Consider the following 113,091-nt stretch of genomic DNA (forward strand, 5'->3'; position numbering starts at 1 on the left):
CGGCGTGTTTGCCATCTGGCGCATCATCAACTCGCCCTTCGGCATGATCCTGAAATCGGTGCGCGAGAATGAAAACCGCGCCATATCGCTCGGTTACTCCGTCAATCGCTACAAGCTGGCCGCTTTCGTGATGTCGGCTGCTCTTGCGGGCCTTGCAGGCGGTCTGAAGGCGCTCGTCTTCCAGTTTGCAACGCTCACCGATGTCGGCTGGCAAATGTCGGGTGAAGTGATCCTGATGACGCTGCTTGGCGGGATCGGCACGCTGATCGGGCCCATCGTTGGCGCTGCCTTCGTCGTCGCCTTGCAGAACTATCTCGCAACGTCCGACTTCCCCGTCACAATCGTCACCGGCATCATCTTCATGGCATGCGTCATCCTCTTCCGTAAAGGTATCGTCGGAGAGTTCTATGCCTCGCGTTTGGGAAAGAAACTGTTCGGGTAAACACTACTCAATGAGTCGCTGTATCCGCTGATCGCGGCTCCACATTTTACTGGATATACAATCATGACCGACACCTACGATTACATCGTGGTTGGCGCGGGCACGGCAGGCTGTGCGCTGGCGAACCGACTATCCGAGAACCCGGACCGTTCCGTCCTGCTGCTCGAAGCGGGCGGCAAGGACAATTATGCGTGGATTCATATCCCGGTCGGCTATCTCTATTGTATCGGCAATCCGCGCACCGACTGGTGCTTCACCACGGAAGCCGAACCCGGCCTGAACGGTCGCGCGCTCGGCTATCCGCGCGGCAAGGTGCTGGGCGGCTGCTCGTCGATCAACGGCATGATCTATATGCGCGGTCAGGCCCGCGATTACGATCTGTGGCGACAAGCCGGTTGCGAAGGCTGGGGCTGGGACGACGTGCTGCCTCTCTTCAAGAAATCCGAAGACTATTACGCCGGTGCCAGCGCGTTGCACGGCGCGGGCGGCGAATGGCGCGTCGAAAATGCCCGCCTGCATTGGGATATTCTCGACGCTTTTCGCGATGCCGCCGTTGCGGCGGGCATTCCCGCCACCGACGACTTCAATCGCGGTGACAATGAAGGCGTGTCCTATTTCAAGGTCAACCAGAAGCGTGGCATTCGCTGGAATTCCGCCAAGGCCTTTCTGCGCCCGGCACTGAACCGCAAAAACCTGCGCGTCGAAACCGGCGCGCAGGTGCGCCGCATCGAGATTGCGGAAATGCGCGCCAATGGCGTGACCTTCGACCAGAACGGCGCGACCCGTACCGTCAAGGCAAGGCGCGAAGTGATACTGGCCGCGGGTGCCGTCGGCTCTCCGCATGTGCTGGAACTGTCGGGCGTCGGACGCGGTGACGTGCTGCAACAGGCAGGCATTCCGGTTGCGCTGGAGCGCAAACAGGTCGGCGAAAACCTGCAGGATCACCTGCAATTGCGCTGCGCCTATAAGGTCACGGGCATTCCGACCCTCAATGAAAAGGCCAACAAGCTTTCTGGCAAGGCGATGATCGGGCTGGAATATCTGCTGCGCCAGTCCGGCCCCATGTCGATGGCACCGAGCCAGCTTGGCGTGTTCACCCGGTCGGACCCGTCTTATGAAACCGCCAATCTGCAATATCATGTGCAGCCACTCAGCCTCGAAAAATTCGGCGAAAACGTTCACCCCTTCCCCGCCTTCACGGCCAGCGTGTGCAATCTGCGCCCCGACAGTCGCGGCTCGATCCACGTCAAGTCACCGGATCACCGTGCGCAACCCGCCATCCGGCCGAACTATCTGGCGGCGGAAAGCGACCGTCGCGTCGCCGCCGATGCAATCCGCCTCACCCGCAATATCGTGGCGCAGGCACCCTTGCAGCAATATCGCCCGGAGGAGTTCAAGCCCGGCCCTGCTTACGAAACGCAGGAACAGCTGGAAAAGGCCGCAGGTGATATCGGCACGACGATATTCCACCCGGTCGGCACCTGCCGCATGGGGCAGGACAGCGAAGCGATTGTCGATCCGCGCCTGCGGGTCAATGGCATTGCGGGTCTCCGCATTGCCGATGCGTCCATCATGCCCACCATCACGTCCGGCAACACCAATTCGCCGACGCTGATGATCGCCGAGAAGGCTGCACAGATGATTATCGCGGATAATCGATAGAACGAGAATCCTGAGAGAACAGTGAGCGGAAATGGCAATCCGCTCACGCGTCTGTGAACGCAATTTCAGATTTGCAGCCGCACGGTTTTCAGAAAAAATTTTCCTTGTTTATTCCCATGCAAACGGGAATTATCGGCATCAGGGAGGGCTGGGGAGAATGATCATCTAATGATCGCAATCCGGGACCGGCTTTCCAAAATGTTCAGCTAAGGAAAACAAAGATGTCGTCAGCCCTTTCCCGTTACGCTTTGACCCGCCGCGCCGGTCTGAAAGCCCTTCTTTTCACCGCAGCCGCGCTGACCGTTGGCTTCGCCTCGGCTCCGAGCCATGCAGAAGACAAGACCATCAAGGTCGGCATCATGGGCGGCGAAGACGAAGACGTCTGGAAAGTCGTTGCCGAAGAAGGCAAGAAGCACGGCCTCAATATTGAGCGCGTGACCTTCAACGACTATAACCAGCCGAATGAAGCTCTGGAGCGCAAGGAAATCGACGCCAACGCCTTCCAGCACAAGCCTTATCTCGATGAGCAGATCAAGCAGCACGGCTACAAGATCAGCGTTGCTGGCTACACTGCCGTCTGGCCAATCGGCATCTATTCGCGCAAGCACAAGAGCCTCGACGAACTGAAGGAAGGCGCCGTCGTCGGCGTGCCGAACGATCCGTCGAACGAAGGCCGTGCGCTTCGCGTTCTCGAAGAAAAGGGCCTGATCAAGCTGAAGCCGGATGCAGGCATTCTGGCCACCCCGATCGACATTGTCGAAAACCCGAAGAAGCTTGAGATCAAGGAACTCGACGCCGGTGTGGTCGGTCGTTCCATCGACGATCTCGACGCTGCCATCGTCAACAATGACTGGGCTGCCAAGGCGGATCTGAAGAAGGAAGAAGCCATCGGCTGGGAGTCGAAGGAAAACAATCCTTACAACAACTTCATCGCTGTTCGCACTGAAGACGAAAACGCCGAATGGGTGAAGAACCTGGTCGCTTCGTTCCAGAACGACGCCGTGAAGGCCGAACTCGACCGCGCCTATAAGGGCACCGGCATCCCGGCCTGGAACTAAGCTTTTCATTTTCAATACACCGCGCCGGAACGTGTTTCCGGCGCGGCTTTTATTGACGTATGGAAAAAAATTGCCCAAAAGCATCGGCAAGAGGCCAAGCTTGGCCAGAACAGGCCTTAGCCTGAACAGGCATCATCCGTCATTGACGCCTTATCCGATTGCAGTTTGCCGCTGTTCGCAGCAGCGCATCAAACTATAGAAGAAACGAATGTGACCCCCTTGACCCCCGCCGTGACCATTGAACCGCCCTCCACCGCATCAGCGCCCATCGTCGATATGAAAGACGTGCGCCGAATGTTCGGTAACACGGCAGCCATCAATGGCGTGTCGCTCTCCGTCGCGCGCGGCGAAATCCTTGGCATTATCGGTCGCAGCGGCGCGGGCAAGTCCACGCTGATCCGCTGCGTCAACGGCCTCGAAAAGCCCGACTCCGGTTCGATCCGCATCGAGGGCCGCGAAATCACCGGCCTCGGCGAAACCGAACTGCGCCCGCTGCGCCGTCGCATCGGCATGGTGTTCCAGCATTTCAACTTGCTCTCGGCCAAGACTGTTGCCCAAAACATTGCATTGCCGCTGAAGATCGCAGGTAAGCCCAAAGCCGAGCGCGCCCGCCGCGTCGCCGAACTGCTCGAACTCGTCGGCCTCTCCGACAAGGCGAACCATTATCCGGCGCAGCTTTCCGGCGGCCAGAAGCAGCGCGTCGGCATTGCGCGCGCGCTTGCCGCAGAGCCTGCCGTTCTGCTCTCCGATGAAGCGACCTCGGCGCTCGACCCCGAAACCACCCAGTCCATTCTGGCGCTGCTGAAGGACATCAATACCAAACTTGGCCTGACCATCCTGCTCATCACCCACGAGATGGAGGTCATCCGCCGCATCGCCGACCGCGTCATCGTGCTCGATCACGGCGCGATTGCCGAAGAGGGTCCGGTCTGGAAAGTTTTCGCCAATCCGCAGTCGCCCGTCACGCAGAGCATGTTGCAGGTGCTGACGCCGGAACTGCCTGCCTCGTGGCGCGCACGCCTAACCGACAAGGCGGGAGATCGGGCCATCCTTCGCGTCAAGCTTTCAGGCGAAGCTGCGCGCGGCGCTTTCTTCAACGATGTGGCAGCGGCCACCGGCCTTGTGCCGCAGCTGATCCATGGCGGCATGGATACGATCCAGGGTGAGCCGGTCGGCACGCTCTTCATCAGCCTGCCCGCTCAGGACAAAGCGAAATTCGAAGCCGCTATCGGCTATCTCAACACCCATGCAGACGCCACGGAGGTACTCGGCTATGTCTCAGGCAATGCTTGATCTTCTCTGGCGCTCCTTCTGGGAGACCATCATCATGACCGGCTTTTCGAGCCTGATTTCGCTCGTCGTCGGTCTGCCGCTTGCCCTCATCATGATCCTGACCGAGCGCGGCGGCCTTGCCCAGAACCTGACAGTCAACACCGTGTTGGGCGCGATCATCAACGGCTTCCGCTCGGTTCCGTTCATCATTCTTCTGGTGGCGCTTATCCCGGTGACCCGCTTCATCGTCGGCACGTCTATCGGCACATGGGCCTCCATCGTGCCGCTCTCAATTGCGGCCATCCCCTATTATGCGCGCATCGCGGAAGTATCGCTGCGCGAGGTGGACAATGGTCTGGTCGAAGCTGCGCGCTCCATGGGTGCAAGTCGCTGGACAATCGTGCGCGAAGTGCTGGTGCCGGAAGCCCTGCCCGGCATCATTGCGGGTTTCACCGTGACGATCATCACGCTGGTGGGCGCTTCGGCCATGGCTGGCGCCATCGGCGCGGGCGGTCTGGGCGATCTTGCCATCCGGTACGGATATCAGCGGTTTGAAACGCAGATCATGATCGCCGTGGTGATCATCCTGATCATCATGGTCTGCGGCATCCAGTGGATCGGCGACCGTCTGGTCAGCCGCCTCGACAAGCGCAACCTGCGCGCCTGATCAAATCAATCTTGCTTATCGCCTCCTCTCACGGAAACCCGCTTCCAGCGTGTTTCCGTCGGGGTCGAAGACCAAAGCGGCAAAATAGCCCATCTCTTCCGGCCCCTGATAAGCGGGGCCGCCGCTGTCGCTGCCACCAGCGTTCAACGCCACGCGATGAAACGCCTCCACCGCATCGCGACTTCCAGCCGTGAACATGAGATGCAGACGATCGCCCGGCTTCGTGTCGGCAGCGTCCGTAGCCGCACCGGCTTCCGCGCCATGTATCCAGAGGAAGGGCACGGGCGCCCTCTCCCCGCCGCTAACGAAGAAGCCACTGCCCGAACGCGCAATAACTTCCAGCCCAAGTTCGGGCATGCAGCTTTCATAGAATGAAAGGCTACGGCGAATATCTTTGGCTTTGAAGCCTATGTGATCGAAGAGCGACATAGTCAGTAATATATCGCGGGCTTGTATAAAGAAAAGCGGCGCACCCCATTTTGGGACGCGCCGCCTTTCATTTGGAAATGTTTTTGCGAATTATCCGCGTGTGCGTGACAAACCGTCCTTCGCCGGCTGGTATTTCGGATCGAGCTGCACCGCCTTTGCATAGGAGCTGGCAGCCTTCGCCTTCTCGCCGCGATGCTCATAAACCAGCGCCTGATTGGCCCAGCTTTCCGCAACGCCCTGATCCAGCGTAATCGCGGTGTTGAAATCATCGAAAGCATTGTCGAAGTCGTTCAACGCCACATAGGAAAGGCCGCGGCCATTATATGGCTCCGGGGCCGTGGAGTTGAGCGAAATCGCCTTGGAGAAATCCTCGATGGCCTGCTTGTGCTGGCCCTTGGCCTGATAGATCAGGCCGCGATTGTGATAGGCGCGACCGTCAGTCGTCTGCAAGGCGATGGCCTGATTGAAATCGCTCAGCGCCTGATCGAGACGGCCCGCCTGACGGTAAACATTGCCGCGACCGATATAGGCGGCGTCATATTGTCCATTGAGCTGGATCGCCTTGCTGTAATCCTGCGCAGCCTTGTTGGTATCGCCCATATAGCGATAGACCAGCGCGCGGTTGGAATAGGCCTGATAGAAATTCGGATTGAGCGCAATCGCCTGATCGAAATCGCGGATCGCTTCCTTGTAGCGCCCGGCCTTGCCATAGGCGGAGCCGCGAACATTGTAGCCTTCGGGATCACGCGGATTGGACTGGATCACACTCGTAAGCGAGCTGATATTCTCGCTCGAACCCTGTGCCCGATCAACTGTGCTCAGCGCCGTTGTGGTCGAGCTTTGGCAACCGGCCACAGCCAGAGCCAACAGCGTGGCGGCAATCAAAAAACCGTGACGACCGATTCCAGCCGCGGGGTTTCCACCCAATGTCTCGAAACCCGAAACCTTTGTCCCGGACGATTGCATCACCTTGAAGCGTGTTGGCAACGACAGTGTTCCTTTTAGTTCCATCGAACCGGGCATTGACGACCCGTTTCTCTCCATCCCGCCCCGGCTCCGGTTTCGGCGCATGAGCGCTTCAACTGTCAGATAAAGACAGCGAAAAGGCGGCAGCAAAAAGTCTGTATCGCCTTTCGATACCCGGCCCGAAAGCTGAATATCCTAATTATATGTTTTTACACATAACTGGCCCGGCAAAGTCTAGAAACTTTTTTGGGGCCGACGCTAAACTTTAATAAAAGGATGAAACCGAGTTGTTTCAGCAACAAAAACTTTGAAATCAAAACGCGCAAAATCCGGCGCAGCCTTAAGCCACACCGGAAAACAAAAAGGCGCCACAAAAGCGGCGCCTGTTTTGAGGTCGATCAGCGAGCGCCGCGGGCGCCGCCAACGAGGCCTTCACGCTGCGCACGCTTGCGAGCGAGCTTGCGAGCGCGACGAACGGCTTCTGCCTTTTCGCGAGCGCGCTTTTCAGATGGCTTTTCGTAGTGGCCGCGCATCTTCATTTCGCGGAAGATACCTTCGCGCTGCATCTTTTTCTTGAGAGCGCGGAGAGCCTGATCAACATTATTATCGCGGACGAGTACCTGCACGTGTATTCCCGTATCGGTTAGAATTTCGGTTAAGCCTGAGGCCGTTCGGGGGTCTTTTAACGATTTCAGCCGGTCTGACCGGCCGAGCAACGCCCTAAGGCTCCCAAGCTTCGCAACGGAAACGCTGCAAATTGGTGCTGGCTAATACCAGAAAGAGCCCCGGCTGTCCACCTCAACATGCAACTTTGCCCACCGCTGTTAGGAAATACCGTCCTTACACCAATTCACTATGGTTCGCGCGGGCCGAATGCGCTAATGGACCCGCTGTTTCCCGCGTAATTCGGCCTCATTAGTCGTCCAGAAGGAGACATTGTACGGCGCTGCCGATCTTTCGGCGGCGTTTCCCTTTTCTGATTCCATTTGTTTGTTTCATGTCCCTCCGCAAGCGACTCGTTATCCAGTTCACAGGCTATGAAGGCCTGCACCCCAAAGCCGTCCGTGTGCGCCACGCGCAAGTGTTGAAAGATTTCGACCGGCTGTGGAACGCCAAGACCAAGCTGCCGCCCATGACGGACGAACCAAACGATAGCGGCACGACAATGGCCGTGACACAAGGCAATGGCTGGCGTACGAAGACCGAGTTCTGCCAGTTCGGCACCGCAGATATTTTCGATGATTATGCCGCGCGCTCGACACCGAAGAGAATGCTGACCGGCTTCTTCGCCTTCATGAACATCCTGTTTACGGGCACGCTCTGGCGCTACCTGACAACGAGCTGGCGCTTCGTGCTGTTCTTCCTGTGGCCCTTCCTGCTGTCGCTTGCCATTTTGGCTGTTGCAGCCCTTATCGCCACTGCGCCGGTGGTGGCTGGCTTTTCGGTACTGCATCTTCTCTGGTCCGCGCCGCTTGCCGCCTTCCTTGCAACGCTTCTGGTGCGAAAACCCGGCGACAAGTTCTTCATGTCCTATCTGCTCGACGACTGGTCGGCAGCCTATGATCGCATTTACGACCGCAATGCGAAGCTGAACCAGCGTCGGACGGCCTTCGCTGACGCGCTGATGCGCAAGATCGAAGAAAGTCAGGCCGACGAGGTCATCATCGTCGCGCATAGTCTCGGCACCGTGCCAGCTGTCGAGGCGCTTGCCGCCGTTCAACGCCACCGCCCCGAGCTTCTGACACGGCAACCCGTGTCGCTTCTGGCCGTCGGCTCCTGCCTGATGATGATCGCGCTGCATCCACGAGCGAAGGCGCTGCGTGAAGATGTGCGCGTCGTGCTTCAAGATAGCCCGGTCCTGTGGTCGGAATTTCAGGTGCTGACGGATATCATCCATTTCTACGGTTCAGACCCGGCCAGCGCCCTGAAGATCAAGACGGCAAACCCGCCGCTCATTCATCGCATCCGCTTCAAGAATGTGCACAGCGAAAACCGCTACAAGCGCTCCAAGGGCAACTTCTTCCTTATGCACCTTCTCTATGTGCGCGGCGCCGAGAAGAAGAATTTTTACGACCTGGGCATGTTCCTGCATGGCCCGTTTTTCTTTCGCGAGCTGATGACCGCCTATAAAGATAAAGCCGCCCCTCTCGATGAAGAAGGACGGCTGCCGGTGCAATATCGCGAAGCGGCCTGATGCTCAGTCTTGCGGCGGCTCCACGACGGCTATCGTCAGCCAGGTGGCCGTCAACGCAGGCTTGAGCGAGTTTTCGATTTCAAGCGTCACGTCGTAATAATTCACGACGCGGCCCGATGGGCGAATATCCGCATCGGCCAGCTTGAAGCGCGCGCGCACCCGTGCGCCGGTCTTGACCGGCGACTGGAAGCGCAGCTTGTCGAAGCCGTAATTGATGCCCATGGTCGCGCCTTCCAGCATCGGCAGCGCTTCATAAGCCAGCGTCGACAAAAGCGACAGCGTCAGAAAGCCATGCGCAATGGTGCCGCCAAAAGGCGTTTCCTTGGCCGCGCGTTCCGGATCGACATGGATGAACTGATGATCGTCGGTTGCATCCGCAAACTGGTTGATCATTTCCTGCGTGACTTCGCGCCACTCGGAACATCCGATTTCCGTGCCGATTGCTTCGCGCAACTGGTCGAGCGTGATTGCGTCTTTCATTGGCTGGCTATTCCTGCTGAACTGATTTGCCCTTTGTTTACCTTATAAACTTCAGGCAGCAACCAGAATTTCCCGGGCGATATCATCCCAATGCGTGAAAACCTGATGCGCACCCTTGGACGACAGACGCTCGGCATGACCGTCATAGGTATGCGCGCCGCCGGTGTAACCAAAGGCGGTCATGCCCGCTGCAATCGCGCCTTCGACACCGAAGGGCGAATCCTCGATCACCACGCAGCGCGCCGGATCGACGCCCATCTTGTCGGCGGCAAACAGGAACAGGTCGGGCGCAGGCTTGCCGCGCTTCACCATGCTGGACGAATAAACCGCATCGCCGAAATAATGGCTGATGCCGGTCTTCTCCAGACTGAACGCAATACGCTCCGGGTGCGAGGACGATGCCACGCAACGCTTCTGCGGCAGTTCGCGCAAGAAATTGGCGATACCCACGGTCGGCTCCAGCGATTCCGCAAAAAGTGTGCGCGTTGCTGGCCAGAACTCGCCATCGACGCCATCTGGCAGGCGATGGCCGGTCATATCCTCGATCATCTTCATGATATCGGCCTGTTTCATGCCGATGCCCTTGGCCACCGTGCCCTGCGGCAGCTCCATGCCGTGGCTGGCATAGACCCGCTCGAAAGCGAGGCAGGACAGAACTTCGCTATCGACGAGAACGCCGTCGCAATCGAAGATCACAAGATCAAAGGGGGATACACTGCTCATTTTGGCTCCAGTGGCCCTATAAAGGGATGCATATTTTGTCGCGCTGATTGGGGGTGCGCGCCTGTCGGTGTTGATATAGAGACTGTTCGTCTATTACGCACCTATATCAACACAAGCGTGACAAATTTATCTCGCCTGTGTGGCTTTGACATTTTGCGGAGAGTTTCATGACGACAAATGTGGCACTGGTTGGACTGGCACGCGATCTTGCGGCGCGGGCTGAAACCGGCAAGCCGATCCGCATCGGTCTGATTGGCGCTGGCGAAATGGGCACCGATATCGTCACGCAGGTGGCGCGGATGCAGGGCATCGAAGTCGGCGCACTTTCCGCCCGCAGGCTGCCCAACACATTCAAGGCCGTGCGCACCGCCTATGGCGATGAAGACAATGCGCAGGAAGCCAACAGCGAAGCCGCGATGACCCGCGCCATTGAGAGCGGCAAGATTGCCGTCACCGGCGACAATGACCTGATCCTCTCCAACCCGCTGATTGATGTCGTCATCGACGCCACCGGCATTCCGGAAGTGGGCGCTGAAACCGGCATAAAGGCCATTCGCAACGGCAAGCATCTCGTGATGATGAATGTCGAGGCCGATGTCACCATCGGCCCCTATCTCAAGGCCGAGGCCGACAAGCAGGGCGTGATTTATTCGCTGGGCGCCGGCGACGAACCCTCTTCCTGCATGGAACTGATCGAATTCGTTTCCGCCATGGGTCACAAGGTTGTCGCGGCTGGCAAGGGCAAGAACAATCCGCTTAATTTCGATGCGATCCCCGACGATTATCAGGAAGAGGCCGACCGCCGGAACATGAATGTCCGCCTGCTGGTCGAATTCGTCGACGGTTCCAAGACCATGGTTGAAATGGCGGCCATCGCCAACGCCACCGGGCTTGTGCCGGACATTGCGGGCATGCACGGCCCCAAGGCCGCAATCGACGAGTTGAATCGCACCCTGATCCCGAAGGAAGACGGCGGCGTTCTCAACAAATCCGGCGTGGTCGATTATTCCATCGGGCGCGGCGTATCGCCCGGCGTCTTCGTCATTGCCAAGATGGAGCATCCCCGTCTCGTCGAGCGTCTGGAAGATTTGAAAATGGGAAAAGGCCCGTATTTCACCTTCCACCGCCCTTTCCACCTCACCTCGCTGGAAGTGCCGCTAACCGTGGCGCGCGTGGTGTTGCACGGCAAAACCGACATGGTGCCGCTGCCGAAGCCGGTGGCGGAAGTCTGCGCGGTTGCCAAGAAGGAATTGCGGCCCGGCGACCGTCTCGATGCCATTGGCCAATATTGCTATCGCTCGTGGATCATGACGACGCCGGAAGCACGTGCGGCAAAGGCCATTCCCTGCGGCCTGCTCCAGAACGGCTCGGTCATCGCGCCCATTAAGAAGGGCGAACTCATCACCTATGCCAACGCCGCGCCGCAGCCCGGATCGAAGATCGCCGAACTGCGCGCTTTGCAGGATGCGATGTTAAGGGAGTAAGGGAGTAAGGGAGTAAGGGAGTAAGGGAGTAAGGGAGTAAGGGAGTAAGGCAATACGGTCCGTATATTTGCAAGTCAAACATACTCCCCTATTCCCCTACTCCCCTATTCCCTTCTTAATGATCCAACGCCTTCACAATACTCTCCACCATCTTCTTCGCATCGGCGAAGAGCATCATGGTGTTGTCGCGGAAGAACAGTTCGTTTTCCACGCCTGCATAGCCGGAGCCCATGCCGCGCTTGATGAACAGAACCGTGCCAGCCTTGTCGACATCGAGGATCGGCATGCCGAAGATCGGTGACTTCGGATCGGTCTTCGCCGCCGGATTGGTGACGTCATTGGCGCCGATCACGAAAGCCACATCGGCCTGCGCGAATTCCGAATTGATGTCTTCCAGCTCGAACACTTCATCGTAAGGCACGTTGGCCTCGGCCAGAAGCACGTTCATATGGCCCGGCATACGACCAGCCACGGGATGGATGGCGTATTTGACTTCCACGCCTTCCGCCTTGAGCTTGTCAGCCATTTCACGCAGCGCGTGCTGGGCCTGCGCCACCGCCATGCCATAGCCCGGCACGATGATGACCTTGGAAGCGTTCTTCATGATGAAGGCCGCATCGTCGGCAGAACCCTGCTTGACCGGACGCTGTTCAACCTCGCCAGCCGGGCCGCCAGACGTATCGCCGCCAAAGCCGCCGAGAATGACCGAGATGAACGAACGGTTCATGCCCTTGCACATGATGTAGGACAGGATCGCGCCCGAAGAGCCGACCAGCGCGCCGGTGATGATCAGCGCCAGGTTGCCAAGCGTGAAACCAATGCCTGCCGCTGCCCAGCCCGAATAGGAATTGAGCATGGAGACCACGACCGGCATATCCGCGCCACCGATTGGCACGATGATCAGCACGCCGAACACCAGCGACAGAAGCACGATCAGCCAGAACACGAAATGGCTTTCGGTATTCACCAGCACAACAACCAGCAGCACGATGGCTGCGGCAAGAGCCGCGTTGATGACATGGCGTCCCGGCAGCATGATCGGCTTGCCCGACATGCGACCGTCAAGCTTGAGGAAGGCGATGATCGAGCCGGTGAAGGTGATCGCGCCAATGGCGACGCCCAGCGACATTTCGATCAGCGCCTGACCGTGGATCTGGCCCACTTCGCCGATACCGAAGGAATGCGGCGAGTAAAGTGCGGCAGCGGCCACCAGAACGGCGGCAAGACCGATCAGCGAGTGGAACGCGGCCACAAGCTGCGGCATGGCCGTCATGGCGATCCGGCGCGCGATGACCGCACCGATACCGCCGCCAATGGCGATGCCGACGACGATGAGTGCCAGACCGCCGAAGCTTGGACGCGCTAGCAGAAGCGTGGTGACGATGGAAATCGCCATACCGATCATGCCGTACATATTGCCCTGACGGCTGGTCGTCGGATGCGACAGGCCGCGCAGCGCCAGAATGAACAGCACGCCGGACACGAGATAAAGGAAGGCTGCGAGATTAACGCTCATAATGGTTCAGCCTCACTTTTCTTTTTTCTTGTACATGGCGAGCATGCGCTGGGTGACCAGAAAGCCGCCAAAAATGTTGACGCTCGCCAGAATGAGCGCAATGAAACCGAAGCCGGTTGCCCAGCCCGAAAGAGAAAGGCCAACCGCCAGAAGCGCACCCACCACGATCACCGAGGAAATGGCATTGGTCACGGCCATCAGCGGCGTATGCAGTGCAGGCGTAACCGACCAGACCACGTAATAGCCGACGAAAATCGACAGGATGAAAATCGCAAAGCGGAACACGAACGGATCGATCGCGCCGCCCGATGCGGCATGCGCGGCAGCCGCCGCAGCGTCACCCAGACCACCGGCATTTTCCGCAGCCTGACGGACGGCATCCGCGGCCTGGTTCAAGCTCTCAAGAGCTTTATCGAGACTAGTTTCGGCCATTATGCCTCTCCTCCATCAACTGGAGACTTGGGGGAAGACGAAGACTTTGCAGCGGCCTTCGGTGCTTTTGCAGGCGCTTTTTTCGCCGCTTTCGGCGCAGCAGGTTTCGCTGCATCGCCAACGACTTCTGCCTTGGCGACCTTCGGCTTTGGTGCGGCTTTCGGCTTTGCAGCCGGTTTTTCAGCGACAACAGCAGGCGCGGCATCGGCCTTGGCGAAAGCCGGGTGCAGGATCTTGCCCTGATGGGTCAGAAGCGTCGCCTTGACCAGTTCTTCTTCCGGATCGATCTTGAGAAGCTTGGTTTCCTTGTCGACCAGCGTTTCCACGAAAGCGATCAGGTTGCGTGCATAAAGCTGCGAGGCACTCGCGGCAATGCGGCCCGAAACGTTGAGATGACCAACAATCCGGACGCCATTGACCTCGGCGATCTGACCGGCGACAGCGCCTTCGACATTGCCGCCGCGCTCGACCGCGAGATCGACCAGCACGGAACCCGGACGCATGGAAGCAACCATTTCCTTGGACACCAGACGCGGGGCCGGACGGCCCGGAATGAGCGCCGTGGTGATGACGATATCCTGCTTGGCGATATGGTCGGCGACGAGTGCGGCCTGCTTCGCCTGATATTCCTTCGACATTTCCTTGGCATAACCGCCAGAGGTTTCGGCAGCCTTGAACTCATCATCCTCGACCGCGATGAATTTCGCGCCGAGCGAGGCGACCTGTTCCTTGGCGGCCGGGCGAACGTCGGTTGCCGTCACGACCGCACCGAGACGTCGTGCCGTTGCGATGGCCTGAAGACCCGCAACGCCTGCCCCCATCACGAACACCTTGGCGGCTGGAACCGTACCGGCTGCCGTCATCATCATCGGCATGGCGCGGTCATAGACTTTCGCCGCGTCGATCACCGCCTGGTAACCGGCAAGGTTCGCTTGGCTCGATAGCACGTCCATCACCTGCGCACGGGTGATGCGCGGCATGAATTCCATCGTGAAAGCCGAAATGCCAGCCTTGGCAAGTGCTGCCACCGCGTCTTCATGACCATAAGGGTCCAGCATGGCAAAAAGCGCCGCGCCCGATTTATACCCTTTGAGTTCCGTATCCGTAGGACGGCGCACTTTGAGGACAACGTCTGCCGTTTTGGCATCCGCCGCCGTGCCGATGCGGGCGCCCGCTGCCGTAAACTCGGCATCGGGGATGCGCGATTTCTCACCGGCGCCTTTTTCCACAACGACATCGAAGCCGAGCGCGATGAATTTCTTCACCGTCTCCGCCGATGCCGCAACGCGTGTCTCGTTGGGGTCACTCTCTAGCGGGATAAATAACGTCTGGGCCAAGCTGGTTTCCCTTTCATGGTCTTGATCCGGGCTTGATCCGGCCTTGCGGTCGGGCAGAATTGCGAGCCTCTCAAATGAGGCTCTTTCATAAGAACTGATATTGACGCGACAGTTGCAAATTCGTCAGGCCGTGGCGAAACGAGTGATTTTCGAGCACCGGAGCGGAGCGTACTTTTGGGTACGCGAGCACCGGTGCGCAGGAAATTGCGGGTTGCAGCCCGGCATGGCGAAGAATGCGACTGTAGTGCTAAGACATGCATAAAACCTCGGCATGGTAACCCACGCCAAGGCATTCGATCAAATCATGCGGGGTTAATCCCGGTTCTCTCTTAGATCTTGCTGCATTTTCGCAAGGCCGGATGTCGTCATCCAGCCCGCGTCAATGCGCTAAAGGATGAACCAGGCGGCGACGCAGACTAGGACAAATAGAATGGTCGCGGAAAAGAAACCACCAGCGAAAAAGCCGAACGCCATGGCAATCATAAGGGCGACGAGCGCCACCGTGCCCCATTTAACCAGGCCCGTGAAACCGGCATAAGTTTTCTCATGCTCAGCATAGTCCATCGGTGCGCCAAGTTCAGCCGGAGCCGTCGTATGATGTTCTGCCATTTTCGTTCCACCCATTCAGATTTTCCACCCAACATCCATGATGTTAAGCGAAAACACCTGCAATCTTCAACGTGTCCGCAACAAAAGCCCGGCCTATACGGCAAGTCTTTTCGTCGCAGCCAACCCTCTCTCCGCATGAAGCGGTTCCGCAGTGTTCGTAAATCGAATTCACGCGATGCGCTACATTTAAATGTTTAGAACAGTTTATGCGCCGAGGCCGGTATATTTCGCGGTCGCCATGATGGTCAGCGGCACGGAGCCGCCCCGCATATCGGCAAACATCGCCTGCCGCTCGCGCGGTAATGACTTGAAGAACGGGAAGCGCACCGCAACCGCATCGCGAATATTGCGGATCGGCGCTGCACCCAGCCCGACCTTGATGCCATAGCCCGCATGTTCGCGCGCATCGGCCATCATCGTCGTGCCGAAGATGCGTTTGTAAAAGGCCATATGCTCAGGCTTCACCGAGGCAAGGCATTGATCTGCCACGAAGAATTCTGACGCCATCGCCGCAATGCGCAATGTGATATAGGGGATGGCCGGATATTCACTCAGCAATTCGGGATCGGCGGCAAAGCGGGTCGGATCGACAAAGTGCATGCCGCTATTGAGCAGCGGATCGAGAATATCGGGAAACAGAGCATAGCTCGTTCCCTTGCGATGATCGGGCGTGATGTGATGAATGCGCAATGTGCTGACAAGCTGCCCGTCGACATGCACGCCATAGACGAAAGCGTGGCTGTCCCGGTCGATATCGTCGATGATGGACGGTACTTCGGCCTCGTCCATCACATTGCGGGTACGATAGGAACGATAACGAAGCCGACCGATCTCTTCCAGATCCTCCGCATGGACAATTCGCCGATACTCGACACGATCCAGAAAATGCAGCAGCTGTCGCGCAAAATTGGATAGCGGCGGCTTCTCCCCCGAAACAGCTGAATCAGTCATATAAGCGATTTCCGCACCACCAAATCATGCAAATCATGCACTTCAATTCAGCGCGCAGAATAAGCAGCTTTCCCTTCATGTAAAGGTATAAGTTCAACCGCATATACGCCCCCGCGCCATTTTTGAGACATAATATTGCCACAGATTCGCCACATCGAGACAGCGTTTTTGTGGGCCACCGGATGATAAATGCGCGTTGAAGCGCATTTCAGGGCCTCTTGCCGTGTTTGCCATAATTCGATGACCGGTCCCGGCAACCTGTTTTTCATTCTTGAAGCGAAGTTCAGCGCATCCGTCGCGCGCAATTGTCACGGGGCGCACGGTCCCGACCTAAAAAGGATCAGGCAACCGTACGGCCGCCCTCGCGCCATGTGACGGATTTCGTCGTCATCGAGCCGATCGTGTCGGCGGGCAGCGGCATGCCGAGAAGATAACCCTGCACCAGATCGGCACCGGCGGCAACGCGGATCAGCGCCAGCTGTTCTTCGGTTTCCACGCCTTCGACGGTCACGCCGAGACCAAGCTCGTGCGAAAGCTGCGTCACACCGCGCAATAGCATCAGCGACCGGCGGTCGGTGGTGATGTCGCGCACAAAGGAACGGTCCACCTTCACCTTGGTCAGCGGCAGCGTGTTGAGATAGCTCAGGCTGGAATAGCCCGTGCCGAAATCGTCGAGCGCAATGTTGATGCCCGCATTCTTCAGCCGCTGCAGAACCATGGATGTCTTGTTGCGGTCGGCAATGATCGCGCTTTCCGTCACCTCGACTTCGAGACGGTGTGCAGGCAACCCGGATTTCTGCAAGGCTGCGGCGATATCACGGGCAATCTCGCTGCTTTTCAGGTCGATGGCCGACAGATTGACGGAAACACCGATACGGTCCCCCCAGGTCAGGCAATCCATGCAGGCCTGTTCCAGCATGAAGCGGGTGATATCGGTGATAATCCCCATTTCCTCAGCCAGCGGGATGAATTCCGCAGGCGGCACATTGCCCAGCTCCGGATGCTCCCAGCGCGCCAGTGCTTCACAAGCAACAATGCGCAGAGACTGCGCACTGACGATGGGCTGATAGACGACCTTGATTTCATTATTGCCGATGGCCTGTCGGAGATCGGCCTTGAGCTTCTGGCGGCTGCGATATTTGGTATCCATCGCGCCGACGAAAACTGCCCATTGCCGGTCTTCATGACCTTTTGCTTCGTAAAGCGCCAGATCGGCATTGATATGCATATTGCCGACATCGCAGCTCGCGATATTCTCAATCGCGATACCGGCGCTGATCTCGATATGCACATGATCGCCATCGAGATCATAAACGCCGGACACGACCGAGGTGATATGATCCATCACGCCGGTAATTTCGGCTTGCGTCTGAAGATTGAACACAAACACCACGAACTCGTCGCCGCCGAAACGTGACACCACAAAGCGCTGCTGGTCGAGCGAATAAAGCCGCTCCGCAAACAGCCGCAACAACACATCGCCCGTGTGATGGCCAAGCGTATCGTTGACATGCTTGAAGTGGTTGATGTCGATGACGACCAGAGCGGCAAAACTGTCCGACGGCTGGTGGGCGCGCAGCGTGCGCACCATGGTCTCGAAATAATTACGGTTCGGAAGGCCGGTCAGACCATCGAACCGCGCCATATGCTGAATGCGGGCTTCTGCCTCGACACGCTGCGTCACGTCCTCGAACATGAGAACCGCGCCGTCGCCAACAGTCTGGTTGCCGATACATTCTATATAGCGCTCGCCGGAAAGTTGAAAAATGTCGCGTGTCTTGCGCCCGGCAACGAGATCGGTCATGCGGGCGCGCACATTGGTCATGTCGTTGTGCGGAAACAGCCCTTCCCGCGCGCAATAGCGCAGCAGCACTTCCAGCCTGCGCCCGTGCAGCTTGGTGTGTTCGGCGATCCGCAGCATCGCCTTGGCCTTGTTGTTGATCACCGCAATGCGGCTCTGGCCGTCGAGCATGAGAAGGCCCTGCGGCATATTATTGAGCGCGGCATCGAACCGCCCCGCCACAATCGACAGGCGCCGCTTGCCCATGACGGCAGCGAAGAGAAATTCGCGCAGGCCGTTCGCCATCTCGATATTGGACAGGAAATACGGGATCAGCAGCAGGCCGATAATGATGTGAAAGGGAGTCCCCGCAAGCACGAGCCCGGCCAGAACCGGAATGAGCGTGCAGATCGACATCAGAACGACCGCCTTCGCCGAGGCATAATTGCGCCCGACGATGGAAACGACGGAAGCCAGCAAAATGGTCAGGCTCGCCAGTTCGGCAAAGGGATCGCGCAGCACGAAGATCGAGAAGAAGCACAACATGCCGAGCGTTGCGCAGACCAGTGAAGCGCCTATGAGATAGCGCAATTCCCAGCGGTCGAGATCGGCGGATGTGAGTTGGGTAAGCCTGGCGCGATCGAACTGCCGCATGTCGTAGAGACGACCGAGAGCGACCACAGCAAAAAGCCCGGCAAAGCCGATGAAATGCCAGTCGAGTGTTTTTACATAAATGACGACACAGGCCACCACATGGGCCAGCAAGCCAAACCAGAGCGTAGTGCGATTACCATAAAGTGATCGCATGAAAGAAAGCCGCACGTCTGCAGGTATGTCAGGTTTACGGCTTCGCCACATGTCCTTGCTTGTGTCCCTATCGTGAGGGCGATTATTGCACTAATGACTTAAAAATATCTTTCGCGAAATGAAACCACAAGCTGTTACCACCGCCACCATAAGATGTATCCCAACTATTTTTACGGGAACAACTTATCTGCAAGCTGGAGAACAGCAATACAACCATAAGCTTTTAAAGCGAAGCACCTCAAACAATTTGACCGCGAAAGCAGAGCGCGAAAACGGGCTGTATTTCGCCTTCCCCGGCATCAGCTCTTCACGGGTGATCTACAGCAAAACTAGAGAATATCGCCGGGATTTCACAACCACTGGAGGAAACCCGGATGAAAGCCTGCCAGAGCCGGATAAATCGCTAGCTCGGATGGACACATTCAAAGGCTGTGCCCACCATCCACATTGACGATTGTGCCGGTCATATAGCGGCTGGCATCCGAGGCCAGCATCAGCACCACGCCGTCAAGATCCTGCGGTTCGCCAAGGCGGCGCAGTGGATTACGCCCTTTGAAGTAGCCTGCGGCGGGTCCGCTGAGCTGTTCCTCGTTGATTCGGGTCGGAAACCAGCCCGGAGAGATCGCATTGACGCGGATATCGTGCCCGGCCCATTCAAGCGCGAGCGCGCGCGTCATCTGGGTAATGCAGGCTTTGGACATGGAATAAGCCGCCGCACCCTTCTGCGGCCTGTCGCCCAGAATGCTGGTCGTATTGATAATGCAACCGCCTGCGCCATGAGCGATCATGCGGCGCGCGGCTTCCTGCGCCACGAAGAAAGCGCCAGCCACATTGACCTCGAAAATATGCTCCAGCATATCGCGTGTCGTATCAAGCGCCCGCGCCATATGGGCCACACCGGCATTATTGAACAGGGTCGTAATCGGCCCGAAACGCTGCTCGGCTTCATCGAAGGCGCGTATGATTTCGTCAGGATGGGTTACATCAGCCATGATTTCCAAAACTTCGCCGCCCGACGGACACAGGCTTTCACCGGCATGCGTGCGCGAAATGGAGATCACTTTTGCTCCATGGCCCGCCAGCACATGCACCATGCGCAGGCCCAGACCCGAGGAACCTCCCGTCACGGCAATGACCTTGCCCCGGACGGAAAAAAGCTGATCGTCAGTCATGCATCCCCTCAACTGCCAATCCATTTTCACCCCTATTAGAGCATTTCCAGCAAAAGTGCGTAGCGTCTGCGCGGGGAAATCAATTCGCTGGACTGATTTCTTATCCCGCTTCGATGCGTAGGATAATGCTCAAAAACAAATAGATAGAGCGGTTCCACAAATCGTCTTAACCGGAACCGCTCCAGGACATTCATAACGGCATTTAACCCGTGCATAGAGGCAAAAAACGCTTCAAATCAAGACAATACACAAAAGCCGCACGAGCGTGATGAAAAGACGACACTTCCTGCCAATTGCAGAAGCCTTCATTCACGCACATCTTATCCGAAAACTGTTTCACAGTTTTGAGGATGTGCTCTATTGCAGAAGGCTGAGAGCCAAATTCATGGATTTGAGTGCTATGTCGAAGTCCCGCCCCCTCATTGCCGTACCGACTGACGTCAAACCTTTCGAGAATTACACCTGGCATGCAGCGCCGGATCAATATCTGGCTGCGGCCATCGATGTCGCGCAAGTGACGCCACTTCTGGTGCCAAGCTTCGGCGACAAGATGGATCTTGACGCCATTCTCGACGCGGTGGATGGCGTGCTGATCACCGGCTCGAAATCCAACGTCAACCCTGCCCTCTACGGTGTCGAGCCGAGTGCGGCCTTCGAACCCTATGACGATGCGCGTGACGCGACCTCGCTGCCACTGATCCGCGCGGCCATTGAAAAAGGCGTGCCGGTACTGGCGATCTGCCGCGGCATTCAGGAATTGAATGTGGCGCTGGGTGGCACGCTGGCCACCGAAATTCAGGAATTGCAGGGCCGGATGGACCATCGTGCGCCGCAATCCGAAAGTCAGGCCGAGCGTTTCGCGATCCAGCACCCGATCCGGATCAAGCCGGATTCATGCCTTGGCGCAATTTTGAAAGAAGACAGCGTAAAGGTGAACTCGGTGCACCGTCAGGCCATCGACCGGCTTGCGCCGCGCCTTGAAGTGGAAGCCGTGGCCGAAGACGGCACCGTGGAAGCCGTCTCCGTCAAGGACGCCAAGGGTTTTGTCGTCGGCGTCCAATGGCACCCGGAATATTGGGTCCAGTCCGATGCCCCCTCGCGGAAGATATTCGAGGCGTTTGGCGAGGCGGTGCGGGAGCATAAGATAGGGCAGTAGGGCAGTAGGGCAGTAGAAGATTATGGTCGTTTCGGCCGTCCGCAACCAAAACATACTGCCTTATTCCCATACTGCCCTACTGCCTTACCTCCGCCGTCTCCGGCACCGGCGTGATCGCCTTGCCGGTATCGAACCACGCAATGAGATTATCGATCACCAGATCGGCCATGGCCTGACGGGTCTTGTGCGATGCGGATGCGATATGCGGCAGCAAAACCGTATTCGGTGCATCGAGCAGGCCCTGCGGCACCGATGGTTCGTTGGAGAAAACATCCAGTCCCGCAGCCGCAATCGTGCCGTCATTCAAAGCCTTGGCCAGCGCGTCTTCATCGACCAGCGAGCCGCGACCGACATTGATCAGAACGCCATCGGAACCGAGTGCTTGCAGCACGTCAGCATTGACCGCCTTGGCCGTTTCCGCACCACCCGGCGCAACCAGAATAAGCGTGTCGACCGCCTTGGCCAGCTCAAGCAGGCTTGGATAATAATCGTAAGCGACACCTTCCGCCTTGCGGCGGTTATGGTAGGAAACCGGCAGGCCAAACGCTTCCACACGATGGGCGACCGCCTTGCCGATACGGCCAAGGCCGAAAATGCCGACCTTGCGTCCGCGCAGCGAAAGCTTCGACAGCGGATAGCGGCCTTCCTTTTCCCAGCGGCCCGCACGCAGGAATTCCTGCGACTTCGACAATTCGCGCACCGTATCGATCAAAAGGCCGAGCGCCGTGTCGGCCACTTCGTCGGTCAGTACGTCCGGCGTGTTGGTGACCATCACGTTGCGGGTGGCGGCATGTTTGGCATCGACGGCATCATAACCGACGCCGAAATTGCCGATGATCTTCAGATTGGGCAAAGCGTCGATGAGCGCGGCATCCACGGTGGACATGCTGGCAATGCCCTGCACATCGCCAGCCCAGGCCGCATCAACGAGCGCCGCGTCGCCGCGCGGGATGCGGCGTACCGAAAACTCACCCGACAGGCGTTCGACGGCATAATCGTTGAAGTTACCGAGCACCAGAACGGTTGCGTCGCGCTTGGTCATGACAATATTCCTCTGGGCATTTCGCAGTTCGTGGGAGACCGGTAGCCGGTCAGCTTGAACCGGACCCGGAGCGTGGAAATCAGGGCTGTTTAGGCTTGGACGTCGATTGCCTTATATGCAGTTCCGGCTTGATGAGTTCCTGCGTCGAGGCAACCTCGACACCGTTCAGCTGATCGAGCAAAGCGCGGGCGGCGCGGCGTCCGACCTCGCGCTGGCCGTTCCAGACGGTCGTAAGCGCAGGCGTTGCAATCGCCGCCTCTTCCAGATCGTCATAGCCGGTCACGGATATGTCGTCGCCCGGCACAAGCCCGGCGCGCGCGATGCCATTCATCAGGCCGATTGCGGTCAGGTCGTTCCAGCACACGGCAGCCGTCGGCTTGTCCTTCAAGGCGAGGAACTGCGGCGCGACTTCAAACCCGCCCTGTTTGGTGCGCGGACCCGCGATGCGCCAGTCGTCGCGCACTTCAAGCCCGGCCTTCTCCATCGCCTGAACATAACCGCGATAACGGTCGCGACCGGTCGAGGTCTGGTCAGTGCCGCCGATCATTGCGATGCGCTTGTGACCAAGCGAAATCAGGTGATTGGTGGCAAGGCCGACGCCATAAGCATCGTCGCCCCGAAACACGGGCGCATGCACGCCCTCGACACTGCGCGCGATGAAAACGACCGGCAGGCCGTTATCCTCGGCGATCTGGATATCTTCCGGCGGCGTACCGATGGCGGGCGACATGATCACCCCGTCGGCGCCAAGCTGCAAAAGCGTGTCCATGAAGGTGCGCTGCTTTTCCAGCTGGTCGTAATGGTTGGACAAAATGAAGGTCTGGCGGGACCGGTCGAGTTCCGATTCGATGGATTTCAGAATTTCCGCGAAAAACGGGTTCATGATGTCGTGCACCACGACACCGACAATCCCCGACCGCGACGTGCGCAGGCTCGCTGCCCTGCGGTTATAGATATAACCGATGGCGCGGGCATGTTCCTTGATCTTCTCACGGGTCTGGTCGGCAACAAGCGGACTGTCGCGCAGCGCAAGCGAAACGGTAGCCGTCGAAACACCCAGCGCATCAGCGATGGTCGAAAGCTTGATTTTCTGGGCCAAGTCGCCTCCCCAACGGTCCATGCCACGAAAGCCCCGCGTCACATGTCACAAGGGCGTCATCATTAAAACGGTTATGCCATTGCAATTATTGAATTGAAAGTATTTTTGGCATCAAGCTGAAACCGCCGCCGCTTATTCAGCTTCGTCGTCGTCAATGGCATCGGCGGACGATTCTTCCGCCACACGCGACAGACCGCGCAGCGCCAGATTGCCTTCCATTCGACCCAGCATTTTCAGGAACGTCTTGCGCTCCTTCTTGTCGAGGCCCTTCAGCATGTCCTTGTCGGTCTTGCGAATGGATTTCTCGATGGCCTTGATCGTCTCAAGTCCCGCCTGCGTCAGATAAACATGCGACTGGCGCTGGTCGGTATCGGATGCACGCTTGGCGACAAAACCCTGCCCTTGCAGACGGGCAATCGTCTTGGTGATGGTTGGCGGGCGCACGCCAAGCCGCTGCGCAAGCACGCCGGGCGTGAGACCGTCTTCAGCGGCCAGTTGCAGCATGACTGCATCCTGTCCGGCATAAAGTCCCTGTTCCAGAAGCCTTGTGGCCAGAACTGTTCTTGAAAGACGCGCCACGGATTGCAGCCGATAAAGTACAACCGCTTTATTGTCCTTGTTCATCGCCACCTCACCCTTTGTTGCGACTTCATTCTGTCGCTCGATCGACATTGCCGGAGATGTTTATAGCGTAAAATATTGTCCGACTTATGAAACAACAAGGTTAAAAACATTTCGCTGAAGTGAGGGGCGGTGTTTTTACCGCTTGGGTTGCCCCCCCGGCGAACCGACGTTAGGTTCGACCACCAGAAAAAACAGTGAGGAAAATATGACGGAACTGCGCGATCAGAACAGCGATATGATTGTCGTCCTGCCCCTTGGCGCACACGAACAGCATGGCCCTCACCTGCCGTTCGAGACGGACACGATCATCGCGGAAAGCATTGCCGCGCGGGTTGGCGAGGCGATACCGGCTGGTCTGAACGTCAATTTCCTGCCGGTGCAGCCAGTCGGCTATTCCATCGAACACATGGATACCGAAGGCACACAGAGCCTCGCCTTTTCGGAAGCGGTCAACCAGTGGATCGGCATCGGCGAAAACCTGCATGCGGGCGGCATCCGCAAGCTGGTGATGCTGAACGCCCATGGCGGCAACTCGCCATTGATGACCATCGTGGCGACCGAATTGCGCGTCCGGCTCGGCATGCTCGCAGTCGCGACGAGCTGGACCCGCTTCGGCCTGCCGGACGGCCTGATCACGCCGGAAGAAAAGGCGCTCGATATTCATGGCGGCTTTATCGAAACCTCGGTGATGCTAGCGCTGCGGCCCGATCTGGTGGATATGTCGAAAGCACGCAATTTCAGCAACGCCCAGTCACGCTACGCCGAGGAATTCAAGTTCCTGCGCGCCTATGGTCCGCACGCATTTGGCTGGAAGATGCACGATCTCAACCCGGAAGGCGTTGCAGGCAACGCTGCCGCAGCAACGGCGGAAGCAGGCGAAAAGCTGATCGCCAATGCCGTATCCGGCTTTGTCGAACTGCTGCGCGATGTCCATCGCTTCGATCTGGCGCGGTTCAAATCCTAGGGTTCATACCGATGGCGCGAATGTGAAGGGGCATATGTAATAATATAGCATTGCATATGGCATTACTGTCGTCGTTCCCTTATATGAAATGTCCGATCCGAAGTCCCGGCATGCGCCTTTGCGCACCGACCGATCCGGGGCCGCAACGTCTAGAGGCATGATCATGAGCCAGGCTGAAGCCCAAACCACAGCAGAGGCGACCACTGAAGCTGGCCGCATTCCCGTTACCGTTCTGACCGGCTATCTGGGCTCGGGCAAAACCACCCTTCTCAACCGCATTCTGACCGAGAATCACGGCAAGCGTTATGCCGTTATCGTCAATGAATTCGGCGAGATCGGCATCGACAACGACCTGATCGTCGAGTCGGATGAAGAAATCTACGAAATGAACAATGGCTGCATCTGCTGCACCGTGCGCGGCGACCTGATCCGCGTGGTGGAAGGTCTGATGCGCCGTCCAGGCCGTTTCGACGCCATCGTCGTGGAAACCACCGGCCTTGCCGATCCGGTTCCGGTCGCGCAGACCTTCTTCATGGATGACGACGTGCGCGCCAAGACCGGCCTCGACGCCGTTGTCGCCCTCGTGGATGCCAAGCATCTGCCGCTGCGCCTCAAGGACAGCCGCGAAGCCGAAGACCAGATTGCCTTTGCCGATGTCGTGCTGATCAACAAGACCGATCTGGTGACGCCGCAAGAACTGGCCACCATCGAAGCCACGGTTCGCGCCATCAACCCGCATGCCATCATCCACCGCACCGAGCGCGCCTCGATCCCGCTTGAGCGCGTTTTGGACCGTGGCGCCTTCGACCTGAAGCGCGTGCTGGAAAACGATCCGCATTTCCTCGACCATGATCATCCCGATCATGTCTGTGGCCCGGATTGCGACCATGATCATGGGCATGACGACCATCATCATGACCACCACGGGCACCACCACCATGCGCATGATCACGACCATGATCATCATCACCATGACCACGATCATGTCTGCGGCCCGGACTGTGACCACGATCATCACCACCACGATCATGCCTCGCCAATCCACGATGTGACGGTTAAGTCTGTTTCGTTGCGGGCCGGTGATATCGATCCGGCAAAATTCTTCCCGTGGATTCAGAACATCACCCAGACGCAGGGGCCGAACATTCTGCGCCTCAAGGGCATTATCGCTTTCAAGGACGATCCGGACCGCTATGTGGTTCAGGGCGTTCACATGATCATCGAAGGCGATCACCAGCGCGCATGGAAGCCGGAAGAAAAGCGGGAAAGCCGTCTTGTCTTCATCGGACGCGAACTCGACCCGGCTGAATTGAAAGCCGGTTTCGAAAACTGCCAAGTCAAATAAGAAATACTGGACACTGATGCCTACAGTTGCCCCGTTTGACCTCGAAGGTCATTGTCTTCATGCGCGCTTCATCGGCGACGTTCCTTTCTTTGCCATGGCTGATGGGACGATCCATCGGCTGGATAACGGCAACCAGAGTTCGACGGCCCATGACGGACTGTTGAGCGCTGTGGTTGCCGTTGACGGCAAGTCGCTCATCACCGGCGGCGAAGACGGTCGCGTCTGCCGCACCGATGCCAGCGGCACGGTGACCGAACTCGCCAAGGTCCCGCGCAAATGGATGACGGCTGTTGCAGCCGGTCCCGGCGGTACGGTCGGCTTTGCCTCGGGCCGTTCGGCATGGGTGCGCAACTCTGACGGCAAGGTGCAGGAATACACGCAGGAACGCAGCGTTGAAGGCATTGCCTTTGCGCCGAAGGGCCAGCGGCTTGCGATTGCCCGCTACAACGGGGCGACGCTGATTTGGACCGGCACCGCCGCCAAGCCCGTCGAACTGGAATGGAAAGGCGCGCATATCGGCGTCATTTTCTCGCCCGATGGCCGCTTTCTCATCACCTCGATGCAGGAAAATGCCTTGCATGGCTGGCGTCTGGAAGACGCCAAGCACATGCGCATGACCGGCTATCCGGCAAAGGTGAAGGACTGGTCGTGGAGCGTGAAGGCCAAGTGGCTTGCAACATCCGGCGCGCCTGCGGCCATCGTCTGGCCTTTTGCGGGCAAGGACGGCCCGATGGGTAAGGCCCCGCTTGAGCTTGGCCTGCGCGGCGACAGCATGGTGACGACGGTTGCCTGCCATCCGGTCGAGGATATCGTCGCCATTGGTTATAATGACGGCATGATCATGCTGGTTCGTTTTGCCGATCAAAAGGAAGTTCTGCTGCGCCGCCCCGGCAAGGGCGCCATCTCCAGCATGGGCTGGGACGATCAGGGCCACCGCCTCGCTTTCGGTTCGGAAGTGGGGGATTGTGGCATCGTCTCTTTAAGGGATTAGGGGAATAAGGGAGTAGGTTTTAAAAGAGTGTCAGGCGCTTCTCGCCCAACATACTCCCCTATTCCCTTATTCCCCTACTCCCCTAACTCACGGTCTGCGCATCGACACCGCAGGCGCACCGTCTGGTCCAAGCGACGCGACCCACTGGCTGATTGCGGCGGCATCCTTGTCGCCGAGCATGTGATCGGCATCAATCGTGCGCGCATCGACGCGCGCGCCGCTGGAGCGCAGAAGCGCGGAAAGCGCGGGCGCAAAGGGTGAGTAGAGCTTGTCTTCCTCGCCGGTGATCGTCAGCACGCGCGTCTTGCTCAGATTGGCAACCGGCGCATTGTCCAGCACCGGCATCGAGCGCATCAGCACGGCACGCTTCACCAGATCAGGATGCAGCATCATGGTTGCCGCCAGGAGATTGGCGCCGTTCGAATAGCCCACGAAAGTCGCGTGCGTAAGGTCGAGGTCCTTGTCGTCGGCAAGCCGCGTCAGGAACGTCACGAAGGCATTGGCTTCGAGCTTGATATCCTTCTGGTCGAACTTGACCGGCGTGATGCGCTTGTACCAGCGCGTGCCGCCGTCCTGCATGACACGACCACGAATGCCGAGCAGTGTCGCGCGCGGCCAGATTTTCGACGCCAGCGGGACAAGGCTGGTTTCATTGCCGCCCGAACCGTGCAGCAGGATAACCAGTTCGTTGGACGCTTTTTCCGGCGTATAGAAGCGGTGGATGAACTGCCTGCTGCGGGAGAAATTCTGTTCCGGCGTAATTTCCGTATCCATCTTCTTCTCGCGCATGGTGACGCCTTCGCCGAGCTTCGGGGCGCCTTCTTCTTCTTTCATTGAAGCGGCAATACCGCTCAGTGCCTTGCCCTGACCTTTCGTGGAAACAGCCACAGGCTGCCCCTCAGCAAAAGCCGAGCCGGTCGATACCATAAGCGCAGCCGCCAAAGCGGCAATAAACATCTTCTTTACCATGATCTCTACATAGCCAACGAGACGTTAACGAAGGTTTGAAAGCGGCCCCTCAACAAGGCGATTGAGCACGGCCTTCGCGGCGAATGGAACTCTCTTAACAGCAGAGATTTAGCAGGAATGTGGCGAAATGCACGAAAAATTACGACCTGTTACAATTCTGTTACATCTCCATTGCGAGACTTATTCGCCATCACTAAAGCGTGAGCCACACCGAAGCGATGAAAACTCCTTGCTTTTGACGTGTTTGGCGAGAAAATCAGCTATTATGCGGGAGAAAGAGATCAACGCCCATGAGCAGCTTTAAATTCAGCCGTCTTTCGCATGCCCGTCTCACTTATGATGCGGTGACACCGAAGAACCTCTATCTGCACCGTCGGCAGTTTATGGCGGGCCTCGGCGCGCTCGCTACCGCAGGTTTTGCGTCGTCGGCTTTTGCAGACCCGCTCAAGGCTGTCGCATCCGCCTATAAGGTCGATGAAAAGCTGACCCCGAAGGCCGATGTCACCAGCTACAATAATTTCTATGAATTCGGCACAGACAAGAGCGACCCAGCCGCCAATTCCAGCGATTACAAGCCGCTGCCCTGGAAGCTGACCATCGATGGGCTGGTGAAGCAGCCGAAAGAATTCGACATGCGCGAGTTGATCGACAAGATGCCGCTGGAAGAGCGCATCTATCGTATGCGCTGTGTCGAGGCGTGGTCGATGGTAATCCCGTGGATCGGCTTTCCGCTGGCAAGCCTGCTGTCACAGGTGGAGCCACTCGGCTCTGCCAAATATATCGCCTTCACCGGTGTCGTCCGCCCGGAGGAAATGCCCGGCCAGAAGGGGCTGTTTCAGGTGCTGGACTGGCCCTATGTCGAAGGGTTACGACTGGACGAAGCCCGGCATCCGCTGACCATCCTGGCGGTTGGCCTTTACGGCGAGACGCTTCCCAACGCCAATGGCGCGCCGATCCGGCTCGTGGTGCCGTGGAAATATGGTTTCAAAGGCATCAAGGCCATTACCCGTATCTCCTTTGTCGAGAAGCAGCCGCCCACCTCGTGGCAGCAGCAGGCCGCCAATGAATATGGCTTCTATGCCAATGTGAACCCGGCGGTCGATCATCCCCGCTGGAGCCAGGCGACAGAACGGCGCATCGGCGAGGACAGTTTCTTCGCTTCCAGCCGCCGCCCGACCCTGCCCTTCAACGGCTATGCGGACGAAGTCGCGTCGCTTTATACCGGCATGGACCTGAAGGCGAATTACTGACATGGCAGCCGAGAGAATGGGTGCAACCGAAGGGGGCGCGAAAAAGCCGACGCGTCGCCAGACTGATGGCTGGAAGGTCTGGCTGCTCTATGCGGCGGGGTTTGTTCCGGCTGTCTGGACCTTCTATCTCGGCGCGACCGGCGGCCTTGGTGCCGATCCGGTCAAGACGTTCGAACATACGCTCGGTCTCTGGGCGCTGCGCTTGCTGATCCTGACATTGCTCGTCACCCCGATCCGCGACCTGACCGGCATCAGCCTGCTGCGCTATCGCCGGGCGCTCGGTCTTCTCGCCTTCTATTATGCGCTTATGCATTTCGCGACCTATATGGTGCTCGATCAGGCGCTGAATTTTCCGGTTATCATCGCCGATATTCTCCGCCGCCCCTTCATCACCATCGGCATGATCAGTCTCGTGCTGCTTGTGCCTTTGGCGCTGACCTCCAACAACTGGTCGATCCGTCGGCTCGGACGCCGCTGGACCAGCCTGCACAAGCTCGTCTATGTGGCCATTGCAGGCGGTGCGATCCATTTCATCCTATCCGTGAAAAGCTGGCCCGCAGAGCCGATCATCTATGCCGCCATCGTCGCAGCGCTGCTGCTGTGGCGGCTGGTGCGTCCCTACAGGCGCAATCGAAAGACATCCGCGCCGCGCCCGCGTGGAGAGGCTGTCGCCTTAAAGAAGTAACGGCTAATAGAAGAGCTTCTTTTTACAGATTCCAATGTACTGAACTAAATTTATCCATTTTTTGGATAAGCAATGACATTGCGCCGCAAATCATGTCAGTATCGCCGCCAATTCCACATTGATTACCACAACTGGCGAGCACTGAGGCCCATGACGTCTATTTTGAAATCGGCGCCCGTTCGCATCGCAGGCAAGTTTATCTTCATCCTTTTCGCTCTTATCTTTGCGATCTGGGCGAGTTTGGCGATGTGGTATCAGTTGCCCTTCGGCAGCGTTGTTCGCCAGGCGATCATCGCGCTGTGGTTGCTCTTCACCCTCTGGACCATAGCCGGGGAAAGGCGCTTCTCCTGCTGGCGCAAACGGCTGTTCTTCTGCCTCCTCGCGCTCATCATCCTCGGCTGGTGGACGACCATCCGCCCTTCCCTCGACCGCATGTGGGCGCCGGACGTCGCGCGCATCGTTACCGGCAAGGTGGATGGCGATATCGTCACGCTCACCAATGTTCGCGATTTCGAATGGCGCACGACGGAAGACTTTACCGAAAATTGGAAAGACGAAACCTACGATCTCAGCAAGATTACTTCGGTTGATATCTACCTGTCCTACTGGTCGAGCCCGGCCATCGCTCACACGCTGCTTTCATTCGGCTTTGCGGATGGGCGTCATGTGGTCTTCTCCGGCGAAATCCGCCGCGAGCATCATGAGGTCTTCTCGTCTATTGGCGGCTTTTTCCGGGAATTCGAGCTGGCGATGATCGCCGCCGAGGAACGGGACATCATCTATCTGCGCACCAATATCCGCAAGGAAGACGTCTACCGCTATCAGGTCAAACTGCCGCCCGGCCCGGCCAGACAATTGTTCCTGTCCTATGTCGAGCGCGGCAACCAGCTGGCCGCAAAGGCGGAATTCTACAACACGCTGACCACCAACTGCACGACCATGATCTTCGACATGGCGCGGCTGCTCGATCCAACATTCCCGTTCGACTATCGCATTCTGCTGTCAGGCTTTCTGCCCGGCTATCTTTTCGACAATGGCTGGATCGAGGATGGCGGTTCGCTGGAAGAAATACGCCAGCGCGCATCCATCGACGCAAAAGCGCAGGCAGGCGGACGCGACGGCTTCTCGCAACGCATCCGCGAATAAAAAACCCCGCTTCGCAGCGGGGCTTTCTCAAGCATTCGCGCTGGGATCAGATCGCAGCGGTGATGATGATTTCGACCTTGTAGTCCGGCGTTGCAAGGGCTGCTTCACCGGTTGCACGAGCTGGCGTGTTGGCCGGATCGACCCAGGCATCCCAGACAGCGTTCATTTCGGCGAAATCCTTCATGTCGGCGAGCCAGATGATCGCCTGAAGAATCTTCGACTTGTCCGAACCGGCTTCCTTGAGCAGGCGGTCCACTTCGGCCAGAACGGCCTTGGTCTGATCGGTCACGCTGGCGCCGGGCACACCCACTTGACCGGCGAGATAAACGGTGTTGCCGTGGACCACGGCCTGGCTCATGCGTGGACCAACTCCGATGCGACGGATGCTCATGGTGAACTCCTCTGAATGCTGCTGCGGAAAGTGTTCCGCATTGGAAAAAATGTGCGCTCTCTTATGGAAGCCCAAGTGCCGTTTGGCAATGGCGTTGCCATGCGTGATCGCTTAAATTCGAAAACAGGAGGACCGACCATGGAGAAGCCGCTTGCCGACATCTACCGCGATTACATCGCCTGCCTGAACGGACAGGACTGGGAAAATCTCGGCCACTTTGTCCATCAGGCGGTCTCGCATAATGGCAGAGCTTTCGGACTGGCGGGCTATCGCGCCATGTTGGAGCAGGATTTCAAGGCGATCCCCGATCTCCAATTCAGTATAGACCTGCTGGTCTGCGAACCACCGACAGTTGCAGCCCGTCTGGCTTTCGATTGCACGCCCGTTGGCGTCTTTCTCGGCTTGCCGGTCAATGGCCGCAAAATCCAGTTCGCCGAAAACGTCTTTTACACCTTTGACAATGGACTGATTAAAGGGGTCTGGTCGATCATCGACAAAGCTTCTATCGAAGCACAGCTTTGATCGCATCTGCGGATTGACTCTTGAGGCCCCTCCCCCTATAAGCCGCGTCACGTTCGCCCGCGCGGGTCTACGGATGGTTTATGCTGTCCGCCGCAGGGAAAAGAACCAGCTCCTGTTCAATAGAGCATGATCCCGAATAAGGGTAACCGGTTTCGGGCCAGATCATGTTCCACTGAAAAACAGAATTAAGAAGGGCCGCACACCGCGGTATTAAAAAAATGAAGCGCACTTATCAGCCATCCAAGATCGTCCGCAAGCGTCGTCACGGTTTCCGTGCACGCATGGCTACCACCGGCGGCCGCAAGGTTCTCGCCGCTCGCCGTTCGCGCGGCCGTAAGCGGCTTTCCGCTTAATCTTTGCCCGCGCAGCTGCGCGGTGAATAAAGATATGAAAAAGCCGAAACAAATACTCCGCCTTCGTAAGAGAGCGGAGTTTTTGGCTTTAAGGAACGGTGAAAAGCGGCGTGGCCCGCTGTTTCTTCTCGAAGTCCGCGTGCGGACGGAAGAGGAATCGGCAGCCGCCAAAATTGGCGACAAGCCCCGCGCCGGCTTCACCGTCACCAAGAAGAACGGCAACGCCGTGATACGAAATCGCATCCGCCGCAGGCTGAGAGAAGCGGTACGTTGTCACGCAGGGCGTGACATGGCGCCTTCGACCGACTATGTGATCGTAGCGCGCGAGCAAGCTCTCACTGCGCCCTTTTCGCGACTGACCGATGAACTCACCCGCCGCATCAAGGCGAAGGGCGAGCGGAAAGGCGAAGGGAAACGCCGAACGGAAAGACCGGAATCAGGACCCGTCAATGGAAAATAAACGCAATTTCTTCATCACCATTGCCCTGTCCATCCTCATACTGACGCTGTGGCAAGTGTTTTATCTGGGTCCGAAAACGGAAGCCCAGCGGGAGCAGGCACGCATTGAGGAGCAGCAGCGGCAGGCCCAGCAGGCAGCCCAGGGTGGCCAGGCAGGCAACGGTGCGGGCGATACGCCACAGGCGCCAGCCGCTTCGGGCACAATTCCCGGCCATGGTGATGTGGCAGCCGCAGGCGGCACGCTGACCCGCGAAGCCGCAATCGCTCAGACTGAGCGCGTTCAGATCGACACGCCTTCGCTGCGCGGTTCGATCAACCTGACCGGCGCGCGTCTCGACGATCTCTTCCTCAAAAATTATCACGAAACCGTCGACAACAATTCTCCGAATATCGAACTGCTCGCGCCATCGGCGCTGAAGCAGGGCTATTTCGTTGAGCTCGGCTTCACCGGCAATGACACGACCGGCCCGGTTCCGGGTCCGAACACGGTCTGGTCCGTGGAAGGCAACAACAAGCTGACTCCATCCACGCCGGTCACGCTGAGCTATACCAACGAGAAGAACATCACCTTCAAGCGCGTCATCTCGGTTGACGACGCCTATATGTTCTCCGTTGACGACACGATCACAAACAATACCGGCGCACCGATTTCGCTGGCCTCTTATGGCCGCGTAACCCGCTTCAACCAGCCGGAACATGCCAGCGCTACCTATGTTCTGCATGAAGGCCTGATCGGCGTTATGGGTCAGGACGGCCTACAGGAAATCAAATATTCCAAGGTCGAAGACGACAAGGACATCTCGTTCAAGGACGTCATGGGCGGCTGGCTCGGCATCACCGACAAGTATTGGGCTGCAACGCTCGTACCGCCGCAGGACGAAAAGTTCACCGGCCGCTTCTCGCACTTCACCAATGATCGCCCGCGCTACCAGACCGATTTCCTCGGCGCGCCGATGACCATTGAGGCCGGCCAGTCGCATTCGCTGAAGAACCAGGTCTTCGCCGGTGCAAAGGTCGTCACGCAGATTCAGGCTTACGAAAAGCAGCTCAGCATCAAGCAGTTCGAACTGCTGATCGACTGGGGCTGGTTCTACTTCATCACCAAGCCGATGTTCTACCTCATCGACTGGATCTACAAGTTCTCGGGCAATTTCGGCGTCGCCATTCTGGTTGTCACCGTTCTGCTCAAGGGCCTGTTCTTCCCGCTCGCCAACAAGTCGTACAAGTCGATGGCGCGCATGAAGCTGGTTCAGCCGAAGATGACGGAAATCCGCGAGAAATACGCGGACGACAAGATGAAGCAGCAGCAGGAAATGATGCGGCTCTACAAGGAAGAGAAGATCAATCCGCTTGCAGGCTGCTGGCCGGTGCTGGTGCAGATTCCGGTGTTCTTCGCCTTGTATAAGGTTCTCTACGTCACCATCGAAATGCGCCATGCGCCGTTCTTTGGCTGGATTCAGGATCTTGCAGCGCCCGATCCGACATCGCTCTTCAACCTGTTCGGCCTTCTGCCTTTCGCAGTACCGCACTTCCTGATGATCGGCGTCTGGCCGCTGCTGATGGGCATCACAATGTTCCTGCAGATGCGCATGAACCCGACGCCGCCAGACCCGACGCAGGCTGCGATCTTCACCTGGATGCCGATTATCTTCACCTTCATGCTGGCTTCGTTCCCGGCTGGTCTCGTGATCTACTGGGCATGGAACAACCTGCTCTCGATCACCCAGCAGGGCATCATCATGAAGCGTCAGGGCGTCAAGATCGAGCTTTGGGACAATCTGAGGGACCTCTTCAAGCGAAAGCCGAAAGAGGCCAAAAAGTAAAATCTGAAAAACCCCGCTTAGGCGGGGTTTTTTATGCCGTCATGTTGACAATGCGGCCCATACCATTGATGCGTGTCACTGACAGAATAAAGCGACCAGGATAAGAACATTGAGCGAGCAGGATAAGAAGCAGGCGGCAATCAATGCGGCTCAGGCAGCGGCAGATGCGACCCGCGCGGCGCAGGCGGCACTGGTCGAGCAAGGCCGTGCGCTGTTCAAGAAGTCATGGATCTTCATCCGTGGCGTGCCGTCGATGCAATTCCTGCCGCCGGAAGGTCCGGTGGAGATCGCCTTTGCGGGACGCTCCAATGTCGGCAAGTCATCGCTGATCAATGCTCTGGTCAACAAGAAGGGCCTTGCGCGCACGTCCAATACGCCGGGCCGCACGCAGGAACTGAACTATTTCGTGCCGGACGGTTATTCCGGCGAAAACGGCGACCTGCCGCCGCTCGCCCTCGTGGATATGCCGGGCTACGGATTTGCCGAAGCGCCAAAAGCCCATGTCGATGCCTGGACGCGACTCGTTTTCGACTATCTGCGCGGACGTACCACACTGAAGCGCGTCTATGTGCTGATCGATGCGCGCCACGGCATTAAGAAGAACGACGCCGAAGTGCTTGACCTTCTCGACAAGGCCGCCGTGTCCTATCAGATTGTGCTGACCAAGATCGACAAGATCAAACCGGCAGGCGTGCCGCGCCTGATGGCGGATACGCACAAGCTCACCTTCCGTCGTGCAGCCTGCTTCCCCGGCATTATCGCCACCTCGTCGGAAAAGGGCCTCGGCCTCGACGATTTGCGCGCAGCTGTGGCTCTGGTGATCAAAGAGTCATGATTTCAGCCTGACCTGTCCTCAGAGAGGACAGGTTTCCGGCAGGTTGTTCAGTCCCTGATTGCGGCGCTCGAACTGTACATTGGTCTTTGCCCCGTCGCGGGTAATGCGCAGCACATAGATGCTGTCAAAATCGTCGCCCGACCATTTGGGCACGCTATGCTTGTCGCCGCTGTTCTCCTTGACGATGTCGCGCACCAGCTTGACGATCTGCTTATGCTCCCAGCCAACCAGAACAGTTGCATTGCGATAGGCAGGCGCTTCCAGCGCTTCTTCCAGCTTGTCGATATCTTCGAAACCGAAGCGCGTATCCACCGGCAGGCCAAGCGAAATCGCGGTCGGTTCGACCGTGGCGAGCGGACGCACATAGGCATAGGTTCCGCCCTTGTCGTCCTTCTCCTCCGACGGATTGGGCGCGAAAATCGCAGCCGGTTTGCCGAACTGTTTTGCGATGATCGCGGGCAGTTTCAGCGCGCGATTCAGTCCACGGCAGCTTAGCTGGCCCAACCCGTTTTCCGGCTTTTCGCCGTGTCTAACAAAGACCACGGTTTGAGTGGAGGATGCCGCCATCGCAAAATTCTGGGCGGCATTGAGGGCAAGGAGTGACCCCACAGCGGTCAAAATAAACCGGCGCATCGAAACAACTTTCTTCATGGAACCGTGAAACTATAAAATCATATTTTGGATAGAACATAGGCACATACATAAGAAGCCGTTTCCAGCAAACTATTCGTGAAAAATAAGCAGCGAGACCGTTTTCGCGGATTCCATTTGAATCAAAACCGGTCTAGAAAAGCCTGCCTCTTCTGCCCTGTCGCCAGCCATGGAGCCCGCGATGACGACCCTTGATATTCCCGAAATGCAAGCACAACTCCTCTCCGCCGCCCTGCCCTATATGCAGCGCTACGAGAACAAGCATGTCGTCGTGAAATATGGCGGCCACGCCATGGGCAATCCGGAGCTCGGCAAGGCCTTTGCTCGCGATATCGCGCTTTTGAAGCAATCGGGCATCAACCCGATTGTGGTGCATGGCGGCGGCCCACAGATTCAGGCCATGCTAACCAAGCTTGGCATCGAATCCCGTTTTGAGGGCGGCCTGCGCGTCACCGACGAAAAGACCGTCGAAGTGGTGGAAATGGTTCTGGCCGGTTCCATCAACAAGGAAATCGTCGCTCTGATCAATGCCGAAGGCGAATGGGCCATCGGCCTGTGCGGCAAGGACGGTAACATGGTCTTCGCGCAGAAGGCGCACAAGACCGTCATCGACCCCGATTCCAATATCGAGAAAGTGCTTGATCTGGGCTTTGTCGGCGAGCCGGCGGAAGTCGACCGCACCCTGCTCGATCTTCTGGCGCGTTCCGAAATGATCCCGGTCATCGCACCGGTCGCTCCGGGCCGTGACGGCCATACCTACAACATCAATGCCGACACTTTTGCAGGCGCTATCGCAGGCGCGCTGGCCGCAACCCGTCTTCTGTTCCTGACCGACGTTCCCGGCGTGCTGGACAAGGACAAGAAGCTGATCAAGGAACTCTCCGTTGCCGATGCGCAGGCGCTCATCAAGGACGGCACGATTTCCGGTGGCATGATCCCGAAGGTCGAAACCTGCATCGAAGCAATCCGCCGTGGCGTGGAAGGCGTTGTCATCCTGAATGGCAAGACGCCGCATTCCGTCCTGCTGGAACTCTTCACCGAACATGGTGCCGGCACGCTCATCGTGCCATAAAGACCCATGACCAATAGTTCCAATCCTTCGGCCTTCACCCCAGCCTTTGAGCACGTCACTGACTGGGTGTTCGACCTCGACAACACGCTCTATCCCCACGCCGCCAATCTATTCTCGCAGATCGACGTGAAGATGACGAGCTATGTCGAAAACCTGCTGCAATTGCCACGCGAGGAAGCTCGCCGCATCCAGAAACAGTTCTATCTCGACTATGGCACCACGCTGAAAGGCCTGATGGAATGCCACCAGATCGACCCGGACGACTTTCTGCAAAAGGTTCACGATATCGACTATAGCTGGCTGAAGCCCGATCCGGCGCTCGGCGAAGCGATCAAGTCGCTGCCGGGCCGTCGCTTCATCTTCACCAATGGCGATCGCGGCCATGCGGAACGCGCGGCGCGCCAGCTCGGCATTCTGGATAATTTCGACGATATCTTCGACATTGTCGCTGCGGGGCTGATGCCAAAACCCGAGCGCGTCACCTATGACCGCTTCCTCGGCGCTTTCGGCATCAATGCCAGCAAGGCCGTGATGTTCGAGGATCTGGCGCGCAATCTCGTCGTGCCGAAAGCGCTTGGCATGAAAACCGTCCTGGTGGTGCCGAACAATTTTGAGCCAACCTTCTCGGAAATATGGGAAAGCGACCCGGAATTTACCGATCAGGTCGATTATGTGACGGATAACCTGACCCAATTTCTGGAACAAATTATTGCAGGCAGATAGGCATTTTACCGGCCTCGAAAAATCAATCGATGCGGCGGCCCACCGCGTCCTCGACCGGCTGCCGCGCAATCACCTGACCGACGGGCTGATCGAATTTCTGGTCTTCGGGCTGAAACAGGCATGGGCATGCCTGTTCGGCGGTGCCATGCTCGGCCTTATCATCCTCACCCGCTGGCTTTGGCCGGAAAGCGGCATCGGCGGTATCGCCAATATCGTCACCCGCTATGACTTTCTGTTCCTTTCCGCTGTCGCCATCCAGCTTGCCATGCTGGTCTTCAAGCTGGAGGCATGGGAGGAAGCCAAGGTCATCCTGATTTTCCACGTTGTCGGCACGGCGATGGAAGTGTTCAAGACCCATGCGGGTTCATGGGTCTATCCTGAAGAAAACTTCTTCCGTATTGGCGGCGTACCGCTGTTTTCAGGCTTCATGTATGCGGCGGTCGGCTCCTATATGGCGCGCATCAACCGTATCTTCGATATCAGACTGAACCATTATCCGCCGCTCTGGACAACGCTGGTGCTGGCAGCCGCGATCTACGTCAATTTCTTCGCCCATCATTTCATCTGGGATATTCGCTGGCCGCTGTTTGCGCTGACATTCGCCTTGTTCTGGCGCACCAGCATGCATTATCGCGTGTTTCGTTTTCGGCACAAAATGCCTCTGCTCGTCGCGTTCCTGCTGACCTCGTTCTTCATCTGGTTTGCGGAAAATATCGGCACATGGTCGAAGGCCTGGCTCTACCCCAACCAGCATAATGGCTGGGTGCCGGTTTCGCTCGGCAAGCTCGGCTCATGGTATCTTTTGATGATCATCTCGGTCGTGCTGGTCACGCTCGTTCATCACCCTCGCCCCTATCAGGAAGAGGAGGACGCCCGGTCTCCCGTTCCGGAAAAGGCGGAAGCATAGCCCCTGCCTCCCGGTTAGAATCTGCCCGTAACATCGATGTTCGCACCATAGGCCATATCCCGGTTTACGGTGCGCGCGAGATAAGGCGTCACGCCCACACTCAAAACCTCGCTGAACGCATAGGATAAAGTGGTCGACAGGCTGCCACGCGTATGCGCCACATCAGCATCGAAGCTGAGCGCCCCGATATAATCGGCACTTGCCGTCACGCTCGGATCATCATGCGCGATGTCTTGTTCGATCTCTGCATTGATCAGCCACCGCACCTTGTCGCTCAACGGCATGGCATAGTTTGCCCCGAGATAGACCGCAGTGCGGCGCGACTTCACATTCGAATAGGTGAACGGGAAATAAGCGTTGGTTTCCGTATAATCGTCCATCTTCAGATCGCTGTGACGCAGCCCGGCATAATAGCCGAAGACGGAACCGCTGGAGAGTTCGTGCGACCGCCCGGCTTCCAGCGACGCGCCCCAGCCTTTGATCGTGCTCTCGCCCATGCCAGCCTCGGTATAGTCCAGCATCTGGCGCGTGCGCTCGACATCGTAGCGACTGGCGGCAACGGAACCTTGCAGATACCAGTGGCCCGTCGTCGTCGGCGCACGCCAGCGGGCATAGAAACCGCCGCCAATATTGTCATTATCCCGGTCGAAACTATCCGGCATATCGCGCCAGAAGGAGTGCGCCACAGTGATGCCTGCCAGAAAATTATCGGTAAAGGCATGCGCCATGGAAATCCAGCCGAGTGCATCGGTCGTCTCGCCTGAACGTCCGATATCCGCTGAAAGCGAGTAGCAGCTCTCTCCCGCCTTCGCGACGTCGCAAGAACGCTGCAACCGCCCCAGTTTTCCACGCTGCGATTCCATCACCGAAAATGTATCCCCGGCCAGCGCAGCAACAGTTTTCGTCGTGTTGGTCACATCGACGGCGACCGATTGTATCGGCGGCGGCGACCCGGTTCCTGTACCCGGGACCTCCTGTTCGGGACTTCCCGCACCGGTCTCTGGCGCAGGCGTTTCGATAACTGGTGGCGGAGGATTTTGCCCATCGGGCGGCGATCCCGGTTGAGAGCCGGACCCGGTTTCCGACCCCGGGGTCTCCGGCTCGGTTCCGCCCGAACCCGGCTCCGGTGTTGGCGTTCCGGTAACAGGCGGCGGCCCCGTCTCGCCCGGGTCTGGATCGGGCTTTGGTGTCGTCACCGGCGGAGACGAAATCAGCAGTTTCCAGACTGCCGCATGCGACACTCCGGATGCCAGCGTCGAGGTGCCCACCACGACCGTGCCATCAGCCGACATGGCCATGGCCGTCGACGACACACCGCCAAGTGTGCCGAGATCGGTTGGTACGGTGGCGCCATTCGCCCAGTAAACCGCGTGGGAATTGCCCTTCCTTGTGGTCGAAGACCCGACGATGATTGAACCGTCAGCCGAGATAGACGCAACGTCGGATGAATACCCGCCGAGCGTGCCAAGATCGGTCGGCGTGGTCGCGCCGTTCCGCCAGGATACCGCACGGAATTCGCCGAACTCATTGTTGGATACGCCCGCAAGCACGGAACCGTCAGCTGACAGGGTGAGAACATCAGAATAGTAGCCGCCAAGCGTGCCGAGATCAGACGGCGACAAGGCACCATCAGTCCATGACGCGGCGTGGAGTTCTCCGTTGCCCGTCTCCGACTGTCCTGCGATGACGCGCCCGTTCGCAGATACGACATTTGCGGTCGACGTTGCACCACCAAGCGTTCCCAAATCGGTCGGCGTCAGCGCCCCGTTCATCCAGGACACGGCATGAGAAACATTGGGCGCATATTCCGCATAACCGACAATTACCATCCCATCGGCGGAAACGGCCTTGGCATAGGATGTGTTGTTGTTGAGCGTTCCAAGATCGACTGGAGATGTTACACCGTTCGTCCACTTCACCGCCCGGTTCTTGCCGGCAGACGTTGTGGAATTGCCGACAATGATGCTGCCGTCAGCGGACAAGGCAACAGCATCTGAAAAATCGCCCCCCAGCGTTCCAAGGTCGGTGGCCATTGTCGCGCCATCCGCCCACGACACAGCGTGTTGCGCAGCGCCAATCGTCGCCCGCCCGATAATGAATGTGCCATCCGCCGAGACGGCATTGACGACGGAATTGCTGCCGCCCGTCACAGAAAGGACGGTCGGCGTGGCGATCCCCCCGGCCCACGATACCGCCGAAATGCCACCGGATGTCTGCGCCCTGCCCGCTATGACCGCCCCATTCGCAGATACGGCAGTGGCGAAGGCATCGCCAGCAAGTGCACCGAAATCAAGCGGCAGACCCGATTGTTTCACATCAGCGGCATGCGCCGGGCAAACAAAGACCATCATCCCGAGCAGCAACCCGGAAACATTCTTAAGGATCGCTTTCATAGCGACCTCTTAAATAAAAATAGGATATATTACGGGAATAGATCTTTTAATTATAATATTAGAATACATGATACCCCTCACAAAACCATGTATTTTTATTATAAATTTATTTTTAACTCCGGCAATATCAATTGTTCCATATTAGAACATATGATTATTATTTATAATTACTTTTAAATAATATACACATCTACGGCAGCATTCTTTCATTACAAAAAGGCCCAACCTGAAAACAGATCGGGCCTTCTATTTGCCTTAAAACTCTGTCTAACCTTCGATCAGAGCTTGTAAAAATCCTTGATTTGCTCCCAGGCTTCGTCCGCCGTTTCGACAAAATTCAGAAGCTCGATATCGGCTGGCGAGATTGTACCCTGCTCGGCCAGAAATTCGATATTGATCGCCTTGGTCCAGAACTCCTTGCCGAACAGGATCAGCGGCATGCGTTCCATACGGTTGGTCTGGATCAGCGTCATCGCCTCGAATAGTTCGTCCATTGTGCCAAAGCCGCCCGGAAACACGCAGATCGCCTTTGCGCGCATCAGGAAGTGCATCTTGCGGATCGCGAAATAATGGAAGTTGAAGCAGAGCTCCGGCGTCACATAAGGGTTCGGTGCCTGTTCATGCGGCAGCACGATATTGAGGCCGATGGTCGGTGCACCGACATCGGCGGCACCACGATTGCCTGCTTCCATCACGCCCGGTCCGCCGCCCGTCACCACGATGAATTCGCGATAATAGGTCGTGGCCGAATATTCTGAGCAAATCCGCGCGAATTTACGCGCTTCCTCATAATAATGAGAATTGGCTTCGAGATTCTTCTTCTGCACCTCGTTCTTCGCCGCCCATGCCTCGCCGCCCGGCTCTGGGATGCGCGCGCCGCCGAACATCACCACCGTCGATTTGATGCCGCGGTCGGCAAGGATCAGCTCCGGCTTGAGCAGTTCAAGTTGCAGGCGCACCGGGCGCAGGTCACGGCGCGTCAAAAAATCGTCGTCCGTGAAAGCAAGGCGATAGGCAGGCGCTTCCGTCTGGGGCGTTTGCGGTACGGTTTTTGCCTGCTTGATCGCTTCCTCGGAATTCGGGAAAGGCGTCCAGCCAGACTTCTCCATCGGGTTCATGCTTCTCACCTGCTCCTTAAAACCTGTTACCATACTCATTCTCAGGCCAAATGTTTAATCTGTCTCAAACATGTCGGACATTGTTCGAGAATGAGATCAAGAGCGCGCAATTGCGCCGTGATCATGATTGACCCATTTGGCGCCTTCGCTTAATCACTTTCATGACAATCGGCCGGATCACTTACCGGCCTGCCATCCGCTGCCCATTCACGGAGACTGCACCCCATGACCAAGCCAGACCTCGCCTCCCTCGAAAAGACCATCGACAAGGCTTTTGACGAGCGCGACGGTATCAGCACGGCAACCCGTGGCGAAATCCGCGATGCCGTCGAACAGTCGCTTATCCTGCTCGATCGCGGCGAGGCCCGTGTCGCAGAAAAACAGGCGGACGGCAACTGGCAAGTCAACCAATGGCTGAAGAAAGCAGTATTGCTCTCCTTCCGTCTCAACCCGATGGAAGTCATCAAGGGAGGCCCCGGCCAGTCTTCCTGGTGGGACAAGGTGCCGTCCAAGTTCGACGGCTGGACTGCCAACGAATTCGAGAAGGCCGGTTTCCGCGCCGTGCCGAACTGCGTCGTGCGCCACTCGGCCTATATCGCGACGAACGCCATCCTGATGCCGTCTTTCGTCAATCTCGGCGCTTATGTCGATGAAGGCACCATGGTCGACACCTGGGCGACCGTCGGCTCCTGTGCGCAGATCGGCAAGAATGTGCATCTTTCCGGCGGCGTCGGCATTGGCGGCGTTCTGGAACCGATGCAGGCCGGACCGACCATCATCGAAGACAATTGCTTCATCGGCGCGCGTTCGGAAGTCGTGGAAGGCTGCATCGTGCGCGAAGGTTCGGTGCTCGGCATGGGCGTCTTCATCGGCAAATCGACCAAGATCGTCGACCGTGCGACCGGCGAAGTCTTCTATGGCGAAGTCCCGCCTTATTCGGTCGTCGTCGCAGGCACCATGCCCGGCAAGAACGTACCCGGTGAAAACTGGGGCCCGAGCCTCTATTGCGCCGTGATCGTCAAGCGCGTCGATGAAAAGACCCGCTCGAAGACCTCGATCAATGAATTGCTGCGCGACTGATGCGCGACTAATACAAAGCAAAAAGGCGAAGCTGGTGCTTCGCCTTTTTCATTCCAGCATTTGCGCTTCAAGATGGGTCGCCCCTTCGGATGGCGCAAAGCCTCTGGTCCGGGCCGTGGTCCGGGGAGGCCTCGCAGCCATCCTCCGGGGAGATTGCTAAGCTACCGGGGCATTAATTTTCATAGCTGGAAGGCGAAGCATCACCGAAGCGGTTGGCCGAACCATCATGATAAACCGGAGTCGACTGGCGAATGGTCGCCGTTGCGGTGTAATCGACATCACCCTTCGTGCCGAAGAGCGGACCCGTATTCGGGGTCTTGAAGGCCTTCTCCTGAATAACCTGAGATTCCGGCATGCCGACATAAGGATTTTCGGCATAGGCTGCACCAGCGCTTAGAGCGACAGCAAGGGCGGCAAGAGCGAGCTTTTTCATTTTCCTATTCCTTCGCATCATGTTGTCCCATCATCGGCATCTGGCCGTTCGAAGCCTTGTTTCAGGCAACAGGGACTTTCAAGTTGGACTAAGCCTTCGAGGCTTTCCCTCCCGGTGTCCGGCAGATCTTCAAAACCTGCACCGGCGACACCTTTGGGACGACATGCAAAGCGGGTGTTTTGAAAGATCCCGCTCCATCAGAACCGGGCGGGCTATAGTTCCGGAGAGCCATTAGCCCTGGTTGGCATCGCCAAAACGATTGGCAGAACCATCGCGATAAACCGGAGCACTGATCGCTGCGGGCGCGGTATAATCAACGGACTGCGACGCGACCGGGGTACGGTCATTTGCATAGAGATTTTCAGGTTCGCCTACGCGTGGGTTTTCAGCGAAAGCAGCACCGGCACTCAGGGCAAGGGCAGCAGCGGTAAGAACAAGCTTCTTCATTTTCTATCTCCTAACAAAATGGAGCGGCGTATGAATTCGTCGTTCCGATACATCCCAAATGGGTAACAATGGGGAAAAGTTCCAGTCACGAAAATTTTAAAAACTTCACAGATTTGTGCACATCGCCTGCCACAATCGTTGCAATTAATACAAAAAAAATAATTAAAAACAAAATGATGGATTACGATTTCTCCATCACGGCCGTGTTACAGCCCTTAATTTGTTCACCAATCTCGAACAGTGTGTTTGAGGTTATTGTATAATAAACGTGAACAATGAGCGATTTTTAATGGAGCAAGGCCTTATCCTGCCGCATCAGACCGGTTCGTGCAAATGCTCCCAATCTTCAACGGGTCCGGTAAAAAGACGCCTCGATCCACCGCAAACCCCGCAAACAAAAAGCCGCATCAAAGATGCGGCCTTCAGCGATGGCTCTCATTGCGAGAGGCTCAGCGAGCTCTCCGGCAACGTTCAATTATTGGCAACGGCAACCGAACGTCCGGCGATGGAAACCCACTGGCCGGAATTGGAAGGCGACTGCATCTTGATATAACGATAGGACGTCTTCTCGAGCGGCAGAACCTCGTCACGCATATTGTCGAGAATATAATCGCCATGATCGGTGCGGGCGGTCAGCACGATATGCGCCTCGCTACCCTGCACCATGGTAATCAGAAGCTGCGAGGCGCTGATGCCGCGCGCCATCAGTTGCGCGCGCTTCATCAGAACATAATCCTCGCAATCGCCCTTGCCGTTGACCGGCATGGTCCAGTAGTCGCGCTTGCCGTAATTATCCTGATCGGAAACCGGCTTGATACGGTGATTGACGGAGCTGCTTACGCTTTGCAAAAGCTTCAGGCGCTGCGGTGTCAGCTGCATCGGGGGCAATACACTATGGCTGCGGCAATCGCGTGGATTGCGCCCGCAATAGTCTTTGTGTCCGTAAGGGATGCTTGTCAGTCCGCCCGCTTCACTCCACTGTGCAGCCTTGGCTGGAACCATCGTTGCTCCGAAGAGCGCCATCATGCCTGCTACAGTTGTGGTGATTAAACGCATACACAGTTTCCCATTTTGAAAAAAGTTCCCGCTGACCGGCCCGTTTCCCGGGTCTCGTTATCAACTCTTTTTTAACTAACGATGACAGGGGCCATCCGGTCAAGGAAATTTCGTTCCCAAATTGCAACCAAGTTGGAAAAGCGCGTGAAGAGCGAATTTTCTGCCATGGTCAGAACCAAGGTTTGTGGTTCCATCCGTACGCATCCCGATCTAGTCTCACACAACAGACGATTCTTGAGTAAGAAGCCGACATCATGAGCCTTTCAGTCAATCCCGCCGAAAATCTTGCCGCCCTGATCCGCTGCCCATCCGTAACGCCTGCCGAAGGCGGCGCGCTGACGGCGCTCGAAGCGATGCTGAAGCCATTGGGCTTTTCCGTCGAGCGCCCCGTCTTCAGCGAAGAGGGCACGCCCGACATCGAAAATCTCTATGCGCGCAAATCCGGCAACGGACCGCATCTGATGTTTGCCGGTCATACGGATGTGGTGCCGCCCGGCGATGAAAGCGACTGGAAGCACCCGCCCTTCTCAGCCGCCATCGAAGACGGCATCATGTATGGGCGCGGCGCTGTAGACATGAAAGGCGGCGTTGCCTGCTTTGTGGCAGCCGTCGCGCGGCACATCGAAAAGCACGGCAACCTCAAGGGCAGCGTCTCCTTCCTGATCACCGGTGACGAAGAAGGCCCGGCAGTCAATGGAACGGTGAAACTGCTCGACTGGGCAAAGCAACGCGGCGAAAGCTGGGACGCATCCATCGTCGGCGAACCGACCAATCCCAACACGCTTGGCGATATGATCAAGATCGGTCGTCGCGGTTCGCTTTCCGGCACGATCACCGTTCAGGGCGTGCAGGGCCATGCGGCCTATCCGCATCTGGCGGAAAATCCGGTGCGCGGCATCACCACGCTGGTGGACAGCCTGCTTTATCCGGCCTTCGATCAGGGCACGGCGGATTTTCAGGCCAGCAATCTGGAAGTCACCACCATTGATGTTGGCAACAAGGCCACCAATGTCATTCCGAACAAGGCAACGGCTTCGTTCAATATCCGTTTCAACGACACATGGACCGCAGAAAGCCTGCAGGCCGAAATCAGCGCTCGCCTCGCAAAGGCAGCGCGCGACAATCGCCTGCGTCCGGGCCGCGACACGCCGATCAGCTATGAGCTGACATGGCGCGAGAGCCCAAGCCATGTGTTCCTGACCCGCGATGAAAAGCTGATCGGCACGCTGACCGCTTCCGTCGAGGCCGTGACTGGCAAGCGACCGGAACTGTCGACGTCCGGCGGCACGTCCGATGCGCGCTTCATCAAGGATTATTGCCCGGTGGTGGAGTTCGGCCTTGTCGGCCAGACCATGCATATGGTCGATGAACGTGTGGCCCTTGCCGACCTCGAAGGACTGACACAGATTTATGAGCGCTTCATCGCTGACTTCTTTGGGTAAATAAGGTTCTTCATGCCGAGCCTGGACGATATTTTCAGATATTTTCGGGGCGTCTGGAAAATGATGCTCGGTCGCCGCGACGGTCTCGATTATCTCGATATAACCGCCGAGGGGTTCTGGTCTTCGTTTTTCGCAATAGCGGTGGCTCTGCCGCCGCTTTTTGCCAGCTGGGTGGCCTATGCCGCCGACCTCACCGCCGGACGCGAGGAAGCGGGCATCCGCTTTGCCATCGTGCTGCGGGCCGCCTTCGTCGATGTGGCGGCGTGGGTGGTGCCACTGGCCATCATCGGCATGCTGGCCAAGCGGATCGGTATCGTCAAACGCTATGCGGCCTATGTGATTGCCACCAACTGGGGCAGCGCGCTGCTGGCCTGGATCTTTGCACCGATCACGCTGCTACAGCTGTTTTTTCCCGGGCGCTTCGATGTGGCGACGCTGTTCGCGCTGATCATGTTCGGCGCTTCGATTGTGCTGAGCTATCGGCTGACCCACGTGGCGCTACAACGCCAGCACGCGTTTGTCGCGCCATTCTTCGCCTGCGTCTTCTTCGGGTCGCTGTTCCTTACCGTGCTGCTTCAGCAGATTTTCGGCATCGGCTTCGACCCGCATGCTTATTAGAGCATTTCCAGCAAAAGTGCGAAGCGCCTACGCGGGGAAATCAGTTCACTGGACTGATTTCTGATCCCGCTTCGATACGCAGGATAATGCGTAAAAACAAATAGATAGAGCGGTTCCACGATACCGTTTTAACGGAACCGCTCTAAAACGGAAAAGCGTAATCGACGCCGATCAGATAGAGACCGTAAGGTGGCGCGACCTGTCCGCAGGCCTTGCGGTCTCTTGCTTCAAGCGCCGCCTGCAAATCATCCGCCGTCCAGCGACCGACGCCCACTTCCATCAGGCTGCCCGCGAAGGATCGCACCTGATTATGCAGGAAAGAGCGCGCCGAAACGCGCATTTCGATGATCTCGCCATGGCGCGTGATGTCGAGCCGATCAAGCGTCTTGACCGGGCTTTTGGCCTGGCATTGCGTAGCACGAAACGTGGTGAAATCATGCTCGCCCAGAAGCAGCTGCGCTGCTTCATGCATCGCCTCGTGGTCGAGGCGTTTTTGCACCCACCAGGCGCGCTGATAATCGACGGCCAGCGGGGCACGACGATTGTGGAAGCGATAGAGATAATGTCGTCCCTGCGCGGAAAAACGCGCATCGAAACTCTCGGTCGTCTTCTCGACATTGAGGATGCTTACGCGCTCATTGGCCATGACCAGATGCGCATTGACCGCATCGCGCACCTTGCCCGCGCCCCAATCCTTCGTCAGATCGACATGCGCAACCTGCGCCGTCGCGTGAACGCCCGCATCGGTGCGGCCCGCAGCACTTAACGCCAGATCTTCACCGCAGAATTTCTTGAACGCCTGCTCAATAGCGCCCTGAACCGTGTGGCCGTTTTCCTGACGCTGCCAGCCCGCATAGGGCGTGCCGTCATATTCGACCAGAAGTCTGTAGCGCGGCACGGGCCTACAAAACCTTCGTAACCGTTGCGCCGCGCAGGAATTCCTGCGCAGGCAAAGACTTGCCGCCCGAGCGCTGCAAAGTGACGAGCCGCACCGCGCCCTCGCCACAGGCAATTGTCAGCCGGTCGTCCAGCACCGTACCCGGCGCACCGGAACCTTCGGCCAGCGTCGAGCGCTGAAGCTTTACCCGTTCGACCGCACCGTTGATTTCCATTTCGCACCAAGCACCCGGAAAAGGCGCAAGGCCGCGAATGGCGTTATGCACGTCCTTCGCTGGCTTCGACCAGTCAATGCGCGCTTCGGCCTTGTCGATCTTGGCGGCATAGGTAACGCCTTCTTCGGCCTGCGGCTGCAAGGCCAGACTTTCGCGCTCGAGCGCTCCCAGCGCCCGCACCATCAGATCGGCGCCGATCATGCTCAGGCGATCATGCAATTCGCCCGCCGTCATATCCGGCGTGATCGCCACCTTTTCGGCCATGGCGACCGGGCCCGTATCGAGCCCCTCGTCCATCTTCATGATCATCATGCCGGTTTCGCTATCGCCCGACATGATGGCCCGCTGGATAGGCGCTGCACCGCGCCAGCGCGGCAGAAGCGAGGCATGGCCGTTATAGCAGCCGAGCCGCGGCGCATCGAGAATGGCCTTCGGCAGCAACAGCCCATAGGCCACAACGATGGCGACATCGGCTTCAAGGCTCGCAAAGACGTCCTGTTCTTCCGCGCCCTTGAGGCTCTTCGGCGTGAAGACGGGAATGCCGAACTGCTCGGCCTTTTCATGGACAGGCGACTTGGTCAGCTCCAGCCCTCTGCGCCCTGCCGGACGCGGTGGCTGCGAATAGACCGCGACCACATCATAGCCCTGCCCGATAATAGCGGTCAGGATCGGCACGGAAAAATCCGGCGTGCCCATGAAGACGATACGCATTAAAGAACCTTCTTCGACGCCCGCTGGCTGGCGAGCTTCTTGAACTTTTTGATGACCATATCGCGCTTCAGCTTTGAAATATGATCAATGAAAAGCACGCCATTGAGATGATCGATCTCGTGCTGCAGGCAGGTGGCCATCAGCCCATCGGCTTCCATCGCATGTGGCTTGCCATCGGCATCGAAATATTTGACCTGAATGGCGGCTGGCCGTTCCACTTCCGCATAATAATCCGGAATGGACAGGCAGCCTTCTTCATAGGTGCTGACTTCATCCGTCACACCGACAATCTCGGGATTGACGAAGACATGCGGCGCTTTTTCCTCGCCTTCCTTGGCAAGGTCGATGACGAGCATACGGATCGGCTCGCCCACCTGAATGGCGGCAAGGCCGATGCCCGGCGCGTCATACATGGTGTCGAACATATGGCCGGCAAATTTGCGCAGCTGATCGTCAAAGCGCTCCACTGGCTTGGAAACCAGGCGCAACACAGGATCGGGAAGGATGACAAGCGGTTTTACTGACATGCGCTTCACGTAATCGCTTGAGACAGAATCGTCAATTGTGCTTTGCAAAATGTTCTCGTTTTGATCTCTTCAAGGCAGTACGAATCAGCTAAGCTTGTTGCATGGAAAACCAGAACCTCCTGAATGAGCCGCTTTTGCAGCTTGGTGCCACATCGCTCACGCTGGGAGATATTCTTCTGGCTGGCATCGTGGTGGTCGTGCTTTGCCTAGTCATTTTCCTGATCACCGCGTCGCGCTCTGCGCGCCTGCGTGCCGTTGCCGAAGTGCAGGCCGAAGACCGCGCCCGCGATGCCGAATATCGCATGGCGGAAATCCTGAAGGCACAGGCAGAGATGCAGGGCCGCATGCAGACCATGGCGGAGGTTTTCGGCTCGCGGCAGGCGGAGTTGAACCAGTCGATCCGCGAACGGCTCGACGGCATGACGCATCGCATCGGCCAGACCATGACCGAGCAGACGCGCTCGACGCATGAGAACCTCGCCAAGTTGCAGGAGCGCCTTGCCGTCATCGACACGGCGCAGAACAATATCCAGTCGCTCGCCGGACAGGTGGTGCAGTTGCAGGCGATCCTCGCCAACAAGCAGACGCGCGGCGCATTCGGCCAGTCACGCATGGAAGCGATCATCGCTGACGGCCTGCCGCAAGGCGCTTATGAATTTCAGGCGACGCTGTCCAACGGCACCCGCCCCGACTGCCTCGTGCGCATGCCCAATAAAGCGCCATCGCTGGTAATCGACGCCAAATTCCCGCTCGAAGCATGGAACGCCATGCGCGAAACGGAACATCCGGACGCCCGCAAAGCTGCCGTCGCGCAGTTCCGCCGTGACATGGAAATCCATATCAAGGATGTTTCCGACAAATATCTGATTACCGGCGAAACGCAGGACACGGCGTTTCTGTTTGTGCCGTCAGAGTCGATCTTTGCCGATATTCACGAGCATTTCGAAGCGCTTATCCAGCGTGCGCACCGGGCGCGGATCGTGATCGTCTCGCCATCGCTGCTGATGCTGTCCATTCAGGTTATTCAGGCAATCCTGAAAGACGCCCGCATGCGCGAACAGGCGCATGTCATTCAGGGCGAAGTGATCCGCCTGATGGAAGATGTGGGCCGTTTGGACGAACGTGTGCGCAAGCTGCAAACCCACTTTGTGCAGGCCAACAAGGATATTGACGATATTCTGGTGTCGTCCAACAAGGTTACCCGGCGCGGCGCGAAGATCGAAGCGCTGGAATTCGGCGAAAAGCCAGCCGAGGAAACGCCACGGCCCCAAGCGAGACCAGCGGAAAGCGCGCCCACCCAAATGCGCCTGCGCGTGGTGGATGAGGACTGACCCTGTTTTCCCTCATCCTGAGGTGCGGAGCAAAGCGACACCTCATCCTGAGTTCATCGAAGGATCGGGTAAAAATCCCCTCACGAACTTACTGGCCGATCTGTATGACCGAGATCGCGTTCCGGCCAGACGAGATCGCGCACGCGCTGTTTCAGAACCTTGGCTTCCGGAAAGCCACCATCGCGCTTGCGTTCCCAGATGAGTTCCTCGTTGCCATCGGGCATCAGCACCCGGATTTCAAAAACCCCGCCAGTGCCCGGACGCAATGCGACTTCCGCCAGATCCTGCCCGAAAGTCTGCAACAGCTCCTGCGCCATCCAAGCAGCGCGCAAAAGCCAATTGCATTGGGTGCAGTAGGTGATGGAGACGCGGGGATTTACAGACATTGATTTCAACTTTCCGAGCGCGAGCGATCCTGTAGCCGGTCGCCGTGGCTTGTTCGACAGTCAAATTTGCAGCAACATTTAGCTTCCCAAGACGCGCGGGGGCAAGTCATGGAAGTAACAATCTACATTCTGCGTTGCGTGGATGGATCTTATTACACCGGGCTCACCAAGCAGAACATCGAAGCTCGGTTATGGGAGCATAATGAGGGTATTTATGACGGGTACACAAAGAAGCGGAGGCCCGTCGAGCTTGTTTTTACGGAAACCTATGATCGGATCGTGGATGCCATTGCACGCGAACAACAGATCAAAGGTTGGTCACGGGCAAAGAAAGAAGCATTAATTGCGCTGAACTACGAAGGCCTGCCGGAACTGTCGCGCCGCAAGCTATAAACCTCGCCCACGCCGGCACCATTGATGCCGCCTGCCCCGCTCCTCATCCTGAGGAGCCACCAAAGGTGGCGTCTCGAAGGGCGAGGGGCGGTTGCGCCGCGTCTGCTGTCTCCCGGATCCAGACTTAATCGCAGGACGGTAAAAACATAAAAATTTGCACTATTAAATACAGCCAGCTCTCAGCGACTTTCCCTCGCCCTTCGAGACGCCGTTTTCAACGGCTCCTCAGGATGAGGGAAAGCGCAGCGCGCCCTTCCAACACCCCAAAAAAGATAAAGGGCACCAAAGTGCCCTTTATCACAGTGATATTCTTTCAGCTTAGGTGCGCGCCTACGCAGAAGCAATCCCTACAACGGATCAAAGGAACGGGCATCAATCATCGCCCATCTTGAGCGCCTGAATGAAGGCCTCCTGCGGGATTTCGACCTTGCCGAACTGGCGCATGCGCTTCTTGCCTTCCTTCTGCTTTTCCAGAAGTTTGCGCTTACGCGTCACGTCGCCGCCGTAGCACTTGGCCGTCACGTCCTTGCGCAGCGCCGAGATGGTCTCGCGCGCCACGATGCGACCGCCAATCGCTGCCTGAATCGGAATCTTGAACATGTGCTGCGGGATCAGCTCTTTCAGCTTCTCGCAAAGCGCGCGGCCACGCTTTTCTGCAGCCGAACGGTGCACCAGCATCGACAGCGCATCGACCGGCTCTTCGTTGACGAGGATCGACATCTTGACCAGATCGCCCTCGCGATATTCCGAGAGATTATAGTCGAACGACGCATAACCCTTCGAGATCGACTTCAGACGGTCGTAGAAATCGAACACCACTTCATTGAGCGGCAGTTCATAAGTGATCATGGCGCGCGGGCCGACATAGGTGAGGTCCACCTGAATGCCGCGGCGTTCCTGACAGAGCTTCATGATCGCGCCGAGATAATCATCCGGTGTCATGATGGTTGCCTTGATCCACGGCTCTTCGATGGCCGAAATTTTCACCACATCCGGCATGTCAGCGGGGTTGTGCAATTCCTTCTGCGACCCGTCGATCATGTTCAGCCGATAGACAACCGAAGGCGCGGTCGTGATGAGGTCGAGATTGAACTCGCGCTCAAGACGTTCCTGAATGATTTCGAGATGCAACAGACCGAGGAAGCCGCAACGGAAGCCGAAACCGAGCGCTGCAGAGGTTTCCATTTCGAACGAGAACGAAGCATCGTTGAGGCGCAGCTTGCCCATGGCGCCGCGCAGATCTTCAAAATCCGCCGCATCGACCGGGAACAGGCCGCAGAACACCACCGGCTGCGCAGGCTTGAAGCCGGGCAGCATTTTCTCGGTCGGGCGGCGATCTTCGGTGATCGTATCGCCGACGCGCGTATCGGCCACTTCCTTGATGGAAGCGGTGATGAAGCCAAGCTCGCCGGGGCCGAGTTCGTCCATCTGCACCATTTTCGGCGTGAAGACACCGGTGCGTTCCACCGGATATTTCGCGCCCGTGCCCATCATGCGGATGGTCTGGCCCTTTTTTAGCACGCCGTCGATGACGCGCACCAGAACGATGACGCCGAGATAGGAATCGTACCAGCTGTCGACCAGCATCGCCTTGAGCGGTGCATTGCGATCGCCTTCCTTCGGTGCTGGAAGCTGGGTGACGATGGCTTCCAGCACATCTTCGATGCCGAGGCCGGTCTTGGCGGAAATATGAACGGCCTGCGACGCATCGATGCCGATCACTTCCTCGATCTGCTCCTTGACGCGCTCAGGCTCGGCAGCGGGCAGATCGATCTTGTTCAGCACGACCACGATTTCATGGTTGTTGTCGATGGCCTGGTAGACATTGGCCAGCGTCTGCGCTTCCACGCCCTGGGAAGCGTCGACCACCAGAAGCGAACCCTCGCATGCCGCCAGCGAACGCGAGACTTCATAGGCGAAGTCGACATGTCCGGGGGTGTCGATCAGGTTCAGCACATAATCTTCGCCGTTCTTCGCCTTATAGGTGAGACGAACGGTCTGCGCCTTGATGGTGATGCCGCGCTCGCGCTCGATATCCATCGAGTCGAGAACCTGATCCTTCATCTCGCGCGTATCCAGACCGCCCGTCAACTGAATGAGGCGGTCGGCCAGCGTCGATTTGCCATGATCGATATGGGCGACGATCGAAAAATTGCGAATATGGTCAAGTGGTGTGCTCATGCGCGCGATTTAACAGCAAGCAGCGAAATCTCAAAGCTCTATTGCGCTTTAATTGCGGGAAAAAGCCCTGCTATCATGATCGTGACAACAAGTCCCCTTTGCCTTGTGGCAAAAAGGCGATAAATCACCGGCAATACAGACACATTGCGGCTGCTGCTCACAAGCGGCGCAACTGGCTTTCATGCAGGAGTTTAGGATGAAGACCGAACCGAACGAAGTCCACAACAGGCCGAAACTGGTCACCGTTTTCGGCGGCTCCGGCTTTGTCGGGCGCGCGGTCGTAGCAAGTCTCACCAAGCGTGGCTATCGTGTGCGCGTTGCCGTGCGCAAGCCCGAAGTGGCTTATTACATGGCGCCGCTCGGCAATGTCGGGCAGATCCAGATGGTGCAGGCCAATGTCCGCCATCGCGCTTCGGTCGATCTGGTCGTCAAGGGTTCCGATCATGTCGTGAACCTCGTCGGCATTCTGGCCGAAGGCGGTCGCCAGCGTTTCAACACGGTTCAGGTGCTGGGCGCGAAGAACATCGCCGAAGCCGCCAAGGCCGCCGGTATTCCGATGACCCACATTTCGTCGCTCGCTGCCGATGTAAACTCGGCTTCGGACTATGCGCGCACCAAGGCTGAAGGCGAAAACGCCGTGCTTTCCGTGCTGCCGGAAAGCGTTATCCTGCGTCCCTCGATCATTTTTGGTCACGAAGACCGCTTCTTCAACCGCTTCGCCAATATGGCGCGCTTCTCGCCCTTCCTGCCGGTCATCGGCGGCGGCGAAACGAAGCTCCAGCCGGTCTATGTCGGCGACGTGGCGGAAGCTGTTGCCCGCGCCGTCGATGGCAAGCTGATGCCGGGCGGCATCTACGAACTCGGCGGCCCGGATGTGCAACCGTTCAAGAACTGGATGAAGGACATGCTGCGCGTCATCGACCGCAAGCGCGTTCTCATTTCGCTGCCATGGTGGGCCGCCGGTCTTCAGGCGACCGTTCTCAGCGTGCTGCCGAATCCGCCGATCACCAAGGATCAGATACGGCTGTTGAAATCCGACAATGTGGTTTCGCAAGCCGCCATCAAGGAAGGTCGTACATTGCAGGGCATGGGCATTACCCCGGAAGGCGTCGACGCCATTCTGCCCGCCTATCTCTGGCGCTATCGCGTGGCCGGTCAGTATACCAAGACCGGTTTTGCGTGAGATATCGATAGTCGGAAATGAATAAGGGGCCTCACGGCCCCTTTTCTTTTGCTCATCCCCAAATGAGGAGTGCGGCAAGACCAGCCGAGCCGACAATCAGGCGCCACCAGGCAAATAGTTTGAAGCCGTGGCGCGAGACATAGTCGAGCAGATAGCGCACGACGAACACGCCCGAAATGAAGGCCATCACGAAGCCGACGCCAATCAACGCGCCATCATTGACCGTGAGCATGTCGCGGCTCTTGTAAAGATCATAAGCGAAGGCACCGGCCATGGTCGGCATGGCGAGGAAGAACGAGAATTCAGCAGCCGAGCGCTTGTCGGCGCCGAGCAGCAGCGAGCCGACAATCGTGGAACCCGAACGCGACACGCCGGGGATCATCGCAAGGCACTGGATGAAGCCGATGGCGAGGCACATCGGCAGCGGATAATCCATCACATCATGATAGCGCGGGCGCAAATTGAGCTGATCTACCCAGAGAAGGATCAGACCGCCGAGGATCAGCATGATGCAGACCAGCATCGGCGTTTCGAAAAGCACACTTTTGATGAAGCCATGCGCCAGCGCGCCAATGACAGCGGCGGGCAGGAAGGCGATCAGGATACCGAAAACAAAACGCCGCGTGCGCGCGTCCCGCGGAAAATCCGCCAGAAGCTTGAGCAATTTCGCCGAATAAACGGTCAGAATGGCCAGAATAGCGCCGAGCTGGATCAGCACCTCGAACGTCTTTCCTGTGGATTCAAAGCCCAGAAAATGCCCGACCAGCAACAAATGCCCCGTGGAGGAAACCGGGATAAATTCGGTCAAACCTTCGATCAGACCGAGAAACGCGGCTTCCAGCAGATTAAAAATATCCATGAAGTCAGTACCTTAGAATGATGAGCACAATGGAGGCATCTGAACTGGCCCGCGATTGCGGGTGTTGAGGTGAAAACGAGCACGTCCAGCGATTGCTTGTCTCCCGCAAACATAGGTCTTATAGACTTTATATTCCGTTGAGGCGGCGCCGAATCGCTTGGCAGCAGAAATAGCCTGCTGCATGCGCAAACGCCATGCCAATCTCCGGACGTTCAATTCAAGCTGTGTCAGTCGAGAGTACCGCGTCGATCATGCTTACGCTGTTTCATCATCCCATGTCTTCAGGCTCGCGTTATGTGCGGCTTATCCTCGGCGAATATGGCGTGGAAGCGGAACTGATCGAGGAGAGGCCGTGGTCGCGCCGCAAGGAATTCCTGGCGCTGAATCCTGCCGCCACTTTGCCGGTGCTGCTGGCGGAAAACGACCTGCCGGTCGTGGGCGCAACGGTGATTGCCGAATATCTCGATGAGACACGCGGCGCATTGAAGCGCAACCGTCGCCTTTTGCCGGAAAGCCCGATGGAGCGCGCCGAAGTGCGCCGTCTGGTAGACTGGTTCCTGCTGAAATTCGAAAACGAAGTCACGCGCCACATCACCCGCGAGCGCGTTTATAAATTGCAGATGGCGGCTGAAATGGGTGGCAGTGCACCGGATTCGACCGCGATCCGCGCAGCCCGCACCAATATCCGCCAGCATATGAAATATATCGACTGGCTGGCCGCAACCCGCGACTGGCTGGCAGGCGCGCATCCAAGCTATGCCGATATGGCGGCGGCAGCGGCAGTTTCCGTGCTGGATTATCTCGGCGAAATCGAATGGGGCGAAACGCGCGCGGCACGCGACTGGTATGCGCGCATGAAGTCGCGTCCCGCTTTCCGCCCGCTTCTGTCTGATCGCGTGCGCGGGCTTGCCCCGGTGGCCCAATATGGCGATCTCGACTTCTAATTCGAAAACAGAAAAACTGAAGCGCTTCCTCATCGAAGAAGCCAAAGCCGTGGGGTTCGACGCCGTCGCCTTCACCACGCCCGATGCTATCCCGCAGGCGCCTGAACGCCTGCGGCAATATATTGCCGACGGCCATCACGCGGATATGCTCTGGATGGAAGAGACCGAAGAGCGCCGCGCCAATCCCGGCGTGCTGTGGCCCGAAGTCCGTTCCATCATGATGCTGGCCATGAATTACGGGCCGGACACCGACCCGCTGGCTATCCTCGACCAGAAAGATCGTGCGGCCATATCGGTCTATGCGCAGAACCGCGATTATCACGACATCATCAAGGGCAAGCTGAAGCATGTGGCAAGCCGCTTCGCCGCGCGGGCCGGGCAGGACGTCAAAGTCTTCGTCGATACTGCGCCCGTCATGGAAAAGCCGCTGGCGGAAGCCGCAGGCCTTGGCTGGCAGGGCAAGCACACCAATCTGGTCAGCCGCGAACTGGGGTCATGGCTGTTTCTCGGCTCGATCTTCACCACGGCGGAAATCCCGCCAGATGAGCCAGACCGGGATCATTGCGGCTCCTGCCGCGCTTGTCTCGACGCCTGCCCGACCAGGGCCTTTCCAGCACCCTACCGCATCAATGCAGGCCGCTGCATTTCCTATCTCACCATCGAGAACAAGGGGCCTATTCCGGCGGAGTTCCGCAAGGTGATGGGCAACCGCATCTATGGTTGCGACGACTGCCTTTCGGTCTGCCCGTGGAACAAATTTGCGCAGGCAACCAGCGAAATGAAGCTGAAGGCGCGCGACGATCTGAAAGCGCCCCGTCTCAGCGACCTGCTGGCGCTCGACGATCCGGCGTTTCGCGCGCTTTTTTCCGGCTCGCCGGTCAAGCGGATCGGGCGCGACCGCTTCATCCGCAATGTGCTGATCGCGGCGGGCAATTCCGGCGATACAACGCTTTTGCCACAGATCGAAGCGCTGCTTGGCGATGCCGCACCTGTCGTACGCGGGGCGGCAGTCTGGGCCTTGAAGCAACTGGCCGAGCCGGGCCATGTCGATGCCTTGCAAAAACGTCTGGCCTCCACGGAGGAGGATGCTACGGTGCAGGAAGAGTGGAATACGGAGACAGTCTGATATGCGCATTTTCCTGTTCGGGGCCGGATATTCGGCGCAAGCCTTTGCCAAGCGGATGACGGGAGAAACAGAGCGCATCGACGGAACCACCCGTCATGAACAGAAATTCCCGATCCTTGAGAAATCCGGCATTGCGCCGGTCTTGTTCGATGGTGAAACGCCCTCGCCCGACCTTCTGGAACGGCTTGCCAAGGCAACCCATGTGGTGGTCTCGGTTGCGCCCGGCGAAGCGGGCGACCCGACGCTCGCATGGGTCGAAGAAGCGCTGCGCCGCCCAGACAATACGATTCGCTGGATCGGCTATCTCTCGACCGTCGGCGTTTATGGCGATCACAAGGGCGCTTGGGTGGATGAAACCACACCCTGCAAGCCGGTTTCGCGCCGCAGCCTAGAACGCGTCGAGGCGGAGCAGGCCTGGACAGAATTGAGCGAGCGGCATGGAACGCCGCTGGCTATTCTGCGGCTGTCGGGCATTTACGGTCCCGGTCGCAATGCTTTCGTCAATCTGGAGCGCGGCACGGCGCGACGTCTCGTCAAGCAGGATCAGGTTTTCAACCGCATCCATGTGGAAGACATTGCGGGCGCTTTGCGCTTTCTCGCGGGCACCGATACGGGCGGTATTTTCAACATTACCGACAATGAACCATCGCCGCCGCAGGATGTCGTTGCCTATGCAGCGGAGCTGATGGGCGTCACGCCGCCGCCGGAAGTGCCGTTCGAAGAAGCGGAACTGACACCGATGGCGCGCTCCTTCTATGGTGAGAACAAGCGCGTCTCCAATAAGCGTATTGAAGCGCTGGGCTATTCCTTCGCTTATCCCGACTACAGAACCGCCTTTTCGGCCATGTGGCGCGACGAAAACTGGCGCTGATTGCATGCGCGCGCACCTTCGGGTAAAAGCGCTGATACAAATTTCAAATCGGGACAAGAACGATGGGTAACAGCAAGTCAGCAGATAAATAAGCCGCAACAGCTTTTCCAACCTGTTGCGGCATCTGTCCCGGACCAATTTCTTCCATTGCAGGCAGATTGCCGCCCGATTGTCTTCGAGCGGATGCTTTGTCATGCCATTTGATCCTCAGAAAACTCCATCCTGGAGCTTCACCTTGCCATTCGCGCTTGCGCTGATGGCTCCCTTCGACATTCTTGCCTCGCTGGCCATGGATATCTACCTGCCGGTGGTGCCCTCCATGCCCGCAATTCTGCAAACGACGCCTTCCATGGTGCAACTGACACTCAGTCTCTACATGGTGATGCTGGGCGTCGGGCAACTCATCTTCGGCCCATTGTCGGACCGCATCGGGCGCAAGCCGGTGTTGCTTGGCGGCGGGGTCGTTTTTGCGCTTTCTTCCTTCGCGCTGGCAGCGACCGATAGCGCCACGCTTTTCGTCGCCTTGCGGTTCACCCAGTCTGTCGGCGCGTCGGCAGCACTTGTCGCAACTTTTGCCACGGTGCGCGACGTCTATGCCAACCGCCCGGAAGGCGCGACGATCTACGGCCTTTTCAGTGCCATGCTGTCCTTCGTTCCGGCGATTGGCCCAATCGCTGGTGCACTGATCGCCAGCGGTTTCGGCTGGCGCGCGATCTTCATGACACTCGGTCTACTTGGCCTTATCGCAACAGGACGGGCCTACCGCCACTGGCCCGAAACGCGCCCTGAATGCACTGGGGCGAACAATGCAAATACCTTGAAAATATTGAAGGATTTCCCGTTCTGGACCTACACGCTGGGTTTCGGCACCGCGATGGGCACCTTCTTCGTTTTCTTCTCCACCGCGCCGCGCATTCTGATCGAAAGAGGCGGCTACGGAGAAACGGAATTCAGCCTGACATTTGCAAGCGTTGCCCTTGTCATGATCGCCGCCACGCGCCTCCTGTCACGTCACACGCGGAAATGGGGGGTGCGCAAAAGCGTGGCGCTGGGCATGGTCGTGCTCCTTGCCAGCGCGCTGGCTTTGCTCCTGACCGAACAGCTGCTGCTGCCATCCTTCGCCAGCCTGATAGCGCCGATGTGGCTGGCGGCCATCGGCATTGTTTTGACAGCATCCATGACGGCAAACGGCGCTTTGGCGGCCTTTGACGACAGCGCGGGCATGGCTGTCGCGCTTTACTTCTGCATACAGAGCCTGATGGTCAGTCTGGCGGGAACGGTCCTCGTCATCTTGCTGCCCGGCGACACGGCATGGCCGCTGATCGCGTTCTGTACCGTCATGCCCCTTGTGGTCCTGACCATGCTTGCAAGGTTGCAACGGAGCTGATCGAAAAGCCGGTCGGTTGTCACAAACCGCCGACCGGCATTGCTGGCCAGCATTTCACACAGCATAATGCCCGCAGTTTCGCTGTTTGATTCGCAATCGCAGCGCCCTTTGGCAAACCATGGAATTGCCCCATGATCGCAAACAAACTGAAGAAATTTGTCCTCATCGCCTCGCTGGCGGCGATGATCGCGCCCGATTTCGTGCCCGTGGCCATGGCGGATGATAGGCCCGCCAAGCAGGCATTCGGTGCGGAAAAGCTGCCCGTGCTGGCGCAATCGCCACAATCGATCGGCTTTTATGCCAAGGGCTGCCTTGCGGGCGCTGTCGCGCTGCCGACAGACGGCCCGAACTGGCAGGTGATGCGCCTGTCGCGCAATCGCCGCTGGGGCCATCCGCGTATGATCGGTCTTCTGGAAAAACTCTCCCGCGATGCTGCCAAGGATGGCTGGCCGGGACTGCTTGTCGGCGATATTTCGCAGCCGCGCGGCGGCCCGATGCTGACGGGTCATGCCTCGCATCAGGTCGGCCTCGACGCCGATATCTGGCTGACGCCGATGCCTAAGAAGCGCTTCACCGATGCCGAACGCGAAAGCGTTTCCGCCGTGTCGATGCTGAAAGGGGATTCGCTTTACGTCGATCAAAAGAAATGGACCCCTGCCCGCACGGCGCTGATCAAACATGCCGCGAGCTATCCGGAAGTCGAACGCATCTTCGTGCATCCCGGCATCAAGAAGCAGCTTTGCGACACCGTGACCGGCGACAGAAGCTGGCTCGGCAAGGTTCGTCCCTATTGGGGGCACTTCTACCATTTCCATGTGCGCTTGACCTGCCAGCCTGGCTCGCCGCAATGCAAGTCGCAGCCCAAGGTGGCCGCTGGCGACGGTTGCGACAAGTCACTTGCATGGTGGTTTACCGATGAGCCGTGGAAGCCAGCCAAGCCATCGAAGGAACCGCCGAAGAAGCCCCGCCCCGTCATGGTATCCGATCTTCCAAAGGCATGTGCCGCTGTGCTGGATGGTCCGGCTCCCAATTCGGTCGCCGAAGTGACCTATGGGGTACAGTAAACAACTATCATGCCCCGACGCTTGACGGCGGGGCATTTTCTCTAAGCCCTCTTTTCACCGACCTATGGCTCAGCTATAGGTTTAAAACGATTTAGAGCCAGATGACAAGGTTATCAACTTCATGACAGAGCGCCTGCGCATCGCATTGATCGCCCACGATTTGAAGAAAGACGACATGGTCGCCTTTGCGCGCGCGCATGAAAAGGCGCTGTCGCGTTTCGATATCGTCGCCACGGGCACGACCGGCGGGCTGATCCTTGAAGCCTGCCCTTCGCTGACGATCCAGCGTGTCAAAAGCGGCCCGCTCGGTGGCGATCAGCAGATCGGTGCGATGATTGCCGAAGGTACCGTTGAAGTGCTGATCTTCTTCATCGACCCGCTGTCGCCGCTTCCGCATGATGTGGATGTCAAGGCGCTGACGCGGCTTGGCAGCGTCTACGACATTCCGATGGCGTTGAACCCGGCCACGGCGGAAAAGCTGATCAAGGCTTTGGACTGATACGAGCGAAGAAATAACAGCCTTTGGTAAGCTCCCAAGGGCCACAAGAAACGACAGGGAGAGAGAATGCAGGCCATGATCGACGCCGAACAGAGTTTTCAGTTTCCAGTCCTTGTCGGCGATATCGGCGGCACCAATGCCCGCTTTGCGATCCTTGTCGATGCTAACTCCGACCCGAAGGAATTTCCGGTTCTTCAGACGGCGGATTATGCGACCATCGATGAAGCCATTCAGACGGCTATTCTCGACCAGACGTCGCTGCAGCCGCGCTCGGTCATTCTGGCCATTGCCGGGCCCGTCGAAGGCGAGGAAATCGACCTCACCAATTGCGATTGGGTTGTGCGCCCGAAGAAGCTGATCGCCGATCTCGGCTTCAAGGATGTGACCGTGCTCAACGATTTCGAGGCGCAGGCGCTGGCCGTGGTGTCGCTCGAAGGTCACCATATGGAACAGATCGGCGGCAAGCCCGACGAGGTGGTTGCAACCCGCGTCGTACTCGGACCGGGCACTGGCCTCGGTGTGGCCGGTCTGGTGCGTACCCGCAAGGCCTGGGTGCCGGTTCCGGGTGAAGGCGGCCATGTCGATGTCGGCCCGCGCAGCGAACGCGACTATCAGATTTTCCCGCATATTGAGCAGATCGACGGGCGCGTTTCCGCCGAGCAGATTTTGAGCGGACGCGGCCTGCACAATCTCTATGTGGCAATCTGCACCGCCGACGGTGTGACCCCGACGCTGGAAACGCCCGCCGACATCACCTCTGCCGGTCTCGATGGTAGCAATGCGCAAGCCAGCGAAACGCTCGACCTGTTTGCGACCTATCTTGGCCGTGTGGCGGGCGACATGGCGCTTGTCTTCATGGCGCATGGCGGCGTTTACCTGTCGGGCGGCATTCCGCAGCGCATTATTCCAGCCTTGCGGGCTGGCGGTTTCCGCACGGCTTTTGAGGATAAAGCGCCGCATCAGGCTATCATGCACGACATTCCGGTCCGCGTGATCACTTATCCGCTGGCGGCGCTGAGCGGCTTGTCGGCTTTCGCCTGCGCACCATCGCGCTTCGAAGTCTCGACGGACGGGCGGCGCTGGCGCATCGGCTAAGTTCCGCCAGCAAGAGGATCAGGGTGTCTGAATCAAAAAGCGGCAGGCCGTGGCGAAAATGGTGATTTCGAGAACCGAAGCGGAGCGTACTTTTGGGTACGTGAGCCTAGGTAAGCGCAGAAATCGCCCTTTGCAGACCGGCATGGCGACTTTTGGATCGGATACCAGGGATGGATAATTACGCGACTTAAAGCTATAGAAACGCGTCGGGGAATTGGCTTTCGGCCTTTTCACCGCCGCGTTTTTGGTTTTAATACCAACGCATTTTCAACGGCAGTCTCGGACATACCGAGCTCAGGAATGAAGCGCTTTTGCACGTGAGCCTATTCAAAAAGAAAAAGAAGAAAATCGACACGGGCGAAGCGACCCGCGTAATCCGGCGCATGATGTCGGAAAACATCGGTGAATATAAGAAGAACTATATCATCGCCATCATAGCATCGCTGATCGTCGGCGGATCGAACGCCGCGCTTGCCTATATGATGAAGCCGATGATCGACAAGATCTTCTATGAGCAGAACCTGCCGCTGATCTGGGTCATCTGTGGCACGCTTCTGGCGATCTTCATTCTGCGCGGTCTGTCTGGCTATGTGCAGGCCGTCGAGCTTGCCAAGATCGGCAATAATCTGGTCGCGCGCTATCAAAAGCGCATTTTCGACCATCTGATGAAGCTCGGTCTCGATTTCTACAACGATACCCGTTCCGGCCATCTGGCGGCGCAGATCAACCAGAATGTTTCCGGCATCCGCGACCTTCTGAACATGACGATTTCGTCGATTGCGCGCGATTTTATCTCGCTGATCGGCCTGATCGCGATGATGTTCTATATGGACCCGATGCTGTCGGTTGCGATCTTCCTCATCGGTCCGCCGCTCATTCTGGCCGTCGCCTATATTTCGCGCCGCATCCGCTCGGTCACCCGCGATCTGGTGCATCTGAATTCGCATCTTCTCGGCGCCATGCAGGAATCCGTGCAGGGCATTGCCGTCGTGAAGGCTTTCACGATGGAAGACCAGTTGCGCGCCAAGATCGGCAATCTGATCGACCTGTCGGAAGGACGCAGCAACAAGATCGCCAAGGTGTCCGAACGCACCACACCGATTTCCGAAATACTGGCTGGTATCGCCGTATCCGGCGTTCTGGCCTATAGCGGCTATCGCGCCATCCTCGAACAACAGCCGCCCGGCGCAACCTTTGCCTTCATCACCGCCATGTTGCTGGCCTATGACCCGGCCCGCCGTCTTGCCCGCCTTCAGGTCGGGCTGGAAAAGGCGCTGGTCAATGCCCGCATGATCTATGAAGTGCTGGATATCAAGCCGCACCAGCGCGATGCCGCCGATGCGGTGCCGCTGAACCCCGGCCCCGGCGAAATCCAGTTCGAGAACCTGCATTTCTCCTATAGCGAGCTTGCGCCGGTTCTGCATGGTGTCAGCTTCACCGCCAAGGCAGGGGAAACCACGGCGATCATCGGCGCATCGGGTGCGGGCAAGTCAACGCTCATCAATCTCGTGCAGCGGTTCTACGATCTCGACAAGGGAACGATCCTGTTCGACGGGCAGGATATTTCCAAGGTCACCAAGCGCTCGCTGCGCCACGCCGTGGCCTATGTCTCGCAACAGCCCTATCTGTTCGAAGGCACCATTGCCGACAATATCCGCTATGGACGCCCGGATGCGACCGATGATGAAATCGTCAAGGCGGCCAAGCTTGCCCATGCGCATGATTTCATCCTGCAACAGCCGCAGGGCTACGACACACCGATTGGTGAAAACGGCGCAACGCTTTCCGGCGGCCAGCGGCAGCGCATTTCGATTGCGCGCGCCATCGTGCGCAAGGCGCCGGTGCTGCTGCTCGATGAAGCAACATCCGCACTCGACAACGAATCGGAAAAGCGCGTCCAGCAGGCGCTGGAAACGATCATGAAGGGCCGCACCACCATCGTCATCGCCCATCGCCTGTCCACGGTCGTCAATGCCGACCGTATCGTGGTTATGGAAGCGGGGCGCGTGGTGGAAGAAGGCCGTCATGAACAGCTGATCGCCATACCGAACGGCGTCTATGCCCGCTTCTATCAATTGCAGAGCGGCAGCGCCGACAGTATGACCGAGCCGACAATCGAAGAACTGACTGCGGATGATGTGCCTGCGGGCACAGGAGGACAAAATGACCGGTGAACCGGATAGCCGAAACAGCGAAATGGGCCTCGTCGTCGTCGGCGCCGGTGGCCGCATGGGCCAAACCCTTATCCGGACGATCCAGTCGATAGACGGCGCGAAGCTTGCGGGCGCTATCGAGCGCCCCGGCTCGCCGCTGATCGGCAAGGATGCCGGTGAAGTGGCCGGTGTCGGCGCGCTTGGCGTGAAGATTACCGACGATCCGCTGCCGGTCTTTGCCCAGGCGCAAGGGGTACTCGACTTCACCAGCCCTGCCGCGAGCGTGGCCTTTGCCGGGCTCGCTGCACAGGCCCGCATCGTCCATGTCATCGGCACCACGGGATGCTCGGCAGAAGACGACGAGAAATTCCGCGCCGCCGCCCGCCATGCAACCATCGTCAAGTCGGGCAATATGAGTCTCGGCGTCAATCTGCTTTCCGTCATGGTACAGAAGGCCGCAAAGGCGCTGGGACCGGAAGATTTCGACATCGAAGTTCTCGAAATGCACCACAAGCACAAGGTGGATGCACCAAGCGGCACTGCCCTGCTTCTTGGCCAAGCGGCCGCCGAAGGCCGCGGCATCTGCCTTGAAGACAACAGCGTGCGGGCGCGTGACGGCTATACCGGCCCGCGCACGGAAGGCACCATCGGCTTCGCCACGCTGCGCGGCGGCTCGGTGATCGGCGACCATTCGGTGATTCTCGCTGGCCCCGGCGAACGCATTGTGCTGTCGCACCATGCCGAGGACCGCACCATCTTCGCACGCGGCGCCGTCAAAGCCGCACTCTGGGCTTATGGCAAAAAGCCCGGCCTCTATTCCATGCTCGACGTGCTCGGGCTGAGTGACTAGAGCGCGTTTCGATCTGATTGCATCAGATCGGCGCTCTACTATTTTGTTTGAACGCGCATCTTTTCCGAAAACCGTTTCACACTTTTCGGGATGCGCTTTGATTTACCCACCAACGGAGCCTTGCCTATGTCTCGTACTCTCGTCCTGGTTCGCCATGGCCAAAGCGAATGGAACCTGAAGAATCTTTTCACCGGCTGGCGCGATCCGGGCCTGACCGAACAGGGCCATGCCGAAGCCAAGGCCGCTGGCCAGCGCCTCAAGGCCGCAGGTCTCAAGTTCGATATCGCCTATACGTCAGTGCTGACCCGCGCGCAGACCACCTGCCAGCACATTCTGGATGAGCTGGGCCAGCCCGGCCTTGAAACGATCCGCGATCAGGCGCTGAACGAGCGCGATTATGGCGATCTGTCCGGTCTCAACAAGGACGATGCCCGCGCCAAGTGGGGCGAAGAGCAGGTTCATGTCTGGCGCCGTTCCTATGACGTGCCTCCTCCGGGCGGCGAAAGCCTGAAGGATACCGGCGCGCGCGTCTGGCCTTATTATCTGCATCAGATCCAGCCGCATGTGCTGCGCGGCGAGAGCGTTCTGGTGGCTGCACATGGCAATTCGCTGCGCGCGCTGATCATGGCGCTCGACGGCCTGACGCCGGAACAGATTCTCAAGCAGGAATTGAATACCGGCGTGCCGATCATTTACCGGCTCAATGCTGATTCGACTGTGGCCTCGAAGGAAATTCTGGAAGCCTGACATGCAGTTGGCGGCAAATTTATCGGGCGCGAAGCCGCGCCCGATAGCGTTTTCAACATGGAAAACGGACAGCTTGAAAAAAAGCTGACATTATTTCGAAAACGCGATTGACAGAGGCAAGCCGACCCCTTAGATGGGTCCTCGTCGCCCAGATGGCGGAATTGGTAGACGCACCAGCTTCAGGTGCTGGCGCTCGCAAGGGCGTGGAGGTTCGAGTCCTCTTCTGGGCACCATTTCCAAGTCTTCAGACCGCTACCAAGGTCCAGAAGCATCCCAAAAAGCCCGCGCAAGCGGGCTTTTTTGCTTTCTGGGCCCGTCGCATTCCCAAGCGTCCAAACCCCGGCCTGAGCTTCAGGAAGACAGATATGCAATTCACCGACGCCGATCGCGACACCTTTTTCGAGCTTCTGAAATGGCGGCGGGATGTTCGTCATTTTCGCAGCGATCCGATAGACGAAGCGATGATTCAAACGCTGCGGCAGGCGATGGATTATGCACCCTCTGTCGGCAATGCGCGGCCCTGGCGCGTCCTCGCCGTAGAAAGCCTTGAGAAGCGGCAGGCGGTCCACGATGCCTTCAGGCAAGCCAACCGCAAAGCGGCGGAGATTTACGATGGCGCGCGCGCCGAGGCCTATCGTGACCTGAAACTGGAGGGGCTTGCCATCGCCCCGTTGCAGCTCGCCATTTTCACGGAAACGGATCCGGCGGAAGGGCACGGCCTCGGGCGACAGTCGATGGCTTCCACGCTGGAGCAAAGCACGGCGATGGCCGTGCAAAACCTCAACCTCGCCGCCCGGTCGCTGGGCCTTGGTGTCGGCATGGTTTCGATACTCAATCCGCTGGCCATGGAAAGGCTTTTCGACGTGCCGGCAATCTGGCGTTTCAGCCTTTATCTGTGCGTCGGCTGGCCGAGCTTCACCGACGACACGCCGCTGCTGCACAAATGCGGCTGGCAGGAAAACAGCAGGACCGACTGGCGCTCCTGCTGATTCAATTTACGAACAGAAGCCCGACCCCAGCCAAGTTTCTCCGTTCGTGTAATACATGTTGAGGACTTCCCGCTCTGCAAAAACGCTGGGCGGCCCCTTGTCATTCAGCAAGGCAAACAGCGTTTCCTCGGTGAACGGAACGCTGACCCGCTCAAGGTAAAGCACCGTAGGACATCGTATAGGACGGGGCCAGAAGACGAGCTGTTCTTCGACTTCTTTCAGTGTCCTTTGTATTGCAGCTTCGGCGTCTGCCAAGTCCACATAGAACACGTCATCCCATTCCGTCATCTTGTCATCGGTGATTGCATAGAAACTGAGCATTTTCGCCACGATCGGTCTCCACCCCGGTGCACTCTCGCGGTACGCCCCCGCGCTGTGCCCTTCGATCTTTGGTGATCAGGGTGTTCGTAACCGTGTAGTGACGGCCTCACGACCTTTAGCTTCAGGGAAGCCTGGACATACGTCGCAAGCACCCTGACCATAAAGGACGAAGGTTCGGCATCTTTTGGCGACACCAGCCACACTACAGGGGCTACGATACCCCAGACCGCCGCGTAGCGGTCCACCACTAGGCGTAGAGGATTTCTGACGGCTTGTCACATGCAAAATCTGCCGAGCGACAGGCTTCTGCCGGATGATCGCAACGCACTGTGAAACAAGCGAAATCGATGGCTGGATAACCGCAGCAACCATACGATATCTCTGTTTTAGAATGAATTAATATTCAGCGGCAGCTGACAGGTTTTCGGCCACAAAATCTGAAGCCAATGGGCGCATCAAGGCAAGGACGCAGAGAACGGCGGCGCCATAAATGCATTTAAACTCACAAGTAAATATAATGCTCTACAGGCCTTTTTCCCACTTAAAAACTAAGAACTTTATATATTCTTCCTTATTGGATTCAAAATATCCAAAAACCTGATTCAACGCTTTTGCTTCAATTTGCTCGAGCCCAGTTTCTTTTCTAATTGATTCAAATAATTTAACTTTTCTGTATCTCTGAAAAGCAGTTCCAACCTCTGTATACCATTTATTACTATACATTATTGTACTAAAATTATGTTTCATTCCCTGACTATTGACATTGTTTAATATGCTATTTTTTGCACTCAGATAAGCACCACGTATGACACTATTTATGTTAATATCATTCTCCCGTTCGGTGCCCCAATTACCAACTAGTCGACCAAACCGCTCTTCACGCTCACGAGCCATGGCTTCATACGAATTACCAGCGGTCGACATATTAACACTGCTTGTTCCCGGAACATCTGCATCAAGCGCTGCAGCAGCTCCTGTCGCCGGTTCAATCGAAAAATCATTGGAACTTCGAGCGATTTTCTCCAGTAGGGTGTCACTAACGCCAGAACCAGCACGTTTGCGACCAACTGCATTAAAAGGACTAATCGGATAATTATATTTCTGAACAGCGTGCGCTCTTTCGAGGGGCGACAGGGAACTATGCTGTTGATGAAAATTTCCAAGCGCACCCGTCATGGCCTTTTCAATTTCTTGTGCGGCTTTAGTTTCCGACGCATTTTTTCCCATGAAAATTAAATATTCAGGCTCCATATGCCTAGCCTCACAAAATCTCTTTGTAAAAATTTATTCAGATCGCCATTATGCGGAATTGAAAGTAATTCACGTGAAATATTTTATCTTGTCATAAGATGAAGGGATATAATCAAACACGACAGTCAGGGTGTATCAACTGCAATAAATCACGGCTTAAACCAACAGAGTGGAAGGAAACAGCAAGAACAACGCCGAAATTCTCGACTTAGCTGAGGGAATTCAAAATTAACACTTATAAGCCGCATACTTCGGTGCACTTGATGGTTGGGACGCAGGTAACCGCGTAGCGTCCATACGTCGTTTCCGCCAACGGCCTTTTACTCTGCCCTGTGTGAGCGCTGGGCGCTCTATCGATTTGTTTTCAATCGCATTTCCGGGCACAAAACCGCTTCGCACTTTTGTTGGAAATGCTTTATATCCAAAGACTAAGCAATTCTGTTGGAGCAAGTGTCGATGCGCGCCTTTGTCCTCGCCCTCTTTCGCGCCACCAGTTCCTTCAGCGCCACGGGACTGGCGTTCGGCACGTTATTCTTTGCAGCGGCGCTGACGCCGAGCCTCATTCCCCGAACCTATGTCATTCAGGGCGCGCTGTGCGGGCTGGTCTTCGCCATCGGCTATGGCATCGGCGTGCTTTTCGGCGCGCTGTGGCGCTATCTCGAACTGCCGGAGATCAAGGGCCGCAAGCGCGCCCTCCTGAAGATCGGCGTCGGCATTGTCTGCCTTGCCGTGGCGCTGATCGCGCTTCGCTCATCCGCTGGCTGGCAAAATTCGATCCGCACGGCCATGGATATGCCGCCGGTGCCCTCCGCCTATCCCGCGACCCTGACCGCGATTGCCATCGCTGTCTTTCTGGTGCTGCTGGTCATTGCCCGCATTCTCATTCGCATTGGGCGCTATATCTCGTCGAAGATGCGCCGCATCATGCCAAGGCGCGTTGCAAATGTGATTGCGGCCTCGGTGACGGCTTTTCTGATCTGGACCGTCGCCAACGGCGTGCTGATCAATACGGCCTTCAAATCGCTCGATGCGTCCTTCAAGCGCTATGACGCCCTGATGGAGCCGGACCGCGTGCAACCCTCCTCCCCCGACAAGACAGGCAGCGCCGCCTCGCTGATCCGCTGGGAGGATCTTGGCCGTGCCGGACGCGAATATATCGCCTCTGCGCCCACCGCCGCCGAGATTTCCGCCTTTACCGGGCGCGCGGCCATGGACCCGATCCGCGTTTATGCCGGGCTCAATGTCAGTCGTACGCCAGAGGAAAGAGCCAGACAGGCGCTGGAGGAACTGAAGCGGCAGGGCGGTTTTGACCGCTCTGCGCTGGTGATCATCGTGCCGACCGGTACGGGCTGGGTCGATCCCTCCGCCATGATCGGGCTGGAATATCTGCGCGACGGCGACGTGGCCAGCATCGCCGTGCAATATTCCTATCTGAACAGCCCGCTATCGCTGCTGTTTCAGCCGGAATATGGCGCGGAGTCGGCGCGCGCGCTGTTCGAAACGGTCTATGATTACTGGAAAAGCCTGCCTGCCGACAAACGACCGAAGATTTATCTGCATGGTCTGAGCCTCGGCGCTTTCAATTCGCAAAGCTCGGTATCGCTGTTTGAAATACTGGATGCGCCCCTGAACGGCGCCCTGTGGAGCGGCCCGCCCTTCCCCAGCGCGCTGTGGCGTTCGCTGACGCGCAGCCGCAATCCCGATACGCCGGAATGGCTGCCTGTGGTGCGCGACGGCGCCTTCGTCCGCTTCATGAACCAGAATGGCGAAGCGCCCGGCAATGGCAGCGAATGGGGCGTGATGCGCACGATCTATCTGCAATATGCCAGCGATGCCATCGTGTTCTTTAACAGCAGCATGTTCTATCGCGAACCGGACTGGATGAAAGAGCCGCGCGGTCCCGATGTATCAGCCGATTTACGCTGGTATCCGATCGTGACCGCGCTGCAACTGGTGGTCGACATGGCATTTGCCGACAGCGCGCCCATGGGGCATGGACATGTCTATGCCCCGGAGCATTATCTGGAAGCCTGGCGTGACATCACCGGCGCAGAAAACTGGCAGAGCGACGATATCAACCGGCTGAAGCAATATCTGCGTCACAAGGTGGACGAAGGTAATGCCGAAGGTTTCGAGGAACGCGGGGGGTAGCCCCGAGAAATTTGATTGTAACGGCTGTTGCAGTCATCTGAAAATCGACCGTAACAGCCCGGCTTTGAAAAGAAATTGGCGGCAAACGATCCGTTTGGCCACCCTGCTAACGAACTCAAAAAAAATTATGCGGTGCCGCTATCCGAAACGGAAAGCGCCCGGTCACGCCATGCGCTGACGGCGGTACCCTGTGTCTGGTTTTCGACGACGATGTGGTGGCCTTCATAAATGCCGGAAGCAACCCACTGCTTCGCCGCTTTCTGATACACATCGATCGTGATTCCGAGTTGGTCTACCTTGGCTTGTGACAGCATGTATTCCCTCATGAATGGTGAATATGAAAAGCGAAGCTGGAATATATAATCGATTTGACGACAATCTGATGTCACTTTTTCGCTACCGGATTGTAATTCTGACAAAACACAATGTTTTGAACATCTTACGGCTGTATAAACCCATATCTGACCGACGAGGATTTATTTAGAAGAATTACCATGTTTACTTAATTCATTTATACTTGAACCTGCGTTCAATTTGCTTCTGCATTAAGCTGAAACATGACAAACTGAGTAAACTGTTCCGGGTTGAAATTATTATCGGAAGCGATGACCACCGTTTTATGTCCGCCGATTGTCGGCCCCCAACTGACCGACTCGATATTATCGATGTCGAGGCCGAAATCACCTTCGCCCAGCCGCAGCACAGCTTCCTTGGCCATCGGCGTTAGCGAAACATCCTTGAGCGTCGCCATGCCGCTCACGTCCGTCGCACCGGCAAAGCGCGCGCGGTAGAAATTAATCTCGTTGCCCACGCCATGCGCGTAAGAGCGCTCGACCGTCAACAGATCGTCGCCCCAGGCGAGAAATTCCGACATGCCGTTGTCGTTCCAATAGGGCAGTTTGGTCGCCTTGGTGAAGATCGGCCCGGTATCATAGGCATATTCCGCCTTCACCCCGCCGGACAGAATATCGAAGGCGAGTATGCGGGCGCGACTGCCTTTTTCCAGCGTTGCCTTGTCACCATCCTGAAGCAGCGCATTTTCCAGCCCGACGAGCAGCGTCTTGCCATCCGGCGAAAAGGTCAGGCTTTCAAAGGACAGGTTATTGCGAATACCGCGTGTGCCGTCGGCATTCGGGATGTAATAATCGGGCAAGGCAAACTCACGGATCAGACTGCCATCGATGCGCGATTCCCGCACGGCCGGTTTGCCGTTGCGGTCGCCCTCGCTGGTCCAGAACTGCGTGCCGGTGCCCGCATGATAGCGAATGGATTCCGGATCGACATCCTTGTTCGCAAACGGCTTGCCATCGGCATTCAACAGCGTGACGGTAGAAAGGATATCGACGCTGTGCAGTCCCTTTTCGTCGGCGACGATCCTGAGCGTATAGAACCGCGCGGAAGCCTTCTCGGAACGGTCGTCGGAAATGGCGTAATAGATATCCTGCGCCGCATCATAGTCGAGGCCGGATACGCCGCCGAACTCAACGCCTTTAATTTGCAGGCCGGTTGGCAGCACGATCTCGCCCAGCAGCACTGGCATTTTGAAATCCTGCGCGAAAGCCGCTGACGTCAGGGAAACAACGGCGCAAAATGCTGCAACAAAAAGCGGAGACTTCATCAAACGCACCTTGGTCGGGTCAGAAACAGGAAGCCTATCTGATAGCGGCAAGATTTGAAGCGTTCATGACGCTGACATTTTCCGCCTTGCAACGGAACGCATTTCCAGCAAAAGTGTGAAATGGTTTTGTGTTTGATGTGCGTAAAAACAATTAGTTAGCAATAAAATTGGTATCGCCCGTCCCGGTAAAATGGTCAAGAGGTTCGCCATGGAACAGCCCGATTACGACCGCGCATTCGGCGAGATTATCCGGTGGCTGAAGCAGGAAGGCTTGATCCTGCAAACCGATCTCGAGGGCAATACGGAGCTTTCCACCCGGGCCGAGCGCATGGGTCGCAAAAGGCGGCGCGAAGCGGCGGCAACACAAGAATAAAAAACCGGCATCATAAACGGGGGAGTTGAGATGCGGCATAAAGGCCTGCTGGAATTCGGGCGGAATCGGACGCTCTATGGTCTTTTCCTGTTTTGCGCGGTCTGCGCCATCGCAGGCAGTCTGCTGAGCTATCCTGGCGAAACTTCGTTCTGGCGCTGGCTGCATTATCTCACCAAGCCGACCGCAACGCTGCTTCTGCTGGCGGCGGTGCTCTGTTCCGGCAAGCCGCGCTCGAAATCCTATGGCCTTGCCGTGGCTTTCGGCCTTGCCTTCGCAGCGCTTGGCGATTTTTTCCTGATGCTGCCGGGTGATTATTTCATGGGTGGGCTGATCTGCTTTCTCATCACCCATTGCGCCTATATTTACGCCCTGTCGCGCCATAGCCGCTTTGCGCAGAACAAGGGCGCCTTCGTCGTCTTCGCGTTTGCGGCAGTTGCGCTGATCACCGGCCTTTGGACGGCCCTGCCGGGGACCATGAAAATCCCCGTCATCATCTATGCCGCCGCATTGGGTCTGATGGCCGCGCAGGCTTTCAGCCGCGCAAGCGGCACCGAACCAGAAACACCACAACATTACGCCGCCTGGCTCGCGGCATGGGGCGGCTTGTTCTTCATGGTCAGCGACACGCTTCTCGCCTATGACCGGTTCCGCTTCGATATTCCGCTGAGCGGGCTATGGGTGCTCGCCACCTATTATGTGGCGCAATTCCTGTTCGCCCGCTCGACCGAGGATTTCACCCATGAGCGATGATCTCGACGCGGTTTTCGCACGTCTGCGTCAGGCATGGCTGGATCATCGCCCGCCCTTTGAGCAACGCATCGATGACCTCAAGCGCCTGCGTGCTGGCCTGGCCGCACAGCTCGACGATATGGCGAAGGCGATCAGCGCCGATTTCGGAAACCGCTCTGCCCATGAAACCCTGCTTGGCGAAGCCAGCGTGGTTTTTGCCGAAATCGATGACGCGCTGCACCATCTCAAGCGCTGGATGAAGCCAAAGCGCCGCAAGGCGGGCTGGAAATTATGGCCCGCGAAAGCCGAAGTCCGCTTCGTGCCGCTGGGTGTCGTGGGCGTCATCGCGCCGTGGAACTATCCAGTCAATCTGGCGCTCGCGCCGCTGGTGGCGGCCATTGCGGCAGGCAACCATGTCCTGCTCAAACCATCTGAACACACGCCACAGACGGCAGCCTTCCTGCAAAAGCTCATCAGCACGGTCTTTCCGGACAATCGCGTTGCCGTGGTGCAAGGCGATGCAGCGCTTTCCGCCCGCTTTGCCAGCCTGCCTTTCGACCATCTGTTCTTCACCGGCTCCACCGCCGTGGGACGCAAGATCATGGCAGCGGCAGCTGCCAATCTGACGCCGGTAACGCTGGAACTTGGCGGCAAATCTCCCGCCATCATCAGCGAAAACGCCAATCTGGTGCGGGCGGCGCGCGCCATCGCAAACGGCAAGTTTTTCAATGCCGGGCAAACCTGTATCGCGCCGGATTATGTGCTGATCCACCACAGCAAGCGCGATGAATTCATTGCCTTGTTCGAAGCCGAAATGCAGGCCCGCTATGGCGGCGCATCCGCCGGTCAGGACCGCACCACCATCATCAACGATGCGCAATTGCAGCGGTTATCCGGCCTGCTGGCCGATGCGAAGGACAAAAGCGAGGGCATCGTCGAGCTGCTCGCGCCCTCCACCGAAACGCGCCTGATGACGCCGACGCTCATTCTTGAGCCGCAAGTGACCAGCGCCATCATGGCGGAAGAGATTTTCGGACCGCTGCTGCCAGTCATCAGCTATCGCTCGACCGATGACGCCATTGCCTATGTGCTGGGCCATGACCGCCCGCTGGCGCTTTATTGCTTCAGCGAGAACACTGCCGAGATCGACACCATCCTCGCCCATGTGGTCGCTGGCGGGGTCTGCATCAACGATACGCTCTATCATTTTGCCTGCAGCAACCTGCCCTTCGGCGGCGTGGGGGCCAGCGGCATGGGCCAGTATCACGGTTATGACGGCTTCCTGACCTTTTCCAAGGTCATGCCTATATTGACGAAATATGCGCCCGCCCCGAGCGATCTCATCAAGCCGCCCTATCGCGGCCTGACCGACTGGCTGGTTCGCTTCATTGCCCGCTGAACTTTCGCCCCAAACACTCAATTGTGCGTAGCGGCTCTGTTCAAATCGCATAGCAAACTATCTATATAGAAGAGTATAAATTTGAAATATTCATCTTGAACTGACGACCTTACGGGTGAAAAGGGTGCAGAAGAAAAAGGAAGCAAACCGGATATCGAAGTCGATCCTGACGGCGATCCGCAACAGGCCGGGCTTCAGGCCTCTCAACGCCAATATCACTGGCGGTGATATTGTCATTGCATCCTATAATGTTCACAAATGCATCGGCATCGACAAACAGTTCAATCCGCAGCGCACCGCCGACGTGATCAGCGAAATCGACGCGGATGTTATAGCGTTGCAGGAAGCCGACAAGCGTTTCGGTGAGCGGTCCGGTCTGCTCGACCTCGGCCTTCTGGAGCGCCGCCACGGCCTCATTCCTGTCCCCATCAATGCAACGATGCCCAAGGGGCATGGCTGGCACGGCAATGTGCTTTTGTTCCGCGAAGGCATTGTGCGCAATGTGCAGCAGCTGAAACTGCCCGGCGTGGAGCCGCGCGGCGCGCTCGTCGCCGATCTGCAATTTCCCGCCGGTCCGCTGCGCGTCATTGCCGCGCATCTGGGCCTCCTGAAACGCTCCCGCGAGCAACAGGCGGAAAGCATTCTCACCGCCTTGCAGGAAGGCGACACGCTACCGACGCTGTTGATCGGCGATCTGAATGAATGGCGTATCGGCAAGCGTTCTTCGCTGGCCGCGCTGATGCCGACCTTCAACCATGTGGCGACGGCAGTGCCGAGTTTTCCGTCACGCTTCCCGGTCTTCGCGCTCGACCGCGTGATGGGCGCGCCGCATAATCTCGTGACCTCGGTGGAAGTTCACAACACGCCGCTGGCGCGTATGGCCTCCGACCATCTGCCGATCAAGGCGCATCTCGACCTGAAGACGGCGATAGAGCATTTCCAGCAAAAGTGTGAAACGGTTTTGCGTCTGGAAATGCGTGAAAATAAATAGACCTTCTGCACAATCTCTATCCGGAGATACCCGCAAGCAGGACCGGCTCATAGATAAGGCGAACCGAGCCAGATAATCCGGTCGATGAGACGCACCAGAAACGGGCGGTTGTTGAGACGTGTCAGATTGACCTGACGGCTCTCCTCGATGACCTTCCCGATCCGCTCTTCCACCTGACGCGCCACATCGCGATCCAGAATTTCCAGATCGATCTCGAAGTTGAGCCGCAATGAGCGCGGGTCGATGTTGGACGAGCCGACATAGGACCATGTGCCGTCAATCGTCATCAGCTTGGAATGGTTGAACGCGCCGCCTGCACGCCAGATGCGGCAGCCATCCTTCAAAAGCTGGTCGAACTGGGCGCGCATGGCGCGGTCCACCAGTTTGAGATTATTGACCCCCGGCACGACGATATCCACCGACACGCCCCGCCGCGCCGCCGTGACCAGCGCGCTGATCAGTTCGCGGTCGGGCAACAGATAGGGCGACATGATGAGGATATGCTGCTCGGCTATCGAGAAAGCGCCCATCATCATGCGATGGTTGGTTTCCACATTCTTGTCGGGACCGGAGCCGACCACACGCACCAGCGTACCTGTACCGGGCGGGTTTTCCGGCGGGGCAATGCGCCAGGCGTCGCCGGTCAGCAATTCACCCGTTGCAAATCGCCAGTCCTCGGAGGCGATGTGAAAAAGGTCGGCAATGGCCGGTCCTTCCAGCCGGAAATGCGTGTCGATGGCCACCGCATCGCCAGCAATCGCCCGCACAAAACCGGCACGGATATTCATGCCGCCGGTAAAGCCATATCGCCCGTCGACGACGAGGATTTTGCGGTGGGTGCGTAAATTGGCATAAGGTAGGCGCAGGCCGATGATGATGTTGCCGTTGAAGACATCCACCGTCACGCCATTTTCCTTGAGCAGGCTGACAATGCTCGGGATGGAATAACGTGCGCCAACCGCATCGATCAGCACCCGCACTTCCACGCCGCGCTTGACGGCCTCGCCCAGCGCCTCGGCAAACCGGATGCCAATGGCGTCACGGTCAAAAATATAGGTTTCCAGCAAGATGCTGCGCTCTGCCTTACCGATGGCTTCCAGCATGGCCGCATAGGCTTCGTCGCCGGTTTCCAGCATTTCAATGCGATTGCCGCTGGTGAAATCATAAAGGCTGACGGCGTCGCCCAGAATTTTCATCGCGCCGAACTGCCGCCCGAATGCGGCGCGCACGAGGTCGTTGGTCGTGTCGAAATGCGAGAGGTGATAAAGCGCAATATGCCCCAGCGCGCGCTGCTGCGTGAGCGTCGAGCGCCTGATCCGGTTGACGCCCGCAATGGCATAGACCACCGCCCCCACGATGGGCGACAGCACGATCACGCCGACCCAGCCGAGTGCAGTGCGCACCTCGTCCTTGGTCATGGTCGCATGAATGGCGGCTATTGCGCCGAGCACGATCGACAGAACAGCCAGAATATGCGGCCAGTAATGGGAAATCAGATCGAACATCGAACAGACTTTTCCAACAACAATTGAGTACCGGGAAACCGGCAGCGCCCCCGCGTCAAGTTCCAGAAATATGTAGCCGATAGAGATTAAAACAGGTGTAACGGCAAAGAGATAGAGCCCAACGGGCCAAAAAAGTGCAACTGCAGTGAATTAGTTTATGCGCAAAAACAAAGAGATATCGCCGTTTTTCCCGGTCTCGGTCGTCGGTTCAAGCGCGCAAAAGGCTGGCGCGGCGGCCTCACGCAGCCAAAGCTGGTCAAAAGCTCCGTCTGCCTTATATTGTTGCGTGGGTTACGAAAATTGGGTCACGACAATTCGAGGGACAAGAGGGTTATTCGATGGCAACGACGAACAAAGATTTCGACAATCCCGTGCTGCCGACAGAGCTGACGTCCAAGTGGGGCTGGTTCGTCGCGCTGGGCGTGGCGCTTCTCATTCTGGGCGGCATCGCCTTCGGCAATCTGGTGCTGGCCACAGTTGTTTCGGTCTACTATGTCGGCATGATGATGCTGATCGCTGGTGGGGTCGAAATCATCCATGCTTTCGGCGTGAAAACGTGGGGGCGGTTTTTCTTCTGGCTCCTGAGCGGCCTGCTTTATGCTGCGGCGGGTGTCGTCACCTTCATCAATCCCATATTGGCGGCAGGCGTCCTGACATTCCTGCTGGCGGCTGCCCTTCTCGGCTCCGGCCTTTTCCGCGTCTGGATGGGCTTCAAGTCGAAACCGGCATCGGGCTGGGGCTGGATCGTGGCCGGTGGTGTCATAACCGCGCTGCTCGGCCTCGTCATCGCCATCCAATGGCCGGTCAACAGCCTGTTCATCCTTGGCCTTTTCCTGGCCATCGATCTGATTTTCCAGGGCTGGACCTACATCGCCTTCGGCCTCGGCATCAAAAGCCGCTAATCAAGCGCAGCATTTTCCTTAAAGCGGCGTGTTCAGCGCCGCTTTTTCATTTCAGGCCCGATGAGCGGCACGGCGCTTGTTGAGATTTTGCCCAATGACTGCTAGATGCAGCGCAACATCTTCGCGGCGCGCCTTTGCGCGGCCCAACATTTCGCCATCACGAGTTTCTTCATGCCTGCTGACAATCCCGTTTCCAAGCGCCGCACATTCGCGATCATCGCGCACCCGGACGCCGGTAAGACCACGCTGACCGAAAAGCTGCTGCTGTTTGGCGGCGCCATCCAGCTTGCCGGTGAAGTGAAGGCCAAGAAGGATCGCATCCAGACCCGCTCGGACTGGATGAACATCGAACGCGACCGCGGTATCTCGGTCGTCACCTCGGTGATGACGTTCGAATACAAGGACTGCATCTTCAACCTGCTCGACACGCCGGGCCACGAAGACTTCGCAGACGACACCTACCGCACGCTGACAGCCGTCGACAGCGCCGTCATGGTCATCGACGCCGCCAAAGGTATCGAGCCGCGCACGCTGAAACTGTTCGAAGTCTGCCGCATGCGCGATATTCCGATCGTCACCTTCGTCAACAAGATGGACCGCGAAGCACGCGATCCACTCGAAATCCTGGACGAGATCGAAGAAAAGCTGGCGCTCGACACGGCGCCGATCACCTGGCCTATCGGCTCGGGCAAGAGCTTTGCAGGCACTTTCGACCTGCATAACGACACGATGCGTCGTCAGGATAATGAAGAGCAGCCAACCAAGGTCAGCGGCCCGGAGGACGCCGCCGCTTTGCTGCCTGAGAACGAACGCGAAGCCTGGCTGGAAAATATAGAACTGGCACGCGGCGTTTGCCGTCCGTTCGACCTCGCTTCCTTCCGCGAAGGCCATATGACGCCGGTTTATTTCGGCTCCGCGCTGAAGAATTACGGCGTGCGCGACCTGATCGAAGCCTTCTGCGATTTCGGCCCGGCGCCCCGCGACCAGCAGGCCGACACGCGCATGGTCGGTTCCACCGAAGACAAGATGACCGGCTTCGTGTTCAAGATTCAGGCCAATATGGACCCGAACCACCGCGACCGCATCGCCTTCCTGCGCGTTTGCTCCGGCAAGCTGTCACGCGGCATGAAGGCCAAGCTGGTGCGCACCGGCAAACAGATGAGCCTCTCTGCACCGCAATTCTTCTTCGCGCGTTCGCGCCAGATCGCCGACGAAGCCTTTGCCGGCGATGTGGTCGGCATACCAAACCACGGCACACTGCGCATCGGGGATACGCTGACCGAGGGCGAGGATATCTTGTTCCGTGGCGTACCGAACTTCGCGCCGGAAATTCTGCGCCGCGTGCGTCTGGACGATGCGATGAAGGCAAAGAAGCTGCGCGAAGCGTTGCAGCAGATGGCCGAAGAAGGTGTCGTGCAGCTGTTTGTGCCCGATGACGGTTCTCCGGCGATTGTCGGTGTCGTTGGTGCACTCCAGATCGACGTTCTGACCGAACGTTTGAAAGTGGAATATTCGCTGCCGGTTGGGTTTGAAATGTCGCGCTTCTCGGTCTGCCGGTGGATTTCCGCCGACGACCCGGCTGAATTGCAGCGCTTCATCACCTCGCATCGCGCCGATATCGCGCATGACCTCGACAATGATCCGGTTTTCCTAGCGCAGAACGGCTTCTCGCTCAATTACGAGGCCGAGCGCTGGAAGGATATCCGTTTCGCAACCATCAAGGACTATCAGGTCCGCGACAAGGCATGATGCAGTAAGTTGCTATGACCGATCCTGTTCTGGCTGCTCTCGATTTGCCTGATGCCTTGCTGCATCGGCTTACCGGTTATACCAGCCAGCAGGATGAGCTTGGCCGCTCGAGCGCCAATGTCCTGCTGCTCGATCATGATGCGCACGAACCGCTTGTTCTGAAAATCGAACCGGCAAGCACGGTCAGCGAACTGGCCGATGAGCGCGCCCGGCTTGAATGGCTTTCAGCCCAAGGGCTGCCCTGCCCCAGCGTCGTCGCTTACGAGAGGATGGCCGACCGCCATTTTCTCCTGATGACGCGCCTTGCCGGATCGAATCTCGCTTCGTCTGTCGGCACTCTTACGCCTGACCGCATCGTCTCCATTCTCGCTACAGCCTTGAAGGCGCTGCACAGCGTTGACCCTGCCGCCTGTCCATTCGACCACCGGTTGGAACATCGCATTAAAGATGCACGCAAGCGCGTTGAAGCGGGCGCGGTCGATGAAGATGATTTCGATACCGAGCGTGAAGGCCGCACCGCGGAAGACCTGTTCTCCGAACTGCACCGCCTGAAACCGTCGCAAGAAGATGTTGTAGTCACCCATGGCGACGCCTGCCTGCCCAATTTCATGGCCAGCGACGGCACATTCACCGGCTTTATCGACTGCGGCAGGCTCGGCCTTGCAGACCGTCATCAGGATCTGGGACTCGCCTGCTGGAGCATCCGCTATAATCTTGGCAACGAATGGGTGAAGCCTTTCCTCGACCTTTATAGCGCAGAAGCCATCGACGAAGCAAAGATCGCCTATTACCGCTTACTGGACGAGTTCTTCTAAGCGTCAGTGCTCCTTTTCCAACAAGCGTTGCGCAATCTTTTCCGCCAGCTTTTCGGCCACCTCGCTTTTGCTCATTTCCGGCCAGTCCTCGATGCCGGAGCGGCTTAGAATTCGTACGCGGTTATGGTCGCCGCCCATGACGCTGCTGCCATCCGAGCCATAGGACACATCGTTGGCGACGATCCAGTCCGCGCCCTTTTTCTCAAGCTTGGCTCGCGCATTGTCTGCCACGTCCTGCGTTTCCGCCGCAAAGCCGACCACGAGACCCGGGCGCTTTTCGCTATGACCGACACCGGCCAGAATGTCGGGGTTCTCGACCATGGCCAGTGTCGGCGCGCTTTCGCCGGGCTTTTTCTTGATCTTCTGCCCGGCTTCATTGGCCGTGCGCCAATCGGCGACAGCAGCCACCATGATCGCCGCGTCGGCGGGCAGATGCCGCTCCACAGCCGCCTGCATTTCACGCGCCGTCTCGACATGAATGACGTTAACGCCTTCGGGATCGGGAATGGCGACCGGACCAGACACCAGATGCACCGTTGCACCCAGCCGCGCCAAAGCGGCGGCGATGGCATGGCCCTGCTTGCCCGACGAGCGGTTGGCGATATAGCGCACCGGATCGATTGGCTCATGCGTCGGGCCGGAGGTCATGACGATGGATTTTCCAGCCAGTGGTCGTGCACGCGGTGCAAGCAGCGTTTCCACTGCCGCGACGATGGCGAGCGGCTCGCTCATACGGCCCGTTCCCGCCTCGCCGCTCTCGGCCATCTCGCCCTGCTCGGGGCCGATGAAATGCACACCGTCTTTTTCCAGTGTCAGACGATTGCGCCGGGTCGCCGGATTGTCCCACATGGCCGGGTTCATGGCAGGCGCAATCAGAACCGGAACCTTGCGCGCCAGCAGAACTGCACTGGCAAGATCGTCAGCCAGACCGTTCGCCATCTTCGCCATCAGATCGGCAGTCATCGGCGCGACGACGATCAGATCCGCATCGCGGGCGAGCCTTATATGCCCGACATCCTGCTCATCCTCTCGGGCGAACAGATCGGTAAAGACATGATCGGCGGAAACGGCACCGATGGTCAGTGGTGTCACGAATTGCTGCGCTGCCGCCGTCATCAACGGGCGAACCTGCGCACCACGCTCACGCAAGCGGCGGATCAGGTCGGGCGTCTTATAAGCGGCAATACCGCCACCAATAATCAGCAGAACGCGCTTGCCAGTGAGTGACGCGCCTGTGATCGCACCGGACTGAGGCGGCGTAACCTGCGCGGGTTCTTCCAGCGCAGTCAGAAGAAGCCGCGCTTCCTCTTCCATGGAACGCCCATTGCGCGCGGCGCGCACACGCAGCTTTTCCTTGGCGGCATCGTCGAGATTGCGAATAGTGATACTGGCCATTTGATTGCACCGGCTTATTGCAAGTGCAATCAATGAAATCATCTTATGGGTGATTTGTCACTTTAAAAGTGTATTATAGCCAAATATAGAGCTTGATCGCGATCGCAGCGAGCGCAATTGCAATCACTATTTGCGCGATGCGGCCCCAACGCGAATGCTTGGCTTCGGCGCGACCGATGGCTTCCGCCGTGGCTACATCGAAGCGCAAGCCATTGGCGGCCATATCGTCCAGCGCAACCGAAACGCGCTCCACACGCGCCACCAACTCCGGCGTTTTGCGGCTAAAATGCAGCAGGGAATAAGCGCTGTCCTTCGCGTCGAGCAACATGCCCTGCGGCCCAAGATTCTTGCGAATCCAGTCGCCGACAACCGGCTCGGCTGCTTTCCACATGTTGAAATGCGGATCGAGCGTGCGCGACACACCTTCAACCACAACCATGGTTTTCTGGAGCATCAGAAGCTCGGGCCGGGTCTCCATGTCGAAAAGCTCGGTCACTTCGAACAGCAGCGTCAAAAGCTTGGCCATCGAAATGGTTTCCGCCGGCTGGCCGTGGATCGGCTCGCCAATGGCGCGAATGGCCTGCGCAAAACTCGCCACGTCGTGCGTATGCGGGACGTAGCCTGCTTCGAAATGCACTTCCGCCACGCGCATATAATCGCGCGTGATGAAGCCATAGAGAATTTCTGCCAGGAAGCGCCGCTGCTGCTTGTTGAGCCGTCCGGTGATGCCGAAATCGACCGCGACGATGATGCCCTGCGGATCGACAAACAGATTGCCGGGATGCATGTCGGCATGGAAAAAGCCGTCGCGCAGCGTGTGGCGCAGGAAAGACTGGATCAGCGTTTCGGCAAGCTTCTTCAGATCGAAGCCCGCAGCGGCCAGCGCCGAAACATCCGACATCTTGGTGCCGTCGATCCATTCGAGCGTCAGCACATCGCGACCGGTCCGTTCCCAGTCCACCTGCGGAACGCGGAAACCTTCATCGCCTTTGATGTTTTCGGCAATTTCGGAAAGCGCTGCCGCTTCCAGTCGCAGATCCATCTCGATGCGGGTGGTCTGCTGCAATGTCTCGACCACCTGTACCGGACGCAGGCGGCGCGTGAAGGGCACATGGCGCTCCTGCATGCGCGCGACCATGTAAAAGCCTTCGAGATCGCGGGCGAAACGCTGGCGAACGCCGGGGCGGATAACCTTGACCGCAACCTTCTTCGGCTTGCCGTCGCTCATGACTTCGGCAGGATGCACCTGCGCCATCGAGGCCGCCGCTATCGGCGCGTCGAAATGCAGGTAAAGATCGTCGATCTTGCGACCGAGCGAACCTTCGATACCGGCAATCGCGTCGGCTTGCGGAAAATAATCGAGACGATCCTGCAAAAGCTCCAGATCGGCAGCCACATCGCGCCCGACAATATCCGGGCGTGTGGCCAGAAACTGGCCAAGCTTCACATAGGACGGGCCAAGCTTGTTCATCGCCCGCGACATGCGCTCGGAACGCTGCATGTGCCGCGCGCGCGGACGCGCCAGCATGCCTGCAATCTTGTGGCCGAAGGCCGGAAGACCGGACAATCCTTCGACCGGCAGCGCACTGATCACGCCTTCGCGTGTCAAAATCCATCCGGCCCGCGCCAACCGGAAAGCGGCGGAAAGATTACTCATGCGATAATGCCCGCCCCAGTGCCCCAGCCCGCATTCATGACAGGCACAATCACAGCTTCCAGCCCGAATGAAGCGCCGCAATGCCACCGGTGAAATTGCGATAGCTCACACGCTCGAAACCGGCGGTCTCGATCATGGCGGCGAAATCCTGCTGCTTGGGGAATTTGCGGATCGATTCGACCAGATAGCTGTAGGAATCAGCATCGCCGGTAATCATCTTGCCGATGCGCGGAATAGCCTGGAACGACCACTGGTCATAGACCTTGTCGAGGATCGGCAATTCGACCTCGGAAAATTCGAGGCACATGAACCGGCCACCGGGCTTCAGCACGCGATAGGCTTCCGACAGCGCCTTGTCGATATGGGGTACGTTGCGGATACCAAAGGCAATCGTATAGGCGTCGAAGCTGTTGTCCTCGAAATGCAGTTCCTCGGCATTGGCTTCAACGAATTCGAGATTGTCGGCAAGGCCCTTCTTGATCGCGCGCTCGCGACCGACACCCAGCATCGAGCCATTGATGTCGAGAATGGTCACATGCGCCTGACGGCCCGAAGCCTCGACAATGCGAAAGGCGATATCGCCGGTGCCGCCAGCCACGTCGAGCGAGGTCCAGCCCGGACGCTTCGACGGCGCCAGCCAGGCGATCATCGCATCTTTCCAGACGCGGTGCATGCCTGCCGACATGAGATCGTTCATCACGTCGTATTTGTTGGCGACCTTGTGGAAAACGTCATTGACCAGGGTTTGCTTTTCGTTTTCGTCCACCGACTTGAAGCCGAACGAGTGTTCCATGCCACCTTGTGCGCCCACGCGGTCCGCATTGCCGTTTTGCTGGCTCATAGCTCATCCTGCTTTTTGAATAGTCTGACGAAAACAATTTCGGTTATGCATATAAAGCTTGTGCCGGACGATACAAGCACAGACGTTTTCCCACTACCCCTTTTGTGATCGCAGCTTGCGTTGGCGTTGAAAAATGGCCAAAGAGACATAAAACTGTGCGTGTGCGCTTGCCACGCGTTTTCTCCGGCGCAATCTGCCGCTAAAGTTCAAAACGATAAGAAGAAAAAGTGGAAAGATCATGGGCGTTACAGTCGTCAGCCATCCGCTTGTCCAGCACAAGCTTACCATCATGCGCAAGCGCGAGACTTCCACGGCCAGCTTCCGGCGGCTTCTGAAAGAAATCTCGCTTCTGCTTTGCTACGAAGTGACGCGCGATCTCGAACTCACCACCATGGAGATCGAGACCCCGCTTATGCCGATGGAAGCGCCGATCCTCGAAGGCAAGAAGCTGGTCTTCGCTTCGATCCTGCGCGCGGGCAATGGCCTTCTGGAAGGTATGCTCGATCTGGTGCCCGCAGCCCGCGTCGCCCATATCGGCCTTTATCGCGATCACGACACGCTGCAGCCGGTCGAATATTACTTCAAAGCGCCGGAAGACATCGTCAACCGCCTCATCATCGTGGTCGATCCGATGCTCGCTACCGCCAATTCGGCCATTGCCGCCATCGACAAGCTGAAGGAACGCGGCGCGACCAATATACGCTTCCTGTGCCTGCTCGCCGCACCCGAAGGCATCGAACGCTTCACCAAGGCGCATCCAGATGTGGATGTCTACACCGCTTCCATCGATGAGCGCCTCGACGAAAAGGGCTATATCGTTCCGGGCCTCGGCGACGCGGGCGACCGCATGTACGGCACGAAATAGACTAAAACGTAACCAGACAGTAATCCGCGCCGGATACTTTGCCTTCAGAACGGGGTGAGCATGGCGCGGATTTTCTTTATTGTTCTGATGCTGGCGGGATTGGCCACGGCCTTTCCGGTTCTCTTCGAGAAATTCCAGTCGGCAACGGTCGAGCAAGCCGCGACGGCAAAACCCTCCCCATCATCCCAACAGAACCCATCCGCCTATAGCGGACGCCGTGCGCAGATTGCGCCGGACAGTCGCGGGCATTTCATCACCGATATCCGCTTCAACGGCCAGAACCTGCGCGGGATGATCGATACAGGGGCAGGCTCGGTTGCGATCAATGCCAGCACCGCCCGACGCATTGGGCTTTCGCTGCGGCCCGACGATTTCCGCTATCGCGTTTCAACGGCCAATGGCGAAACATCGGCAGCGCGCGCTATGCTCAACAGCGTGGAAATCGGACGCATTCGCGTGGAAAATGTCGAAGCAATCGTGCTGCGCGACGAAGCGCTGTCCGGCATTCTGCTCGGCATGAGTTTTCTCAAGCGCCTGCGCCATTATGAAGTAGCAAATGGCGCGCTCATCCTCACGCAGTAACCTGTTTCTCTGATAGGATGCGCGCTTGAGATTCTTATCGAAACGGAACCGACCATGACTGCGGACCAACGCCTGACCGAGCTCGAAATTCGCGTCGCCGAACAGGAAAAGACCATCGACGAACTGTCGTCCGTGCTGGCCGAGCAGTGGAAGCTTATCGACCAGCTTTCCAAGAAGCTCAGCGCTCTGACCGACCGTTTTCTGGAACTGGAAGAACAGACCGCGCCTGACGTGCCGGTCACCAAACCTCCGCATTGGTAAGATCATGCTTCAGATAATCGACCTCGCCGACCGCCCCGACCTCATAGCTGCCTGCGCGACATGGAACTTTGGCGAATGGGGCGAATTCAACGGCGGAACGCTGGAACAGACCATCGCCGGCTTCCACGATCTCGTGCGAACCAACGATGGGCAGATCGCGCGCGCAGCGCTATCAGATGGAGAACTGGCCGGATTTGCGCTGCTGATCGATAATGATCTGGAGACGCATGCCCATTTGAAGCCATGGGTGGCGAGCGTTTTCGTTTCGCCCGCCTATCGCGGTCGGGGCATCGCCAAGAGCCTTGTCCGGGCCATCGAGAAGGCCGCGGCAGAGCTTGGTCACGGCGAGGCCTTTCTTTATACGAACAAGCCTGACCTCTACCGGCAGATCGGCTGGGAGGATTGCGAACAGCTCGACGGCGACTATGCCGACATGCTGATCCTGAACAAGAAAATCGCGCGATAGGATCGCGCGATTTTTTTTGAGACCGTTTTACTGTGCCAGCGGGATTGGGCAGCTCACGCCAGTGCCGCGCAGGCCACAATATCCGTTCGGATTCTTCGCCAGATATTGCTGGTGATAATCCTCGGCATAGTAGAATACCGGCGCATCTTCGATTTGCGTGGTGATCGGGCCCAAACCCCGCGCTGCCAGCGCCTTTGCATAAGCATCACGGCTTTTTTCAACCGCCATCCGATCCGCGTCATCGAAAGTGTAGATCACCGACCGATAGGTGGTGCCGATATCGTTGCCCTGTCGCATGCCCTGCGTCGGATCATGCTCTTCCCAGAATAGCGTCAGCAGCTCATCGAGGCTCACGACTTTGGGATCATAGACCACCAGCACCACTTCGGCATGGCCGGTCAATCCGGTGCAGGTTTCTTCATAGGTCGGGTTTGGCGTGATGCCGCCCGCATAGCCTGCCGCCGTCACATAGACGCCCGGCACCTGCCAAAACAGCCGTTCCGCGCCCCAGAAGCAGCCCATCCCGAACATGATCTGCTTGAGGCCGTCAGGCCATGGGCCTTTCAACGGATGGCCGGAGACGAAATGCGTCGCGGATGTAGGAATGGCTGTTGCGCGGCCCGGCAAAGCCTCATCCGTGGAGGGCATCTGTACTTTCTTGCGATAGCTGTCGAGGAAACTCATAGATTTCTACCTCCTATGGCCCTGTGGTGGGATTGACCGTCAGGCAGTGAAGCGCCCCAGGGGACGTCCGCGCCGATGACCGATCACATAGAACAACAAAGCGAGCACACCGAAGAAGAGCCATCCCGGCTGCCCGAGCAAAGGAACACAGACCGTGTTCCAGAATGTAGCTCCTATATAGTGCGTCACGAGCGTTTCTGCATCGGCCAACGTTTCCGGCGCGTTACGCGACCACATGGAAAGCAGCGGTTTGGCCACCAACTTCGACGCGCCGACCGAACGGGCGCCATCGAGAATGGCGAAGATCACCGCCAATGCCAGAAAAACAACCGCGAAACTACGCAACACAAACCGGATCACGATTCCCTGCCCCAGACATTCAGGCACATATTCAAGCGCGTCGGGCACATCCCGACGTCGTTGACCTGGCCTTTTCATACCGCCAAATCCTCACGGAAGGAAGGCTTCGCACCTCAATCCTTCGTGCTGTTAAATTATACACATAAATTTATCTTTTAAAAACAGTAAGATATCTGACCATGGAGGCTATTTACGCTGCCCCTGCCGATTTGGCGCAAAAACTTGCAAAGAGCTATTGAACATATGCGTATTCTGGCTATATTGCGCGCCGCTACCGCATGTTGGCGAATAACCAGCGCCAGACGAAATGCGGTATCTCGTTTGCAGTCAGATTTCGCCGTTAACGCGGTTTTCCCCGACAGCAAGGCAGACGGAGAGGTGGCCGAGTGGTTGAAGGCGCACGCCTGGAACGCGTGTATACGGGAAACCGTATCGAGGGTTCGAATCCCTCTCTCTCCGCCAGTATTATCCCCCCTTCTTCGCTATCACGTTCAGGTCGCCATCACCGAACCATGTATGGCGCTTGCCGCCCATTCGCGACGATGCGTAGGCGGCTTGTTTTCATGTGAAATTGGGATGCTTTTCAGCTGGAATGCTCGTGGCAAAAATGGCAGAGCGTGACATGAAACAACGTGATGGGGCTCAAACGGAGTCGGAAAACCGAATGCATCTTGTGAGACGAGCGATTTTGACAGGCCTCGCCTGCTTGTCCTTCGGCTTTTACAGTTCCGCGACGGAGAGCATTGCGCAAGCGGCGGACGGAGCTGTCGTAGCGCAAACCGAAAACGTCGACGAACGGCCAGCACCCGCAACGGACGGCTTCGGCCGGACGCAATTCATCCTGTCCGGCGACCCAATCGTACCGCCGCGCGCCTACAGCAAAGGAACCGACCTTCCTCGCGCTCAAGATTATGACGCGAATGAAAGCGGCACTATTTACGACATCCTGTTCATAGGGATCGAAAAAGACAAAATGCAGTTCGAAATTCGCGGCTATTCCGGCCACGACCTGCAGCACCCAGCGAGCGGGCAGACAATGGAATTCCCTGTCGCCCAGTCAAGTATTGAGATCCGTGATCTTACCATCAAGATCGAGGAAGTGACGCCGGGCAGCCTGACATACAAGGTACAGCCCCTGAAATAGCGCAGGCTTTCTCACTTGGGGAACCGAAATACGCGTTACATCCGCTGTCAGTCGCCCGTGCGGCTCCCGCTCGATAAGCTGGGAACCGCACGTGAGTTTGGCTTTACTGCGTCATGTTGCAGACCGGGCCAGGTCAGAACTTAATATTGAACGAGGCCTTGAACCCGTTTTGCCTGGCACCGCTGCCATACTGGCCGGTATAGCTGAGACCGAGCGTCGAGGCCCGCGTCACATCGAAATCAAGCCCTGCTTCCAGCAAAGCCGTATCCTTGGCAATCGGCGCACCTGCCACACTGAAGGCATCACCGCCCGCGAAGGCCTGCGTTGAGACCGGTATGATGTCGCCATAGGCATGGCGCCAGCCGAGCGAACCCTTCAGATTAACGGATGTTGATCCAAGCAACAGTGGAGCCTCCGCCCGCAGGCCGAGAGTCGTAAAGGTCGTGTTGGTCGTTTCGCTTTCGACATTCAATGCCGCAGCGCCACCCGTTTCTGTGAAAGCGTCCGTGCGCAATCTGATATGCGCGAGATTGGCGAACGGTTCGAAGGATGCGGCGGTCGTGTCGATCCGATATCCGACCTCGCCGAAAGCTTGGAGCGTGCGCGCATCATAATCGGCCTCCAGCGAGTTGGAGAGACCGGTAAATGCAACCGACCGCGATGCATCGAGGCTATGCCATGTCTGGATCAGCCCGGCGCGCAGTCCCAGCGGGCCCCACTGGTTGCCGCCATAGATGCCGAGATGCCAATTGTCACTCGTCGCAGCCGCATGTCGCTCCTTGAGATCGATATCCGCCCGGCTGTAACCGCCCGCGAAACCAAGGCGCCAGCCCTCTCCCAGCCCAACATCGAGACCGGAGATGAAGCCTCCTGTCGATGTAGAGACACCGGCAGCATTGGCATCTCCATCCTGCTCAACCCAGGAGCCGAAGCCTGTCGCCCAGAACCCATATTGCCCCAGGGATGCGCCATCGCTGACCGCATCAATTGCGGCAGACGCACGGGACGGTTCTTTTGTTTTCGCATAAGAAAGTGCCGGAACGTCCTTCGCTCCGACACTGGCAAATGCCGAGCGCAAGCGATTGTTTATCGCATCCGCCGCCAAATGCGATGTCTCGATCAAGCCTGTCTTAGTGGACGCATATCCATCACCGGACAGTTGGTCGAAAGCCTGCCTTGCCCCCGCAGCACCCAGAAAGGCGACAGAATTCGCAACCGGATTGCCCAGCCTCAGACTGTCGATTGCACCAGCGACAGCCCGCTGATTGTCTGTCTGCGCAACACTTGCAAGCGAAACTGCATTGCGCCCGATGGTCAGGAGAACATTATTCGCATCATAGCTGAGGCTTGGCGCGATGAAATCAGTCGATCCGGTCCAGGAAACGCTGCTGAATGTCGTGCCTGCAAGATTGCCTGCGGTCAGGATCGTGTAAGGCCGGTTCAGCTGATAGCCACCGAGCGTAGATACGGTCACCGCACCCGCCAGATTGGCGGTTCCGCCCACCTTGATCAGATCAGATCCGCCCTGCGCGTCGATTTCCGCCGCATAGACCGAAGACGATGCCAGCGTCAGGTCGCCATCGACCGACACGATGCCGACGGAATTGCCGGGCGTGATCGTGCCTGAGCTGGCCAGACCTCCGGCTATTTGCCAGTTGCCGCCAAGAGTGGATGTAGGATCGACACTGACATCGCCACTCACGGTAATCGGTATCGCAATCGTGCCGCCACGGGTTGCAGAGCCCTCCGCAAGCAGGACATTGCCGCCGATGAAATCGCCTTCATCCCCAAAATCGAAATTGCTCTGGACGCCGGAAAGGTTTCCTTCGATCACCGATTGCCCCGCGAAAACCAGACTGCTGCCGCGTTTCGCCTCGATATGCGTGATCCCCTGAATTTGGCCCTTCCAGTCTGCGCCATTCTGCAGAGTCAGAACGGTGTTTCCTGCCCCGGTTTTAGCCTGCGTGTCGATAATATCGCCCGTGCTGACGGAGCCTGCATCGAGTTCGATATCGACAATGCCGCCGGAACCCGCTCCATTGGAACGATCCACCTGCAACAAGACGCCATTATTCTCTGTCGCAACGGTTCCACTGCGGAGGCGAATTTGCGCTACATCGTCAGCGCTGGCCAGAACAACGCCAATTGTCGGTCCCTGCGCAGTTTTAAGAACCGTGCCTTCGGCGACGATCGTGCCCGAGCCTGAAATCGCCAGAGCGGACGCTGCCTCGCCCTGCGCGGTGACACTGCCGCCCGTGAGCGAAATCGAACCGCCCGCCTGCGCCAAGGCCCCGGCAGCACCAGCACCGGAAGTCACAATCTGCGTATTTGTGGCCGAAATCGAGCCGCCTACCGTTCCCTGATCATTATTGGCCAGAAGCCCATGGGCCTGATCGCCGGTCGTCTGGATGGTTGAAGCGGAAAGCCTGATCGTGGAAGCGGATTCGGCGAAGGCGCCAAAGCTCGATGCGCCAACGGTTTCGACGGCGATATTCTCGGCATCGATCAGCCCCTCATCGACGGTATGCAGGCCGACAGCGAAATTGCTGGCCTCGGTGCGGATGGTGCCGCCAGTCAGAGAGACCGTGCCGGACGTGGTTCCGTCATAAGCGTAACCCGGGTGGTTGGTGCCGAATGCGCCCGCCTGCACCGCATGGGCATTGTTGCCTAAGGTCGTGATATCAGCGCTTGACGTAATCGAGCCGCCATTGCTGGCAAGCAGACCGTAATTGCGCAGACCATGGGTCGTGATTGAACCGCCGTTGAGCGTCACGCTCGCATTGTTGTGCGACTGGACGCCTTCGGAAAAGCGGGCCGCGTTGTTGGTCACGATTGCCACATCATTGGCGATGACCGTCGCATTGTCGGCCTGGATGCCCCTTGCGTTGCTGCCCGAAGTGGTGATCGAACCACCGTTCAACGTGACGGCGCCACCCGACAGGGCTTCGACGCCGTGCGCGGTAGCGCCGCTTGTCGTAATATTGCTGTCTGTAAGCAGAACCTGGCCGCCGCCATCGACATAAGCGCCGGATGCATTGGCTCCAGCGGTCGTGATGGTGAGCGCATCGCCGGAAATCTGCCCGGCGACAGTGCCCATGTCATTATTTGCGATAAGGCCGAATGCCTTCTGGCCGGACGTGTTGATTGCCGAGTGCGATAGATTTATCGTCGACCAGCTTTCTGCGAACGCGCCAAAGCCGCTGGCGCCCGTCGTCGTGATCTGAACTGAGCCGTCAATCGTGCCGCCATCAATCGCATGCAATCCATAGGAACCGACGCCGTCAGTGGTGACAGCTACCCCGCCGAGCAGATGAATGAGCGAATGATCCATGCCATTCGCGTTGCTTCCCTTCGCACCGACCTGAATGCCATGTGCTTTCGATCCCGACGTGATGACGTTGATGTTCGACACGTTCAGCGTCGAAGCTGATCCGGCTGCGGTCGAGACAAGCACGCCCCATGCGCGCCCATTATTGGTCGTCGCCACTTCGTAGGTCGCGCCCGAGCCGTCCAGGTTGGCCGTACTGCCCCCGGCATAACGGTAGGCTGCGCCGTTTACCACAACGCTCGTCGCCGCAGCCACTGTGCTCGTCAGAATGAGAGCCACGGCTGTTGAGCCCAGCACCCGCACCAGATCTTTTGAAATGACCGACATCATTGCCCCTAAATGCGCCCCTACAGCCCCCCCGGCCCATGGCGAATAATCCAACAAATAAATTTAGCAATTCCGCAAATAAAATGCAGAATACTTACAGATCACACCGAATCCATATCTAATGTTGAAGATTCGTACAACGCAGAATACGCTTATATTTATAATAAATCGCAATTTTATGCTCATATATTTAATGAAATTGCACTCATATATTCAATATTACGATTATATAAATACTAAATTAGAAATTTATACATTTTATAATTATAATTTTCGGAAATTAACTGCGCTCCAAATAGCAAAAAACATACCTCCCCAAGCATGCGCAAAGGGAGGCCGACACATCCAGAAAATCGCAATGAAAAGAATGGCTCTTGCAGGCCGGGCAATAAGCAGCCGGTCGATGCGAGGGCTCAAAGCCTTGAGCGAAAAGCGAAGCAATAGAAGCATAACAGCCGGAGCCATAATGGCTCCGGCTGCGAAGGATCAGATCAGACCTTCTTCCTTCAGCGCCTTCTGCGCCGCTGGACGCGCCATGACGCGTTCACGCAGGGCGAGCGCCTTCGGATAGGCGCTGAGATCGACCTGCATCGCAAAGCCCCAGCCAAGGACGACCGACGCATAAACATCGGCTTGGGTCAGTTCTTCGCCCAACCAATAGCTGCGACCATCCACCAGCATGGCTTCAAACTGGCCCATGCGGCGCGTGATATTGGCAAGCACACCCGCCTTCGCTTCTTCCGTCAGGTTCGGTGCAAACAAGCCGCCGAAGGCAGAATGCAGATCGCCGCAGAAGCCGAGTGCTTCCTGCAAGCGTGCGCGTTCCATCGTACCATAGGCAGGCTTGAACGCTGCGACATCCGAATGATCGCCGATATATTGCAGGATAGCGGCGTTCTGGGTGATCACCACGCCCGGCTCGATCTCCAGCGCCGGAACCGCGCCACGCGGATTGACCACCAGAAAATCGGCGCCGCTGGCGGTGATCTTGGATTTCAGGTCCACGGCTTCAAACGTATAAGGCAGGCCGGTTTCGCTGAGAACGATATGCGGTGCGAGCGAACAGGCACCGGCTTTGTAATAGAGCTTCACTGAAAGATGTCTCCGAAGAATTGCAACGCGGGATGTCTATCAGTTCCCGCTACCCCTGCAATATTGTCGGGGGCAATTTTTCGTGTACTCAGCTGATGCCGGAAATTCTTTGCGCAGATATGTTTCGATCAGAAAAGTGACGCAATGCGCGCCGGCTTGGATGACGACATGCGGGGCACCACGACCAGCTTATTGAACTCGCCGCGCTTGAAGGCGCGCAGGAAGCGCGGATAATCCCGGAACACCACGCAGCCATTGGAATCGCCGTTGCGTCCCAGCATGAATGTATGCGCCAGAAGCCCGTCACGATTGTAGCGGTTGTTGCCGTCAGCGGGTGTCAGGCGGATCGCTTCAACGCCGTGGAAGAGCGCCTCGCGCATGCGCAGATTGTAGCTGTGCGGCGGCGTGGGGCCGCGGTTCTTCTGGTTCACATAGCTGGGGTTATCGCGCATGCGACCGATGCCGGAATGGGCTTCGAGCTTTTCCCCGCTCGGCAAATAGACGGTTGCAGCGGAAATGTCATAGATCGCCACGCGGCTGCGCGCAGCCTGATTGAGCAATGGGCTGAAAAGGCCCGGCTCAGGACTGTCCGTCAGGCCGCTTTCGGGCGCGTAGGCAAGCTGCGTCTTCGGACGCATGCGCGAGGCGCGCAGCGCAGGCTTGGCACCCGGCAAAGGCACATCATCCGGCACGAACATATCGCTATCGGTATCGTCGTCAGCCGCCATGTTCGTTTTCTGGTCAGGCGCGGATTGCGGCAACGGTATCGCCTTGCCGACCGGCAGATTGGACGTGGCACTACCCTCTGCATCAGCTTCTTCGGCCTGCGACAGAGGCAAAATACCGGACGGGTTCTGCGGTTGTATCTGGGCCAGCGCGACAAGAGCGGCAGGCGTTTGCGGCGCGCTTGCATAGCCAAGCGTGACAGCCGCTGCTGTCGCGGGTTTCGCCGCCGTGTCGCCCGTTTTATCCATGGCCGTGGCGGCTGAAGCAACTGCAACCGGCTCGGGCAGTTTGACCCGGTCGGCGCGCGGTTCGACCACCGATGCGACGTCTACGGATTTTGGTTCGATGACCGAATCCGGACCGATATCGGCAATGATCGGCTGATCGTCGGTCACTTTGTTGCGGTGCCAATCGAGATTGGAATAGGCGCCATCCGCCGTATAGGCCTTGATGAAGCTCTCGCGCATCTTGTGCGATGGCGTTCGGGTCTGATCGACAAGGGCGAGCGCCTGCGGCATGGCCCCGGGCGCGCGCCGCATGACTGGCGCGACAGGTGCAAATGCCGGGATGACCGTTTCAAGCGCGCCGAGCGTGGTCAGCATCCAACCACCGGCGAAAAGCCCTGTAACGGCAAAAGCCGTCAAGCGCGCAAAACCGCGCAAACTGAACGGAACGCTGATACGGCTGCTACGCGGAACCGCATAGCCATACACTTCTGTCACACACGCCATGATACTAACCCGACTGGAATTCGACTTCGCGGCCCCACTTTCGGGCCCTCGCCTCGCATGGCAGTTCGGCAAAAAAGCGAACAGGACATGGCAAAGCAGTGGCCGAAGCAAAGCAGTGACCGCAATGGTCGCTTCCAGCATGGCGAATTATGGTAACCAAAGTCTTTACGAACGGCGTCCGTCTGATAATTCCTCTCGCGGAGAGGAACGCCTCATCAACCCGTCAGGCGATAAGGGGGCGGCGTATCGTCCGAAATTTCGGGGAATTCCTTGCCCTCGGTCACCGTGCGATTGCGCCCGCGATGCTTGCCGCGCATCAAGGCAAGATCGGCCCGGGACACCGTTTGCCATAAGGTTTCGTTGCGACGCAGCATGGCGACACCGAAACTGCATGTCACATGACGACCACTGGGCAGCGCCGCAAAGTCATGACGGGCAACCCGGTTGCAAAGTCGCTTGGCGAAGCGTTCGCAATATTGGGCGCTGCCCGCGACCAGCAGAACGAATTCCTCGCCGCCGACACGACTGACAAGCGCGTCCTTTCCGACCAACGACTGCAGCAGATGTGCAAACTCGACCAGCACCCGGTCACCGGTCGCATGGCCCAACTGGTCGTTGATCGCCTTGAAATGATCGATATCGGCAATGATGACCGCATGGGTCGCGTCCAGCGGAGCCTGCGCCAGCGCGCGCTTTGCGCATTGTTCCATGCCACGCCGGTTGAGAAGGCCCGTCAACGGATCGGCATCGCGTTCATTGCGCAATTTGTCGATGATATCGAGCGCGGCCACCGTCAGAATGAACAGGCCGAGCAGCACGCCGCCCATCGACGCAGCCACCGTCACCCATGACCAATAAGGCAAGGACAGCAATTGCCTGGGACTCAACACATCATCGAGCATGATGATCGTGAAGACACTGCGCAGGAAGAAATGCGCCGCCAGCAGCACCAGCACCAGACGCAGCGCAGATTCCACCCACCGGTCGCCCGGCACACGCCGGGCATACACACACAAAAGAGCGGCCAGCGTTCCAAGGCCGATATTGGCAGCAACGACCAGATAGCTGTAGATCGCGCCATACCATGCAAGGAGGCCGACGACCGCCAGCGTCGAAATGGTGATCAGCGACGCGGTTCTCGGCGGAAAGCCGCGCCCCAGCCGCACCATTACCGCCTGACAGAACAGCCAGCCAGCCGCAAATTGCAGCAAGATTGCCAAAAGGAATGTATGGCGCAGATTGGGCAGAAACGGTGAAATCTGTACGAAATGCCCCAGCGAAAATGCTGCAAAGCTCAGGCCGAACAGCAGCATATGCGTCCGCCGCCTGTCGAGCACCCATAGACTCGACATCGCGACCGCAAACAGCATGATCAGCAAAGAGGGAACAATTTTCACGAGAAGCCGAACCAAAAATCGATTGAATTATAATTCAACAAGTAGTGGTGCCCATCTGGAAGTGCAATTGCACATATGAGTCAAATTAACTTTTGTAGCACAATTAATAGTTACAGAATAAAATATTCACTTATTTAAATAAAGGAAGCGCTAATATAAAATTGCAAACAATGACCTCCACGCAAACGCTGAATTCTATTCTTAAATAGGCGCATAATGTTTATCCCCAGTTATTGCTCGCGAAAGTCAAACAGCATGCGCTTGAAGCCATTTCCGGCCATTATTACCTGTTACTAATGCGAATGAAGGCTTGGTCTGGAAAAGGCTAAATGTCATCCTGTGCCCATGCTATTCGAGCGGGTCCGGCCTCAATCTGGCCGGTGACGCTCTGTTTGGAGAATTTCGATGCGCCACCAGTTCGACCTTTTTACTCCCGCTGCGAAGGCTGGGGAAGAACGGGCGGAGCTGCGTCCTGCCCGCGCGAAACCGAAGCGCGACATCGGCAAAGCACCTGCCTTGAACGAGGCGGAAATGGTGCGTCAGCTGAACGACAGCGGGCGTTATCGCATTTTGCAACGACTCGATCCTCTGCCTGTGGTGCCTGATGCCGACAGAATGGCCTTCCCTCGCCTTGGCGTTGTCGTGGATACGGAAACGACTGGACTGAATGCCGCGCAGGAAGAAATCATCGAAATCGGCGCCGTCGCCTTCTGCTACGCCGATGACGGCTCGATTGGCGATGTCTGCGCCACCTTCGGCGCTTTGCAGGAACCATCAAAGCCGATCCCGGCAGACATTACCCGTATCACCAACATCACCGATGAGATGGTGAAGGGGCAGACGATCCCGCTGGCGGAGCTGGAAGCATTGATCGCCGATGCCGATCTGATCATCGCGCATAATGCCGGTTTCGACCGTCCGTTTCTGGAGCGGTTCTCACCGGTCTTCGCCAACAAGCCGTGGGCCTGTTCTGTCAAGGAAATCGACTGGACCGCACGCGGTTTCGAAGGCACCAAGCTTGGCTATCTGATCGGCCAGAGCGGGTATTTCCATAACGGGCACCGCGCCGAGGATGATTGTCAGGCGCTGCTTGCGGTGCTGAAGGAACAGTCCGGCGATGTGACGCCCTTTGCCGAACTGCTGCAAGCCAGCCAGAAATCGCGCCTGCGCATCTATGCCGAGAACAGCCCCTTCGAAATGAAGGACAAGCTGAAGGAGCGTCGCTATCGCTGGTCGGACGGCAGCGACGGTCGTCCGAAATCATGGTGGACCGAAATCGGCGAAGACGAACTCGAAGCCGAACTCGACTATCTGCGCACCGAGATTTACGGCTGGCGCGACGCCGAGCCGCTCATCCAGAAGCTCACCGCCGTGGACCGCTACAAGGAACGCGCGCCGCTCAGGCCCAACAGATAAGAAGGGCCGCTCAGCGTCCCCTCTCATCCTGAGGAGGTGTCCTGAGCTTGTCGAAGGACACCGTCTCGAAGGGTGAGGATGAGACGGGACAAAATTTTGGCCTTGCAGCCCCCCTCGCCCTTCGAGACGGCGCTTCGCGCCTCCTCAGGGTGAGGGATGCGGGGTTGGCGATCATCTCGCCTCTATGGATCAGCCGAGAACCGGCCAAGGCTTCTGCGCAGGCCGCATCCCCTCATACGCTTTTGCCATCCGCAACACGCCCAGATCATCGAAACGCTGGCCGAAAATCTGCAGGCCGATCGGCAGGCCCGTCGATGTATAGCCGCAATTGATCGAGATCGCCGGTTGTTCCGACATGTTCATCGCGACTGTAAAGGCAATGTGTTCGAACGGACGCTGCGGATCGTTGATCGGCGATGCCCATTCCGCCGGATACGTCGGCATTGGAGCAGTCGGCGAGATGATGAAGTCGAAATCCTTGGACGCGGCGAGCGCCGCATGGCGCATTGCGTCGATCTGCGCGAAGCCGGAATAGACCTCCTCGCCGTTCAAGCCTTCGGCGGTCTCGGTCCACTGATAGATGTAAGGCAGGATTTTCGCGCGGTTTTCCGGCGTCATCTTCTTCACATCGGCCCAGGAGCGCGCGCGCCAGAAGCGGTCGAGACCGTCGATCATGGTGCGATTGAGGAACGGCGCAACCGGCTCGATGATCGCGCCCGCATCGGCGAAAGCTTTCGCGGCTGCTTCCACCGCGGCGCGGGTTTCATCGCCGGTCGGCTCGCCGAAACCGGCATCGAGCCAGAGACCGATTTTCAACCCCTTCACATCGAGGGCGAGGTCCATCCAGTCAATGTCCTGATAGGGCAGGCTCATGGCGTCGCGACGGTCCGGACGCGACAGCACTGACATGTAAAGCGCGCTGTCGGCAACCGTGCGCGTCATCGGACCGGCCACGCGACCGAGGAATGGCGGATCAATCGGAATACGCCCGAAGGACGGCTTCAATCCAACGAGACCGCACCAGCCAGCCGGCAGGCGGATAGAGCCGCCAATATCGGTGCCGATATGCAAGGGACCATAACCAGCGGCACCGGCACTGCCTGCACCGGCGCTTGAACCGCCCGGATTGGTGCCGAGGTCCCATGGATTGCGCGCAAGCTTGTGGAAGCTCGACAGCCCCGAAGACAACATGCCGAGATCGGGCATGGTCGTCTTGGCGAGCAGCACGCCGCCAGCCTCACGGGTACGGGCCGCAGGTGGGGCATCAGCGGCGGCAGGCTTCAGCGGCAGCGCCGCGCAGCCAAGCGGAACCGCCGTTCCCTCGGTCGCAATGTTTTCCTTGATCGTCAGCGGCACACCATCAATGGGGCCTGCTGGTTCACCCTTCGCCCAGCGCGCTTCGGAAGCCCTGGCCGCCGCCCGCGCAGCATCCGGGTCATAGGCCCAAAGCGCGTTCAGCTTCGGCTCATAGGCTTCGATGCGGGTGATGACGGCTTCCGTGACTTCGACCGGCGAAAGCGACTTCGCCTGATAGGCGGACACGAGTTCAACGGCTGACAAATCGGCAAGATTCGACATTGGATATTTCCTCAAATCACTCAGGCAATTTCAGTGTGGAATCGGATCGCCGCACGCGCTTGCGGCGACCGGAAAAAGGTTTTGGCACGGCATCGACCAGCGCCCGCGTGTAGTCATGTTGCGGATTGTCGAACACCGCATTGGTCGGTCCCTGCTCGACGATATTGCCACGATAGATCACGGCAACACGGTCGGTAATTGCGCGCACCACACCGAGATCATGGCTGATGAAGAGATAGGAAAGGCCGAACTTTTCCTGCAAATCCATCATCAGATTCAACACCTGCGCCTGAATGGAAACGTCGAGCGCGGAGACCGGCTCGTCGGCCACGATCAGCGCCGGTCTGGTGATCAAAGCGCGGGCAATGGCTATGCGCTGGCGCTGCCCGCCGGAAAACTCATGCGGATATTTTTCCGCCGATGCTTTGGGCAGGCCGACCGCTTCCAGCACTTCCGCCACACGGTCGTCGCGATCTTTGGCGCTCGTGCCGCTTTCAAGCGACACAATCGGCTCGGAAATAATCCGCTTCACCGTATGGCGCGGATCGAGCGAGCCATAGGGGTCCTGAAAAATCGCCTGAAAGCCTTTGCGTGCCTCGCGCAGACCAGCGCGGTCGAGAGCGTAAATATCCTGCCCGTTGACGAGAATCTGACCCGACTGCGGACGTTCCAGCCCCATCACGGCGCGGGCCAGCGTGGATTTGCCGGAACCGCTTTCGCCAACGATGCCAAGGCTTTGTCCTGCTTCGATCTCGACATTGACGCCATGCAGAACACGCAAGGAGCCCGGCCTCGAAAAGAAAGACGCGCGCGGAAGCTGATATTCGCGCACCACATCGCGCACCTGCAAAATCATCTGGCTCATGAAACCACCTCGCCTTCACGCGAGTGCAGGCAGGCGGCACGATGCACGATGCCGTCATTCTCGGCGATGAAATCGAGACCCGGTATTGCCTTTCGGCAATCATCCTGCACAAAGGCGCAACGATCGGCGAAGGTGCAATGAGGCGGACGCGTCAGCGGATCGGGCACCACGCCGGGAATGGCGGCAAGGCGCAGGCGTTTGCCCGTCGCGTGACTGCGCACAAGGGCGGCGCCATGCGGCGAGGCTGCAAACAGCCCGCGTGCATAGGGATGCGCCATGCGTTGAAACACGGCTTGCGTGCGTCCGGTCTCGACGATGCGGCCCGCATACATGACGGCTATCCGGTCGGTCATTTCCGAAACCACACCGAGATCGTGGGTAATCAGCATCAGCGCCGTGCCGGTTTCGTCGATCAGTTCGTCCATCAGATCAAGAATCTGCGCCTGCACCGTCACGTCGAGTGCAGTGGTCGGCTCATCGGCGATCAGCAGGTCCGGCTCGCAGGCAATCGCCATGGCGATCATCACACGCTGGCGCTGCCCGCCCGAAAGCTGGTGTGGATAAAGATCGAGATTGAAGCGCGGCGCAGGCAGGCCAACGCGGTCGAGCAGTTCGCGCGCTTTACGCTCGGCATCCGCACGGCTTTCGCCCAAATGCAGACGGCGGCCTTCGGCAATCTGCGCGCCGATGGATTTGACCGGATTGAGCGCCGTCATCGGCTCCTGAAAGATCATCGCCATGCGCCGTCCGCGCATTTTGCACAGTTCCGCTTCCGGCGTGGCGGCAAGGTCCTGACCGTCGAAGCGCAACGTGCCGCGCACACGCATCCGTTCCGGCAGCAGGCCCATGGCGGCAAGCGCGGTGATCGACTTGCCGCTACCGGATTCACCAACGACACCGAGGCGTTCGCCACGGTTCAGCGTCAGCGTGATGCCGGAGACAATATCTGCGGAACGAGTGCCGAAGGGCAGCTCGACGGACATATTGTCCATTTCAAGAAGGGGTGCTGTCATCTCTGCCTCCGCACGCGCGGGTCGAGCACATCGCGCAATCCGTCACCCAGCATGTTGAGGCCCAGCACGGCAAACGTGATGGCGAGGCCGGGGAAAATGGCGAGCCAAGGCGCGTCGTAAATAAAGGTCTGTGCGTCGTTGAGCATCTTGCCCCAGCTTGGCATCGGCGGCTGGGTGCCAAGACCGACATAGGAAAGGCCCGCCTCGGCAACGATGGCGAGCGCGAACTGGATCGTCGCCTGTACGATCAGCACATGATTGATATTGGGCAGCACATGCAAAAGCGTGATCGATACATCGCCACGCCCTGCGCAACGGGCCGCCTGCACATATTCGCGTTTCCACAGCCCCAGCGACGCGCCGCGCGTGACACGGGCAAACACCGGAATGTTGAAAATGCCGATGGCGATCATCGCATTCACCGCACCGGGACCGAAGACCGCCGTGATGATGACGGCAGTAAGCAGCGCGGGAAAGGCGAAAGCCAGATCGGTCATGCGCATGACGAAACCGTCCACCATGCCGCCGCGTGCCGCCGCGAAAGCGCCCAGCGGAATGCCGATCCCGGCACCGACAAGCACGGCAATGATCGACACGGCGATGGAATTGCGCGCGCCGACCATGATCATGGAAAACACGTCGCGACCGAAATTATCCGTGCCGAACAGATGATTGAGGCTCGGCCCCTGCAACTTGTCGCGAAAATTCATCGCCGTCGGCGAATAGGGCGTCCAGAAAAAGGAGATGAGCGCCATCGCAACGAGGATAACCGTAATCAGCGTCCCGATGGTCAGGCTGCGGCTCAAAAGCACCGTTCGGAAAATGCCGGGCTTCGGCAGAATTTGCGTGTCGCTCATCGGCTGCCTCCCGTCGAAAGGCGCGGATCGATGAAGCCATAGACAAGATCGACGATGAAATTGACCGCGATCACGGAAGCGGCAAGCAGCGTCACCAGCGACTGCACGGTGACGAGATCGCGCTGCGCGATGGCCTGAAACACCAGCCTTCCAAGGCCGGGCAAATTGAAGACGTTTTCGATGATGATGGTTCCCGCCAGCAGAAAGGAAAATTGCAGGCCGATGATGGTGACGACCGGGATCAGCGCATTGGGCACCGCATGACGCCAGAGCGCGGACTTGCGCGTCAGGCCCTTGGCACGCGCGGTGCGCACGAAATCCTCACCCAGCGTTTCGATGACGGCGGATCGGGTGACACGCGCCAGAATGGCGGCAAGCGGCAGCGCCAGCGCCAGTGCTGGCAGAAACAGCGAGCGGATGCCGTTCCAGAAACCGCCTTCCCAACCCGCGAAACCCGAAGCCGGAAACCAGCCGAGCTGCAAGGCAAACAGCAGGATCAGGAGCAGGCCGAGCCAGAAATTCGGGATGGCGACGCCAACCTGCGCCACCCCCATGGAGACGACGTCGCCGGTTTTGCCGCGCTTCGATGCCGCATAGACACCAACCGGAATGGCGACCGCGACCGACAGAACCATCGACAAAAAAGCCAGCGGCAGCGTGACCATGATGCGTGGGCCGAGCAATTCGCTGATCGGCACGGAATAGGTATAGCTCGTGCCGAAATCGCCTTTGAGAAAGCCGCCGATCCATGTGAGATAGCGCCACCAGAGCGGCTGATCCAGACCGAGCTGGGCATGCAGCGCGGCCAGCGTTTCAGGCTGCGCATTGATGCCAAGGATCACCGCTGCCGGGTCGCCCGGCAGCACCTGCATCAACAGAAAGACGATGACGGAAGCCGCAAGCGTCGTCAGCAAGAGCGAAACCAACCGCCCGGATATATAAGCCAGCAAAACGACCTCCTTGAAAAGACGGATATCCGCTTTCCACATTCCAACTCACCATACGCCCTCCCCTTATATTTATGGGGTGCACGGCCATTCGTTATGTCTTCCGCCCCTTTGCCAAAGCGCCAGGGCGGAGGTTCTTATTCGGCCCAGTAAGCCTGGGTCAGATCATCAGCCGGGATCGGCATGTTCTTCCAAAGACCTTTTACGTTCTTGTTCCAGACGCCGATTTTCGGCAGCGCATAGAGGAAGACATTCGGCTCGTCGGCGGCCAGCTTTTCCTGCAACTTCTTGACGAGTTCCAGCTGTTCCTCGTCGCTGCCAGCCTCGGCATAAGACTTGTAGAGCGCCTTATAATCCGGGTTATTGTAGTTGAAGTAGTACTTGTCGCGGGCATAGATATCGAGATCGCGCGCTTCGGTATGGGCGATGATCGTCGCGTCGAAATCCGACCGCTTGAACACCTGATCCAGCCACTGCGCAAACTCGATCGGCACGAGATTGACCTGAATGCCGACCTCGGCCAGCATCGCCGCAATGATCTCGCCGCCACGACGCGCATAGGCCGGTGGTGGCAGCGTGATGGTAATCGACGTGCCCTCTGGTACGCCAGCTTCTTCCAGCAGTTGCTTCGCCTTGGCCGGATCATAAGGATAGGTCTGCGAGAGATCGACATAGCCCGGATCGACCGGCGAATAATGCGAACCGATCGGCGTGCCGAAACCGGAATAGGTGCCTTCGATCAGCGCCTTGCTGTCGATGGCATAGGCCAGCGCCTGACGCACCTTCACATTGTCGAACGGCGCCTTGGCATTATTCAACGACAGGATGACCTTGCCCGCCGTATCGCCCACTTCAACCTGCAACTTGTCGTCGCTCTTGAAGCGGCTGATCAGCTCCGGCGCCTGGAACATCGGGAATACGTCGATGTCACCGGCAAGAATGGCTGCTGCCGCTGCCGACGGATCGCTCACAAAGCGGAACGTGACGGCGGAAAGCTTTGCAGGCTCACCCCAGTAATCCGCATTGCGTTCCAACTCGACGCGGTCGCCCTGCACCCAGCGCTTGAACTTGAACGGACCCGTGCCGACCGGCTTGGTCTTGTTGTCGCCAGCCGAATTCGGCGCGACCATCACCGCGTCGCCCCAGCCCATATTGAACAGGAAGTTCGACGTTGGGCGCTTCAACGTGACAACAGCGGTCGCAGGATCAGGACATTGCGTGCTTTCAATCGGCGCAAACAGGCCCTTCTGCGCATTGGTGGAATCCGGAGCGACGGCGCGCTCATAGGAGAATTTTACCACCGAGCAGTCGAACGGCGTGCCGTCATGGAACTTCACGCCCTGACGCAGCTTGAACGTATAGGTTTTCTTGTCGTCGGAGACGGTCCAGCTTTCAGCCAGAAGCGGCTTCACCGTGCCATCCTCGACAATGCGCACCAGACCCTCATAAAGGTTGGCATAGGTAACCTGCCGGATACCGGCGGCGGCATTGGCGGTCGGGTCCAGACCCGGCGGCTCCAGCACTTCGCCGACCACCAGCGTATCTTTTGCAAACGCACCGTTGATCGATGCCAGCATCGCAGCCGTTATAAGCCCGGCTTTAAACAGTTTACCCATGGTTCCCCTACAACCTTTCTGGATTTAAATCGAGCGCCCGCCATCCACGTCGAGCGCAACCCCGGTAATCATAGAGGCAGCGGGCGAGCAAAGGAAAGCCGCCGCTTCAGCCAGATCGTCGGGTTTCAACAGGCGGCCCATCGGGATGGAATCGCGGAATTTCTTGCGGATTTCTTCCGTGTCCTCACCCATGAACGTGGTGAGCAGCGGCGTTTCACCGGCAACCGGGTTCAGCGCCACGACGCGGATTTTCGACGGTGCGAGTTCAATGGCGAGCGCCTTCGTGACCGAAACGACCCAGCCCTTGGTGGCATTGTACCAGGCAAGATTCGGGCGCGGGCGACCAGCACCCGTCGAAGCGACGTTCAAAATGACGCCTTCGCCATTGCCCTTGAAATGCGGGATGAGCTTGCGCGTCATCAGATAGACGCCGCGCACATTGACGCCGAGAATGCGGTCGAACTCGTCCGGCTCTACCAGTTCGGCATTTTGCGGCTTGTGGCCAATACCGGCATTATTGATGAGAATATCGACCTTGCCGAATTTCGAAAACGCGGCTTCCACCGCTGCATCAACATCGGCTTCCTTGGAAATATCGGCAGCCACGGCCAGCGCCGCATCGCCGATTTCGCCTGCGACGCGCTCAGCGCCTGCCTTGTCGCGGTCGACGATGACGACCTTTGCGCCGCCTGAAGCAAAGCGCTTCGCCATGCCTTCGCCAAACCCCGAACCTGCTCCTGTAATGAGCGCGACCTTACCTTCAAGCGACACTATGCTTCTCCTTAACCGTGATACACGGAAATCGTCTTCAGCGAGGCAAACCCGTAGAGCGCCTCAAAACCTTTTTCGCGGCCATGGCCGGATTTCTTCACGCCGCCGAACGGCAGTTCGATACCGCCGCCAGCGCCGTAATTGTTAATGAACACCTGCCCCGAATGGATCGCATGGGCGAGGCGGAACTGGCGTCCGCCATCCTTGGTCCAGATGCCGCAAACGAGACCGTAGGACGTGCCATTGGCAATGGCGATGGCTTCCTCTTCGGTATCGAACGGCAGGATAACCTGCACCGGACCAAAGATTTCCTCCTGCGCCAGTCGATGATCGGCAGGCACGTCGCGGATCAGCGTCGGCAACACATAGGCCCCGCCTTCCGGCGCGTCTTCGGTCAGCACGCCTTGCGCGGCAATGGACAGTCCGCTTTCCTTGGCGAGATCCAGATAGCTTTCGACAATCGCCTTCTGGCGCTGCGACACCACCGGACCGACGGACGGATCAGCACTTGCAGGGCCAACCTTCAATGCGCGGTAGCGTTCGCTCATGCGCGCGACAACATCTTCGTAAATGCTGCGTTCGACCAGAATGCGCGACGAAGCCGAGCAGGTCTGACCGGCATTTTGAATGCCGGCATTGACCAGAAACGGCAAAGCGCGGTCGAGATCGGCATCAGCGAAAACGATCTGCGGCGATTTTCCGCCAAGTTCCAGCGTCACCGGCACAGTGTTCTTCGCTGCTGCGGCCTGTACCGCTTCACCGGTGCGCACCGATCCCGTGAACGAGATGTGGTTGACATCGGGATGTTCGGAGAGTGCTGCACCCGCTTCCGCGCCAAGCCCGGTCACCACATTGAGCGCGCCCTTCGGCAGACCGGCCTTTTCGGCAATGCGCGCAAATTCGAGAATGGTCAGGCAGGCTTCTTCGGCAGGCTTGACCACGGCGGCATTGCCCATGGCCAATGCTGCGCCAAGGCTGCGCCCCAGAATCTGCATCGGATAGTTCCACGGAATAATATGGCCCGTGACGCCGTGCGGCTCATAGATCGACAGAACCGTGAAGCCGTTCTGATAGGGCAGCGTATCGCCATGCACCTTGTCAGCGGATGCACCGTAGAATTCGAGATAACGCGCCAGCGCCACCACGTCGGCGCGGGCTTGGCCGACCGGCTTGCCAACATCCTTCGATTCCAGATCCGTCAGGAGGTCGATATTCTTCAGCACTTCTTCCGAAATGCGATGCAGTACACGACCGCGCTCGGTCGCGGTCAGCTTGCCCCAGTCGCCGGAAAGCGCCTTGCGGGCTGCTGCTACAGCCTGATCGATATCGGCCTTGGCGCCGCGCGCAATCAGCGCCAGATCGCTGCCATCGGAAGGGTTCTTGACCGTGATATGCTCGCCGCCAGCCGCATCCTGCCACTGACCCGCGATAAAATTGCCGTAACGGAGCAAGCCCGCTCCTCCCGTCTGGTTCTCATGCTTCATCTTCATTCTCCCGAAGAGGCTGTTCCGCCTCCAATCTTGCAGTGGTGGCGCGGATATGCGCCCGCGCCAGCCGCTCAGCCTGCTCGCCATCGCGCGCGGCAATGGCCTCAACAATCGCGCCATGTTCGCGGATTGCATCGCGTGCACGATCTACCGATAGCGAAAAGGATGGCGCGAAAACCTGCGATGTCATGCGCAACAACGGCACGAAGGCGATCAGCGAGGCATTACCTGCCGTGTTCATCACCGCCATATGAAAATCGACATTGGACTGGGTATAGGCTTTGGCATCCCACGGATCGACCACCGCCGACTGACCCGCGACATGGGTGCGCAGCCTGGCGATATCCGCATCGCTCGCCCGTTCAGCGGCAAAACGCGCAGCCACACCGTCGAGTACTTCGCGCACGGCATAAGCATCAATCAGGCGGGTGAGATCGGCGGAGGCGACACGCACCCCCCTGCCCGGCAGATGGATGACCAGCCCGTCGCGCTCCAGAACACGCAAGGCTTCCCGCAAGGGCGTGCGGCTGATGCCGAATTCGGTGGCTATATGCTCCTGCCGGAGGATCGCGCCCGGCGCATAAACGCCCGCATAGATTCGCTCCCGAAGCGCCTCTGCCACTTCGTCCAGCAAACGGGTCTGACTACGCCATTCATAAGCCGCCAATCGAAAAGCCTCCCAACTTTTCGCAAACTATATCCTGGATACAAAATCGGTCAATCCGAATTTCAACGACTTTTCTGAAAAGATTGCAGGCTGTTGACGACTGAAAATTTCTGGAAGGTATGCTGACCGGATAAATTGCGTCGGGTTGGCACGCCCGGTCGTTTTCTTCAAACGGTCATCATCAGTTTTCGACGGTTTCGGCCAGTATCCCTGCCAGTTGCCGGATTTGTTCGGGGCCGTGATCCATGTGCCGGATGACGATTTCCATCGGTTCGACCGCAGGCAGGCCCGCAAGCTCCGGCACGGCGCGGTGGGCGGGCAGCATAACGCGCATCGGCAACAGGCTGACGCCAAGCCCCTCCGCCACAGCACTTTGAATGCTCACCAGACTGGAGCTGGTGAACACCACATGCCATGGCCTGCCGATCCGGTCGAGCGCCTCCATCATGTCGCTGCGATAAAGCCCGTTCGGCGGAAAGGCGACTAGCGGCAGCGGCTCAAGCCGCGACATTGAAGACACCGGAAAGTCCGCACTCTCCAGCCAGGTCAAAGGTTCGGGCCAGCGCATTTTGCCTGCCGTCTCGCCGCGCTTCTGCTTGACCATGACGAGATCGAAATCACCCGTTTCAAAACCTTTCTGCAAGTCGCGGCTGAGACCGCTCGTCACTTCCAGCTTGATGTTCGGATGTTCGCGCATGAACGCCGCCAGGGCAGGCGTGACCAGTCGCGATGCGAAATCTTCCGGCAGTCCCAGACGAAACACCGTCGCAAGCGCGCTGCCGGTCATGGCGGCAGCGGCTTCATCATGCAGGTGCAGCATGCGCCGCGCATAACCGAGCAACTTTTCCCCGGCATCGGTGGGTCGCACATCGCGACGTGCGCGCTCCAGCAGCGCCTGCCCCGCCGCCTCTTCCAGCCGCAATATCTTCTGGCTGATGGTCGATTGCGTCGAATGCAATTGCTGCGCCGCAACCGTGAAGCTGCGGCTATCGACGACAACCACAAAGGCCCGCATCAGATCGAGATTGAAGTTAATATTCATAAATCCACTGGATATCAGTTCAACATTTAATTTTCAAATATAACCACCACGCTGTATGAAAACCGTCAACCAAGGGAGCCGTAAATGCGCCGAACATTATTCAGCTTGAGTGCCTTGGCATTGATTGCAGGAGCCATTGTCATGAGCGAACCCACCTTGCCCGGCCATCAGGCCATCGCACAAACCGAAACCGGTCTTATCGAAGCAGCCAGAGCCGGCAACCTCGCCGCCGTAAAGGCCGCCATCAAGGCTGGAGCCGATCTTGAAGTGCGCGGCAAGAATGGCGAAACGGCCCTCCTCGCCGCCACCCATGCCAATCACATCGATGTCGCACGCGCTTTGATCGAGGCGGGCGCGAATGTGAATGCCAAGGACGCAATCAATGACAGCCCCTATCTATATGCGGGTGCGCGCGGCCATCTGGAAATCCTGAAACTGACACTGGCGCACGGTGCCGACCTGACAAGCACCAACCGCTATGGCGGAACGGCGCTCATCCCAGCAGCCGAACGTGGCCATGTCGAGACGGTTCGCACGCTGATTGCGGCGGGCGTGAAAGTCGATCACGTCAACAATCTCCATTGGACCGCCTTGCTGGAGGCTATCATTCTGGCCGATGGCGGCGAGCGCCATGTCGAAATCGTCAAGCAGTTGATCGATGCCGGTGCCGATGTAAACATCGCCGACAAGGACGGCGTGACGCCATTGCAGCATGCGCGCCAGCGCGGCTATGCACCGATGGTCGCCCTTCTCGAAAAGGCAGGTGCGAAATGAACACCGACCGGATCTTTCTCGATCAGGCCATAGCGCTGGCATTCGACAATGTCGATCAGGGCGGACGCCCGTTCGGCGCCGTGGTGGTCAAGGACGGCGACGTCATTGCCACCGGCGTCAACCGCATGCAGGCCGATTGCGACCCAACGGCCCATGCCGAATTGCTGGCGCTGCGCGCGGCGGGCAAGGCCCTGCAATCGCCACGTCTCGACGGCTGCGCCGTCTATGCCAGTGGCCAGCCCTGCCCCATGTGCTATGCCGCCATGCGCATGGCAGGCGTGGACAAGATCCTGTTCGCCAATTCCAACGAACAGGCCGAATCCTATGGCCTTTCCACCGCCAAAATCGCTGCTGAACTGGCCAAGCCCGTCAGCGCGCAGACCGGTATCCGCTTTGAACATTGCCCGTCGGAAGAAGGCGAACGCCTGCTGCGCGCATGGCAGGACCGGACAGACACCCAGTAAAGTCTCATCATGCAGAACAACCCTGCCAGCACCGGCGGTAATCGGACCGCACCCATTGCCCTTGTCGCGCTCGTCGCGCTGATCGGTTTCAACCTGCGACCTTTCCTGACGGGCCCCGGGCCGGTTCTGTCGGATATCGCCGCCGATACAGGCATGGGGTTTGGTGCGCTTTCACTCCTGACTTTTCTGCCGATGCTGCTGATGGGGCTTGGCGCATTTGTCACGCCGCGCATCCAGTCGCTTTTCGGTAAGCGCCGAAGCATGTTCGCAGCACTCGCAATCCTCGCAGCCGGATCGGCGCTGCGCGGCATCGTGCCGGACGGCCTGTCGCTGATATTCACAGCCATTCTCTGCGGCGCTGGCGTTGCCATGATACAGGCGCTGATGCCCGGTCTCATCAAGGCCAGATTTCCATCGTCCATCGCCACGATCACCGGGCTTTACTCTGCAACCATCATGGGCGGGGGTGCACTGGGTGCGCGATTGGCGCCATGGTTTGCCGGTGCCGCCCACAATTGGCGCTATGCGCTCTCTTTGTTGGCGATACCTGCCGTGCTCGCCTTGATCGCTGCCGTGCCGATCCTGAAAGAGGCCCCAAGCACAACGAAAGCAGCAGGCCAGAAGTCGGGCATTACAGCTACGCTTTTACGGCGTCCGCGCACATGGGCGCTGATGGCCGCATTCGGCCTCGTCAATGCCGGTTATTCCTCAATGGTCGCATGGCTTGCACCTTATTATCAGACACTCGGGCTTGAAGCCTCGGCGACGGGCAGCCTTGTCGCGACCATGGCGATTGCGCAGGCTCTGAGCGCCCTCGCCCTGCCCATGCTTGCACGACGCAGCACCGACCGCCGCCCATGGCTGCTTTTCAGCCTTTTGATGCAGGTTGTGGGATTTGCCGGGCTTGCCTTTGCGCCGGACATCTCGCCGGTCTTGTGGTCGGCGATCTGTGGTGCCGGCCTCGGCGGCAGCTTCGCGCTTGCGATGATCACCTCGCTGGACCATTTGCCGAAACCGGAGGAAGCAGGCGCTCTGGCCGCCATGATGCAAGGCGGCGGTTTTCTGATTGCAGCACTTGGACCCGTCGCAACCGCGCTTCTTCATAGTATCACCGGCGGCTTTGCTTCCGGCTGGATCCTGCACCTTGTTCTGGTCGCGGCGATCTGCCCGCTCTATCTGAGCTTCAATCCCCGCCATTATGCGCGGGTGATGAACCTGCCGGTTTCGCCAGCGAATGGCACACAATAGCGTTACCCAATCAATTTATCGGGCAAAAACGATGTTCGGCTGGCATTTTTGGGTTAGAGAGCTTGCTCACCTTCCCTTTCGGGTTAAGGTTGGCGCCATCCCTCAGACTGGTCAATGACATGAAGCACGAAACCGTCATCAAGCAAGGCACGTCCGTCGCACCGGACGGATTGCCCAAGCCGAGAATCTATTGGGCATGGGCAACCTTGATGGTCGGTTTGACGCTTGCCGTCATCGACGGCACCATTGCCAATGTCGCGCTGCCGACAATCGCCGCCGATTTTTCCGCCGGACCCGCAGCCTCGATCTGGATCGTTAACGGCTATCAGCTCGCTATCGTCATCAGCCTGTTGCCGCTGGCAGCGCTTGGCGAAATCTACGGCTATCGCCGCATCTATCTGGCGGGTGTGACGCTGTTCACCGTCGCATCGGTGGCTTGCGTCTTCGCGCGCTCGCTGGAAACGCTGACCCTCGCGCGCATCGTGCAAGGATTGGGCGCGGCGGGGCTGATGAGCGTCAATACCGCGCTGTTGCGTTATACCGTTCCGCAGGCCAAATTCGGTACGGCCATCGGCCTCAACGCCCTCTTTGTGGCGGTTTCTTCGACCATCGGGCCAACGCTCGCAGGCGTCATCCTGTCCTCGCTGACCTGGCCGTGGCTCTTCGTCATCAATATTCCGCTCGGCATCGCAGCGGTCGCGAT

Annotated in this window: 110 protein-coding genes and 2 tRNA genes (1 of these 112 only partly in view); 59 read left to right on the forward strand and 53 right to left on the reverse strand. The window is 58.1% G+C overall.

Annotated elements, in window-relative coordinates:
- The 5 genes from D8666_RS17075 to D8666_RS17095 form a co-directional block, all read left to right on the forward strand.
- Window positions 1-442, forward strand: a 442-nt coding sequence (locus tag D8666_RS17075) for a branched-chain amino acid ABC transporter permease (RefSeq protein WP_147438010.1), incomplete at its 5' end; no start/stop codon positions are given.
- A 63-nt stretch (window positions 443-505) separates the two neighbouring features.
- Complete coding sequence (locus D8666_RS17080) at window positions 506-2,104, forward strand: GMC family oxidoreductase (protein ID WP_109369608.1); 1,599 nt, start codon at window positions 506-508, stop codon at window positions 2,102-2,104.
- Window positions 2,105-2,325: 221 nt separating this feature from the next.
- Window positions 2,326-3,162, forward strand: a complete 837-nt coding sequence (locus D8666_RS17085; protein WP_109369609.1) for a MetQ/NlpA family ABC transporter substrate-binding protein — start codon at window positions 2,326-2,328, stop codon at window positions 3,160-3,162.
- 231 nt (window positions 3,163-3,393) lie between these two features.
- Complete coding sequence (locus D8666_RS17090) at window positions 3,394-4,455, forward strand: methionine ABC transporter ATP-binding protein (RefSeq protein ID WP_121538882.1); 1,062 nt, start codon at window positions 3,394-3,396, stop codon at window positions 4,453-4,455.
- Window positions 4,436-5,101 (forward strand): methionine ABC transporter permease, encoded by a 666-nt coding sequence (locus tag D8666_RS17095; protein WP_109369611.1) that lies wholly within the window; start codon window positions 4,436-4,438, stop codon window positions 5,099-5,101. Before D8666_RS17090 ends, D8666_RS17095 begins: the two co-directional genes overlap by 20 nt.
- Window positions 5,102-5,116: 15 nt before the next feature.
- Here D8666_RS17095 and D8666_RS17100 read toward each other — a convergent pair whose 3' ends face one another.
- The 3 genes from D8666_RS17100 to rpsU all read right to left on the reverse strand — a co-directional run bounded on the left by D8666_RS17100 (window position 5,117) and on the right by rpsU (window position 7,122).
- Complete coding sequence (locus tag D8666_RS17100; RefSeq protein WP_109369612.1) at window positions 5,117-5,530, reverse strand: VOC family protein; 414 nt, start codon at window positions 5,528-5,530, stop codon at window positions 5,117-5,119.
- 90 nt (window positions 5,531-5,620) lie between these two features.
- Entirely contained in the window at window positions 5,621-6,541 is a 921-nt protein-coding gene (locus D8666_RS17105; protein WP_109370288.1) for a tetratricopeptide repeat protein, read from the reverse strand.
- A 353-nt stretch (window positions 6,542-6,894) separates the two neighbouring features.
- Window positions 6,895-7,122 (reverse strand): 30S ribosomal protein S21, encoded by a 228-nt coding sequence (gene rpsU / locus D8666_RS17110; RefSeq protein ID WP_078341232.1) that lies wholly within the window; start codon window positions 7,120-7,122, stop codon window positions 6,895-6,897.
- Window positions 7,123-7,493: 371 nt separating this feature from the next.
- Between rpsU and D8666_RS17115 the strand changes: the two genes are divergently transcribed.
- Entirely contained in the window at window positions 7,494-8,690 is a 1,197-nt protein-coding gene (locus tag D8666_RS17115; protein ID WP_109369613.1) for an alpha/beta hydrolase, read from the forward strand.
- 3 nt (window positions 8,691-8,693) lie between these two features.
- Here the strand turns inward: D8666_RS17115 and D8666_RS17120 are convergent, their stop codons facing one another.
- On the reverse strand, window positions 8,694-9,170 hold the full coding sequence (locus D8666_RS17120) for a MaoC family dehydratase (RefSeq protein WP_109369614.1): 477 nt from the start codon (window positions 9,168-9,170) through the stop codon (window positions 8,694-8,696).
- Between the two features lie 51 nt (window positions 9,171-9,221).
- Entirely contained in the window at window positions 9,222-9,893 is a 672-nt protein-coding gene (locus D8666_RS17125) for an HAD family hydrolase (RefSeq protein WP_109369615.1), read from the reverse strand.
- A 167-nt stretch (window positions 9,894-10,060) separates the two neighbouring features.
- On the opposite strand from D8666_RS17125, the gene D8666_RS17130 reads away from it, so the two are divergent.
- Window positions 10,061-11,377, forward strand: a complete 1,317-nt coding sequence (locus tag D8666_RS17130; RefSeq protein ID WP_109369616.1) for a 1-deoxy-D-ribulose 5-phosphate reductoisomerase — start codon at window positions 10,061-10,063, stop codon at window positions 11,375-11,377.
- A 115-nt stretch (window positions 11,378-11,492) separates the two neighbouring features.
- Here D8666_RS17130 and D8666_RS17135 read toward each other — a convergent pair whose 3' ends face one another.
- The 7 genes from D8666_RS17135 to D8666_RS17165 form a co-directional block, all read right to left on the reverse strand.
- Window positions 11,493-12,893, reverse strand: coding sequence for an NAD(P)(+) transhydrogenase (Re/Si-specific) subunit beta (locus tag D8666_RS17135; protein ID WP_109369617.1), 1,401 nt, complete (start codon window positions 12,891-12,893; stop codon window positions 11,493-11,495).
- A 12-nt stretch (window positions 12,894-12,905) separates the two neighbouring features.
- On the reverse strand, window positions 12,906-13,325 hold the full coding sequence (locus D8666_RS17140; RefSeq protein WP_021587083.1) for a proton-translocating transhydrogenase family protein: 420 nt from the start codon (window positions 13,323-13,325) through the stop codon (window positions 12,906-12,908).
- Entirely contained in the window at window positions 13,325-14,662 is a 1,338-nt protein-coding gene (locus tag D8666_RS17145; RefSeq protein ID WP_109369618.1) for a Re/Si-specific NAD(P)(+) transhydrogenase subunit alpha, read from the reverse strand. The genes D8666_RS17140 and D8666_RS17145 overlap by 1 nt, the downstream gene beginning before the upstream one ends.
- A gap of 387 nt (window positions 14,663-15,049) precedes the next feature.
- On the reverse strand, window positions 15,050-15,271 hold the full coding sequence (locus tag D8666_RS17150; protein WP_109370289.1) for an aa3-type cytochrome c oxidase subunit IV: 222 nt from the start codon (window positions 15,269-15,271) through the stop codon (window positions 15,050-15,052).
- A gap of 204 nt (window positions 15,272-15,475) precedes the next feature.
- Window positions 15,476-16,222 (reverse strand): N-acyl amino acid synthase FeeM domain-containing protein, encoded by a 747-nt coding sequence (locus D8666_RS17155; RefSeq protein ID WP_109369619.1) that lies wholly within the window; start codon window positions 16,220-16,222, stop codon window positions 15,476-15,478.
- A gap of 340 nt (window positions 16,223-16,562) precedes the next feature.
- Window positions 16,563-18,860 carry a putative bifunctional diguanylate cyclase/phosphodiesterase gene (locus D8666_RS17160; RefSeq protein ID WP_109369620.1) on the reverse strand — a complete coding sequence of 766 codons (2,298 nt, stop codon included), beginning with the start codon at window positions 18,858-18,860 and terminating at the stop codon, window positions 16,563-16,565.
- Window positions 18,861-19,231: 371 nt separating this feature from the next.
- On the reverse strand, window positions 19,232-19,981 hold the full coding sequence (locus tag D8666_RS17165; protein ID WP_109369621.1) for an SDR family NAD(P)-dependent oxidoreductase: 750 nt from the start codon (window positions 19,979-19,981) through the stop codon (window positions 19,232-19,234).
- A 400-nt stretch (window positions 19,982-20,381) separates the two neighbouring features.
- Between D8666_RS17165 and D8666_RS17175 the strand changes: the two genes are divergently transcribed.
- Complete coding sequence (locus D8666_RS17175; protein ID WP_109369623.1) at window positions 20,382-21,137, forward strand: gamma-glutamyl-gamma-aminobutyrate hydrolase family protein; 756 nt, start codon at window positions 20,382-20,384, stop codon at window positions 21,135-21,137.
- Between the two features lie 76 nt (window positions 21,138-21,213).
- Here D8666_RS17175 and D8666_RS17180 read toward each other — a convergent pair whose 3' ends face one another.
- From D8666_RS17180 to D8666_RS17190, 3 genes are all read right to left on the reverse strand, one after another.
- Window positions 21,214-22,179: a 2-hydroxyacid dehydrogenase gene (locus D8666_RS17180; RefSeq protein ID WP_109369624.1), complete on the reverse strand. Its 966-nt coding sequence runs from the start codon at window positions 22,177-22,179 to the stop codon at window positions 21,214-21,216.
- 79 nt (window positions 22,180-22,258) lie between these two features.
- The gene (locus D8666_RS17185) at window positions 22,259-23,278 is read right to left on the reverse strand and encodes a LacI family DNA-binding transcriptional regulator (RefSeq protein WP_109369625.1); all 1,020 of its coding nucleotides are present in this window, start codon (window positions 23,276-23,278) and stop codon (window positions 22,259-22,261) included.
- Between the two features lie 132 nt (window positions 23,279-23,410).
- Window positions 23,411-23,902, reverse strand: coding sequence for a MarR family winged helix-turn-helix transcriptional regulator (locus D8666_RS17190; RefSeq protein ID WP_109370290.1), 492 nt, complete (start codon window positions 23,900-23,902; stop codon window positions 23,411-23,413).
- 205 nt (window positions 23,903-24,107) lie between these two features.
- On the opposite strand from D8666_RS17190, the gene D8666_RS17195 reads away from it, so the two are divergent.
- The 3 genes from D8666_RS17195 to D8666_RS17205 all read left to right on the forward strand — a co-directional run bounded on the left by D8666_RS17195 (window position 24,108) and on the right by D8666_RS17205 (window position 27,202).
- Entirely contained in the window at window positions 24,108-24,866 is a 759-nt protein-coding gene (locus tag D8666_RS17195) for a creatininase family protein (RefSeq protein WP_109369626.1), read from the forward strand.
- Window positions 24,867-25,029: 163 nt separating this feature from the next.
- Window positions 25,030-26,211, forward strand: coding sequence for a CobW family GTP-binding protein (locus D8666_RS17200; RefSeq protein ID WP_181376101.1), 1,182 nt, complete (start codon window positions 25,030-25,032; stop codon window positions 26,209-26,211).
- A 16-nt stretch (window positions 26,212-26,227) separates the two neighbouring features.
- The gene (locus D8666_RS17205) at window positions 26,228-27,202 is read left to right on the forward strand and encodes a WD40 repeat domain-containing protein (RefSeq protein WP_109369628.1); all 975 of its coding nucleotides are present in this window, start codon (window positions 26,228-26,230) and stop codon (window positions 27,200-27,202) included.
- A gap of 87 nt (window positions 27,203-27,289) precedes the next feature.
- Here D8666_RS17205 and D8666_RS17210 read toward each other — a convergent pair whose 3' ends face one another.
- Window positions 27,290-28,171 carry an alpha/beta hydrolase gene (locus D8666_RS17210; protein WP_109369629.1) on the reverse strand — a complete coding sequence of 294 codons (882 nt, stop codon included), beginning with the start codon at window positions 28,169-28,171 and terminating at the stop codon, window positions 27,290-27,292.
- A gap of 290 nt (window positions 28,172-28,461) precedes the next feature.
- Here D8666_RS17210 and msrP point away from each other — a divergent pair, with 290 nt between their 5' ends.
- From msrP to D8666_RS17225, 3 genes are all read left to right on the forward strand, one after another.
- The gene (gene msrP / locus D8666_RS17215; protein WP_121538853.1) at window positions 28,462-29,421 is read left to right on the forward strand and encodes a protein-methionine-sulfoxide reductase catalytic subunit MsrP; all 960 of its coding nucleotides are present in this window, start codon (window positions 28,462-28,464) and stop codon (window positions 29,419-29,421) included.
- A gap of 16 nt (window positions 29,422-29,437) precedes the next feature.
- Window positions 29,438-30,106, forward strand: a complete 669-nt coding sequence (gene msrQ / locus D8666_RS17220) for a protein-methionine-sulfoxide reductase heme-binding subunit MsrQ (RefSeq protein ID WP_109370291.1) — start codon at window positions 29,438-29,440, stop codon at window positions 30,104-30,106.
- Between the two features lie 150 nt (window positions 30,107-30,256).
- The gene (locus D8666_RS17225) at window positions 30,257-31,252 is read left to right on the forward strand and encodes an Lnb N-terminal periplasmic domain-containing protein (protein ID WP_121538855.1); all 996 of its coding nucleotides are present in this window, start codon (window positions 30,257-30,259) and stop codon (window positions 31,250-31,252) included.
- A 46-nt stretch (window positions 31,253-31,298) separates the two neighbouring features.
- On the opposite strand, the gene D8666_RS17230 is transcribed toward D8666_RS17225, so the two are convergent.
- Window positions 31,299-31,643: a RidA family protein gene (locus D8666_RS17230; protein WP_109369631.1), complete on the reverse strand. Its 345-nt coding sequence runs from the start codon at window positions 31,641-31,643 to the stop codon at window positions 31,299-31,301.
- A 138-nt stretch (window positions 31,644-31,781) separates the two neighbouring features.
- Here D8666_RS17230 and D8666_RS17235 point away from each other — a divergent pair, with 138 nt between their 5' ends.
- The 5 genes from D8666_RS17235 to yihA all read left to right on the forward strand — a co-directional run bounded on the left by D8666_RS17235 (window position 31,782) and on the right by yihA (window position 35,635).
- Window positions 31,782-32,165, forward strand: a complete 384-nt coding sequence (locus D8666_RS17235; protein WP_109370292.1) for an ester cyclase — start codon at window positions 31,782-31,784, stop codon at window positions 32,163-32,165.
- Between the two features lie 218 nt (window positions 32,166-32,383).
- Window positions 32,384-32,518, forward strand: coding sequence for a 50S ribosomal protein L34 (gene rpmH, locus D8666_RS17240; RefSeq protein WP_006467565.1), 135 nt, complete (start codon window positions 32,384-32,386; stop codon window positions 32,516-32,518).
- Window positions 32,519-32,552: 34 nt separating this feature from the next.
- Entirely contained in the window at window positions 32,553-32,978 is a 426-nt protein-coding gene (gene rnpA / locus D8666_RS17245) for a ribonuclease P protein component (protein ID WP_121538857.1), read from the forward strand.
- The gene (gene yidC, locus D8666_RS17250) at window positions 32,968-34,800 is read left to right on the forward strand and encodes a membrane protein insertase YidC (RefSeq protein ID WP_121538858.1); all 1,833 of its coding nucleotides are present in this window, start codon (window positions 32,968-32,970) and stop codon (window positions 34,798-34,800) included. The genes rnpA and yidC overlap by 11 nt, the downstream gene beginning before the upstream one ends.
- A 190-nt stretch (window positions 34,801-34,990) precedes the next feature.
- The gene (yihA, locus tag D8666_RS17255) at window positions 34,991-35,635 is read left to right on the forward strand and encodes a ribosome biogenesis GTP-binding protein YihA/YsxC (RefSeq protein ID WP_235858999.1); all 645 of its coding nucleotides are present in this window, start codon (window positions 34,991-34,993) and stop codon (window positions 35,633-35,635) included.
- Between the two features lie 18 nt (window positions 35,636-35,653).
- On the opposite strand, the gene D8666_RS17260 is transcribed toward yihA, so the two are convergent.
- Window positions 35,654-36,268, reverse strand: coding sequence for a hypothetical protein (locus tag D8666_RS17260; RefSeq protein ID WP_109369635.1), 615 nt, complete (start codon window positions 36,266-36,268; stop codon window positions 35,654-35,656).
- A 199-nt stretch (window positions 36,269-36,467) separates the two neighbouring features.
- Between D8666_RS17260 and argB the strand changes: the two genes are divergently transcribed.
- From argB to D8666_RS17275, 3 genes are read left to right on the forward strand one after another with little or no spacing between them, the layout of a single operon-like run.
- Window positions 36,468-37,358 carry an acetylglutamate kinase gene (gene argB / locus D8666_RS17265; RefSeq protein ID WP_121538860.1) on the forward strand — a complete coding sequence of 297 codons (891 nt, stop codon included), beginning with the start codon at window positions 36,468-36,470 and terminating at the stop codon, window positions 37,356-37,358.
- 6 nt (window positions 37,359-37,364) lie between these two features.
- Window positions 37,365-38,081: a pyrimidine 5'-nucleotidase gene (locus tag D8666_RS17270; protein ID WP_109369637.1), complete on the forward strand. Its 717-nt coding sequence runs from the start codon at window positions 37,365-37,367 to the stop codon at window positions 38,079-38,081.
- Window positions 38,068-38,988 carry a DUF817 domain-containing protein gene (locus tag D8666_RS17275; protein ID WP_109369638.1) on the forward strand — a complete coding sequence of 307 codons (921 nt, stop codon included), beginning with the start codon at window positions 38,068-38,070 and terminating at the stop codon, window positions 38,986-38,988. Before D8666_RS17270 ends, D8666_RS17275 begins: the two co-directional genes overlap by 14 nt.
- 14 nt (window positions 38,989-39,002) lie before the next feature.
- Here the strand turns inward: D8666_RS17275 and D8666_RS17280 are convergent, their stop codons facing one another.
- Window positions 39,003-41,381, reverse strand: a complete 2,379-nt coding sequence (locus D8666_RS17280; protein ID WP_121538862.1) for an autotransporter domain-containing protein — start codon at window positions 41,379-41,381, stop codon at window positions 39,003-39,005.
- Window positions 41,382-41,659: 278 nt separating this feature from the next.
- Complete coding sequence (locus D8666_RS17285; RefSeq protein ID WP_109369641.1) at window positions 41,660-42,499, reverse strand: LOG family protein; 840 nt, start codon at window positions 42,497-42,499, stop codon at window positions 41,660-41,662.
- A 225-nt stretch (window positions 42,500-42,724) separates the two neighbouring features.
- On the opposite strand from D8666_RS17285, the gene dapD reads away from it, so the two are divergent.
- On the forward strand, window positions 42,725-43,579 hold the full coding sequence (dapD, locus tag D8666_RS17290) for a 2,3,4,5-tetrahydropyridine-2,6-dicarboxylate N-succinyltransferase (protein WP_121538864.1): 855 nt from the start codon (window positions 42,725-42,727) through the stop codon (window positions 43,577-43,579).
- Between the two features lie 172 nt (window positions 43,580-43,751).
- Here dapD and D8666_RS17295 read toward each other — a convergent pair whose 3' ends face one another.
- The 3 genes from D8666_RS17295 to D8666_RS17305 all read right to left on the reverse strand — a co-directional run bounded on the left by D8666_RS17295 (window position 43,752) and on the right by D8666_RS17305 (window position 45,482).
- Window positions 43,752-44,012: a hypothetical protein gene (locus D8666_RS17295; RefSeq protein ID WP_109369643.1), complete on the reverse strand. Its 261-nt coding sequence runs from the start codon at window positions 44,010-44,012 to the stop codon at window positions 43,752-43,754.
- Window positions 44,013-44,243: 231 nt separating this feature from the next.
- Entirely contained in the window at window positions 44,244-44,459 is a 216-nt protein-coding gene (locus D8666_RS17300; protein WP_109369644.1) for a hypothetical protein, read from the reverse strand.
- A gap of 471 nt (window positions 44,460-44,930) precedes the next feature.
- On the reverse strand, window positions 44,931-45,482 hold the full coding sequence (locus D8666_RS17305; protein ID WP_109370293.1) for a transglutaminase-like cysteine peptidase: 552 nt from the start codon (window positions 45,480-45,482) through the stop codon (window positions 44,931-44,933).
- Between the two features lie 287 nt (window positions 45,483-45,769).
- Between D8666_RS17305 and dapE the strand changes: the two genes are divergently transcribed.
- On the forward strand, window positions 45,770-46,957 hold the full coding sequence (dapE, locus tag D8666_RS17310; RefSeq protein ID WP_109369645.1) for a succinyl-diaminopimelate desuccinylase: 1,188 nt from the start codon (window positions 45,770-45,772) through the stop codon (window positions 46,955-46,957).
- Window positions 46,958-46,969: 12 nt separating this feature from the next.
- Window positions 46,970-47,575: a hypothetical protein gene (locus D8666_RS17315; RefSeq protein WP_121538866.1), complete on the forward strand. Its 606-nt coding sequence runs from the start codon at window positions 46,970-46,972 to the stop codon at window positions 47,573-47,575.
- Between the two features lie 142 nt (window positions 47,576-47,717).
- On the opposite strand, the gene truA is transcribed toward D8666_RS17315, so the two are convergent.
- The 3 genes from truA to def are packed head-to-tail and all read right to left on the reverse strand — an operon-like array spanning window position 47,718 to window position 49,925.
- Window positions 47,718-48,473: a tRNA pseudouridine(38-40) synthase TruA gene (gene truA / locus D8666_RS17320; protein ID WP_109369647.1), complete on the reverse strand. Its 756-nt coding sequence runs from the start codon at window positions 48,471-48,473 to the stop codon at window positions 47,718-47,720.
- A 4-nt stretch (window positions 48,474-48,477) separates the two neighbouring features.
- Window positions 48,478-49,398, reverse strand: coding sequence for a methionyl-tRNA formyltransferase (fmt, locus tag D8666_RS17325; RefSeq protein WP_109369648.1), 921 nt, complete (start codon window positions 49,396-49,398; stop codon window positions 48,478-48,480).
- Window positions 49,398-49,925 carry a peptide deformylase gene (gene def, locus D8666_RS17330; protein WP_121538883.1) on the reverse strand — a complete coding sequence of 176 codons (528 nt, stop codon included), beginning with the start codon at window positions 49,923-49,925 and terminating at the stop codon, window positions 49,398-49,400. The genes fmt and def overlap by 1 nt, the downstream gene beginning before the upstream one ends.
- Window positions 49,926-50,026: 101 nt before the next feature.
- Here def and D8666_RS17335 point away from each other — a divergent pair, with 101 nt between their 5' ends.
- Window positions 50,027-51,256 (forward strand): DNA recombination protein RmuC, encoded by a 1,230-nt coding sequence (locus D8666_RS17335; RefSeq protein ID WP_109369649.1) that lies wholly within the window; start codon window positions 50,027-50,029, stop codon window positions 51,254-51,256.
- An 80-nt stretch (window positions 51,257-51,336) separates the two neighbouring features.
- Here D8666_RS17335 and D8666_RS17340 read toward each other — a convergent pair whose 3' ends face one another.
- Complete coding sequence (locus tag D8666_RS17340) at window positions 51,337-51,642, reverse strand: Rdx family protein (RefSeq protein ID WP_109369650.1); 306 nt, start codon at window positions 51,640-51,642, stop codon at window positions 51,337-51,339.
- Between the two features lie 108 nt (window positions 51,643-51,750).
- On the opposite strand from D8666_RS17340, the gene D8666_RS17345 reads away from it, so the two are divergent.
- The gene (locus D8666_RS17345; protein WP_109369651.1) at window positions 51,751-52,035 is read left to right on the forward strand and encodes a GIY-YIG nuclease family protein; all 285 of its coding nucleotides are present in this window, start codon (window positions 51,751-51,753) and stop codon (window positions 52,033-52,035) included.
- Window positions 52,036-52,407: 372 nt separating this feature from the next.
- Here D8666_RS17345 and lepA read toward each other — a convergent pair whose 3' ends face one another.
- Window positions 52,408-54,216: a translation elongation factor 4 gene (lepA, locus tag D8666_RS17350; RefSeq protein ID WP_109369652.1), complete on the reverse strand. Its 1,809-nt coding sequence runs from the start codon at window positions 54,214-54,216 to the stop codon at window positions 52,408-52,410.
- A 196-nt stretch (window positions 54,217-54,412) separates the two neighbouring features.
- On the opposite strand from lepA, the gene D8666_RS17355 reads away from it, so the two are divergent.
- Window positions 54,413-55,399: a complex I NDUFA9 subunit family protein gene (locus tag D8666_RS17355; protein WP_109369653.1), complete on the forward strand. Its 987-nt coding sequence runs from the start codon at window positions 54,413-54,415 to the stop codon at window positions 55,397-55,399.
- A 52-nt stretch (window positions 55,400-55,451) separates the two neighbouring features.
- Here D8666_RS17355 and D8666_RS17360 read toward each other — a convergent pair whose 3' ends face one another.
- The gene (locus tag D8666_RS17360; RefSeq protein WP_109369654.1) at window positions 55,452-56,258 is read right to left on the reverse strand and encodes an undecaprenyl-diphosphate phosphatase; all 807 of its coding nucleotides are present in this window, start codon (window positions 56,256-56,258) and stop codon (window positions 55,452-55,454) included.
- 251 nt (window positions 56,259-56,509) lie between these two features.
- Between D8666_RS17360 and D8666_RS17365 the strand changes: the two genes are divergently transcribed.
- The 12 genes from D8666_RS17365 to bluB all read left to right on the forward strand — a co-directional run bounded on the left by D8666_RS17365 (window position 56,510) and on the right by bluB (window position 67,983).
- Entirely contained in the window at window positions 56,510-57,202 is a 693-nt protein-coding gene (locus D8666_RS17365) for a glutathione S-transferase family protein (protein WP_109370295.1), read from the forward strand.
- Window positions 57,183-58,328, forward strand: a complete 1,146-nt coding sequence (gene queG / locus D8666_RS17370) for a tRNA epoxyqueuosine(34) reductase QueG (protein WP_109369655.1) — start codon at window positions 57,183-57,185, stop codon at window positions 58,326-58,328. Before D8666_RS17365 ends, queG begins: the two co-directional genes overlap by 20 nt.
- 1 nt (window position 58,329) lies before the next feature.
- Window positions 58,330-59,199: an SDR family oxidoreductase gene (locus D8666_RS17375; RefSeq protein ID WP_109369656.1), complete on the forward strand. Its 870-nt coding sequence runs from the start codon at window positions 58,330-58,332 to the stop codon at window positions 59,197-59,199.
- Between the two features lie 193 nt (window positions 59,200-59,392).
- Window positions 59,393-60,586, forward strand: coding sequence for a CmlA/FloR family chloramphenicol efflux MFS transporter (gene cml, locus D8666_RS17380; RefSeq protein WP_109369657.1), 1,194 nt, complete (start codon window positions 59,393-59,395; stop codon window positions 60,584-60,586).
- A gap of 131 nt (window positions 60,587-60,717) precedes the next feature.
- On the forward strand, window positions 60,718-61,650 hold the full coding sequence (mepA, locus tag D8666_RS17385) for a penicillin-insensitive murein endopeptidase (protein WP_109369658.1): 933 nt from the start codon (window positions 60,718-60,720) through the stop codon (window positions 61,648-61,650).
- 121 nt (window positions 61,651-61,771) lie between these two features.
- Entirely contained in the window at window positions 61,772-62,149 is a 378-nt protein-coding gene (locus tag D8666_RS17390; protein ID WP_109369659.1) for a methylglyoxal synthase, read from the forward strand.
- 66 nt (window positions 62,150-62,215) lie between these two features.
- The gene (locus D8666_RS17395) at window positions 62,216-63,244 is read left to right on the forward strand and encodes a glucokinase (protein WP_121538868.1); all 1,029 of its coding nucleotides are present in this window, start codon (window positions 62,216-62,218) and stop codon (window positions 63,242-63,244) included.
- A 317-nt stretch (window positions 63,245-63,561) separates the two neighbouring features.
- A complete protein-coding gene (locus tag D8666_RS17400; RefSeq protein WP_109370296.1) occupies window positions 63,562-65,418 on the forward strand; it encodes an ABC transporter ATP-binding protein in 1,857 nt (618 codons plus the stop codon).
- Window positions 65,408-66,247 carry a 4-hydroxy-tetrahydrodipicolinate reductase gene (dapB, locus tag D8666_RS17405; RefSeq protein WP_109369661.1) on the forward strand — a complete coding sequence of 280 codons (840 nt, stop codon included), beginning with the start codon at window positions 65,408-65,410 and terminating at the stop codon, window positions 66,245-66,247. The genes D8666_RS17400 and dapB overlap by 11 nt, the downstream gene beginning before the upstream one ends.
- 126 nt (window positions 66,248-66,373) lie before the next feature.
- Window positions 66,374-66,994: a 2,3-bisphosphoglycerate-dependent phosphoglycerate mutase gene (locus D8666_RS17410; protein WP_109369662.1), complete on the forward strand. Its 621-nt coding sequence runs from the start codon at window positions 66,374-66,376 to the stop codon at window positions 66,992-66,994.
- 146 nt (window positions 66,995-67,140) lie between these two features.
- Window positions 67,141-67,227, forward strand: a tRNA-Leu gene (locus D8666_RS17415).
- 132 nt (window positions 67,228-67,359) lie between these two features.
- Entirely contained in the window at window positions 67,360-67,983 is a 624-nt protein-coding gene (bluB, locus tag D8666_RS17420) for a 5,6-dimethylbenzimidazole synthase (protein ID WP_109369663.1), read from the forward strand.
- 6 nt (window positions 67,984-67,989) lie between these two features.
- Here bluB and D8666_RS17425 read toward each other — a convergent pair whose 3' ends face one another.
- Window positions 67,990-68,313, reverse strand: a complete 324-nt coding sequence (locus D8666_RS17425; RefSeq protein ID WP_109369664.1) for a hypothetical protein — start codon at window positions 68,311-68,313, stop codon at window positions 67,990-67,992.
- A 513-nt stretch (window positions 68,314-68,826) separates the two neighbouring features.
- Window positions 68,827-69,555, reverse strand: a complete 729-nt coding sequence (locus D8666_RS17430) for a hypothetical protein (protein WP_109369665.1) — start codon at window positions 69,553-69,555, stop codon at window positions 68,827-68,829.
- Window positions 69,556-70,011: 456 nt separating this feature from the next.
- Here D8666_RS17430 and D8666_RS17435 point away from each other — a divergent pair, with 456 nt between their 5' ends.
- On the forward strand, window positions 70,012-71,706 hold the full coding sequence (locus D8666_RS17435; protein ID WP_109369666.1) for an alpha/beta hydrolase: 1,695 nt from the start codon (window positions 70,012-70,014) through the stop codon (window positions 71,704-71,706).
- A gap of 125 nt (window positions 71,707-71,831) precedes the next feature.
- Here the strand turns inward: D8666_RS17435 and D8666_RS17440 are convergent, their stop codons facing one another.
- A complete protein-coding gene (locus tag D8666_RS17440) occupies window positions 71,832-72,020 on the reverse strand; it encodes a hypothetical protein (RefSeq protein WP_109369667.1) in 189 nt (62 codons plus the stop codon).
- Between the two features lie 215 nt (window positions 72,021-72,235).
- A complete protein-coding gene (locus tag D8666_RS17445) occupies window positions 72,236-73,324 on the reverse strand; it encodes an esterase-like activity of phytase family protein (RefSeq protein WP_121538884.1) in 1,089 nt (362 codons plus the stop codon).
- A 208-nt stretch (window positions 73,325-73,532) separates the two neighbouring features.
- Between D8666_RS17445 and D8666_RS24265 the strand changes: the two genes are divergently transcribed.
- The 4 genes from D8666_RS24265 to D8666_RS17465 all read left to right on the forward strand — a co-directional run bounded on the left by D8666_RS24265 (window position 73,533) and on the right by D8666_RS17465 (window position 76,816).
- Entirely contained in the window at window positions 73,533-73,697 is a 165-nt protein-coding gene (locus tag D8666_RS24265) for a hypothetical protein (protein ID WP_167836107.1), read from the forward strand.
- A gap of 30 nt (window positions 73,698-73,727) precedes the next feature.
- Window positions 73,728-74,447 (forward strand): lysoplasmalogenase, encoded by a 720-nt coding sequence (locus D8666_RS17455; protein ID WP_109369669.1) that lies wholly within the window; start codon window positions 73,728-73,730, stop codon window positions 74,445-74,447.
- On the forward strand, window positions 74,437-75,825 hold the full coding sequence (locus D8666_RS17460; RefSeq protein ID WP_235858993.1) for a coniferyl aldehyde dehydrogenase: 1,389 nt from the start codon (window positions 74,437-74,439) through the stop codon (window positions 75,823-75,825). Before D8666_RS17455 ends, D8666_RS17460 begins: the two co-directional genes overlap by 11 nt.
- A gap of 124 nt (window positions 75,826-75,949) precedes the next feature.
- Window positions 75,950-76,816 carry an endonuclease/exonuclease/phosphatase family protein gene (locus D8666_RS17465; protein ID WP_109369671.1) on the forward strand — a complete coding sequence of 289 codons (867 nt, stop codon included), beginning with the start codon at window positions 75,950-75,952 and terminating at the stop codon, window positions 76,814-76,816.
- A 47-nt stretch (window positions 76,817-76,863) separates the two neighbouring features.
- On the opposite strand, the gene cls is transcribed toward D8666_RS17465, so the two are convergent.
- The gene (gene cls / locus D8666_RS17470) at window positions 76,864-78,321 is read right to left on the reverse strand and encodes a cardiolipin synthase (protein ID WP_109369672.1); all 1,458 of its coding nucleotides are present in this window, start codon (window positions 78,319-78,321) and stop codon (window positions 76,864-76,866) included.
- Window positions 78,322-78,659: 338 nt separating this feature from the next.
- Between cls and D8666_RS17475 the strand changes: the two genes are divergently transcribed.
- From D8666_RS17475 to D8666_RS17485, 3 genes are all read left to right on the forward strand, one after another.
- Window positions 78,660-79,223 carry an HdeD family acid-resistance protein gene (locus tag D8666_RS17475; protein WP_109369673.1) on the forward strand — a complete coding sequence of 188 codons (564 nt, stop codon included), beginning with the start codon at window positions 78,660-78,662 and terminating at the stop codon, window positions 79,221-79,223.
- 171 nt (window positions 79,224-79,394) lie between these two features.
- The gene (locus D8666_RS17480; protein ID WP_109370298.1) at window positions 79,395-80,972 is read left to right on the forward strand and encodes a peptide chain release factor 3; all 1,578 of its coding nucleotides are present in this window, start codon (window positions 79,395-79,397) and stop codon (window positions 80,970-80,972) included.
- A 14-nt stretch (window positions 80,973-80,986) separates the two neighbouring features.
- The gene (locus D8666_RS17485; protein ID WP_109369674.1) at window positions 80,987-81,787 is read left to right on the forward strand and encodes an APH(3')-II family aminoglycoside O-phosphotransferase; all 801 of its coding nucleotides are present in this window, start codon (window positions 80,987-80,989) and stop codon (window positions 81,785-81,787) included.
- A gap of 3 nt (window positions 81,788-81,790) precedes the next feature.
- On the opposite strand, the gene coaBC is transcribed toward D8666_RS17485, so the two are convergent.
- The 3 genes from coaBC to ubiE all read right to left on the reverse strand — a co-directional run bounded on the left by coaBC (window position 81,791) and on the right by ubiE (window position 85,680).
- On the reverse strand, window positions 81,791-83,182 hold the full coding sequence (gene coaBC, locus D8666_RS17490) for a bifunctional phosphopantothenoylcysteine decarboxylase/phosphopantothenate--cysteine ligase CoaBC (protein ID WP_235858994.1): 1,392 nt from the start codon (window positions 83,180-83,182) through the stop codon (window positions 81,791-81,793).
- A 73-nt stretch (window positions 83,183-83,255) separates the two neighbouring features.
- Window positions 83,256-84,839, reverse strand: a complete 1,584-nt coding sequence (gene ubiB, locus D8666_RS17495) for a 2-polyprenylphenol 6-hydroxylase (protein ID WP_109369675.1) — start codon at window positions 84,837-84,839, stop codon at window positions 83,256-83,258.
- 49 nt (window positions 84,840-84,888) lie between these two features.
- On the reverse strand, window positions 84,889-85,680 hold the full coding sequence (ubiE, locus tag D8666_RS17500) for a bifunctional demethylmenaquinone methyltransferase/2-methoxy-6-polyprenyl-1,4-benzoquinol methylase UbiE (protein WP_109369676.1): 792 nt from the start codon (window positions 85,678-85,680) through the stop codon (window positions 84,889-84,891).
- A gap of 238 nt (window positions 85,681-85,918) precedes the next feature.
- Between ubiE and upp the strand changes: the two genes are divergently transcribed.
- From upp to D8666_RS17520, 4 genes are read left to right on the forward strand one after another with little or no spacing between them, the layout of a single operon-like run.
- Window positions 85,919-86,545 carry a uracil phosphoribosyltransferase gene (upp, locus tag D8666_RS17505; protein WP_109369677.1) on the forward strand — a complete coding sequence of 209 codons (627 nt, stop codon included), beginning with the start codon at window positions 85,919-85,921 and terminating at the stop codon, window positions 86,543-86,545.
- Between the two features lie 60 nt (window positions 86,546-86,605).
- The gene (locus tag D8666_RS17510) at window positions 86,606-87,127 is read left to right on the forward strand and encodes a retropepsin-like aspartic protease family protein (protein WP_109369678.1); all 522 of its coding nucleotides are present in this window, start codon (window positions 86,606-86,608) and stop codon (window positions 87,125-87,127) included.
- Window positions 87,128-87,181: 54 nt separating this feature from the next.
- Window positions 87,182-87,388 carry a SlyX family protein gene (locus tag D8666_RS17515; RefSeq protein ID WP_109369679.1) on the forward strand — a complete coding sequence of 69 codons (207 nt, stop codon included), beginning with the start codon at window positions 87,182-87,184 and terminating at the stop codon, window positions 87,386-87,388.
- 4 nt (window positions 87,389-87,392) lie between these two features.
- Window positions 87,393-87,854: a GNAT family N-acetyltransferase gene (locus D8666_RS17520; RefSeq protein ID WP_109369680.1), complete on the forward strand. Its 462-nt coding sequence runs from the start codon at window positions 87,393-87,395 to the stop codon at window positions 87,852-87,854.
- A gap of 27 nt (window positions 87,855-87,881) precedes the next feature.
- On the opposite strand, the gene msrA is transcribed toward D8666_RS17520, so the two are convergent.
- Both msrA and D8666_RS17530 read right to left on the reverse strand, forming a co-directional pair.
- The gene (gene msrA, locus D8666_RS17525; protein ID WP_109369681.1) at window positions 87,882-88,538 is read right to left on the reverse strand and encodes a peptide-methionine (S)-S-oxide reductase MsrA; all 657 of its coding nucleotides are present in this window, start codon (window positions 88,536-88,538) and stop codon (window positions 87,882-87,884) included.
- A 39-nt stretch (window positions 88,539-88,577) separates the two neighbouring features.
- Entirely contained in the window at window positions 88,578-88,898 is a 321-nt protein-coding gene (locus D8666_RS17530; protein ID WP_109370300.1) for a hypothetical protein, read from the reverse strand.
- Between the two features lie 372 nt (window positions 88,899-89,270).
- Between D8666_RS17530 and D8666_RS17535 the strand changes: the two genes are divergently transcribed.
- Both D8666_RS17535 and D8666_RS17540 read left to right on the forward strand, forming a co-directional pair.
- Window positions 89,271-89,360, forward strand: a tRNA-Ser gene (locus D8666_RS17535).
- Between the two features lie 145 nt (window positions 89,361-89,505).
- Window positions 89,506-90,042, forward strand: coding sequence for a hypothetical protein (locus tag D8666_RS17540; RefSeq protein ID WP_235859000.1), 537 nt, complete (start codon window positions 89,506-89,508; stop codon window positions 90,040-90,042).
- A gap of 133 nt (window positions 90,043-90,175) precedes the next feature.
- On the opposite strand, the gene D8666_RS17545 is transcribed toward D8666_RS17540, so the two are convergent.
- The 4 genes from D8666_RS17545 to D8666_RS17560 form a co-directional block, all read right to left on the reverse strand.
- Window positions 90,176-93,697 (reverse strand): autotransporter domain-containing protein, encoded by a 3,522-nt coding sequence (locus tag D8666_RS17545; protein ID WP_167836108.1) that lies wholly within the window; start codon window positions 93,695-93,697, stop codon window positions 90,176-90,178.
- Between the two features lie 486 nt (window positions 93,698-94,183).
- Window positions 94,184-94,789: a glutathione transferase gene (gene gst, locus D8666_RS17550; RefSeq protein WP_109369684.1), complete on the reverse strand. Its 606-nt coding sequence runs from the start codon at window positions 94,787-94,789 to the stop codon at window positions 94,184-94,186.
- Between the two features lie 128 nt (window positions 94,790-94,917).
- A complete protein-coding gene (locus D8666_RS17555; protein WP_235858995.1) occupies window positions 94,918-96,246 on the reverse strand; it encodes a DUF2778 domain-containing protein in 1,329 nt (442 codons plus the stop codon).
- A gap of 215 nt (window positions 96,247-96,461) precedes the next feature.
- A complete protein-coding gene (locus D8666_RS17560; protein WP_235858996.1) occupies window positions 96,462-97,598 on the reverse strand; it encodes a GGDEF domain-containing protein in 1,137 nt (378 codons plus the stop codon).
- Between the two features lie 450 nt (window positions 97,599-98,048).
- Here D8666_RS17560 and D8666_RS17565 point away from each other — a divergent pair, with 450 nt between their 5' ends.
- On the forward strand, window positions 98,049-99,059 hold the full coding sequence (locus D8666_RS17565) for a 3'-5' exonuclease (protein WP_109369686.1): 1,011 nt from the start codon (window positions 98,049-98,051) through the stop codon (window positions 99,057-99,059).
- A gap of 189 nt (window positions 99,060-99,248) precedes the next feature.
- On the opposite strand, the gene D8666_RS17570 is transcribed toward D8666_RS17565, so the two are convergent.
- The 10 genes from D8666_RS17570 to D8666_RS17615 all read right to left on the reverse strand — a co-directional run bounded on the left by D8666_RS17570 (window position 99,249) and on the right by D8666_RS17615 (window position 109,902).
- Window positions 99,249-100,637: an amidase gene (locus D8666_RS17570; RefSeq protein ID WP_109369687.1), complete on the reverse strand. Its 1,389-nt coding sequence runs from the start codon at window positions 100,635-100,637 to the stop codon at window positions 99,249-99,251.
- A gap of 16 nt (window positions 100,638-100,653) precedes the next feature.
- Complete coding sequence (locus tag D8666_RS17575) at window positions 100,654-101,502, reverse strand: ATP-binding cassette domain-containing protein (RefSeq protein WP_109369688.1); 849 nt, start codon at window positions 101,500-101,502, stop codon at window positions 100,654-100,656.
- On the reverse strand, window positions 101,499-102,515 hold the full coding sequence (locus D8666_RS17580) for an ABC transporter ATP-binding protein (protein ID WP_109369689.1): 1,017 nt from the start codon (window positions 102,513-102,515) through the stop codon (window positions 101,499-101,501). The genes D8666_RS17575 and D8666_RS17580 overlap by 4 nt, the downstream gene beginning before the upstream one ends.
- On the reverse strand, window positions 102,512-103,372 hold the full coding sequence (locus D8666_RS17585) for an ABC transporter permease (RefSeq protein ID WP_109369690.1): 861 nt from the start codon (window positions 103,370-103,372) through the stop codon (window positions 102,512-102,514). Before D8666_RS17585 ends, D8666_RS17580 begins: the two co-directional genes overlap by 4 nt.
- Window positions 103,369-104,322 carry an ABC transporter permease gene (locus tag D8666_RS17590; protein ID WP_109370302.1) on the reverse strand — a complete coding sequence of 318 codons (954 nt, stop codon included), beginning with the start codon at window positions 104,320-104,322 and terminating at the stop codon, window positions 103,369-103,371. Before D8666_RS17590 ends, D8666_RS17585 begins: the two co-directional genes overlap by 4 nt.
- A 134-nt stretch (window positions 104,323-104,456) precedes the next feature.
- Window positions 104,457-105,935, reverse strand: coding sequence for an ABC transporter substrate-binding protein (locus tag D8666_RS17595; protein ID WP_109369691.1), 1,479 nt, complete (start codon window positions 105,933-105,935; stop codon window positions 104,457-104,459).
- Window positions 105,936-105,959: 24 nt separating this feature from the next.
- Window positions 105,960-106,706 carry an SDR family oxidoreductase gene (locus D8666_RS17600; RefSeq protein WP_121538871.1) on the reverse strand — a complete coding sequence of 249 codons (747 nt, stop codon included), beginning with the start codon at window positions 106,704-106,706 and terminating at the stop codon, window positions 105,960-105,962.
- Between the two features lie 11 nt (window positions 106,707-106,717).
- A complete protein-coding gene (locus D8666_RS17605; protein WP_121538872.1) occupies window positions 106,718-108,190 on the reverse strand; it encodes an aldehyde dehydrogenase family protein in 1,473 nt (490 codons plus the stop codon).
- On the reverse strand, window positions 108,180-108,860 hold the full coding sequence (locus D8666_RS17610; protein WP_105542576.1) for a GntR family transcriptional regulator: 681 nt from the start codon (window positions 108,858-108,860) through the stop codon (window positions 108,180-108,182). Before D8666_RS17610 ends, D8666_RS17605 begins: the two co-directional genes overlap by 11 nt.
- A 181-nt stretch (window positions 108,861-109,041) precedes the next feature.
- Window positions 109,042-109,902 carry a LysR family transcriptional regulator gene (locus D8666_RS17615; protein WP_121538873.1) on the reverse strand — a complete coding sequence of 287 codons (861 nt, stop codon included), beginning with the start codon at window positions 109,900-109,902 and terminating at the stop codon, window positions 109,042-109,044.
- Window positions 109,903-110,043: 141 nt separating this feature from the next.
- Here D8666_RS17615 and D8666_RS17620 point away from each other — a divergent pair, with 141 nt between their 5' ends.
- The 4 genes from D8666_RS17620 to D8666_RS17635 all read left to right on the forward strand — a co-directional run.
- The gene (locus D8666_RS17620) at window positions 110,044-110,676 is read left to right on the forward strand and encodes an ankyrin repeat domain-containing protein (RefSeq protein ID WP_235858997.1); all 633 of its coding nucleotides are present in this window, start codon (window positions 110,044-110,046) and stop codon (window positions 110,674-110,676) included.
- A complete protein-coding gene (locus D8666_RS17625) occupies window positions 110,673-111,140 on the forward strand; it encodes a nucleoside deaminase (protein WP_121538875.1) in 468 nt (155 codons plus the stop codon). Before D8666_RS17620 ends, D8666_RS17625 begins: the two co-directional genes overlap by 4 nt.
- Before the next feature lie 9 nt (window positions 111,141-111,149).
- Entirely contained in the window at window positions 111,150-112,388 is a 1,239-nt protein-coding gene (locus D8666_RS17630) for a cyanate transporter (RefSeq protein WP_121538876.1), read from the forward strand.
- A 119-nt stretch (window positions 112,389-112,507) separates the two neighbouring features.
- Window positions 112,508-113,091, forward strand: partial view of an MFS transporter gene (locus tag D8666_RS17635; RefSeq protein WP_121538877.1) — the 5' portion only. Its footprint extends 811 nt past the window's final position; only the first 584 of its 1,395 coding nucleotides appear in the window; the start codon lies at window positions 112,508-112,510; its stop codon lies off the right edge, out of view.

Source organism: Ochrobactrum soli, assembly GCF_003664555.1.
In the GTDB taxonomy this organism is placed as follows: Bacteria; Pseudomonadota; Alphaproteobacteria; order Rhizobiales; family Rhizobiaceae; genus Brucella; species Brucella teleogrylli.

What these genes read in the sequence shown, in the direction of transcription:
- D8666_RS17315 (WP_121538866.1), top strand. Translation starts at nt 46,970, where the DNA reads ATGCCGAGCCTGGACGATATTTTCAGATATTTTCGGGGCGTCTGGAAA.
- D8666_RS17085 (WP_109369609.1), top strand. Translation starts at nt 2,326, where the DNA reads ATGTCGTCAGCCCTTTCCCGTTACGCTTTGACCCGCCGCGCCGGTCTG.
- bluB (WP_109369663.1), top strand. Translation starts at nt 67,360, where the DNA reads ATGCAATTCACCGACGCCGATCGCGACACCTTTTTCGAGCTTCTGAAA.
- mepA (WP_109369658.1), top strand. Translation starts at nt 60,718, where the DNA reads ATGATCGCAAACAAACTGAAGAAATTTGTCCTCATCGCCTCGCTGGCG.
- D8666_RS17280 (WP_121538862.1), bottom strand. Translation starts at nt 41,381, where the DNA reads ATGAAAGCGATCCTTAAGAATGTTTCCGGGTTGCTGCTCGGGATGATG.
- D8666_RS17095 (WP_109369611.1), top strand. Translation starts at nt 4,436, where the DNA reads ATGTCTCAGGCAATGCTTGATCTTCTCTGGCGCTCCTTCTGGGAGACC.
- D8666_RS17565 (WP_109369686.1), top strand. Translation starts at nt 98,049, where the DNA reads ATGCGCCACCAGTTCGACCTTTTTACTCCCGCTGCGAAGGCTGGGGAA.
- D8666_RS17475 (WP_109369673.1), top strand. Translation starts at nt 78,660, where the DNA reads ATGGCAACGACGAACAAAGATTTCGACAATCCCGTGCTGCCGACAGAG.
- D8666_RS17130 (WP_109369616.1), top strand. Translation starts at nt 10,061, where the DNA reads ATGACGACAAATGTGGCACTGGTTGGACTGGCACGCGATCTTGCGGCG.
- dapB (WP_109369661.1), top strand. Translation starts at nt 65,408, where the DNA reads ATGACCGGTGAACCGGATAGCCGAAACAGCGAAATGGGCCTCGTCGTC.
- argB (WP_121538860.1), top strand. Translation starts at nt 36,468, where the DNA reads ATGACGACCCTTGATATTCCCGAAATGCAAGCACAACTCCTCTCCGCC.
- D8666_RS17165 (WP_109369621.1), bottom strand. Translation starts at nt 19,981, where the DNA reads ATGACTGACGATCAGCTTTTTTCCGTCCGGGGCAAGGTCATTGCCGTG.
- D8666_RS17105 (WP_109370288.1), bottom strand. Translation starts at nt 6,541, where the DNA reads ATGGAACTAAAAGGAACACTGTCGTTGCCAACACGCTTCAAGGTGATG.
- D8666_RS17570 (WP_109369687.1), bottom strand. Translation starts at nt 100,637, where the DNA reads ATGTCGAATCTTGCCGATTTGTCAGCCGTTGAACTCGTGTCCGCCTAT.
- D8666_RS17595 (WP_109369691.1), bottom strand. Translation starts at nt 105,935, where the DNA reads ATGGGTAAACTGTTTAAAGCCGGGCTTATAACGGCTGCGATGCTGGCA.
- ubiE (WP_109369676.1), bottom strand. Translation starts at nt 85,680, where the DNA reads ATGAGCCAGCAAAACGGCAATGCGGACCGCGTGGGCGCACAAGGTGGC.
- D8666_RS17515 (WP_109369679.1), top strand. Translation starts at nt 87,182, where the DNA reads ATGACTGCGGACCAACGCCTGACCGAGCTCGAAATTCGCGTCGCCGAA.
- D8666_RS17300 (WP_109369644.1), bottom strand. Translation starts at nt 44,459, where the DNA reads ATGAAGAAGCTTGTTCTTACCGCTGCTGCCCTTGCCCTGAGTGCCGGT.
- fmt (WP_109369648.1), bottom strand. Translation starts at nt 49,398, where the DNA reads ATGCGTATCGTCTTCATGGGCACGCCGGATTTTTCCGTGCCGATCCTG.
- rnpA (WP_121538857.1), top strand. Translation starts at nt 32,553, where the DNA reads ATGAAAAAGCCGAAACAAATACTCCGCCTTCGTAAGAGAGCGGAGTTT.
- D8666_RS17200 (WP_181376101.1), top strand. Translation starts at nt 25,030, where the DNA reads ATGAGCCAGGCTGAAGCCCAAACCACAGCAGAGGCGACCACTGAAGCT.
- D8666_RS17235 (WP_109370292.1), top strand. Translation starts at nt 31,782, where the DNA reads ATGGAGAAGCCGCTTGCCGACATCTACCGCGATTACATCGCCTGCCTG.
- D8666_RS17150 (WP_109370289.1), bottom strand. Translation starts at nt 15,271, where the DNA reads ATGGCAGAACATCATACGACGGCTCCGGCTGAACTTGGCGCACCGATG.
- D8666_RS17230 (WP_109369631.1), bottom strand. Translation starts at nt 31,643, where the DNA reads ATGAGCATCCGTCGCATCGGAGTTGGTCCACGCATGAGCCAGGCCGTG.
- D8666_RS17435 (WP_109369666.1), top strand. Translation starts at nt 70,012, where the DNA reads ATGCGCGCCTTTGTCCTCGCCCTCTTTCGCGCCACCAGTTCCTTCAGC.
- cls (WP_109369672.1), bottom strand. Translation starts at nt 78,321, where the DNA reads ATGTTCGATCTGATTTCCCATTACTGGCCGCATATTCTGGCTGTTCTG.
- ubiB (WP_109369675.1), bottom strand. Translation starts at nt 84,839, where the DNA reads ATGAGTAATCTTTCCGCCGCTTTCCGGTTGGCGCGGGCCGGATGGATT.
- D8666_RS17175 (WP_109369623.1), top strand. Translation starts at nt 20,382, where the DNA reads ATGTCGAAGTCCCGCCCCCTCATTGCCGTACCGACTGACGTCAAACCT.
- D8666_RS17390 (WP_109369659.1), top strand. Translation starts at nt 61,772, where the DNA reads ATGACAGAGCGCCTGCGCATCGCATTGATCGCCCACGATTTGAAGAAA.
- yidC (WP_121538858.1), top strand. Translation starts at nt 32,968, where the DNA reads ATGGAAAATAAACGCAATTTCTTCATCACCATTGCCCTGTCCATCCTC.
- D8666_RS17210 (WP_109369629.1), bottom strand. Translation starts at nt 28,171, where the DNA reads ATGGTAAAGAAGATGTTTATTGCCGCTTTGGCGGCTGCGCTTATGGTA.
- D8666_RS17195 (WP_109369626.1), top strand. Translation starts at nt 24,108, where the DNA reads ATGACGGAACTGCGCGATCAGAACAGCGATATGATTGTCGTCCTGCCC.
- D8666_RS17160 (WP_109369620.1), bottom strand. Translation starts at nt 18,860, where the DNA reads ATGTGGCGAAGCCGTAAACCTGACATACCTGCAGACGTGCGGCTTTCT.
- D8666_RS17630 (WP_121538876.1), top strand. Translation starts at nt 111,150, where the DNA reads ATGCAGAACAACCCTGCCAGCACCGGCGGTAATCGGACCGCACCCATT.
- D8666_RS17135 (WP_109369617.1), bottom strand. Translation starts at nt 12,893, where the DNA reads ATGAGCGTTAATCTCGCAGCCTTCCTTTATCTCGTGTCCGGCGTGCTG.
- D8666_RS17260 (WP_109369635.1), bottom strand. Translation starts at nt 36,268, where the DNA reads ATGCGCCGGTTTATTTTGACCGCTGTGGGGTCACTCCTTGCCCTCAAT.
- dapD (WP_121538864.1), top strand. Translation starts at nt 42,725, where the DNA reads ATGACCAAGCCAGACCTCGCCTCCCTCGAAAAGACCATCGACAAGGCT.
- D8666_RS17480 (WP_109370298.1), top strand. Translation starts at nt 79,395, where the DNA reads ATGCCTGCTGACAATCCCGTTTCCAAGCGCCGCACATTCGCGATCATC.
- D8666_RS17180 (WP_109369624.1), bottom strand. Translation starts at nt 22,179, where the DNA reads ATGACCAAGCGCGACGCAACCGTTCTGGTGCTCGGTAACTTCAACGAT.
- queG (WP_109369655.1), top strand. Translation starts at nt 57,183, where the DNA reads ATGGCGATCTCGACTTCTAATTCGAAAACAGAAAAACTGAAGCGCTTC.
- D8666_RS17120 (WP_109369614.1), bottom strand. Translation starts at nt 9,170, where the DNA reads ATGAAAGACGCAATCACGCTCGACCAGTTGCGCGAAGCAATCGGCACG.
- D8666_RS17555 (WP_235858995.1), bottom strand. Translation starts at nt 96,246, where the DNA reads ATGGCGTGTGTGACAGAAGTGTATGGCTATGCGGTTCCGCGTAGCAGC.
- D8666_RS17560 (WP_235858996.1), bottom strand. Translation starts at nt 97,598, where the DNA reads ATGTCGAGTCTATGGGTGCTCGACAGGCGGCGGACGCATATGCTGCTG.
- D8666_RS17510 (WP_109369678.1), top strand. Translation starts at nt 86,606, where the DNA reads ATGGCGCGGATTTTCTTTATTGTTCTGATGCTGGCGGGATTGGCCACG.
- D8666_RS17440 (WP_109369667.1), bottom strand. Translation starts at nt 72,020, where the DNA reads ATGCTGTCACAAGCCAAGGTAGACCAACTCGGAATCACGATCGATGTG.
- D8666_RS17575 (WP_109369688.1), bottom strand. Translation starts at nt 101,502, where the DNA reads ATGAGCCAGATGATTTTGCAGGTGCGCGATGTGGTGCGCGAATATCAG.
- D8666_RS17620 (WP_235858997.1), top strand. Translation starts at nt 110,044, where the DNA reads ATGAGCGAACCCACCTTGCCCGGCCATCAGGCCATCGCACAAACCGAA.
- D8666_RS17345 (WP_109369651.1), top strand. Translation starts at nt 51,751, where the DNA reads ATGGAAGTAACAATCTACATTCTGCGTTGCGTGGATGGATCTTATTAC.
- D8666_RS17580 (WP_109369689.1), bottom strand. Translation starts at nt 102,515, where the DNA reads ATGACAGCACCCCTTCTTGAAATGGACAATATGTCCGTCGAGCTGCCC.
- D8666_RS17365 (WP_109370295.1), top strand. Translation starts at nt 56,510, where the DNA reads ATGCTTACGCTGTTTCATCATCCCATGTCTTCAGGCTCGCGTTATGTG.
- dapE (WP_109369645.1), top strand. Translation starts at nt 45,770, where the DNA reads ATGAGCCTTTCAGTCAATCCCGCCGAAAATCTTGCCGCCCTGATCCGC.
- upp (WP_109369677.1), top strand. Translation starts at nt 85,919, where the DNA reads ATGGGCGTTACAGTCGTCAGCCATCCGCTTGTCCAGCACAAGCTTACC.
- D8666_RS17485 (WP_109369674.1), top strand. Translation starts at nt 80,987, where the DNA reads ATGACCGATCCTGTTCTGGCTGCTCTCGATTTGCCTGATGCCTTGCTG.
- D8666_RS17080 (WP_109369608.1), top strand. Translation starts at nt 506, where the DNA reads ATGACCGACACCTACGATTACATCGTGGTTGGCGCGGGCACGGCAGGC.
- D8666_RS17140 (WP_021587083.1), bottom strand. Translation starts at nt 13,325, where the DNA reads ATGGCCGAAACTAGTCTCGATAAAGCTCTTGAGAGCTTGAACCAGGCC.
- msrQ (WP_109370291.1), top strand. Translation starts at nt 29,438, where the DNA reads ATGGGTGCAACCGAAGGGGGCGCGAAAAAGCCGACGCGTCGCCAGACT.
- D8666_RS17520 (WP_109369680.1), top strand. Translation starts at nt 87,393, where the DNA reads ATGCTTCAGATAATCGACCTCGCCGACCGCCCCGACCTCATAGCTGCC.
- D8666_RS17455 (WP_109369669.1), top strand. Translation starts at nt 73,728, where the DNA reads ATGCGGCATAAAGGCCTGCTGGAATTCGGGCGGAATCGGACGCTCTAT.
- D8666_RS17605 (WP_121538872.1), bottom strand. Translation starts at nt 108,190, where the DNA reads ATGAAGCATGAGAACCAGACGGGAGGAGCGGGCTTGCTCCGTTACGGC.
- D8666_RS17225 (WP_121538855.1), top strand. Translation starts at nt 30,257, where the DNA reads ATGACGTCTATTTTGAAATCGGCGCCCGTTCGCATCGCAGGCAAGTTT.
- D8666_RS17585 (WP_109369690.1), bottom strand. Translation starts at nt 103,372, where the DNA reads ATGAGCGACACGCAAATTCTGCCGAAGCCCGGCATTTTCCGAACGGTG.
- D8666_RS17340 (WP_109369650.1), bottom strand. Translation starts at nt 51,642, where the DNA reads ATGTCTGTAAATCCCCGCGTCTCCATCACCTACTGCACCCAATGCAAT.
- D8666_RS17100 (WP_109369612.1), bottom strand. Translation starts at nt 5,530, where the DNA reads ATGTCGCTCTTCGATCACATAGGCTTCAAAGCCAAAGATATTCGCCGT.
- D8666_RS17205 (WP_109369628.1), top strand. Translation starts at nt 26,228, where the DNA reads ATGCCTACAGTTGCCCCGTTTGACCTCGAAGGTCATTGTCTTCATGCG.
- D8666_RS17190 (WP_109370290.1), bottom strand. Translation starts at nt 23,902, where the DNA reads ATGAACAAGGACAATAAAGCGGTTGTACTTTATCGGCTGCAATCCGTG.
- D8666_RS17155 (WP_109369619.1), bottom strand. Translation starts at nt 16,222, where the DNA reads ATGACTGATTCAGCTGTTTCGGGGGAGAAGCCGCCGCTATCCAATTTT.
- D8666_RS17270 (WP_109369637.1), top strand. Translation starts at nt 37,365, where the DNA reads ATGACCAATAGTTCCAATCCTTCGGCCTTCACCCCAGCCTTTGAGCAC.
- msrA (WP_109369681.1), bottom strand. Translation starts at nt 88,538, where the DNA reads ATGAGTTTCCTCGACAGCTATCGCAAGAAAGTACAGATGCCCTCCACG.
- D8666_RS17430 (WP_109369665.1), bottom strand. Translation starts at nt 69,555, where the DNA reads ATGGAGCCTGAATATTTAATTTTCATGGGAAAAAATGCGTCGGAAACT.
- D8666_RS17335 (WP_109369649.1), top strand. Translation starts at nt 50,027, where the DNA reads ATGGAAAACCAGAACCTCCTGAATGAGCCGCTTTTGCAGCTTGGTGCC.
- def (WP_121538883.1), bottom strand. Translation starts at nt 49,925, where the DNA reads ATGTCAGTAAAACCGCTTGTCATCCTTCCCGATCCTGTGTTGCGCCTG.
- D8666_RS17125 (WP_109369615.1), bottom strand. Translation starts at nt 9,893, where the DNA reads ATGAGCAGTGTATCCCCCTTTGATCTTGTGATCTTCGATTGCGACGGC.
- cml (WP_109369657.1), top strand. Translation starts at nt 59,393, where the DNA reads ATGCCATTTGATCCTCAGAAAACTCCATCCTGGAGCTTCACCTTGCCA.
- D8666_RS17545 (WP_167836108.1), bottom strand. Translation starts at nt 93,697, where the DNA reads ATGTCGGTCATTTCAAAAGATCTGGTGCGGGTGCTGGGCTCAACAGCC.
- D8666_RS17360 (WP_109369654.1), bottom strand. Translation starts at nt 56,258, where the DNA reads ATGGATATTTTTAATCTGCTGGAAGCCGCGTTTCTCGGTCTGATCGAA.
- coaBC (WP_235858994.1), bottom strand. Translation starts at nt 83,182, where the DNA reads ATGGCCAGTATCACTATTCGCAATCTCGACGATGCCGCCAAGGAAAAG.
- D8666_RS17355 (WP_109369653.1), top strand. Translation starts at nt 54,413, where the DNA reads ATGAAGACCGAACCGAACGAAGTCCACAACAGGCCGAAACTGGTCACC.
- D8666_RS17615 (WP_121538873.1), bottom strand. Translation starts at nt 109,902, where the DNA reads ATGAATATTAACTTCAATCTCGATCTGATGCGGGCCTTTGTGGTTGTC.
- D8666_RS17445 (WP_121538884.1), bottom strand. Translation starts at nt 73,324, where the DNA reads ATGAAGTCTCCGCTTTTTGTTGCAGCATTTTGCGCCGTTGTTTCCCTG.
- D8666_RS17625 (WP_121538875.1), top strand. Translation starts at nt 110,673, where the DNA reads ATGAACACCGACCGGATCTTTCTCGATCAGGCCATAGCGCTGGCATTC.
- D8666_RS17285 (WP_109369641.1), bottom strand. Translation starts at nt 42,499, where the DNA reads ATGAACCCGATGGAGAAGTCTGGCTGGACGCCTTTCCCGAATTCCGAG.
- D8666_RS17115 (WP_109369613.1), top strand. Translation starts at nt 7,494, where the DNA reads ATGTCCCTCCGCAAGCGACTCGTTATCCAGTTCACAGGCTATGAAGGC.
- rpmH (WP_006467565.1), top strand. Translation starts at nt 32,384, where the DNA reads ATGAAGCGCACTTATCAGCCATCCAAGATCGTCCGCAAGCGTCGTCAC.
- D8666_RS17395 (WP_121538868.1), top strand. Translation starts at nt 62,216, where the DNA reads ATGCAGGCCATGATCGACGCCGAACAGAGTTTTCAGTTTCCAGTCCTT.
- D8666_RS17410 (WP_109369662.1), top strand. Translation starts at nt 66,374, where the DNA reads ATGTCTCGTACTCTCGTCCTGGTTCGCCATGGCCAAAGCGAATGGAAC.
- D8666_RS17460 (WP_235858993.1), top strand. Translation starts at nt 74,437, where the DNA reads ATGAGCGATGATCTCGACGCGGTTTTCGCACGTCTGCGTCAGGCATGG.
- lepA (WP_109369652.1), bottom strand. Translation starts at nt 54,216, where the DNA reads ATGAGCACACCACTTGACCATATTCGCAATTTTTCGATCGTCGCCCAT.
- D8666_RS17375 (WP_109369656.1), top strand. Translation starts at nt 58,330, where the DNA reads ATGCGCATTTTCCTGTTCGGGGCCGGATATTCGGCGCAAGCCTTTGCC.
- D8666_RS24265 (WP_167836107.1), top strand. Translation starts at nt 73,533, where the DNA reads ATGGAACAGCCCGATTACGACCGCGCATTCGGCGAGATTATCCGGTGG.
- D8666_RS17540 (WP_235859000.1), top strand. Translation starts at nt 89,506, where the DNA reads ATGGCAGAGCGTGACATGAAACAACGTGATGGGGCTCAAACGGAGTCG.
- D8666_RS17295 (WP_109369643.1), bottom strand. Translation starts at nt 44,012, where the DNA reads ATGAAAAAGCTCGCTCTTGCCGCCCTTGCTGTCGCTCTAAGCGCTGGT.
- msrP (WP_121538853.1), top strand. Translation starts at nt 28,462, where the DNA reads ATGAGCAGCTTTAAATTCAGCCGTCTTTCGCATGCCCGTCTCACTTAT.
- D8666_RS17305 (WP_109370293.1), bottom strand. Translation starts at nt 45,482, where the DNA reads ATGGCGCTCTTCGGAGCAACGATGGTTCCAGCCAAGGCTGCACAGTGG.